The sequence below is a fragment of the Selenomonas sp. KH1T6 genome, from assembly GCF_900108415.1.
Classification (GTDB): Bacteria; Bacillota; Negativicutes; order Selenomonadales; family Selenomonadaceae; genus Selenomonas_B; species Selenomonas_B ruminantium_A.
Genome location: NZ_FNWN01000002.1, coordinates 1 through 115,343 on the forward strand (window position 1 = coordinate 1; position 115,343 = coordinate 115,343).

Sequence of the window (115,343 nt, forward strand, 5' to 3'; positions counted from 1 at the left end):
AAGGACTTGTTGCGAAAGGCATTCTCGAATGCAACCTTAAACACATTGCTTACAGAGAAACCGCGAACCTTATAGGCATTGCAGGCCTTGAGTATCTTGCCAACATGGAATTCTTCCAGGAAACAAGATATTTTTGAAGAAAGTTGTTCACCAAAGATATGATTCTGTGATACAATGTTCATGGCATAAGCCCTCCGTTTATGTTATGATTGCTGTCACTTTCATTATACAAAACGGAGAGAGCTTATGCTATTTTTTTAGGAAATGGTACAAGTCGAATAATTTGGCAGTTTCACAACTGCGAAGTTTGAGTTACAATAAGAGCCGTTTGTCCCTCTGTGAACTGTTGAATGACCCGGATAATCTGGCTGAGAATTTCAAGGCTTATCTGCAGGGCTTTTCGGATAATGTCAAAAATATCATTGCCAATCTGGAGTTCGAGAAGGAAATTGTCAAGATGGACAAGCATAACCGCCTCTATCGGGTGGTGGAGTCCTTCTCTGAGGTGGACCTTGACCCGGCAATTATCGACAATGTTAAGATGGGCTATATCTTCGAGGATTTGATTCGCCGCTTCTCTGAAAATGCCGAGGCTGGTGACCATTACACGGGGCGTGATGTCATCAAGGTCATGGTGGAAATCCTGCTGGCTGAGGGGGCGGATGATGTCTTCGAGGATCACAAAGTCGTGCCTGTGCTTGACCAGGCTTGCGGCACAGGTGGTATGCTCTCCACGGCCTACAACTGGATCAAGCGTTTCAACGAAACCGCAGAGGTGAAGCTTTTCGGACAGGAAATAAATCCAGAATCTTATGCCATGTGTGTGGCAGAAATGCTCATCAAAGGTGAGGACGCAGATAAAATCAAGCACGTGGATACCATGAAAACAGAAAGCTTCCCTGACCAGAAGATGCGCTTCGTCATCGAAAATCCTCCCTTTGGGCAAGCATGGGGCGGCAAGGATGCCTCTGAGGGTGTGGAAGCTGCGGTGAAGGAGGAATTTGCCAAGGTCAACAGCCGTTTTATGGCCGGTCTGCCGGGTTCCGGTGATATGCAGCTTCTGTTCATGCAGTCTGCCATAGACAAGATGGATGAAGCTAATGGCCGCGCCGCCATCATCGAGAACGGCAGCCCCCTTTTTGCAGGAGGGACGGCATCAGGGGAAAGTCAGATTCGCCGGTATATGCTGGAGCATGACCTCATAGAGGCCATAATTGCGTTGCCCACAGACCTTTTCTACAACACGGGTATTGCCACCTATATCTGGATTCTCTCGAAAAACAAGCGGCACGAGCGTGAGGGCAAGGTTCAGCTGATTGATGCCACCCAGCTTTATCACGGGCTGCGGAAATCTTTGGGCAAGAAGCGCAATGAAATCACCGCTGAGGACAGGGAAGCCATTGTAAGGCTCTATGCAGATTTTGCGGAAAATGAGCAAAGCAAGATTTTCCGCAATACGGAGTTTATGTATCGTGAGTACGCTGTCATGCAGCCACTGCAGCGTAGCTATGCCATCAATGATGAGCGCATCGAAAATATGCTGGCCAAGGGTGCGTTGAATACAGTTTATGATGAAGCCAAGGTAGCAGAGCTTCAGGCTATCGAGGATATATCTGCCAAGGACAAGAAGAAACTGGAGGCGCTGGAGGAAGGGCAGCCGCTTTATGATGCGCTTGTTGCCGCTCTTAATGCTGCCAGGTCAGAGGAAGTCTATCTGTCACCGAAAGAGTTTGAACCCGTGCTGAAAGTGGCCTTGAAGGAGCAGGAGGGTGCGCTGGCAGAACGCAAGGCGCTGTTTGACAAAATCATGGACGGGCTTTCCCGCATGGACAAGAACGCCGAAATTCAGCGTGACCGCAAGGGCAATATCATCTATGATAAGGAAACCAAAGACACTGAGATTGTGCCTTATGAGGAAAGCATTGAGGATTATATGGCAAGAGAAGTCCTGCCCCATATCCCTGACGCCAAGGCGTTCTTTGAGGAAGATTTAAGCAAGAAGAAGCCTGTTATCAAGACCGGGGCGGAGATTACCTTTACCCGCTATTTCTACAAGTACGTGCCGCCCAAGGCTAGTGATGAACTGGCAAAGGAGTTTGTGGCACTCGATAAGAGTGTCAATGAGCGTATTGCAAAACTCTTTGGAGGCACGGCGTTATGAGAGAAATGAAAGATAGTGGGGTTGAGTGGATTGGGGAGATTCCGAAGTTTTGGGATATTATCAAGCTAAAATATTTGGTCTCAATTCGTTCAGGTGAAGCTATAAATAATGACCAACTTATAGATGATGGTTTATATCCTGTATATGGTGGTGGGGAACCGATAGGGTTATGTAATATGTTTAATACTAAGGCATCTGATTTGTTAGTCGGTAGAGTGGGAGCGAGATGTGGTTGTGTATCATATCCGCAAAATAAAGTATGGGCTACAGATAATGCATTAGTTGTGTCATCTAATTATGATACGAAATTATTATATTATATATTGGATTCAATGGAATTAAATAGATTGAATACGTCTAATGCACAACCTTTGATTACAGGGGCAAAAATAAAAAATTCGTTTATTCCTTTTTCTTTTGATTTAGATGAGCAAGAAAGGATAACAGATTTTTTTGATATAAAGTGTGCAGAAATAGATAGCGTGATGAATGATATTCAGCATCAAATTGAAGTCTTGCAGGAATATAAGCAATCGGTTATCACTGAGGCGGTTACCAAAGGGCTGGATAAAAATGTGGCTATTAAGGATAGTGGGATTAAGTGGATTGGTGAGATTCCACAGCATTGGGAAGTAAAGAAGGTTAAGTACATTGGCACTGCGAGGAATGGCTTGACATACAAGCCTACAGATATAGTTGGTGAGAATGAGGGAATATTAGTTTTACGTTCGTCTAATGTCCAAGAGGGTAAGTTGTCTTTTGATGATAATGTTTATGTGTCATGCAAAATACCTAAAGAACTAAAAGTAAAGAAAGGTGACATTTTAATTTGCTCAAGAAATGGAAGCCGTGAATTGATTGGTAAAAATGCAATTATTGATGATGTTGATGCATCATTTGGTGCGTTTATGATGATTTATAGATGTATTGCACCGCGTTTTATGTACTATGTGTTAAATTCGGAAGTATTCAAATACTATCTAGGAACATTCTTTACATCAACGATTAATCAGCTAACTGGTTCGAATTTTGATAATATGAAAATTGTATTCTGTCCTAATGAAGGTGAGCGTAAAAAAATTGTAGAATATCTTGATGTAAAATGTGCAGAAATAGATTCTATTCTTTCTGATAAGCAAAAGCAGCTTGACACTCTGGCCGAATACAAGAAATCATTAATCTACGAATATGTTACAGGCAAGAAGGAGGTGCCTGTGGATGCGTGAGATTTTATCGGAGCGGGAATATCAATCCTTTATCTTGGAGCAGCTGCGGGATAAGAATGGCTTCCTTATCCGCAATGCCAAAACGGACTTTGACCGTTCAGTTGCCATGGACAGGGCGCTTCTGTTTGAATTTCTTGAGGACACCCAGCCGGACGAAATGCAGGCTCTGCGCCGCATCTACAAAGAGCAGACCGAGGAAACTCTGGTCAACTACATCAATCAGCAGGTCACTTCGAAAAAAGGCAGCCTCATTTCCGTCTTGAAGCACGGCATTGAGCCAGCTACAGGCATTGTGCTGAAGCTCATGTACGACAGACCTGCCTCGAAGCTCAACCCTGCCCTTTTCGCCAAGTATGAGAAAAACCGCTTTTCCGTCATGGAGGAAGTGTGGGCCAGTGATGATGAACGTGTCGATATAGTCATTTTCCTTAATGGCCTGGCTATCATGACCTTTGAACTGAAGTGCAACTATCAGGGGCAGTCCTACAGTGATGCCATCTACCAGTACCGCAAAGACCGCAACCCCAAGACGCGACTGTTCCTTTTCAAAGCGGGGGCACTGGTCAATTTTGCCATGGACCTCAATGAAGTTCACATGACTACGAAACTCTCTAAAGATACCACCTGGTTCCTGCCCTTCAATCAGGGCAATGGTGAGGGCGTGCAGGCGGGCAAGGGCAATCCCCTCTATGATGACAAGTACAGCGTCAGCTATATGTGGGAAGATATCCTGCAGAAGGATACCTTGCTGGAAATCATCAACAAGTTTATCTTCGTGGACATTTCTGATAAAGTGAACGAGGAAACGGGGCGGAAGGAGAAGCGGGAGAATCTGATTTTCCCGCGGTATCACCAGCTTGATGCTGTCCGCAAATTGCTGGCAGATGTGAAGGTCAATGGCAGTTCACAGAACTACCTTATCCAGCATAGCGCAGGTTCCGGCAAGACAAACAGCATTGCCTGGCTTTCGCACCGTCTTGCCTCCCTGCATGATGATGAAGACAGGATTATCTTTGACCATGTCATCATCATGACGGACCGTGTGGTAGTAGACCGCCAGCTTCAGGCGGCTGTGCTGGGGATTTCTCACAAGAGCGGCCTTATCCGTGTCATGGATGACAGCTGCAGTTCGTCTGATTTGGCTAGGGCTTTGTCACAGAATACGAAGATCATCGTCACTACTATCCAGAAGTTCCCCTATATCGTCGATGAGGTAAAAAATCTAAAGGAACAGCGCTTTGCTGTCATCATCGACGAGGCCCATTCCTCCACGGCGGGCAAAAATATTGCCGCTGTTACCAAGGCTCTGGGTTCAAAAGAAGGTTCGGAGGATGAGGACGAACGGGATATGGAAGATGCTATTGCCGAAGAGATTGAACTGAACGGCAAGCAGGCTAATGTCTCTATGTTCGCCTTTACCGCTACGCCGAAGGCTATGACCTTGAAGAAGTTCGGGCGGCTGAATACCAAGGGGATGTACGAGGCTTTCCATATCTATTCCATGAAGCAGGCCATTGAGGAAGGCTTCATTTTGGATGTGCTGCAGAACTATACCACATATGATACTTTCTATAGAATAAACAAGGCCATCGAAGATGACCAGGAGTTGAAGACTGCCGAGGCTAAGCGCAAGATTGCCCGCTATGCGGCGCTCCATGATACGAATATTGCCCAGCGCATAGAGATCATCATAGAACATTTCCGCACCACCATCATGGGGGAATTGGGCGGTACGGCCAAGGCTATGGTGGTCACTGGCTCCCGTCAGGAGGCCGTGAAGTACAAGCAGGCTTTTGATAAGTATATCCGACAGAAAAGCTACAGCATGAAGGCCATTGTGGCATTTTCCGGTAAAGTGAAAATGCAGGGCACGGACTATACGGAAGCGGGCATGAATGGCTTTTCCGAGCAGAAGACCCGTGACAAGTTCGACAGCTCGGAATACCATGTCATGATTGTGGCCAATAAGTATCAGACAGGCTTTGACCAGAAGCGGCTCTGTGCTATGTATATCCTCAAGAAGCTCAACGGTGTCACGGCTGTGCAGACCCTTTCGCGCCTGAACCGCATCTGCCCGCCCTATGCGAAGAAGACGTTCATTCTTGATTTCGTCAATGATTATGGGGATATGAAGAAAGCTTTCTCCGTGTATTATACGGTGACATTCCTTTCCAACTCTGTCCGCCCGGAGTCTATCTATGAACTGGAAGCAAGGATTGACGGCTACGGTATCTTCGATGATGAGGATGTGGCCAAGGTCAATGAACTGCTTTATGGCAATGACCGCAACAAGAAAACCCGCATTGCCAAAGTCCTTTATCGTACCCAAAAGCAGATGGAGCATTACAAAGATGACGAGCTGAAATTGCTTATGAAGCTCTTGCGGGGATTCGTGAAGTATTATGAGTTCCTTATTCAGGTATCAAGCTTCGAGGATCACGCTATCCACAAGAAATATACCTTCATCGACTGCCTGCTGGCTTTCGTCAATATTCGCCACGGAGGCGGTGGCTTTGACCTCAAGGGCAAGATAACCGCCAGCGACTTCAAGCAGGAGAAGACTGGGATGTATGTTAAGGAAGATATTGTTCCTTATCCCATTGTCAAATTGCCGGTTCCAGATAACATCAACGTATCGCCTGAGGTTTATCAGAAACTGTCCGAGATTATAGATGAAATCAACAGTCGCACGGGACAGAATTTTGACCGGGATGTTGCCGTCAAGTCCATGTTGCAGCTGCGCGACATCATGCTGAAATCAGATGACCTCAAAGCCAGCGCGAGGAATAATACCGCCTCGAACTTTGAGATTTCCTTCTACAACCAGCTGGATGATATTTTAGTGGAGGGTTATGAACAAAATCAGGACTTCTTTTCTCTGCTTCTGAGCAATGAAGGCATCAAGCATCAGGCTATGGGGATTTTTGCAGATGAAGTTTATCGGGAATTACGTGAGAATCAAATGAATGTGTAATATGGTCACGAAAAAGGACTCCAAAGTTCGGAGTCCTTTTTTATGTACATATCTATTTTTATGCTCTCACCAGCCATTCCGACAAATTCCTTTTCGCAGAGTCGAAGCTCACGCCAATCTTGAAGAGCTGCCGCTGGTCGGCTGCGAAGGGGGCGGCGTAGGCTTTTTCCTCTATCTGGGCCAGGGCCTCCTGGGCTGATTTGTCCAGCTTGAATTCAAAGAGGTAGATGAACTCTTCCGTTTCCAGTATGCAGTCGGCCCTGCCCCGGCTGCTGTGTACTTCGCATTGCACGAACTGGCCCAGCAGGGTGAAGACGATGTAGAGTACGGACTGGAAGTAGTGTTCGAAGGGCGCAGCGTCTGTGGTATAGGGGATGCCGGCGAAGAGGGCGGTGAGGATGTCCCTGGCACCATCAGTATCCCCTGCCTCCAGGCAGTCGCAGAGGGCGAAGACATCTGTGCCGCGGTTTGCTATGGCGGCGGGAGTGTAGGCGGGCAGGAGGCTTTTCAAAAAAGCGTATTTTACTTCGTCATTGGGGAAGCCAAGGATGTAGACCTGGCGGCGCTCATTGAACCCCTGGATGGTCAGATAGCCTGTCTGGTAGAGCAGGGGGACGGGGTCGGGATTTTCGTAGCGGTAGTCTGTCAGAGCGTCCATATCGGCGCAAAGAGTCTTGTCCGTGAAGCGATTGGCATTCAGCCGGGCTTCCTGCACCCGTTTTACCAGGAAGGTGGGGGTGCCGGTGGAGAACCAGAAGGCTTTGAACTGCCGTTTCTTGAGGGCATTTAGCAGACTGAAGGGATTGTAAAGGCCGGGGCAGCCGGGGAAGAAGTGGTAGCCGTCGTACATGGCGGCCAGTTTCTGCAAGGCAACTTCTTCTGTCAGCTTGTGCTTTTCAGCCAGCTGTTTCAGTTCTGGCTGGAAATTCTGCTCTATTTCTTCCTGGGTCAGCCCGCAGATGGCGCTGTATTCCTCATCAAAGGAAATGTCCTCTAGCTGGTTCAGATCACTGAAAATGCTGACCTTGCTGAATTTCGTGACCCCGGTGATGAAGACGAACTGCAGATAGGCATCGTAACTTTTCAGAGTGCCGAAGAAGCCTTTGAATACTGCTTTGTTATGCTCTTCGCGTTCCTTGTTTTCAAGTACCTCTAGGAGAGGTTTATCATATTCGTCCACCAGCACCACGCATTTTTTACCGGTTTCTGCTTTAGCTTTCATAAGCAGGGTCTGGAAGCGGGCGCTCAGGGAGCCTTGGGGGACACAGTCATACAGGGCCTCCCATTTCTGCAGCATTTTGTCCAAAGCATCCTCCAGGGCCGTATCCTGCTGATAGTTCTCCCCGTTGAAGTCAAAGTAAAATACGGGATAGGGCTGAAAGGCGTTTTCGTTGCCTTCTTCCATTTTCTCAATGGAGAGTCCCGCAAAGAGTTCTTTCTTTCCCTCCCAATAAGCCGCCAGGGTGGAGAGGAACAGGCTCTTGCCGAAACGACGGGGGCGGCTGAGGAAGTATTGCCGTCCGGAATGTGCCAAATCATATATGTAGCTTGTCTTGTCAACATACAGGAAGTTTTCCTGTCGCAAAATATCGAAGCTCTGCACCCCTATGGGCAGTTTTCTGTTCAAATCCTTCATTTTCACGGCTCCTTTCCTTGTTTTTTGCCTGGCTCAGACATCTTTTTATGGCTCAAGCATAGCATATTTTCAAAAAGATAGCTATACTGATGAATCTTCTTTCAGGTTCCCCCTGCCGGGGGCAGGAATTTGCCATAAGCAAGGAGAATATTTGCCAGATAGATTTGTTTGCTGATAGAAAAGTGAAGGGGAGAATCTAGAGCGTGAAGGAGATAAGGACCTGGCTTCGACGGATGACTGAATATAGCCGGGCCAGCATCAGGCGGCAGGTGTTGTTTTTGGTGCTGGCTTGCGGCATTGGCACCTTTGTGGCAACTCTCATGCTGTTTGGCTATTCTATGCATGGCTTGCAGGAATCTTTGGAAGATGAAGGCCGGGACATAGAGGAAGTAGTGGCAGAGTCTGTGGGAAACACGGCCAAGAAGCGTACCAGAGCCTGGCTGAAGTCAGCGGTGGAGAATGAGGCAGCCCATATTGACAGGGAATTGGCAGTTAATAGCGCCGATGCGGAGCTCCTGGCTGACAGTATGACCATGATGATGCAGTCCCGGGATAAATATGGGGAAGGGAAGCTGGTCAATGACAGAGAGGTGGCAGATATTGCTTCCGGTACGGCCTATCTCCATTACAGCCCTCAGTTGGCAGCTGAGGGAGTGGGAGCGGATTTGGCGGCAGAGATTAGCCGGGCCGCTAATTTCGCGGATATGCTGGTACCCATGGCCAAGTCATATATGGGGTGCCGCACCTCGCTTGTCGTTGCTTCCCGCAAGGGGTATTCCATCTGCGTGGACGTCCTCCCAGGGGAACCGGGGCAGAGTATCTATCCTTCGCCGGAGGCCAGGACGGCATTCCTGGAGAAATACGATGCCAGGCAACGTCCTTGGTACCAGGCAGCCCAAGCCAAGGGGGGAAACGTCTTTACGGATGTCTTCATGGGCGAGGAGGGCTTTCTGGCGCTGAGTTTTGCCACTCCTTACTACGATGAGGAAGGTTTTGCCGGTGTGATAGGCATCAACGGCAGCGTCGAGGATTTGCAGAGCCAGGTCAAGCAGGTCTCCATTGGCAGGACTGGCATCAGTTTCTGCCTGAATGGCAAGGGGCGAGTGGTGCTGTCCTCTGAGGGCGAGGGGCTGCTGGCTCCTAATCTTCAGGGGGCAGACCTGCGGGAGAACTCTGAGCCTACTTTGGCAGAAGCCGCCCGGCGCATGACTGCCGGGGAGAGCGATGTGGTGAAGGTGCTGGTAGATGGGCAGGAATACTATCTGGCTTTTGCTCCCATGCATATTGTAGGCTGGAGCTTTGGGGCTCTCATTGGTCGGGATGAGGTCCTGGCGCCGGCCCAGGAAGTGACGGCCCTGGTTCATGAGGAGATGAAGGATTTCTACGACACGCTCAATCAGGATTTTGCCTGGATGGCGGGAAAAGTCTTGTTGCTGCTTGGCCTGCTGGCATTGGCAGCCTTTTTCACCAGCGGCGCTCTGGCTGACCGTATCCTCCGTCCTATCCGCGCTCTGGCGGAGGGGGTGCAGGAGATAGCGGATGGCAATCTGGACAAGAAGCTGGAAATCCACACCGGCAACGAGGTGGAGGAACTGGCCATCTGCTTCAATGAGATGACGGAAAATCTGAAAGACCATGTCCAAAGGCTTTCTCAAGCTGCGGCCAAGGAAGAGAGAGCAAGGACTGAGCTGGAGGTGGCGGCCAGGATTCAGGCTGGGCTATTGCCTGCGCCATTGAAGCCGTCTGTCCAGACAGGGAATTTTGGTCTCAGCGCCTTCATGGAGCCTGCCAAGGAAGTGGGAGGAGATCTCTATGATTTCTACTTCCTGGATGAGGACCTTTTGGCCGTTACTGTGGCTGATGTATCGGACAAGGGTGTGCCTGCAGCCCTCTTCATGGTTATGGCCAAGACATTGCTGAAGGATCAGGTGCTCTTGAGGCGGGAGGAAAAGGATTTGGCCAGGGCGGTGGCAGAGGCCAATGATGCTTTGGTTCAGAGCAACACCGCTTTTATGTTCGTGACGGCTTTCATAGGGATACTGCACTTGCCCTCGGGGAGTTTTACCTATGTTAATGCAGGCCACAATCCGCCCCTTCTCTGCAGGAGGGGCAGAGCTGAGTATCTGCCCAAAGCAAAGAATCCCATATTGGGGGTGCGGGGAGGCATGACCTTTGTGGCCGAGAAATTGACCCTGCAGCCTGGGGACTCTCTCTTCCTCTATACCGACGGGGTGACGGAGGCTATGGACTCAGCGGGAGGCTTCTTTGGAGAGCGGCGGCTGCAGGAGACCCTCTCGGCAAAGTCCGTCCAGGGAGCCGGAGAGCAGATAGGGATGGTCCTGGAGGCCGTGTCCTCCTTTGTGGGCGAGGCCAGTCAGTCAGACGATATCACCATGCTGGCGCTGGCTTATGGCAAAAAGGATGAGAATTAGGAGGAAATATGTCTGATTTACCTATCAGCTACAGCAGCAAAGAAATAAACGGCTGGCTGTTTTTGCAGTTGCGAGGCCGGCTGGACCGTACCACTGCGGAGGAAACGGCGGCAGAAGGAGAAAAGCACCTTGCAGCTTGCCAGAAACTGGCTCTTGACCTGTCAGCTTTGTCATATCTTTCCAGTGCCGGCATCAGGACCATTCTGAAGCTGGCCGGTGGAGCCAAACAGGTGGAAAAGTCCTTTGCGGTGGTATCTCCTGAGGGCATGGTGAAGGAGATTTTGGAAATGGCCAGGTTGGATATGTTTGTTAATATCTACTCGTCGGCGGAAGAGTTGGAAAACGCTTAAACAGGAGGAGTCATCATGGATTTTGCAATAAGGCAGGAACGTCAGGGAGAGCGCCTGACTATGTTTTTGACAGGAGAGTTCAACAAGCTGGCCATGGACGTCTTTGATAAGGAATTCTTGCTGGCAACGGAAGGGGTGAAGGAACTCCTGCTGGATATTTCCGGGGTCACCTATCTTTCTTCGGCGGGATTGCGTTCCCTGCTGCAGGCAGCCAAGGTCATGGAAAGCCAGGAAGGCAGCTTCACGGTGCTCTACCCCCAGGAGGCTGTGATGGAGGTCTTTGAGATGACCAACTTCTCCCGCTTCATTCACATCGTTCGGGAGGGGGAGGAGCCGGCTTCTGCCACCAGGGCTTATTATCCCCTGCGTCCCATCCAGCGCTGGATGACGGATACCCATTTCCGTCGGGCCAAGTCTACCATGATGAATGCCGGCGCTTTGGTGCGGCTGGATCCTGCTGTGGATTTGGAACGGTTGGCGGCAGCGGTGAACGGTCTTTTGGAGTCTTATGACATCTTCCGCTGTCGTCTGGTGTTCCATCCTGATACAGGAGAACTTTGCCAGCGCTTTGACGGGGAGGTGGCGAAGGTTTATGTGGAAAGCCTGTCGGAAGAGGGACTGGAGGAGCGCAAGCAGGAGCTCAGACAGCCCTATGACCTCATTGATCGGCCTCTATACAGGGTCAATATCATAAAGACACCTGAGTCCAAGTATCTCTATTTGGACTTTTACCATGCCATCATGGACGGGGCGGCCATCGCCCTGCTCTTCTGGAGGGAGCTGGAGAAGCGCTATGTCCACGGCAACGAGGCCGCAGCCGCCAAGCGCCAGCCTGCCAGCTATGCTGACTATGTCAAGGAGGAGGCAGAACTGCCTGAGGAGGAGCTGACGAAGGGGCGGGCTTACTGGCAGGCTATGCTGGCCGGTTTTGATAAGGAAAGGCACTTGCCACCTATGGATGGAGGTAATGGGGAAGCGGGGCCGGACCATGAGATGGAAACGCCCCTCAAGGGGATAGAGAAAGAGTTTTTCAAGGGCCGTGATTTCAATGAGAACACTTTTTTCATGGCGGCCGCAATGCTGGCTATTGCCATGTCAGCCGGGCGCAGGGAGGCTATCATCAGCTGGGTCCACAATGGTCGGGCCACCTCGTCTGAGCGGCGCCTCATGGGCTTGATGCTGGATCAGTTCCCCTTGCGCTGGGATTTTGATGGGGAGATGACCGTGGGGCAGTTCCTGCCTCGGTTGGAGGCCCGTATAGTTGAGGCTGTCCAGTACAGGAAGGGGCTGGATAAGGTTTACGAAGAAGGCATGGAAACAGGCTGTGCTTGCTTTATCCTTCAGAAGGGCAGTATGGGGCGCCGGGGCGGCATGAAGCTGGGTGATACCCAGGCTGTCATTGAGGAGATGCCAGCCAACGAAATCTCCGCGGCGGAAAATACTCTTGATATTGAGCTGAATGCCCATGATGACGGTACCTATTCTCTGGTGCTGGACTATGATCCGAACTGCTATTCCCGCAAGGCCATGGAGAACTTCACCAGCCAGGTGGAAAAAATGGCCGTGGCCCTGCAGAATAGTGAACGGAAGCTGGCAGAACTGCTGTGAGGAGAGGTTTTGAAGCATGAATAAAGAAGCATGGTGTGACAGGTATCTGTCCGAGGAAAGCCCAGAGTGCCTGCCCCTGCCCGATGGCAGGGAGCCGGGGAAGTGGGAGAGGCAAGCCCTGGACCTGGCTGTGGAGGTGGAAGCTGCAGAATTGTCGGCGAGCCTGCTGCTTTTGCTGGGGCTCTACGGAGGGCTGCAGGAGGGCGCGTTCCTCCTGCAGCAGGGAGAGTGCCTCAGGCCGGTGCGGCTCAGCTGGCAGGGGGAGGATTCCCCCGAGGAATTCATCTCACAGGTGCAAGGCTGGCTGGAGGAAGCAGGGAACTTTGCCTGGCAGGAGGAGGAAATAGCGGAACTTTTGGGTTGGGAGCCGGGCAGGGGGATGGTTCTCTGCCTTGAGGCGGAGCGCGGCTGGGTACCGGGTGACAGATATGCCCTGGGCTTCTGCGCTGGCGGGGGCGAGCTCTCTATCTGCTATGATGAGGGCAGGTACAGCCAGGCCCTCATCCGGGAACTGCTCCTGGCCTGGAGGGAAATCCTCCAGAGCCTGCGAGGGGCACAGTCCCTGAGCAAGGTGCTGGTTGCTTCGGCAGAGACCAGGCAGAGACTTGATGCCTTCAATGACAATGCCCGGGAATATGACCGCCAGACCACCATAGTGGAGCTTTTCCGTCAGCGGGCGGCAGAGTACCCGGAGCATACGGCGGTCATCTACGAGGAGCGGGCCTATACATATGCCCAGGTGGAGGATTTGACTGACAGGCTGGCAGCATATCTTGCCCGGCAGGGGCTGGGAAGGGGAGACCGGGTGGCGGTCTTCATTCCCCGGTCCGAGTACATGGTCATAGCCTCCCTGGGAGTGCTGAAGGCAGGCTGCGCCTATGAGCCACTGGATCCCAACTATCCCGATGAACGCCTGTCCTTCATGGCTAAGGATGCAGAGGTAAAGCTCATCATAGTGGCTGATGAGCTGAAGCCAAGGCTGGAGAATTTCCCTGACTACAAGGGTCTGGTGCTGGCTATTTCCGAGATGGCCAGCCTGCCACGGGCCACGGAGGAAGAAATCAAGGGGCTGGAGGCACCTGTGCCTGATGACCTTTTCATCCTCATCTACACTTCCGGCACCACTGGCGTGCCCAAAGGAGTGCGTCTCCTGCACAGCAATATCATGTGCTATGCTGCCTGGTATCGCAGGTACTTTGCTCCCACGCCGGAGACCAAGGTCAGCTGCTACAATAGCTATGGCTTTGACGGCTCCCTGGCAGATATGTATCCCATCCTGACGGTGGGAGGCGCTGTGGTGATAGTTCCTGAAGAAAAGAAACTGGACCTGCCTGCTCTGGCAGAGCTGATCCGGCGCCACAACATTTCCATTTCTGATATGCCCAGCCAGGTGGGGCGGCAATTTGCCCTGACCATGGACTGCCCCAGCCTCCGCTACATTGTGGGAGGCGGGGAGAAGCTGGTGTCTTTCCAGCCGGTCTATCCCTATATCTTGGCCAATGAATACGGCCCCACGGAGGCCACCGTATCCGTTACCTGCTACAATATGACCAAATACGAGGCCGATGTGCCCATTGGCACCCCAAATGACAATACCGATATCTACATTGTGGATGGTTATGGCCGCCGGGTGCCCCCGGGGGCTTTGGGAGAGCTTTGGATAGCCGGGCCCCAGGTGGCGGGAGGCTACCTGAACCGCCCGGAAAAGACAAGAGAGGTCTTCGTGCCCAATCCTTTCTCCACTGACCCTGACTATGCTGTCGCCTATCGCACCGGGGACATCGTGCGCTATCTGACTGACGGCAATATCCAGTTCGTGGGCCGCCGGGACGGCCTGGTGAAGATCAGGGGCTTCCGGGTGGAGCTTTCCGAGGTGGAGGGAGTCATACACGACTTCCCCCAGGTGGAAAATGCCGCCGTGGCAGCCTGGGACAATCCCGCAGGAGGCAAGTTCATTGCCGCCTATGTGGTGTCCCGGGAGCCCATTGACCAGGAGGCGCTGGCAGATTTCATCCGGGAGCGCAAGCCTCCCTACATGGTACCTGCAGCCATTGTGCAGCTGGATGCCATCCCCCGGAACCAGAATGGCAAGCTGAACAAGAAAGCCCTGCCTGTGCCGGAATTGAGGGGCGTATCTGAGGAGTATGTGGCCCCTAAGAACGACACTGAATCGGAGCTGTGCAGGGGCTTTGCCGCCGCCCTGGGGCTGGAACGGGCCAGCGCTGAGGAGGACTTCTTCCAGGCAGGGGGCGACAGTCTGAGCATTGTGCGGCTCCTGTCCGAGTGCCGGGAGCTGAAGCTGAATTTCAACCTTATCTATGAGGGCAAGACCCCCGCAGGCATTGCCACCCTGCTGGCGGAGCGCAGCCAGCAGGCAGCCGGGGAGAAGAAGGAAAGCCACTTCTTCGGCCCCCTGCAGGAACTGCATTACGATTGGGGCAATTCTCTGGAGGAGGGCTACGGCCTTCACTGTGATGCCTATGTAACCCTGTCTGCTGTCACTGATTTGCAACAGTTGGCAGTGGCTATCGAAAAGGTGCTGCTGGCACATCCAGCGGTGGATGCCAGACTGACAGCGGAGGGAGAGAAGCTACGCTGGAAGCAGGGTGACCTGCAGGGTTTGCGTCCCGCCGTTGAGGAGTTGACCCGGGCTGAGTATGAGGCCCTGAAGCACAAGCTGCGGCAGAGCATAAATAAGCCCGATACCCGCATGTTCGTCATGCGCCTCTTTGCCATCAGGGAGGAGGATGGAAGCCTTGCCAAGGTGTTCTACTTTGACATCCTCCATCCTATCATCGATGGGGATTCCATTGAGATTTTCCTGCAGGATATAGATGCCGCTTACCGTGGTGAAGAGGTTCAGCCTGAGGAGTACAGCATCTTTGACTACTACGACGAGATAGAGGCAAAGCTGGGCACCGAGGCTTATAAAAAGGAACAGCAGTGGAACCATGATTTTGTCCGCTCCTTCACCAGCCGTCTCAGCGAAATGCCAGGAGACCTGGACCCCAAGGGGGAGAACGAAACCAAGGATATCTTCGTGCCCGTCCATGTGGACCTGGCAGCGGTGGATGCTTTCACCAAGGCCCAGGGCATCACGGACGGCACTTTGACCGCTGCCGCCTTCGGCCTGCTGCAGGGCCGCAACAACGGGGAGCAGGCCGGGGTGGTGCTCACCATCTACAATGGCCGTGATGACATCCGCTTTGAGCGCACCATGGGAGCCATCTACCGTCACTATCCTCTTTGCGTGAGCTGGGATGAAAACATAGGGGCGGGGGATTTTGTCCGGCAGACCCAGGAAAATGTCCTGCTCTGCCGTCGTCACGCCCTCTATGAAGGTGATCCGGTGCCCCTCATCGTGGCTTTCTCCTACCAGGGGGAGGACATGGACACGGGCTTCGACTTCTGCGGGGGCCGGGCGGAATATGAGGAAATAGAGGACTTTGAGGAGGAGAATTTCGACTTCTTCGTCCACCGCCGCAGCGACGATTTCTATGTGAACCTGACTTACAATACCAAGGAGTACAGCGAGAAATTTGTAGAGAACTTCCTGCAAAACTACGCCAGGGTCATCCAGGACCTGGTGGCCGGGAAGAAGCCATCAGATATCTTGAAGGAGCTGGGCTGACAAGGAGGTTGTCCCTTGAGTTTGAAGGAAAAAGTGGATCATGCTTATTTTACCCGCAGGATGTTTATGGGGGCGGTGTTACCTGCCCCCCTGGCGGGGATTGGCCTGGCTTTGGCGGAAATGGGCCACACTATTTTGGTGGGGCATGCCATCGGCACGGAGGGGCTGGCTGCCGTAGGCTTCGCTTCGCCGCTCTTCCTGCTGGCTGCTTTCTTTGTCTTTGGCCTGTCCATGGGAGGGGCAGTGATTTATGCCAATCTCATGAACGAGGGGCGAAAGGAGGAGGCCCTTTCCATCTTCCGCTTCTTCCTGCGGCTGGCTGCCGCCATCGGCTTTGGGGTGGCGGCCGGAGGTCTGCTGCTGGAAGATGGGGTGCTGGCGGCACTGGGAACCTCTCCTGAGGACGGCGAAGTCTATCGGCTGGCCAAGAGCTATATCTCTTACATACTGTTGGGGATTCCCTTTGAGATTCTCATGGAGCTGGTGACCACCTACCTGAGGAATGACGATGCCGACACCCTGGCCATCACCCTGCAGACTGTCAGCGGCGTGGCCAATCTGGCTGTCAGCGCCCTGCTCCTGCTGGTCTTTGACTGGGGCATTGCCGGCTGCAGCTTCGGCTTCTTCATTGCCAATGCAGGGACTTTTGCCATTGCCATGGGCTATCTCTGCCTGGGCAGGGGGCAGCTGCGGGTGCTGGGCAGGGCTGCCTCCTTCGGGGAGGCTTTCAAGGCTATGCGGCTGGGCTTTGCCACTTCCTCTGAGTACATCTTCGATGCCCTCTTCACCCTGGTGGCCATCCACCTCATGATGGATTTGGCAGGCACCGAAGGGGTGGCGGTGTTCAACATCATCGAAAACCTCTCATTGCTTTTCATCTTCATCTACGAGTTTATCGGCAAGACGGCCCAGCCCCTCTTTTCCACCTTCTTTGCCGAGTGCAATTTCACCGAGCTGCACAGAGTCTTCCGCTACTGCCTGATATATTCACTGGTTTTGGGCGTCCTGGCTACTTTGGGGGTCGTGGTTTATCCCCAGATCCTGGATCTGCTCTTTGGCATGGAGGATATCGGGGAGGTGGGCAAGGCCTACTATGCGGCCAGGGTCTTCTGCATCGGCACCATCTTCATGGGGGTATGCCTGCTGCTGCAGAATTATCTCCAGTCCGAGGAGGATGAGAAAGGGGCTTTCCTGGTGGTCTTCATGCGGCGTCTGGGGGCCAGCCTGCCCCTGCTTTTCCTGCTGGCGGAGGGGGGCTTCTATGTCTTCTGGTTCGTCTATCCTCTGGGGGAGCTGGTGACGCTGGCGGTGCTCTGGTTTTACCACCGGCGCCGGGGGGAGCGCAGGTCCATCTCTGACGAGCGGGTCTACAGCGCCTCCTTCCTGGGCCATGCGGAGGCTGTGACTGAGCAGCTGGAGGCCATGGAGGATTTCGCCGCCCGCTGGGGGGCTGATGAGAAGAAACGCTACCTCCTGCGTCTGGCCCTGGAGGAAATCTGCGAGGAGGAAAGCAGCCGCTTTGGGGGGCAGGCAGTGCAGGTGCAGCTCACCCTGATTGCCAGGGAAGATGGCATATTCGAGCTCCATTTCCGTGATAATGGGGAGGAGTTCGACCCCTTCCAGCTGGCCCGGGAAGCCCTGGCTCGTAAGCCACAGGGCATGGCAGAGGCCGCCCGTGACACCCGCGGCTTGGGCCTGCACATGGTCAAAAGCCATGCAGCCAATCTTTTCTATCGCAGCTATCACGGCTTCAATACATTGACGCTGTCTATTTGAAATTGGCCCGGCAGGGGATAACCCAGCCGGGCTTTTTCTATGCGCCCAGCAAAACGAATCAAAACTTCTGCTGCCTCATTTTGATGAAGCCAGCAAGATAAAAAAGGGAAAACCCCTTCTCATGTAGAAAGAAAGGCAATAGCTATTTCGTAGGAGGGAATGTGTATGTTTTTTATGAACTCTGTGAAAGGACGGCTGACGGCCATGTTTGTGGCCATCGGTGTCCTGGCCACTCTGACAGTAGGCTCATACTTCATCTTCAGCACTATCCAGGAAAACAAAGAGGAAAATATCGCCTACAGGAAAAACCTGGAGGAACACTACGACAGGGAAATCAAGCTGCAGACAGAAGCTCTGGTATCCTCCCTGAACGGCATCTACTCGCAGCAGCAGCAGGGCAAGATCACCGAAGCCCAAGGCAAGGAACTGGCTCTGGCTACCATCAGGGCCCTGCGCTACGATGACGGCAAGGGCTACTTCTTTGCCGATGAGAAAGCCACCGGCATCTGCGTGGCCCACGCTACTTTGGGCTCCAAAGTCGAAGGCAAGATGCGACTCAATGACAAGGACAGCAACGGTGTCCTCTATATGCAGGAAATCTTCAAGGCAGCCCAGCAGGAGGGGGGCGGCTACTCCAACTTCGCCTTCCCCAAGCCCGGCGAGAGCACTGATCTGCCCAAGCGGGGCTATTCCATGGAATTCAAGCCCTATGGCTGGATCATCTGCACCGGCTCCTGGATTGACTACATAGACGAGGCGGCAGCCGCCTATGTGGCAGAAAATGACTCTGCCCTCTACAGCAGGATTGCCATGGCCGCCGTTATCATGCTGGTGATTTCCGCCCTGATGGTGCTCTTTGGCATCAAGCTGGCAGGCGGCTTCAGCGGCCCCATCTCCTTTGTCACCGGACGCCTGCAGAAGTTTGCCCAAGGAGATTATCGCCAGGAACCCATCAATCCGGAATTTGCAAGCCGGCAGGATGAAATCGGCCAGATGGTGGAAGTGCTGGGAGTGATGGGAGGCAGCATGAGAAAGCTTTTGGATGCCATCCGCAGCTCTGCCCAGCAGGTATCCTCTGATGCTGCTCAGCTGAATGAAATGACCGCCCAATCCGCCACCGCCAGCCAGCAGGTGGCCGAATCTATCACCGATGTGGCCCACGCCACCAACACTCAGCTCACCGCCATCACCGAGGCTACTGATGCCATGGAAAACCTGCTCACCCGCATAGAGACCATGGCCCACAACGCCCGCCGGGCTGCGGTAGAGACCAAGCAGGCCACGGACGAAGCCCAAAAGGGGGCCGAGGTCGTAGACCGCACCGTCAAGGATATGGCCCGCCTCAGCGAAGTGGTTGGCGAATCTGCCAGGGTGGTTGACAGCCTGGGAGAGCGTTCCGACACCATCGGCAAGATCACCGATGACATCTCCGGCATCGCCGAGCAGACCAACCTGCTGGCGTTGAATGCTGCCATCGAAGCCGCCAGGGCAGGAGAGGCAGGACGGGGCTTTGCCGTAGTGGCAGAGGAAATCAGGAAACTGGCAGCCCAGTCCGAAGAAGCCGCCAGCCGCATCGCCTCCCTCATCACCCAGATCCAGCACGAGACAGAGCAGGCCGTAAGCAGCATGCATGACGGCACCGCCCAGCTCACCTCCACCCAGAAAAGCGTGGAGGAAACCGGCCAGGTCTTCGACCAGATCGTGACCCTGGTGGACAAGATCGCCCAGCGTTCCCAAAAGATTTCCGCCGACTCCCAGGAGGCCGGCGCTAGTGCCAAAACCTGCCGCAATTCCATCGACAATATCAGCCAGATGAGCCGCAGCGTGGTATCCAACGCCGAAACTGTCTCCGCCGCCACAGAGCAGCAGACCGCTGCCGTCCATGAAATGAACACCAACACCCAGCAGCTGGCCAGGATGGCAGGAGAACTTGAGCAGGAAGTAGCAAAATTCAAGGTGTAGATACCCTGCTGGAATAATAAAGAATAGCCCGGCAGGTGAATCCTGCTGGGCTATTGCTTTATCGCATTTGTTCAGCAAGCCCCTAAAAAGAAGAAATGATACAAATAGTTACCGCCGCGAGGTGGCTTAAAAAGTGTTGATTGGTGATATATTTATACACCGTTTGAACTATAAATAAATTTAAGAGGGAAGTTCATGATGGAATATATGAAATTACTTTCAGGTATACTGATACTTACCTCGTTGCTGCACGATTGGGGCAAAGCCAATGATGCTTTCCAGGAATCGCTGCGAAAGAAGAAAGCGAGAGATTGCTATCGTCACGAGTGGCTTAGCTGCAAGCTGGTGGAGAATCTTTGTGCTGCTGCTGATAACGATGCTGATTGGCTTCAGCAGCTTGCCGAAGGAAAAATTGATGAAAAGGCTCTTATTGCGGCAATACAAAAAAACTATGCTCAGGAGATAGGTGAAATGCCACCTATTGCCAGCATGATTTGCTGGTTGATTCTGTGCCATCATCGAATGCCGACGCTGGAAAAAGAAGATTGTGCTGGCTTCGTGAAAGCTGAGGGCAATTCTTTTCAAGAGGTACTGTCTATAATTGAGCCTGAATGGGGATATAAGAAAGTTGATGAGGTGAAAATGCCCATGTTTTCCAAGGGCTTGCTGCTTGATTCAGTAGTTTGGCTGCAGGAGCTGAAGGAAGCCAGCCAAGCGGTGCTGGATGAGCAAGATAAGCTTCTGGAGATATGGGAAGCTGAAAACACAAGAATCTTCTTATTGCAGGCGAGAATTTGCCTGATGCTGGCAGATTACGCTGTTTCGTCAGAGGAGGCGGACAAGGCGTGGAAAGGTGGACGGCAGGTTTTGTATGCAAATACCTGTCAAAGGAAGCTGAAGCAAAAACTTGCTGAACATCTGGTGCGTGTTTCCCGGCAGGCTGTTCAGATAGCCAATACCTTGCCGAAACTCATGGTTGGGATGAAACGGGCAAGAAGTGTCGAAAAACTCCAACAAGAAAGTAAACTGTCAGCTTTTGCCTGGCAGGATTTGGCAGTGAAGGCTGTGCGTGAAAATAAAGCAAAGTCTGAGGCCGGGGGCGGATGGTTTGTAGTCAATATGGCAGGAACAGGCTGCGGCAAAACCTTTGCCAATGCCAAGCTTGCCATGGCTATCTCGCAAGATGGAGAGTCCTTAAGATATAGTCTTCTGCTGGGACTTAGAAGTCTTACGCTGCAAACCGGCGATGAATATCGCAGTCGTGTAAGGCTGAACGAAAATGATATGGCCGTGTTGATTGGTTCTGCTACAGTCAAGGAACTGTATGAAAGGGTGAAAGGCGGAAAAGAAGATTGTGAGAAAGCCTGGGATGATAATAGTGATACTGCAAACATGAATGAGCTTATGCCTGGTGATATTGATGGTGGTACTGCTCAAGATGAAGATGTTTTGGCGGCGCTCTTTCCTAAGAATAATGAAGATGCAAGTCAGAAGCATCGCAGATTGCTGTATGCTCCTGTGCTGGTGTCCACTATTGATCACCTTATGCCAGGTACGGAAAGCATTCGTGGTGGACGCTTTATATTGCCTGCGCTGAGGATGATGACGGCTGATATTGTCATCGATGAGATAGATGACTTCACAGGCAGTGATTTAGTAGCTATAGCAAGGCTTACACATCTGGCTGGCATGCTGGGGCGCAATGTGATATTGTCATCTGCAACTATACCGCCTGATTTAGCAGAAGGCTTGTTTTCTGCTTATAAAAGTGGACGGGAACTATATGCTCGTTTTTGTGGCACAAGCAATGATATCAACTGCGTTTGGTGTGATGAGTTCATGACTGAAGTAAAGTTGATGGACAGCCAAAAAAAAGTTGATTTCAGGAGGGCTCATGCTGCGTATGTTGAGCACCATTGCAAGAAACTTCTGTCTCAGCCACCGAAAAGATGGGCCTGGATAAAGGATTGCACTGATATTTTTAGCAAAACAGATGATGAGAGGCGAAAGGCATATTGCGAATGTATGAAAGAAGCGGCGGTCACCCTTCATCCAAATTACTTCGTAATAGATAAGAAAACCAATAAAAAGGTATCAATTGGTCTTGTCAGGACAGCTAATATCAGGTTGTGTGTGGAAGTAGCCAGGTATTTCGTAGAGACAGCTGCGTGGCCAGAAAATATGGCACCGAGGATTATGGTATATCATAGCAGGCAGACACTGCTTTTGCGAACGCTGCAGGAGAAATATCTTGATGGAGCCTTGAAGCGCAAGGGGCAGGATACGGAGAAGATTGATTTCACAGATAGCGTTATGCGTAAGCATATAGATGAAGTAGAAGAAAATAATATTCTCTTTATTGTCGTAGCTACACCTATCGAAGAAGTGGGCCGCGATCATGATTTTGACTGGGCTATATTGGAGCCATCTTCATATCGTTCGCTCATTCAGTTGGCTGGTCGTATACGCAGGCATAGAGGTGCTTTCAAGGCAAAGGCTGTAGGTAATATCTGTATAATGCAATATAATATGTTGGCTTTGGAGGGAAAAAAGATAGCATACACATCGCCTGGTTTTGAGTGCGAAGAATATGTCCTGAAGACGCATGATTTGCAGCAACTGGTAGACGTTGATAGCCTGGCTGAGAGAGTAGATGCCATACCTAGAGTCAGCAGGCAGGAAATGTTGTTACCAAAGAGACGGCTCATAGATTTGGAACACCAGGTATTGAGCGATTTTCGCAATCTTTCCAATGTGGGGGCTGCATTTATTCATGGCTGGCAGGACGAGTATTGGTATCTGACTGGTTTGCCACAGACTTTGAATCCTTTCCGTGAGGGGGACAGAGATATCGAATTGTATCTAGAAAAAGATGATGCGGGGAGGTACAGATTTAAAAAAATGGATGAAGAATCTGGGAAGTTTATGCTGGTTGAAGAAACCTATGACATCGTTCATGCTGAAGTTGAAGATAGTGAGAAGTTTTGGCTTGAAAGGGATTATGGTACCGCAATTGAGGTTGGCAAAGAATGGAGTTATAGAGTGGGACTTCTGACTATTTCTGATAAGGAACGCAGGCGCATATATTCTGATCAGTATGGCATGGTTGAAATTATTAGGTGAGGAGGGGTAAGGGTGAGTGTTTTCCTGGATGAACTTGCAAAGAAAGTAAAAAGCAAGGATAAGGATTTGGGGGCCTGTTTGCTGAGATTGGCCGATAATGTATGCAAGATAGAGTTGGCTTCGCATATCGGCAAATACACGGACCCTGAACTTCAGGTTAATTATTGTGTGCCCACGGATGGCGTGGCTGATATTAACTACGTGATGACCAAGACTGTGAATTGCCAGGTAGATATGTATGGCAGTGCCGCGTATGCTGCAACCAGCAGTTTGCTTACCAAGAAACTAGAGGATGGTAAGACGGTATATCAGCATCTCAATAGTGACGATATGTTACGGGAAGATATAGAATCTATTGGCCTTGCCTATGATGAAATCAAAGAAAAACTGCTTGCTTTCAAGGAGCCTGACAGTCATGCGCCAATAGGGAATAAGCTTAGGCAAGTGTATTTTCCTGTCGGAGATACAGATCACCTGCTGTCAGTCATGCAACCTGCTTGCGTTATTCAAGAATTGGCGACCAGGGCAAGAGCAATGAGGGATTTGAAGTTTGAGGCACGGAAGCCAGATGCTGATATAGGTGAATACAGTGATATCTATGGGATGGTAAGCACCAAAATAGGTGGAGCAAATGCACAAAATGTGTCTATAGGCACGACTGGCATGGAGGCAAAAATGTTATTGTCCATGCCACCAAAATTTGATAAGAGAGTATTTTTGCCTCAAAAAGATTTTTTTAAAGAAAAAGTGTGGTTCAATAACACCTTCAAGGATATATATAAGCATATATGCAAGCATTATAACACTGCATGGGAAAATAAGCAGAATCGGGAGATACTAGACTATTACTGGTCCAAAGCTATCGATGAGACATATAGATTTGTGTATGAGTTGCGTGCGGAGCCGCAAGGCTGGAGTGAAAAGGGAAAGCTTCCCAGGGAACAGGCTGTCTGGTTGGATGATAAATATATTGATGAACGTTATGACAGCGATGAATGGCAGAAAGAAGTTGTATCGGAATTTGCCAAAAGGTTGAGGGGATTTTTTGTTGAAGCATGGAAAATTGAGTATAGAAAAGAAATCACACTTGATGATAAGTTTTTGTATAATTTGAGAGAGAAAATCCTTAGGGTTGTTCAATCAGACTGATGGTTGTGTTGATTAGAGGTGAGAGCCTGATGGATAAAACTTATTTGTTGGTTTCTAAAATGAAGATCCATAATGCCAATGCGGCCAGTTCAGCTTACACCATAGGGGTGCCAGCTATGACTGCATGGACAGGTTTCATGTATGCACTGGAGAGATATGTCAGAACCAAAAGCAAGCTGGAGGGGGTTAGGTTTACCGGAATTGCAGTATCGTATCATGAATGTGAACTTCAAACGTATAGGTTGGACGCATATAGGACACATATTGTTGGCTATGCCAAGCCGCCTAAGCTGGATGGTAACGATGGTGGCATAAAGTCTGCCTCATTCATTGAAGAAGCAAGATGTCATATGTGTGTTAGCCTTCTTATTGAAGTTGAAGGCGTGAACGGCATGAATGAAAAGATGTTGCTGAGGGCTACAAAGGAACGGATACCGCGCATGAAAGCTGCTGGGGGAGATATTGGGACAAAATTTGATGAGAAAAATTTAACTGTTCATTATGTTAGAGATGAAAAGTCTATGTATAAGGTAAGAGCCAGGTTGATGTGTGGTACTATACTGAAGGAGCGCACGGACCTTATACAGCCGACGGAGGAGCATGATGCGCTTGATTGTTTAATGGATATTCAGCGTGTAGTGTATAAGAAGTTTGTCGAGGAGCAGGAAGATTCTAAGAAGAAAGTGCGTTGGGAAAGCAGCAAATTCATTGATAAGGGTTGGTTGGTACCTATAGCTGTAGGTTATTGTGATTTGTCCGGACCTACTGATAAACTTGAGGGCCAAAGATCTTATGATTATGAGCATCACTTTGTTGAGCCGATAGTTACGGTAGGAGAGTTTAGGATGCCGCATAGATTCAATACCCTTGACGAAATGATGTGGCGTTATGACTATGATGAGGTCAATGGCCTTTATCTTTGCAAACAGACAGTTCAATAAGAAAAGGAGAAATGTGGTATGGCTAAGAAGAAAGAATCTAACAATACGAAACTTCCCTCTCTGCTGGCTTATGAAAAGAAACTTGTTCCTTCTGATGGCTATTTATATGGTACTGTCTGGGATGATAATCATATCAATGATACTGAGCCACTTAAAATAACTGAGAAAGCAGTGCGCGGTACTGATTCCACTTTGCAGGAGAATTCTAAAGCCGATACTGAAGATAAATTTGAGGCGAGGATTACCAAGGCAAATTTGCAGACAGTGGATGCCTGTATGCTGGGAGTTAATCAGGATACAATAGTGCTGACGTTCACGTTGAAGATCCTGAGTGGCGTAGAAACTCCGATTGCTTGTAATGATGTGGCATTTAATGACAATTACTACGCCAAGGTTAAAGAGTACATAAAGAAAACGGGATGCTGGGAGTTGGCCCATCGTTATGCTACGAATATTGCTAATGGCCGTTTCCTGTGGCGCAATCGTCTGGGGGCAGAGAAGGTTGAAGTTTATGTGAAGGCTGATGATTTGGAGGCAACCTTCTCAGCATATGACTATTCTCTGCGCAATTTTGATAGATATGATGAGAATCTGGATAGGTTGGCAGGTAAGATTGCCTCAGCCCTGTCTGGCGAGACTCCCTATTTGTATGTTGAGGTAAAGGCTTATGCCAAGGTGGGCTTCGGCCAGGAAGTTTATCCTAGTGAGGAGCTGGTGTTTAGCAAAGGCAAGGAGGACAAGAGCAAGATCCTGTATCAGTCAGACAGCATCGCAGCCATGCACTCCCAGAAAATCGGCAATGCGCTGCGTACTGTTGATAATTGGTATCCTGACTATCCGGACAAGGAAAACTCGCCTGTTCTGGCTGCTGAGGTTTATGGCGCAGTGACTACCAGGGGGCGGGCGTTCCGCATGCCAAACAGTAAGCAGGACTTTTATACCTTGTTTAAGAAATATATGTTTGGAGATGAACCTTTGACGAATGAAGAGGAACATTATGTAGTAGCAGTTCTCATTCGCGGTGGCGTATTCGGTGAGAGCGATAAGAAAGATAAGAAGGATGGTTGATTTATGGTGAAATATTATCAGGAGTTGACCATACTGCCGGATGGGGAGGTCAATGAAAATCATATATGGGGCAAGTTGTATCAGTCGGTTCATATTGCCTTGTCAGACAAGATGGAGGAGGAGAGGGGGCGCATTGGCGTTTCCTTCCCTCACTATAGCCTGGATGGCTTGGGGGATAAGCTAAGGATTTTTGCAGAGACAAAAGAAGAACTGCTAGCTCTGAATATGCAACAACAGGTGGCCAGGTATCGCGATTATGTCCATGTAAAGGGAATCGCCAAGGTGCCTGAGCATGTTACATGGGCTACTTTCAAGCGCCGCCATAGTAAGGGGAATCCTGCTAAACTAGCAAGAAGATATGCCACGAGGCATAATATCTCTTTTGAGGAGGCTATCAAGATTTTCCCGGAGCAGGTGCATAGAAAACTACCTTATGTAGTGCTTCGCAGTGATAGCAACAAGCATGAGTACCGTTTGTCTATAGAGAAAATAGACAAGGATGAAGTCAGCGCGATGGGGTTCGGGAGTTATGGGCTGGATAATCAGTCTACTGTGCCTGTGTTTTGACCCAAATTTTTGGATTGCCTTCAGAAGCCAGTAAAATCAAGGCTTCTTGAAGGGTCTCAGAATTTGGGGTAAAATAGGGAAAAGTGCTGTGATAGCAGGTGCGATAAGGTAGTAGGCAGCAGTTTTTACAGGTTAACCGCCGTGTAGGCGGCTTAGAAATGCATGATTTCAATGACTTCGCCGCTGACTGCGTTAACCGCCGTGTAGGCGGCTTAGAAATGCTGGCCATCAGGAAAATCAAGGACGGGGAGGTTAACCGCCGTGTAGGCGGCTTAGAAAACAGGTGAAGGCCATGTGTATCCGCATACAAGGTTAACCGCCGTGTAGGCGGCTTAGAAACGTACAAAAACGAAGCGACGTTCCAGGTGGGCGTTAACCGCCGTGTAGGCGGCTTAGAAATTCCGCATAAAGCGGGAGGAGCTAGAGCGGTAGTTAACCGCCGTGTAGGCGGCTTAGAAAATGCTCCGTGCATCTGTTTCCCGCGAAAACCAGTTAACCGCCGTGTAGGCGGCTTAGAAAAATTGCAATGACAAATGCGAACATCGTGATTGGTTAACCGCCGTGTAGGCGGCTTAGAAAATCAAGACATGGAGGCCCAATACCGGCGCACCGTTAACCGCCGTGTAGGCGGCTTAGAAATGCACTGATATCCGCACGGTTGCCCTTGCGGTGTTAACCGCCGTGTAGGCGGCTTAGAAATTCGTGACGGTTTCCTCGACCCTGCCGTTGATGTTAACCGCCGTGTAGGCGGCTTAGAAAGTATGAGCAAATGCTCCGGCTCTATGCCAAATGTTAACCGCCGTGTAGGCGGCTTAGAAAAGCAGGAAAAATGATTGCCACCAATCAGGGCCGTTAACCGCCGTGTAGGCGGCTTAGAAAACGGCGCAGAACTGGCGGCGAAGTATGGAAAGGTTAACCGCCGTGTAGGCGGCTTAGAAAATACTCAAGTGGTGTATGTCCAATGTGGCGGTGTTAACCGCCGTGTAGGCGGCTTAGAAATGGCAGGGAGACCTGTACCGGAGTGATATCATGTTAACCGCCGTGTAGGCGGCTTAGAAATTTCCCGGGCTTTTCGGTCTCCCCGTCCTGCCGTTAACCGCCGTGTAGGCGGCTTAGAAAATTTGCTCGACATGACAGATTCCTCCCTTCACGTTAACCGCCGTGTAGGCGGCTTAGAAAAGATGAAAATATAACGCCTGGGTCGTCAAGGGGTTAACCGCCGTGTAGGCGGCTTAGAAAAGTGAATAACCCTGCTCCGCCTGCTTGTCGGTGTTAACCGCCGTGTAGGCGGCTTAGAAAAGCACCGTGGACATGCCCTTGATCAGGCTCTCGTTAACCGCCGTGTAGGCGGCTTAGAAAGCTGTAAAACAGCAGGAGGAATAGGGCCTTGTGTTAACCGCCGTGTAGGCGGCTTAGAAAAGACAGCAGCGCATTAGGCCAGGCTGTGCGGAGTTAACCGTTGTGTAGGCGGCTTAGAAAATGTGCAGTTAGGAGTTTCCCTTTCGGGAAACGTTAACCGCCGTGTAGGCGGGAATTCACTATTGGCGGTAATGTTAATATTGTATTCCCAAAGAAAGAAGCCTGAGACATGAAAAATCAGTATTTTGGAGATATCGGCGACTATGGGAAATATGGATTGTTGCGATTTTTGGCAGGACATGGGGAAACCGTTGCCGTTAACTGGTACTTGACAAAAGATGATCAATCCAATGACGGGAATATTCGAGACTACCTCACAAAAGAGAAGGATCGGAGATACGATCCCAATTTGTTTGATGTGCTAAAGAGAATGAGTGCTCAAAACAAAATAGATGTCTGCGAATTCGCGGCACTTGGTATGATTCCTGGTGCAGGATACTTCGATAAAATTGTTGAGCCGGTAGTGTCGACACTGACTATTTCAGAAAAACGGGCAACGCGTAAACAGTGGCATCGGGAAGCACTCGCAGTTTGTGAAGAATATGATCTCGTATTTTTAGATCCGGACAATGGCTTGAGAGCAGGGATACCCACTGCAAGGAAAGATGCGATGAAGTACGTCTATTCTTCTGAGGTTGCTGATTATTATGAGCGTGGCCAGGATGTAGTCTATTACTGTCACAAAGGAAGACGTACTAATGTACAATGGGAAAAGGCCAAGCACATTATGCAGGAACAATGTCCCAATGCGATGCTAAAGGGCATTACCTTTCATCGTGGCACTCAACGCAGTTATATATTTGTGATACATCCCGAAAGTGAGAAGTTGTATCGTAATCTCCTTAAAAACTTTCTGGAAACTGCGTGGAGTGATTGCTTTACGGATGAGTTTGATGATTGAAATGACATCGATTGATTGAAACATGAGCTATGGGCCTTTGACAACTAGGGAAGACATAAAAAATGGACTCTGCTACGAGTCCATTTTTGTGTCTTTACAGATTAGAACTTTCCTCCACCGCCGCCGTGGCTGCCGCCGCCACCGCCGCCGGAGCTTTTCTTTGGCTTGGGGCGGCGGGTTTCGGTGGTGTAGAGGAAGGTGTCGTTGTTTTCCGTGAGGCTTACGCTGCCGTCTTCCAGATAGGCATCTGCCGAGGGGGCGTAGGCCACGTTGCTCATCATGCCTTCAAGGACGCTATTGACCAGAATGGCGGCAAGAACGCCCAAGGCAATGGCTATGACCAGGGCCAGGGGACTGAATTCGTTGTAGGGGTCGTAAGGCTCCCCTTCCCGCTCGTAGTAGGCGAGCATTTCATCTGTGCCGTCTACGTAGGCATCAAAGGCACCGTAGAAGTCATTGTCCTTCAGATGGGGCAGGAAGGCTTCTTTCAGATGGGGGAAACCGCCGTCATCGGTGATGATGGTGCGCATGACGCTGTCCGTGGATACATGGTAGTCGCGGCTGTCCATGGCCAGGAGCAGCACGATGCTGCCGTTCTTGCCGCCGGCATACTGCTTATCAAGGATGCTGTTGGCAGTCTTGCCCGGTGGTGCCCCCTTCAGGGATTTCATGGTGACGATGCCGATTTTCACTTGATGGGCATCTTCCACCTGCTTGATTTTCTGCTCCAGTGCTGCTTTCTGCTCTGCCTTGAGAAGCTTGGCTCCGTCCTGTACAGAGGCGGCAAAGGCCGCCGTCATGGTCAACAGGAGGCAGAGCAGGAGGGCAGAGAGCATAGCGGATACTCTAGCAAGTCTTTTCATCTTCACGCCTCCTCATTCTGCCAGCACTTCTGTCAGGAGATACTTGGCTATATAGTAGAACAGGGGCGTGGTTAGAGCAAAGATCAGCAGGCTGTAGAGCAGGGATTTTTTCTTGTCAATGGGCAGGCTGCCCACGGTTTTCCCTGTCTGGCCGTTCATCATGAAGGTGTAGGGCTGGTCCTGGTATTTCGTGGTGAGTATCCACACCGGGGCCATGGCATAAGACACAGCGCCTTCCTCTTTGAAGACGGAGGAGGTATTGCAGTTCACGGAGTCATAGCCTGTGACGGTGTCTGCCAGCACCCCCACAGCGCTTTCCTCTACCCGCTTGTCTGCCCTGGGTACAGAAGCATCTGCATCCACATCGTACTTGTCTGCCAGGAAGCCAGTCATATAGGTCTGGGTGAAGGGCACCATTTCCTTGTAGTCGAAAGGCTCGATGCTCTCCATGTAGTCATCGTCCATCTTTTCGCTGCCGTCTACGGGAATGTTTGCAAAGCTCATTTTTCCAGCTCGGTTGCACTCGTAGTGGCGGGTGATAGTGACAATCTCATCACTGGTCTCGAAAGTGTTGTCCGTGGTGGCATGGAAGCTGGCGTGGGCATCGACTTTGGCATCAAAGAGCCAGAAGGGCACGTACATGGGTTGGATTTTTTCCAGCTTGTTGGCACTGTCAAAGCCCGAGGGCAGGAGAGGCTTGCCCTTGTAGAATTCCTTCAGGGAGGCGAGAGCCTCCTCTTTGGTTTTCTTGAAGGGGATGATGTAATCCGGCCTGAGAGTGCCAGAGAACTTCTGGGGCACCATGGTGGGGTTGCCACAGTAGGCACACTGGGTGGACATGGTGTTCATATCCGCCACGATCTCCGCTCCGCAGGAGGAACAAACCAGGCTGCGCAGGTTGGCAGTGTCTTCTTCGCTCCACTCACTGCCGGCCTGTTGGGTTTCCCATTTCTTGTCCTCCAGGTCGGCCAGGGCAGCGGCTCTTTCCTCTGCCTGACGGTAGAGTTCCTCGATGGTTTCCGTCTGGAACTCTGTGCCGCAGTATTCGCAAGTGATGGTTTCCTTGCCAGGCTGGTAGGAGAGCGGGGCACTGCAGTTAGGGCATTTGTAATTTACCGCAGATTCTGCCATAGAGCCCCCTCCTTACGGTCTGGGGCTGCCGCAATTGGAACAGAATTTGCCCTTGTTCACGGTGCCGCAGGAGCAGGTCCAGTCCCCGGCAGGTTTGGGCTTGCCGCACTCGGCGCAGAACTTGCCCGTATTCACAGCACCGCAGGAGCAGGTCCAGCTGGTGTTTTCGGGGCGGGGCTTGCCGCACTCAGCGCAGAATTTGCCCGTGTTGCCTGTGTGGCCGCAGGCGCAGGCCCAGCCGCCGGCAGCAGGCTGGGCAGGGGCTGCAGGAGCCTGGGCATTGCCCATTTTGTAAAGGTCTTCGGCCCTGACGCCGCCAGCTCCAGCCGCCATATTCATGCCCATGAAGCCGATGGCGGCGCCGCCTGCGTTATTGGCAGCGTCCTGCATGGCGGCAGCCTGGGAACCTACCATGTGGGCTGCGGCCATGGTGGGATTGCGGAAGGCGGCGTTGCGCTGGAGCTCCTTGATCATCTGCTGGTCTTCTTCGCTGATGCTCACGTTGCTGACGCCGAAGGAGACGATTTCAATGCCCCGCAGTTCGCCCCATTTCTTGCTGAGCACATCATTGAGGGCATCGGCAATCTCCTGGGTGTGGGCGGGCAGTTCGCTGTAGCGGATGCCCAGGGCTGCAATCTTGGCCATGGCAGGCTGCAGGGCTGTCATGAGCTCGGATTTCAGCTGGCTGTCGATTTTGTCACGGGAATACACGCCTTCTATATTGCCACAGACGTTCTTGTAGAACAGCAGGGGATTCTTCAGCTGGTAGCTGTACTCGCCGAAACATCTGAGGGAAATGTCAATGTCCAGGCCCACGTTCCTGTCCACCACCCGGAAGGGAATGGGGGTGGGGGTGCCGTACTTGTTGCCCATGATTTCCTTGGTATTGAAGTAATAGACCCGCTGATCCGTGGAGGCTTCCCCGCCGAATTTGACACGGTTCAGGAATTCGTCAAAGACCTTCTTGGCACTGTCACCAAGGCTGCCTTCGAAGATGGTGGGCTGAGTGGCAGAGTCGAAGACGAACTCGCCAGGCTCGGCGCAGACTTCTATGATCTCGCCCTGCTCCACGATCATCATGCACTGGCCGCTGTTCACAGTGATGACTGAGCCGTTGGAAATCACATTGTCGCTGCCGTCCGTGTTGCTGCTGCGTTTGCCTGTGCGTTTCTGTCCCTTGGCAGCCAGAATGTCCTCGCTCAGGCTGTCACAGTAAAAGAATTCTTTCCATTGATCAGCCAGCACGCCGCCAGCGGCGCCAGTCACAGCTTTGATAAGTCCCATAGTGTATTCCTCCTTGCTGAATGCGAATGCAATTGAAGTCTTACATATCTCATCATATATTCACTAAAGGCGGTGGGAATTCCTGCCTGGGGCAGCTATTAGGCAAGATTTATACCAAAAATGGCAAATCCATGCTTGGGAATTTTTCAGGCATGGATTTGCCGTTTGCTATGTGCGCTTGTAATGGCCGCTTTTGCCGCCGTTTTTTTCTTCCAGTAGGATGTCTGTGATTTCCATGCTTTTGTCCAGGGCCTTGCACATATCGTAGATGGTGAGGAGCGCCGTGCTGACGGCGGTGAGGGCTTCCATTTCCACCCCGGTACGGCCGGTGATTTTGGCGGTGGCGGCAGCTTTCACGGCACATTCCTCCGGCAGCAGGGTGAAGTCTACGCTGACGGCGGTGAGGGGCAGGGGGTGGCAGAGGGGGATGAGGTCGGAGGTCTTCTTGGCTCCCATAATGCCTGCCAGCCGGGCTACCCCCAGCACATCGCCCTTCTTGGCAGTGCCGCTGGTGATGGCTTCGTAAACCTGGGGGCTGACCTTTATCTTGCCCGTGGCTGTGGCAATCCTGAGGGTTTCTGCCTTGGGGCTGACATCCACCATGTGGGCCTGGCCGCTGGCATCGAAGTGGTTGAGTTTTGGTTCATCTATCGTCCCATCAGAAAGAGACATGATTCCACCGCCTTTTCTATGTCGTTCAGATTGTATTCGTAAATCGCAGCTGCTTCTGCATGTGGCTCAGAAGTGAATATGGCTGCCACATCTTCTCCCACAAGGGGAGTGCCCTTGCCCCGCCAGAGGGAAAGGGCGGGCAGGGTGCCATGGCTGCGGCTCTCTGTGAGGAGCAGGTCGATGCCCTCCATCTTGTGGGCAACAGCTTCAAAGCCGGCTCGCTGCTCTGTCTTTTGGGTGATGAACCAGCCCTGGGGGGATATCACCGCTACGCTCTCTGCCCCTGCCTGCGAGAAGCGGTGACTGTCCTTGCCCTCCATATCCAGATTGAAGCCGTGGCTGTCGCTTTTGATCACTCCTGCTCTTATGCCTCTTTCCCTGAGGCGGGGCAGGAGTTTTTCTATGAAGGTGGTCTTGCCGGTGCCGGAGGCGGGGGCGGTGATGGCGATAACAGGTACTTTGCGTTTGAGATTGGCAAACCTGCCTTGTGCCAGCCGCCAGTCGGCGGGGGTGTTGATATTGAAGAAATGGGAAGGGGAACCTGTATATTCCCGCTGGCTGCAGGGGAAGGATTCAAGCACCTGCCGGATTTTCCTTACGTCACCATGGAGGGCTCTTTGGAAACAGGTGGCAGTTTTCTGGTGATAGAAAGCTGCCAAGGGCTGAAGCCTGCCCTTGGCTACAGGCAAAAGGGCAAGTTCGCTGGTTGGGAGAGTGGCTCCGAAACGGCACAGTTCTTCCAAGTCCAGGAAAGGCATATCTCCTGCGATGGCCAGGGACCATGATTTCGTTATGGAAGCAAGCCCCCGGGCAAGGCCGGACACGGGACCAAGCCCTTGCGTCTCGTCAAAGAGCAGGGCAACCCTATATTTTCCTGCCAGTTCCGTGAGAAAGGGTGAGGGGGCTTCGGCACAGAGAAAGATTTCCTTGAAGCCGGCTTTCCTGCCCTGGGCGAGAGTGTGTTCCAGCAGGGAGGAGTCACCAAGTTTTAGTTGCCGCTTGTCAGTGCCCAGCCGGGAACTCTTGCCCCCGGCTATTATCAGGAGTGAGAGGTCATTTTGGTTCATACGTTATTTCCTCGCACATTCCCCTGTCTCTCCCCGCAGGATTTCTATGCCGTGGGCAAGGCTGGGGAGAATGAACCCCAGGCATTCTTCTACGGCCTTGGGGCTGCCGGGCAGGTTGACAATCAGGCTCCTTTTATGGATGCCGGCGGCGGCGCGGCTCAGCATGGCCCGGGGGGTGATCTTCAGGGACAGGGCCCGCATGGCTTCGGGAATGCCGGGGGCCAGGCGTTCGCAGACCTCCAGGGTGGCTTCCGGGGTTACGTCCCGGGGGGAGAAGCCGGTGCCCCCTGTGGTGAGAATCAGACCAATGCCCATATCTGCATATTCCCGCAGCTGGGCGGCCAGTTCTTCCTGTTCATCCGGCAGGATAATCCTGTGGACTTTGGTATAGCCTGCTTCCTTCAGCATGGCTTCGGCCTTGTCGCCGCTCTTGTCCTCCCGCTCCCCCTTGGAGCCTTTGTCGCTGGCGGTGATGACGGCTGCTTCCAGAGGAAGCTTTTCTTCGGTGATGGCAAGTGTGTCTCCTGCCTTCAGTTTGCCTCCGTGCAGCACTCTGGCGAAAACGCCTTTTCTCGGCATAATGCAGTCGCCCACCCGCTTGAAAATCTCGCAGTGGCTGTGGCATTTCTTGCCTATCTGGGTAATCTCGAAGAAGACGTCTCCGGCCTTCAGCCGCGTGCCCACGGGCAGCTGGTCGAAGGCAATGCCCTCTGCCACGATATTTTCCCCAAAGTCTCCGAATTCCACCTCACCGCCCCGGCGGCGGAAGTCTTCTATTTCCTCAAGGGCCAGAAAGCTTACTTGCCGATGCCAGCTGCCGGCGTGGGCATCGCCCTTGATACCGTGTTCCGTGATAAATAATGCTTCTGCTACAGGGCGCTTGATGGTGCCCTTCTTTTCGCTCATGCAGATTGCCTTGATATTGCCTGTGCTCATGTTAGCCTCCTACCTGATACATATAGCGGCTGTCCCGCTCCCTTTGTTCAATGGCTGAGAAAAGATGCTCTGCCGGCTTTTTCCTGGCTGCATTGGCAATGGCTTCAATCAGATCTTCATCAGTGATGCCATGGCGGAGAAGTGTCCGCAGATCCAGCCCTGCGGAACTGTGCAGGCAGAGCTTCAGGAAACCTTCGGCGGTGAGACGCAGGCGGTTGCAGGAAGAGCAGAATTTATGCTCCATGGCGTCTATGAAGCCAATCTTGCCCTTGAAGCCTGCGGGCCTGACATACTCGGCAGGTCCCCAGAGGCTTTCCCGGGCCTGGGCTTCCTGCAATGTGCCGAAGGAGCTTTGCAGGATTTGCCGCACTTCTGCCATGGGGATGCGTTCCAGCCCTGCTTCATAGGCACAGCCCACGGGCATCAGCTCTATGAAACGCACATTTATTTCTTCGTTTCTTGCCAGTTCTGCCAGTTTGGGGATATCTGCCTCGTTCATGCCCCGCAGGGGGACGCAGTTGATCCTGGTATGGCGGAAGCCCGCTTCTTTCAGTGCCTTCAAGCCTTCCCTGACAGCGGGCAGATCCCGGCGGCGGGTGAGGCGGAAAAAGGCGGTCTCGTCCAGGGTGTCCAGGCTGACATTGATATAATCAAGGCCCGCTGCCTTGAGTTTTTCTGCCATCTGGGGCAGCAGCACCCCATTGGTGGTGAGGACCACAATCTCTATGCCGGGGATGCACTTGATTTCTTTTATCAAGTCAAGGATGCCTGCCCGCACCAGTGGCTCGCCTCCCGTCAGGCGGATTTTCCTGGCGCCAAGTTTGGCGAAGCAGCGCACCAGCCGCAGGATTTCCTCGTAGGAGAGTATGTCCTCATGGCGCAGCTTGGGCACGCCTTCCTCCGGCATGCAGTAGCGGCAGCGAAGGTTGCAGAGGTCTGTGACGGAAATGCGCACATATTCGATGCGCCTGCCTAAGTTATCGTACATAAGGGTACCTCATAGCAATAGAACTTCCACCTTATCTCCCGCCTTGAGTTTTCCCGTCCCAGCCGGCAAATCAATTAGTGCATTGCAGCCCACGGCAGAGAACAGGGAACCGGAGGAGTGCTGGCCGGGAATGGAGACGGTGCCTGTGGCTATCTCGTAGTGGGCGCGGATAAAGCGCCTGCCGTGGCTGGCTTTGGGGAAGGCGTCTGTCAGAGCAGCCCTGACACGGGGGAAGGGGCGGGGGGTGCGTCCTGCCAGCTTGTCAATCAGGGGGCGGGCAATCAGTTCGAAGGTGGTGTAGGCGGCGAAGGGATTGCCGGAGAGAGCCACGCCTAAGGTGTTCTCTGCTGCGTAGGCCAGCATAGGATAGCCGGGTTTCATCTGCACTCCCCAGAAAAGCCTTTGGGCAGGGAGCAATTTGATGACCTCGTGCATGACGTCCTTCTTGCCTACGGAGACCCCGCCAGTGGTCAGCAGCAGGTCAGCCCGGTCAAGGCAGGAGCGCAGCTTTTCTGCAGCTTCTTCAGGGTCATCGGGGATAATGCCCAGGATTCTCGTCTCCGCCCCCAGTTCCTGCAGGCGGGCAGCCAACAGGTAGAGGTTGCTGTTGTAGATCTTGCCGGGGGAGAGCGGCTCTCCTGGCTGCAGCAGTTCGTCCCCCGTGCCGCCCAGGACAATGCGGGGGCGGCGGCAGACTTTGACTTTTGCCCTGCCCTGGCTGGCCAGCACGCCGATGCGGGGGGCGTCCAGCACTTCCCCTTGCCTGATGAGCAGGGTGCCCTGCTTGATATCTTCCCCTGCGAAGCAATAGTTCTCATGGTGCCTGAGGGGATAGGGCACTTCCAGCATGCCGTCCGCAACTGTCACATCTTCCTGCCGTATCACCGCATCAGTCCCCCGGGGCATGGCCCCGCCGGTCATGATGCGCAGGGCTTCGCCGGAATTGATGGCACCGGCAAAGAAATCCCCGGCGCATTCCTCGCCCACAATGCGGAGGCGGGCAGGTTTTTCCCTGGTGGCATCAACCGTGTCGGCAGCGATGATGGCATAGCCGTCCAGGGGGGAACGGTCGAAGGGGGGATTGTCGAAATCTGCCCGCATATCCTCAGCCAGGGTGCGGCCTAAGGCCTCTGACAGGGGGATTTCTTCCGTTTTCTTAGGAACATTTGCTTTGGCCAGCAACAGTTCCACGGCCTGTTCCAGTTCGATTCCTTCCATGGCCCTTCCTCACTTTCCAAAGCCGCAGTTGGGATAGTGGCAGACCTGGCAATTCTGGCAAAGTCCTCCTGCCCCCAGCTGGCGGATATCTTTCCTGGTCACTTCTATTCCCGCTGCCAGCCGGGGCAGCACAATGTCAAAGATAGTGGTGGCGGCGTACATGACACAGCCGGGCAGCCCCAGGATGGGGATTTTCCTACCATCGCTTTCATAGTAGGAGAGCAGGAACATGGCACCGGGCAGCACCGGGGCGCCGTAGGTGATGATTTTGGCGCCAGTGGCTTTGATGGCGGCCGGTGTCTTGTCGTCCGGATCAACGCTCATGCCGCCGGTGCAGATAATCATTTCCATGCCCAGGCCAATAAGTTCCCGGATTTTCTCAAGGGTGCATTCTATCCCGTCATCGGACAGGCGGTGCTCGTCCATCCTGAGGCCGAATTTTTCCAGCTTGGCTTCGATGACAGGGGTGAAGGTGTCTTTGATAAGCCCGTTATAGACTTCGCTGCCAGTGGTGACTACGCCCACTTTCATTGGCTTGTAAGGATGGAGTTCCAGCAGGGGCGTACTGCCTGCTGCTGACCTGGCTTGCTCCATTTTCTCTTTGGCAATGACCAAAGGAATCACCCTCATGCCTGCCAGTTTCGTACCGGCTTTCACTGGCATATGCTGGGGCAGGGTGGCAATGGCGATGTCATCCAGGTCATTGAGGTTGTCCAGGCGTTCGACATCGACTTCCAGCACGCCGTCATATTCTGCCGTGAGTTCGATTTTGCCTTCCTTGGGGGCAGAGGCGTTCATGCCCTTGTTCTGTGCAAGGCTGCGGAGAATCTCAGCGGCCTCGTCTTCATGGAGCATGGTGCCGTCATTTTCCCAGACAAAGAGGTGTTCCTTGCCCATGGAAAGCAGCACGGGGATATCTTCCTCAGTGACGATATGCCCCTTGCGGAAGCGGGCGTCCTTGGTGACGCCCTTGATGATCTGGGTGAGGTCGTGGCAAAGGATATGGCCTACGGCTTCGGTGGTCTTGATTTCTTTCATCAGCAGGTTCTCCTAAACAGTTTTTTTGTTGAGCCACATATTCATAGCCAACACAAATATCAATGAAAACACTACCAGGCTCATAGCCCACTTCCCTGCCAAATCATAATCATTGGCCTGGACAGCGGCGTAGATGGCAGTGGACATGGTCTGGGTGCGGCCGGGGATATTGCCGGCGAACATGATGGTGGCGCCGAACTCTCCCAGGGCCCGGGTGAAGGCCAGCACCAGCCCTGCCAGGATGCCGTGGCGGGCATTGGGAATGAGGATATGCCAGAAGATGCGCCACTCGGACACCCCCAGGGTGCGGGCGGCGTAGATGATGTTCCTGTCCAGCTGCTCGAAGGCCCCTCGGGCTGTGCGGTACATGAGAGGCAGGGACACCACTACGGCGGCGATGACCGCTGCTTTCCAGGTGAATACCAGGGTGATGTCAAACTGAAGCAGGAATCTGCCGATGGCGCTGCGCTTGCCGAAGGCCAGAAGCAGGAAAAAGCCCACCACCGTGGGGGGCAGCACCATGGGCAGGGTGATCACTGCGTCCATCAGCCCCTGGCCCCGCCTCAGGCGCACCACGCCATAAGCAAGGCCAATCCCCAGGAAGAAGGTGATGAAGGTGGCAGTGACAGCTGTTTCCAGCGTGACGATAAGGGGGCTCCATTCCATGGTGTCCTGCCTCCTTAGCTTTCCAGCAGCATGATGGCTTCGGGGGGGAAGTAGACGAATAACTCCCTGCCTGAGAGCCGCTGCCAGTCTTTTTTCTCAAGTTCCCAGCGAATAGGGGTGGCATCTTGGCCTGCAGGCCGTATCATGACTATGAAAGAGAAGGTGTCTTCTATCACCCGCACAACTTCCATGGAAAAGACATTCTCGCCTTCCGCCCCTTCCCTTGGCTCCAGGAAGTGGGCCCGTATGCCCGCGTATTTTGTCCCTGAGGGCGGTTCTGTTGAGGTCTTCAGGGACAGTTTCCAGTCTGCCGCGTAGATATGGCTCCCGTCCTCACGCTGGGCGGCGGAGATATTCTTGCAGCCTGTCAGCAGGGTGGCTGAGAGGGTTTTGGGGTGGCGGAAGAGTTCCTTCTTCTTCGCAGGAGGCTCCATCTGCCCCCGATTGATGACGGCAATCTTGTCTGCCAGCCGGTAGACCTCTCCCCGGTCATGGGATACCAGCATGGCTGTGCCGCCGTAGGCGGGCAGCATGTCCATCAGCTCCGTCTCCAGCTGCCACTTGAGGTAGCTGTCCAAAGCTGAAAAGGGCTCGTCCAGCAACAGGAGCTTTGCCTCCGAAGCCAGGATGCGGGCGAAAGCCACCCGCTGCTGCTGCCCCCCGGAGAGGGCGGCAGGATAGGCGTTTTCCAGTCCTTCCAGCTGGAAGCGCTGCAAGAGTTCTAGCACCTTATTTCCGCTAGCTTCCTTCATGACAAAGCGCAGGTTTTCCGCTACGGTCATATTGGGGAAGAGGGCGTAGTTCTGGAAGAGGTAGCCCATTTGCCGCTTCTGCGGTGGCAGGTCTATGCCCTTCTCGCTGTCAAAGAGGACCTGCCCGTCCAGCACGATGCGGCCTTTGTCAGGCTTTTCAATGCCTGCGATGCACTTGAGGGTCATGCTCTTGCCGCAGCCAGAGGCCCCCAGCAGGGCGAAGACTTCATCTCTGACGGTGAAATCAGTCTGCAGGGTAAAGTCCCGCAATTTTTTTTCCAGGTAAACTGATAGTTCCATAATTTTCGCTCAAAATCACTTGCATACAAATCCGTACTTCTCAAAAATTGCCTTGGCCGTATCGGAACTGGTGAAGTCCAGGAAAGCCTTGGCCTCGTCGGGATGCTTCGTGCCCTTGATGACGGCGGCGGGGTAGATGACGGGCTTGTGGCTGCCCTTCGGGGCCTTGGCGGCTGCCTTTACATTGGGGTCAATGGCCGCATCTGTGGCGTAGACCACGCCGCAGTCAGCTTCCCCGGCAGCCACCCAGGAGAGCACCTGCCGCACGTCAGAGCCGTAGACGGCCTTTTCCTTCACCTGGTCAAGTATGTTCAGCTTGGTGAGGATTTCTTCCGTATACTGTCCCACGGGCACTCCCTTGGGCTCCCCCAGGGCGATATGCTTCAGTTCCGGTCTGGTGAGGTCTGCAAAGGAAGCCAGCTCGATTTTGCTGTCCCGGGGCACGATCAGCACCACGGAATTTTCCAGCAGGTCCTTGCGGGTGCCTGCTGCCAGGTTGTCCGACTTCTCCAGGGCATCCATCTGTTTCTGGGCGGCGGAGAAGAAGAGGTCTGTCTCGCCGCCGTTCTCAATGGCCTGCTGCAGGGCGCCGCTGCTGCCGAAGTTGAAGGTGAGGGTCACTTCCGGGTGCTCTGCCTTGTAGGCTTCCGCTGCTTCCTTCATGGCATCCGTCAGGCTGGCGGCTGCTGCCACATGGAGCTCAATGGCCTTGTTGTCCGGTACCCGCTCAGATTTTCCCGCCTGTTCGCTGCCGCAGCCTAGGCTGAGCAGGGCAGCTGCTGCGAGCAAGGCGGCTGCAAGTTTTTTCATGGGTCATTCCTCCTTCTAAGAACACAAAAGGGACTATCCCTCCACTGAAACGCAGAGGGACAGTCCCTATTTTGTCCATAGGAAAGAAAGCCCCATGCTCCTTTTCAAATGCGGAAGGCGGCCGGGTTTCCCCTGCCACCCTGTGCCCTGCCACCAAGGGCAAGGCAGGCGCAGCGCCATAGACTAGCCTTAGGCACTTTTGCTCGGAGGGATTTTTATGTTTTGTTATTATTCTAGCATGAGTTGGTATTGTTTACAATGCCGTCATAGCGCATGTATGGCTATCAGCGTGTACGGAACTTGCCGATGCTTTCTTTCAGAGAGTTGGAGAAACTGGAAAGCTCCGTACTGGAGGCGGCGCATTCTTCGGAGACGGCGGAGTTGTCCGTGACTACCCCCAGGATGTCCTGGGAGAGGGAGCTGACGGCTTCCATCTTGTGCTGCTGGGCGACGCTCTGCTCTTTCATCTTCTGGAAGGCTGCATCCACCACCTGGGTGTTCTGGGAGGTGCTGGCCAGGGACTCGGCGGCTTTGTTCACTACTTCTGTGCCCCTGTCGATGGCAGCCAGGGCGTTGGAGATAAGCTGCTGGATATTCTGGGTGGAGGCGGCGGACTGCTCGGCCAGCTTGCGCACGTTCTCGGCTACCACCGCAAAGCCGCGGCCAGCCTCGCCGGCCCGGGCGGCCTCGATGGAGGCGTTGAGGGACAGCAGGGCTGTCTGCCCCGTGATTTCGTCCAGGGTGCTGAGGATGGTGCGTATCTGCTCGGAAGCATGGCCGATTTCCTGCATGGCCGTCACCACATTGTCCATCTGATGGCGGCTGTCACCGATGCGGTCTTTGGTGGTCTTCCTGGCCTCCAGGGCATCGTTGACGTATGTTTCCACCTTGGCATTTTCCTCGATGGCTTCCTGGATCTTGGTCTGCAGATTCTGCACTGTCTCGTTCTGGGCCATGGCTCCTTCTGCCAGGCTCTGGGATACTTTTGATACTTCCCCGGCGCTGACGGCCACATGGTCTGCCATCTCCACCATGGAATGCATCTCGCTGCAGAGGCTCTGGCGTATCTTGTCCAGATTGGTCTGGATGGGCAGGTAGTCGCCGATGTACTGCATATTGGTGCTGGTGACCAGATCTCCTGAGGCCATGCAGCTGAGGTTCTTCTCAATATCCTGCACATAGTCCAGCAGGGCTTGGCGGGTCTTGTTCAGCAGGCCGTAGAGGACACCAATCTCGTCCTGGCGTTCATAGGAGAACTTCTGGGAAAGATGTCCTTCGGCCAGTTTGTTGAAGCTGTCTTCCAGTTCATGGATGGGGGTGACTACCCGCTGGCCGAAGATGGCGTAGACATTGCGCAGATAAATCCCCACCGCTGCGGTGAAGCCTATGAGCAGCACATAGAGGAAATAGGCCATGATGTCCACCATGTGCTGGGCAGAAGCTACCATATTGTTGGTCAGCTCGAAGTATTTCTCGCTTTTCTCCAGCAGCCCCGCAGGATTCTTGCTCTGCTGGTATTCAGAAATGGCGGGCTTTATCTCACTGTTCCAGTATTTTTCCACCTCATCCCGTCTGTCCTGGAAGCTGCCCAGGCGCATTTCTCCCTGCAGGCGTTTCAGGATGCCCTCATTCTTCTCTATGAGCTGGGCGGCATCGGCACCGGCCAGCACCTGCTTGACGATGCGCTGGCTGCCGCCGCGCACGATGCCGGCATCATTGACCACTGCTGCGTAATCTGTGAAAAGATACAGGCTGATCATGATGATGAAGGCTACAGCGCTTACAATGATGAAAACCTTGTTCAGCAGCTGCTTGATCAGATAGGCTATGGTTTCGTTACCCATGGTCGTACCTCCTAAATGCACAGGCAAGTGAAATCATCCTCATTGTATTTTATTCACGAAGCAGGGGAAGTTTTCCTGCCTGGGAAGCAAAGTCCTCTACCAAAGATTATAAGAAAATCGGCTTCTCAATGGGTCCTTATGTCCATGTTTGCCATAAACAAAGATTTCCCGAAACCGCCCCGCTGGGTAGCGCTGCTGCGCCGTCTGCAGCGGAGCCTGTTTCCTTGTTTGGAAGGTTGGAATAAGTGCCTTGACAAATAGATTATAAAAATGTAATATATGAATATATTGTAAGGAGGTAGGGAAGGAGAGGCATAGGATGGAAAAGACAGCTATGCAAAGGGCAAAACTCAAAAGATATGCAGTTGTAGACCGTGAGTACTGCGCAGCCTGCGGGGCTTGCGAGGCAGTTTGCCCGCGGGGGGCCATCGTTGTTTGGAAAGGCAGTTTCTCCGTGGTAGATGATGATCTCTGTGTTGGCTGCGGGCGATGCAGCGCTGAATGCCCGGCTTCTGCCATCAGCATCGAGGTGAGAGCATGAAGCAGCATTGGTACAATTATTTGTGGATTTGGTCAGTCATATATTTTTCCCTGGGATTCTTCAATATACTCTTTGCCTGGCTGGGGCTGATCAGCTTTTTCCTGCCCCTGATTTTTGCCATCGGGTTTGGCAATAAGCATTTCTGCAACCGCTACTGCGACAGGGGGCAGCTGCTGAGGATGCTGGGAAGTCAGAAGGGCTTTTCCCGCAAGCGTGATATGCCGGACTGGCTGAAGAGCCGTGGCTTTCGCTATGGCTTCCTGATCTTCTTCCTGTTGATGTTTGCCAATGTGATATATGCAACTTATCTGGTGGCAGGCGGGGCCAGGGAGGTGGCGGAAGTGGTGACCCTCTTCTGGTCTTTCAGGGTTCCCTGGGAGTGGGCATCCTCTGCGGCAGCAAGTCCCTGGGCAGTCCAGTTTGCCTATGGCTTTTACAGCCTGATGCTGACTTCGGCGCTGTTGGGCATCATAACCATGCTCTTCTATAAGCCCCGTTCCTGGTGCGTATACTGTCCCATGGGCACCATGACCCAGCTGATTTGCAAGGCAAAGGCGGGGGGCAGATAAAGAAAGCTTGCAGATGTTTTGCAGAAAGATGCCGTAGTATGTTAGCAGTGACGCGATTTATATTGAAGTTTTCCCGTGAGGAGGAATGTAGATGTGGATAGTATTAGCACTGCTTTCAGCCGTATTTGCGGCTCTTACTGCTATTTTGGCCAAGGTGGGGATTGAAGGTGTCAATTCGCATCTGGCAACAGCCATTCGCACAGTAGTGGTGCTGGTTATGGCCTGGGGAATGGTCTTCCTGCTCAATGTGCAGCATGGCATCGGTGATATCAGCAGGAAATGCTGGATTTTCCTGATTTTGTCGGGGTTTGCTACAGGAGCTTCGTGGCTTTGCTACTTCAAGGCCCTGCAGATGGGAGAGACTTCGGCAGTGGTGGCGGTAGATAAACTGAGTGTGGTTCTGACTCTGGTGCTGGCGATAGTTTTCCTCCATGAGGAATTTACGCTGAAATCTTCTTTGGGCGCAGCTCTTATCACAGCAGGAACCTGGATGATGATAAAATAGGTTAGAGGGGAAGGGAAGGATCTGTATGGCACTTGGCAGCATGATAATGAAGATAAGGCCTGAAGCAGAAAATGGCCTGCGCACCAGACTGGAGCAAATGCCAGGGGTCAGCGTGGAGGAAAAATCTCCCCAGGGAGATCTTATCCTGCTGGTGGAGGCAGAGAACCTGGGGGCTTTGCACAAGCTCAGCCAGGAGATAGAAAAAGTTGAGGGGGTGCTGGGGCTTTATCCCAGCTATATCACAACAGAAGATGAGGATGCTTGAAGCCTCCCTCCATGAGGGAGGCTTTTTTACAATTTTTTATCAGTGGTGACTGCTGCAACATCATGGCAGGAAAATATAAGGTAAAATTGAAAGATAAAGATTTGTTTGAATTATCGGAGAGAAGGAGGCTTGTATGGAAAGGAGGGCTTTTATCAAGATGGTATTTGGCGGCGGAATACTTGGCTTTCTCATGGGGGCGGGAAAAGCTGTTTCGGCTGATGAGGGGCTGATCAGGCCTCCGGGGGCGGAGCCTGAGGAACTGTTCCTGGGTACTTGTGCCCGCTGCGGCAAGTGCGCTGAAATCTGTCCCCGGGGCTGCATCAAGATTGCCCATGGGGAGCAGGGAGTGGCTATCGGCACGCCCTATATCGTGCCGGTGGAAAATTACTGCGACCTTTGCCTGAAGTGCATCGATGTCTGCACGGCGGGGGCACTGAAGCCCGTGGAGAAGGAAAAGGTGCGCATGGGGCTGGCCCAGATTGACAAGGATTTGTGCCTGGCCCGCAAGGGGGAGGACTGCCGGGTCTGCCACGCGGCCTGTCCTTTCTATGACAAGGCCATCAAGCTGGAGGATTACAAGTATCCCACGGTGGACCCGGACTACTGCACCGGCTGCGGCCGCTGCGAGAATGTCTGCATCGCCAGCCCCCAGAAGGCCGCCACTGTGAAGCCCAGAGGGGATTGAGGCCATGATGAAAGTAAAGATCATACGGAAAATAGTGCAGGTGTTTTTCCTTGTCATCCTCCTGCTGCCTATCTGGTACACGGATCTCCTGTGGTATGGCACTTATATTTCGGCAGATCTTATGGGACTGGAGCTGACAGACCCGCTGACGGTCTTAGAAATCACTTTGGCCAGCAAGAGCTTGTGGGGGCCGCTATTATTGTCGGCCCTGCCCTTGACTCTGGTGGCTATTCTTCTGGGAAGGGTCTTCTGCAGCTTCGTGTGCCCGCTGAATTTCCTGTTGGAACTTTTGCCCAGGGACAAGAAGAAGCCGCTGCAGGACAAGCGTTGGCCTTTGTGGTCTTTGATTTTTGTACTGTGCCTCGCCCTGTTCTTGTCTATGCCGGTGTTCAACATTTTCTCCCCGGTCTTCGCCCTGATGCGCATGCTGCTGTTCGGGGCAGGGCTTGAGCTGCTGCTTTTGCTTCTAGTGGTGGGAGCAGGCCTTGTCTGGGGCAGGAAAATCTGGTGCCGCACCCTTTGCCCCTTGGGGGCCATCTATGGCCTCCTGGGTATGAAGCGGCTGCTGAGGGTGACGGTGGACGAGAGCAAGTGCACCCACTGTGGCAAGTGCGCCGCTGTGTGCAGTATGGGCACGGCCCCGGGCAGGGAGTCCGTAGATGATAATATGTTGTGTACTAACTGCGGGGATTGCATTGACAGTTGCAAGGAGGGGGCGGTGAGCTTTACATTCAAGGGGAAAAACAAGTGATGATCATCTGTGCTGGCATCCCTCCGAGCAAAAGTGCCTAAAACCTTCGGTCATGGTACTGCGCCTACGTCGGGAGCGTACAGGGCCATGGGGGAAACCCTGCGGCCTTCCGTGTTTGAAAAGGAGCCAAGAGCCAAGAAGGAGGGAGCAACATGAGTCTGGGAGACAAGCAAGTAAAGCTGAAGCACATTGCCATGGCAGGCATTGCCTGCATCGTGGCCTTCACGGCGGCCTACGGCATGATTGAGGCCACCAATCAGAATACCTTCTGCGGAGAGCAGTGCCATGAGATGGACCCCATGTATGTCACCTGGCAGCACTCCAACCATAAGAATGTGGACTGCGCCGACTGCCATGAGCAGCCTGGTTTTACAGGTCTGGTGAAGTCCAAGATGAAGGGCACCCAGGAACTTATCCTCCATGTGACGGGCAACGTCCCCGACCCCATCAAGCTGCAGAATACCAATGAGGTGAACTGCTACAACTGCCATCAGGACAAGATCAAGGAAGCAGAGGTGGCCGGGCCCCGCAAGGATCCCCATACTGCCAAGCATTTTGAGAACGGCATGAACTGTGTCACCTGCCATACCGGCATTGTGCATAACGATGCCGCCAATCAGGTGCTGCCCAGCCGTGAGCGCTGCTACACCTGTCATCTTGATGCCATGGGTTCGCTTTGAGGGAGGGCCTGAACATGAAATTTTCAAGAAGAGATTTTTTGAAGGCTATAGCAGTTTCGGCCGCCATGCTGGCTGCCGGCTGCGGCAACAAGCGTGACACGCAGAAGGGCCCTGTGGAGCAGAAGGATGCGGAGAAGTGGGTCAAGGGCGTCTGCCGCTACTGCGGCACCGGTTGCGGCGTGCTGGCAGGTGTCACTGGCGGCAAGATCGTAGCCGTGAAGGGTGACCCGGATTGCGCCGTGAACAAGGGCCGTCTCTGCGTCAAGGGCATCCTGCTGCCCAAGATCATGGATACCAAGGACAGGGCCAAGAAGCCCCTGATCAGGAAGGATGGCAAGCTGGTGGAGGCCAGCTGGGATGAGGCCATGAACCTCATTGTGGAGAAGTTCAAGGAATCTATCGAGAAATACGGTCCGGACTCTGTGGGCTTCTATGGCTCTGGCCAGACCTTTGCCGAGGAAACCTACACCATGCAGAAGATTTTCCGGGCTGGCATCGGCACCAACAATGTGGAGGGCAATCCCCGCACCTGTATGGCCAGCGCCGTGGCGGGCTTTGTCACCACCTACGGGGCTGATGAGCCCATGGGCACCTATGCGGATATCGAGGCGGCGGATACCTTCTTCCTCATTGGCTCCAACTCTGCCGAGGCTCACCCGGTGCTGTTCTCCCGCATTGTGGACAGGAAGAACAGCGACCCCAATGTGAAGATCATCGTGGCAGATCCCCGCAAGACCCGCACGGCGGATATTGCGGACTATTATCTGCCATTCATTCCCAGCCGGGATCTGGCCATGATGAACGCCATGGCCCAGGTCATTGTGGAGGAAGGGCTGACGGACGAGAAGTTCATCGCTGACCATACGGAGTTCATGAAAGGGGCCAGCGACAAGCTCACATACGAGGAGTACAAGGCCTTCCTGCAGGATTATACCCCGGAGAAAGTGGAGGCAGCCTGCGGCATACCTGCCGCAACCATCCGCGAGGTGGCCAGGCTCTTTGCGGACCCCAAACGCAATACCATGTCCATGTGGTGCATGGGCTTCAACCAGCGCACCCGGGGCGTGTGGGCCAACAATCTGGTGCACAACCTGCATCTCCTGACGGGCAAGATTTGCAGGCCTGGCAATACGCCCTTCTCCCTGACAGGGCAGCCCAGCGCCTGCGGCAGCGTCCGCGAGACTGGCGGCCTTTCTCACATCCTGCCCGCCCATCGTTTTGTGGCCAACGAGAAGCACAGGAACGAGCTGGAGGAGATCTGGGGCGTGCCCAAGGGGACTATGCCTTCCAAGCCCGGCTACCACACCCTGGAGATGTTCAAAGCCGCCGTCACTGGCGACCTCAAGTGCCTCTGGGTCATGACCACCAATCCGGGCCAGTCCCTGCCCAACCTCAATTACTACCGTCCCGGCATGGAGAAGGTCTTCCTGGTGGTGTCGGAGGCTTATCATCCCACCCGCACTTCGGAACTGGCAGATGTGGTGCTGCCCGCCGCTCTCTGGATGGAAAAGGAAGGCGTCTACGGCAACGGCGAGCGCCGCACCAACCATATCGCCAAGGCTGTGGAGCCTCCCGGTGAGGCCAGGTCTGACCTGGAGACCATCATCGACTTCGGCAAGCGCATGGGCTTTGAGAAGCTGGTGCCTTTCAAGACCCCGGAGGAGGTTTGGGCAGAGTATCAGAAGTGCCAGGCTGGCACGGATATGCAGATGGCTTCCTACAGGCGCCTGCGTGAAGGCCACGGCTTCACCTGGCCTGTGGCGCCGGACCCCGACAGTTCCCCCGAGACATATATCCGCTATGCGGAGGGGTATGATCCCTATGTGAAGGAGGGGGAGGGCATCAAGTTCTACTGCCGCAAGAACAACAGGGCTGTCATCTACGCACGGCCCCAGATTGACGCTCAGGAAATGCCTGATGCAGAATATCCCTTCTTCCTCACCACGGGCCGCATGCTGGAGCATTGGCATACTGCCACTATGACGGGCAACGTGCCGGAGCTGAAAAACGCTGCTCCTGAGATGTATGTTGAAGTCAACGAGGAGGATGCCAAGCGCCTGGGCATCAGTGAGGGCGATTTGGTGAACATCACCTCCCGCCGGGCCACCTGCAAGTTCAAGGCCAAGATCAACGGCCGCGGCAAGCCCATGCCGGGGCTGGTGTACGTCTCCTTCCACGACCCGGAAGACGACCGCCTTATCAACAAGGTACTGCTGGATGCCTTCGACCCCGGCTCCAAGCAGCCGGAGTACAAGGTCTGCGCTGTGCAGATTGCCAAGGCATAAAATGTATAGCAAGGGGCTGTTGCACGTTTTCATTACGTGCAGCAGCCCCGTTTTGCTATGTACAAGAAGAAGGATTTTCACAAAGGGTGGAGAATAGATAACAGGATTCATTTTGTCTAAGGAGGAAGGCGCTTTGCGGTTTGTAACAGTGAGGGTATCCTTACTATTTTCTTAGAGGGCGATATTGATGCCCAAAATGCTGCAGATATTCACCCTGGCAGACCATATCAACTTCGCCATAGAGCGCCTGCAGAAGAAACTGGTCATCACCAACAGGTCCCTGTGGGGTATCAAGAGCTGCTACAGCAAGGAATTTGCGGTAGCAGAGAAATGCCTGGCCTGTCTCAATGAGACCCTCAAGGTGAACCTGCCGGAGGAAGAGGCGGCCAATATCGCCTTTCATATTGCCAACGCCGAGGAAGCCCACGGCCAGGACTACGACAGCGCCAGGAATGCCAAGCTCATGGGGGAGATTGGCAACATCGTCTGCTACTCCCTGCACAAGAAGCTGGACAAGGAAAGCCTCCATTATAACAGATTCATCACCCATATCCGCTTCTTCGTGGAGCGCTTCTTCACCAACCAGATGCTCACGGATGACATCCTGCCGGAAAGCATCGCCGGCAAGTACAAGACAGAGGAAGCGGTGGCGGAGAAAATCAGGCAGCATCTGCTGAACAGGTATGAGAAGGAAATCAGCGAGGAAGAAAAAGCCTACCTCGTCATCCACATTTCCCGCCTGGCCAGAAGTTAAAGCAAGGCCCCGGTGCCAATGGAACCGGGGGCTGCTTTTTGTGGTGATTTGTAAGTTTTCTTGACAAAGAATTTATACAATGGTATGATAATTCTGACTTAAGTTTCAATCTACAACAGCATAAGGAAGGGTCAGGTGTCGGAAGACTCAATAAGGAAGTCCGGTGCGAGGAAAGTCCTCAAGTCCGGTGCGGTCCCGCCACTGTAACAGGGAGCAGTCCTGCATCCATGCCACTGGAGGAAACTCTGGGAAGGCGCAGGAGGGTGATGAACTGGAGCCAGGAGAATTGCCTGACCAACAATTTTAATTTTGACATTACGTCACGGGGGAAGATGCTGGCTTCCCTTGATACATAAGGCTCTGCCGTTTTTGGGGCAGGGCTTTTTTGATGGTTTTTTCCATGTTGTGTAGCCAGTGTATAGCCACAGGGTTATGAGGTTTTTGGGGTGGTCTGGGCCTCCTTTTTGGGGGAACTGGCGAGAAGTTCGGTCAGGCCTTCTTCCAGCCAGGTGCCGACTTTTTCCTGCTGGGCTTCGTCGTCAATGTGAGTGTAGATGTCCATGGTGATTCTTATGCTGGCGTGGCCCAGCTGGTTCTGTATGTCCTTGAGGTCGAAGCTGTGGGAGTTTTTCATGCGGCTGGCCATGTCGTGGCGGAGCATGTGGAAGGTGCTGCCTATGGCAAGTTTCAGCCGGAGGCGGCGGAAGTAGTTGCTGAAGCGGGCGGGGTTGATGGGCGCGCCGTTCCATTGGGTGAAGATGAAGCCTTTTTCCTGCCAGTCTGGCACCAGCAGGCGGTGCTCAAGCTGGATCTTGCGGTAGTGCTGGATTTCCTGGCAGAAGTAAAGGGGTAGGGGCAGCACGCGGTTGCTCTGGTCGGTTTTAGTATCGCCCAAGAGCAGGGGGACGGTTTTCCCCTCTTTTTTCATGCCTGTGGAAAGGGCGTGCTGGATATGGATGGTTCCTCCTGTCACTTTGCCATTGTCGCCTTTGGTGATGGCGAGGTCTTCCCAGCGGAGGGCAAGGAGTTCGCTGAGGCGGGCGCCGGTGACGTATTCTGTGAGAATTATCCAGCGCCAGCAGTAGTAGACTTTGCTTTTGTGTTCCAGAAGCCTTTTCCAGTCTTCGGCGCTGGGTTTGGCAAAGCCCCGTTTCTGGGGGCGTTTGGGCAGCTCCAGGTCAACGGCGGGAGAGTATTTCAGCAGGCGGCATTTCACCGCTTTTTTCATCAGCGCTCCCATGAGCAGGCGGAAGATATCGGCAGTGCGGTATTTGTCCCGCAGGGGGCCGAAGATTACGCCCTGAATGTCTATTTCTGTGAGTTTTGAGAGGGGGATATTGCCGATGGTGGGCAGAGCGTAGTTGCTGAGGACACTGCGGTAAATCCTTTCAGTGTTGGGACGCAGCCTGGGGGCGACATAGACTTCCAGCCATTTTTCTATCCATTGCCCGGTGGTCATCTTGTCTGCTTCGAGGCTCATCTGGCCTGTGTATTTTTCTTTGAGTGCTTCCAGCGCTTCCAATGCTTCCTGCTGGCTGTGGGCATACTTCACCTTACGGAGGGGCTTGCCTTTTTCGTTGTAGCCCAGCCTTATGGCGGCTGCCCAGAGTTTGCGGGATTTCACATAGTAGATGGTTCCTTCGTGATCGGCTCTTTTGCCGCCGCGTTTTTTTGTTTTCGGGTTCTTTTTGGTAAGGTCACTAAGATTGGTTGTCATTTTTCCTTCCACTCCTTTTGGAAAAAGTGAGCTTCGGGAACGGTGTCGTGTTTCTTTTCTTGTGGATAAAGTTGTGGATAAACCTGTAGATAACCTGTGGACAAAATGTGGATAACTGGAAAGCGGGCACAAAAGCGGGTACTATTGCGGGTACACTTTCGGGTACAAAAGCGGTCCTATTATGCCCGGTCGGGGACTGGGAAGCCTTGATTTCACTGGCCTTACGGTGCCCCTAAGATAAAGATAAAGACATAGACAAAGACTTTTAGTAATAGTGACGGGGTTAGTTGTTCTTTTCCATGAGTTTGTCCACCAAAGACTGGACGATGGCCCGGGAGTCTTCGGGCAGGTTTTGCATGCGGCTGGCCAGGCGGTCAGCTGCTTCTTTTTTGGAGACACCCAGGAGGTAGTCTGCGCTGACTTCAAAGAAGTCTGCCAGCACGGGAATCTGGTTGAGAGGCGGCAGGGCGCGGCCCTGTTCCCAGTTGGCGTAGGAAGCCACGGCGATGCCGCAGATCTTGGCCATGTCGTTCTGGCGGAGGCCCTTGTCTTCCCGCAGTTCTTTGAGGCGGGTGCCGAAGGTCTTGCCGAAGGTCACGGGTTTTTCAGTTTCTTTCTCGTTCAATTTCTGCACCTCCTTTTGGTAGTTCTGGTTTCCGTCCGGAGGGGACGGGAACGCACACTATTCTTTGTATCATTGTAACACAATATGGTAAAAAAAGCTATTGTTTAATGTATCGTAGCAGAAAAAACTAGACAGAAGGGAACATTGGTGCTATTATGGTAGCAGATAAAGCTATAGAAAACGGTTCACTATGCAAAATGTACCATGACATTTGTAATGGATTAGAAAGAGCCGGGGCTTTATCACTTTGGGAAGGGTGTGGTGTGTTGTGGAAGATGAAAAGATTTTGCTGACCGTCAAGGAGTTTGCCCGCCTGTCGGGGCTGGGGGTGAACTGTGTGCGAAGCCTGGTGCATGTGGAGGGGTTTCCGGCGCTGAAGAACGGCAGGAAGTACATGATCCACCGCCGGGCGGCTTCTGAGTGGCTGGAGCAGCAGGCCCGCTGCGCCAGCGTCAGCTGATGGACGCGACTGGGGGCTGGCTGAATGAAATCCGCTATTTCTACAAGCGGCAGGTAGCTGTGCCCCTGTCGCCTCATGCCCAGGCATTATGGCACTGGCTCATGTGGCGGGCCAATAATGTGTTCTGGCAGTTCCCTTTGCGGCTGTCTGTGCCGGAGATGGCCGGGGGCACGAAGATGAGTGCTACCATGGTGAAAAGGGCCAGAACAGAGTTGGTGGCGGGCGGGTATCTCCTGCATGAGGCTTATGGGGGCAACCGCGCCGGGGGCTACTGGCTCCTGTCCTGTGTCAGCCCTGGCAAAGCACTGGCGGCTAAGGGCAGGTTCAAGGAAGATGAGAAAAATGAAGGGAGGTGATTATGGCAAGGAGGTTTGATTTTCACGAAAAGAGGGATTTTATGTTTAACAAGAGAGAAAATGAGATTACCGGAGCTGACGCAGTGGACTGCTTAATCTTGCTATGCCTGCAAGAATCGCCTGACCTGTTCGAACTGGGACCGGAGGGCGCGGGCACCAAAGGAGTGTGCCTTGCACGCATAGCACCTGCAGACGCAGTCTTTTTGGATAAAGGGAAGGGGGAAGCCGGAAGTGGGAAGTGAGCTTATGGCAAAGGCAGATTGCCCCGAGGGGCTGGTGGAAATGCGGCTGGACTGCTGGCAGGTGGCGGCTCTTGACCGGGCCTTGGGGAAAATGCCCGGCAGGGGCGTCATCTGCGCCAGCTGGTACAGGCTGGGAATTGAACACAGGGAGGAACTGGCGGTGGGCAGGCCTGTCACCTTCACCCTGCCGGACAGGCTGGGTGTACCGCCAAGGGGATTTGGCGGCACTCCGGATATCCGGGCGGAATGGCTGCCTGTCTTTATGCAGGCTTTGGAGCAGGACGGAGAGGCGCGGCTGGCAGGGCTTTTGCTGGCGGTCTATGAGGCCATTGCCTGGGGCTATGCCGCGGAGCTTTATTTCTATGACGAGCTTTTCGACCTGGCCACCATCATGGGGAGGCAGAGACTCTTGAAAAGGCAACGGGTTATGGAGGAAATGCACGGCCTGCCCGCCCTGCCAGTTGGTCAGAAGCTGGAAAAGGAGGCGTGAGCCATGCTTTCAGAAAAGGCAGAGAGACTTTGGGCAGATTTTCGGCAGAATGGGGGCGGCAAGCTGACGGAGTGGGAAATCCTGAAGCGCACAGGCTTTTCTCACGGCAGTTTCTGCGCGGCCAGGAGGGAACTCATCGGCGCGGGGCTGCTCACCCTGGGTAAGGACGGGAAGCAGACAGTCTACATTCTGAGACGGGAGGGATAGGCCATGAAGGTGTTTGTGAATCCGGGACACGCCGCAAGCGGGGAGCCTGACCCGGGGGCGGTGAATGCGGAGCTGGGGCTGCGGGAGTGCGACCTTGCCCGGGCCGTCGGAGAACGTGCGGCAGAGTTTTTGGAAATGGCAGGGTGTGAAGTGCGGTTGCTCCAGTCGCATAACTTGGCGGGGGAAAGTCCGGGCTACCAGAATGTGACGGAGTGCGCCAACAGCTGGGGGGCGGACCTCTTTGTGTCCATTCACTGCAATGCTTCAAGGCTCCACAATGCCAGAGGCTTCGAGGCTTTCTGCTATGACGCTGACGGGGAGGGAGGCAAGGCGGCCTTCTTTATCCAGCAGGAGATTTTCAAAGGGGTGCGCCCCTTCGACCCAGGCTTTTGGGACAGGGGGGTGAAGGTCAACCGCAGCTTCGCGGTGCTGAGGTGTACCGCCATGCCCGCGGTGCTGGTGGAGACTGGCTTCATCGACAACCAGCAGGACGCAGAGCTGCTTACGGAGCACAGGGAGGAAATAGCCACTGCCATCGCACGGGGCGTGACTGACTGGTGGGGGATAAAATAATTGCAGAAAGTTCTTGCAATCATATTGTCAACCTGCTAGGATAAAGTCAACAAAATAACATTGCTGCTGGAATGACGGCAATAAAGCTGTGGTATCACGCCCCTGCAGACAGGGCTTGATATATTTTGGTTGTCATTCCGTCAGAGGCCCGGAGCGGATGACAGCCCCGGGCCTTTGGCTTTTCTCTTATGGAAAGGAGAATTACTATGGCAGCAACAGTAACCGCCAGCACCACCACCTTGAAGCTCATGGTGTAGAACGGCATTGGCAAGGCAGGCAACCCCCTCTACGCCACCCGCAACATTCCCAGCATTGCCCCGGGACTTAGCGACGATGACGCCCTTGAGCTTGGCAAGGATTTGGCCAGCCTCCAGAGCCACAACTTTGGCTATGTCCAGCGGGTCAATACCATCAACCTGCACGAAGCGTAAGGAGGGCTAAAAAATGCGTACACTTACCATGACTTTCAAAATGGAGACCGGCAGCACCAAGACCTACACCCTGCAGGATCCTGCCGAGGGGCTGACGGACGCCGCCGTGCGCACTGTCATGCAGAAGATGATTGACAAGGAGGCCGTGTCCGTGAGCGGGGAAAAGGCCATGGAAATCAAGGAAGCCTACATCAAGATCAGCGACCGCGAGGAGCTGGCGTAAGAAGGTTTCTGCAAGGCAGGAGGCCCCGGGAGACCGGGGCTTTTATTGTAGGGGTGATGATGATGGAGCAGACAGCACTCACCGCCATTTCCACCGTGGGGTTCCCGATTGTGGTGACATTTTACCTGCTCACCAGCTTCCAGAAATCTATGGACAGGCTGAGCGGGGAGATAGCCCGCTTGACGGAGTTCTTGCAGGGCATGGAAAGGGAATACAGGAAGAAGTGACGAGGCCGGCATTATGCCGGTCTTTTTATGTGGGGCGGAAAATTGAGGCTGGAAGACTGTCTTTTATGTTATGAATACATTACATAATTTATTGAAGTCATTCAATCTATGTTATATAATAGATACATAGAAAGGGTGAGGAACATGGAAGCAAAGGCATTGGGCGAGAAACTGCGGCAGCTGCGTCTGGAGAGCAAAATGAGCCAGGAGGCGGTGGCTGAGGCCCTGCATGTGAGCAGGCAGAAGTATATCCGCCTTGAGAAGGGGGAAAATGACCCCTCCTTGGTGGAGCTGAACCGGCTGGCCCTTATTTTCCATACCACCGTCAGTGGTCTTCTGGCAGAAGAAGAGGAGGAGCAGGAGGTTGTTTCCTTCTACCGGGCTGCAGACGATTCCCCGGAAATAAGCTACATCAACGACATGATTGACATGTTTTTCAAGAACAAGCGGGTACACAGCAGGAACTGAGGGGGCGGCATGATGGACGAAAGTAGGAAGCGGGTCATTGAGGCCAAGGCTTGGGAGTGCCGCCCCAAGGGGATTTACGGCATAGAGAATCCCTTTTTGATTGCCAGGGAAATGAAGTGCTATCTCTTCCGCTACCCCATTGGGGAGGACAAGACATTGGGCCTCTCCCAGCGGCGCCCGGAGGGCAAGGTGATCTTCACCAATTCTTCGGCCATGCTCTGCCGGGAGATTTTCACCTTTGCCCATGAACTGGGGCATTTGCAGCTCCACGGGGAGCTTTTTTTCAAAGATGACAAGATGAATATGAGCCAGCGGATTGAGCGGGAGGCGGATTATTTTGCCTCCTGCTTGCTGATTCCCCGCAACGCCCTGACCAATTATCTGGTAGATGCCTGCTGGTATGGCAGCCAGGAAGATGTTGACCCCTTGACGGTGGCCATGGTCATGAATGAGTTCCGGGTAAGCTCTGCCACAGCTTTGATTGCCCTGCGGGAGTATGGGCTGATTGATGTCAGGCTCGAGGAAATCCTGCGGCAGGAGCTGGAGGGCAATGTCAAGAAGTACCTGCGGGCAGCCCAGGGGGACGACAGCCTCTTGAAGCCTGCCCAGGTCATCAAGTACCCGGCGGAGTTCTTGAAGATTATCCGTGACAACTACAAAAAGAACAAAATCCCCAAGTCCATGGCAGAAGCGTTCTGTGCCTTTACCCTGACGGACTTTGGGACGGTTTTCTCCCATAATCCCCTGGACGATGAGGAAACGGGCCGGAAGGTGGGATTGGTGTGAGCACGTGCTTTGAAAGTGCCTCTTTGGACACCAATATCCTCATTCATTTGTGGAAGTCTGAGACCGAGGCCATGCTGGGGCAGATGTTTGGGAAGGTTTATGTGTACCAGTGGCTGCTTGATGTGGAGCTTCAAAACCATGCGGACGGGCCCTTGATTGCCAAGATTGTTGATTCAATGGACACGGGCTTTTTGATGCCGGTGGATGACCGGGCCTTGAAGAAGCTGGGACTTTTTCAGGCTTTCAGGGAAGCCTACGAAGATGTTTCCATGTTCTTCTCCGGCCCCGACACCGGCGAGGGCTTTGCCATTGCCCTGGCCAAAGCCTTCGGCATTCCTGTGCTGGTGACTGATGATACCAAGAAGGAGGGCCCCAAGTGGTATCTGAACCTGAGAGCCCAGAAGCCCTTCGGCTTCTCCAGCGACGAGGTGCTGGTGGTGAACTACCTGCAGGGAGAGATTGCCGAGGAAGAATACCTGCGTCAGTTCAAGGCGGTAAATGAAGCCAACGGCCTGAACTGGCGGGCCAGGGTCTGCCTTGACCGCTTCGAGAGAAGGTTTTTGGGGGAAGCTGTGCCCGAAGCTCCCGGCTCCCTGCGGGATCACCAGTGGATTGAGGATTTTGCCGGAAAGTTCCATGTTGATGTGGAAGAAAAATTAAGGCGGCTGCGCGCAAGCCTGCCGACGAAGCCCGTGGCAGAGCATAGCCCCAGGACAAGGGAGGAACTGCTGCTGTCGGATTATCCCTTGGGCGGGGCAAAAGAGACGGAAGAGATACGGGAAAGCTATCGGAGGCTGTATCGGTTTATCCGGGGGCGGAAGATGACGCTGGAAGTTTCGGCGGATATTGTGATTGCTTGCGTGCTGGATAGAATGGGATATGGGCAAGGGGAGATTGAGGAGACTATTGCTGCCCTGGCCCCCAAGGCAGAGAGCAATCCTATGTATCACAGGCTGGTGGTTATGAGGGGGAAGGGGTTCGAGGATGAAGAGGTGATTGAGAAGTGCCGGGAGGCGGTGAGGAAAATAGGATAGGAGAATGGGCCCCGGGTGACCGGGGCTTTTATTTTTGGATATACCTTATGCCAAATTTATAAAATCATTTTTTTAATTGAAATTTTATGAATATATGGTATAATGTGGCTATAGACGATAAGACATTGCTTTGTTCGGTACAGAAGTATGTTCATGATGTAGTTTTAGAAGATGGCCGCCACAAGTTATAAATGTCTGAAAATTAAGGAGACGTGATACAGTGGCATATAAAGAATACATCGCTCATATACGTAAAAAGGACGGAAAAAAGCAGACTGTGTTTGTTCATTTGAAGGAAACAGCAGAATTAGCAGCAGAGTTTGCAGATAGCTTTGGGGCCAGGGAACTTGGGTATCAGTGCGGGCTGTATCATGATATAGGCAAATACTCAGACTTGTTTCAAGGCTATATCCGCGGAGAGAACAACTATCATATAGATCATTCTTCAGCTGGTGCTCAAGTGTTGTGCAAGATGAAATCCTTAGGCTGTTTGCAGGCGTTCTGTATAGCTGGACATCATGCAGGGTTGCCTAATTTGGGCGTATCTAGCGACCTTAAGACAGAAGCTACACTTTATGGGCGTCTAAAAAAGGATGTAGAGGACTATAGTTATTACAAAGGGGAGGTGCCTCCACCGAAAAATACCCTATCGATATCGACAATGGTATCAAAGTATCCGTTCAGTGCTATGTTTTTTGCCAGAATGGTGTTCTCCTGCTTGATAGACGCTGATTATTTGAATACGGAAAAGTTTATAGAAGATGGGAAAGTAGACCGTACAGGGTACGATTCCATACGAGATATCGCCGATAGAGTCTTTAAAAAGCTAGAGGAGAAGGGCTTTACAAATCCTGAAGGGAAGAAGGAAATCAATCAAAAGAGAGCTTTTATTTTGAATTCCTGCCTAAAAGCGGGACTGGGTCCCTGTGGCATGTATACGCTGACAGTGCCCACCGGTGGGGGCAAGACCCTTTCTTCAACGGCCTTTGCTTTAAAGCAATGTGTGGCGAATAATTTAAGACGAATTATTTACGTTATACCATATACCTCAATTATAGAGCAGACAGCGGATACGTTGCGTGATTACGTCAATCTGAAGTATAAAGGAAGCATAGATAATGTTTTAGAGCATCATAGTGCTGTCAATTACGATGATGATTCTGATTCGTCTAAGCTTGCCAAATTGGCTACAGAAAATTGGGATGCACCTCTTATAGTGACAACTAACGTACAATTCTTTGAGTCATTATTTGCCAATAGGACCTCTAAGTGCAGAAAACTTCACAATATTGTCAATTCGTTGATAATATTTGATGAAGCCCAGATGTTTCCTGCAGAATATATGGTGCCAATATTATCCTCCCTGGCAGAGCTTACAAATGCTTATGGCTGCTCATGCCTGCTGGCCAGTGCGACCCAGCCACCGTGGCAGGAACTATTCAGCAAGTATTCTAAAATCTGGCCAGTAGAATGTCGGGAGATAATGACGGGCATTCCTGAAATGTATAGTTTTTTTAGGAGAACAAATTATGTTTCTCTGGGAAGCTGTTGTGTCAATGATATAGCAGAGCACATTAAAAAGAATAATCAAGTGCTATGCATTGCGAAAACTAAAAAAACAGCGGATATGATATATCAGAAGCTTAAAGGAGAGAAAGGGGTAATTTATCTATCCACGAATCTGTATCCTGCACATAGACGTAGGGTTATCAAACAAATTCGTAGAAGATTGAATAGCGAGGAGAAACCGCCGTGCCGGGTGATTTCTACTTCAGTTATTTCTGTAGGTGTAGACTTGGATTTTCCTGTAGGTTATGTCGAAATGACTGCTTTGGATGCAATTCTTCAAGCAGCAGGCAGGGTCAATAGGGAAGGAGATAATTCATGGTATGATTCCAAGGTATATGTTTTTTCCTTGAAGGATCAATTCTCATCTTTTAGGATGCAGGAAATCGAAGCTACTAAAAAAGTACAAAGTGAGATACAAGATATCTTTACACCAGAAGCTGTAAACAAATATTTCAGTTTTTTGTTTGCGGTCAAAGGAAATGGAATTAATGCGTTGGATGATAAAGGGATTATGGGGACACCCGTAAAGCATTATGCTTTTAAGGATATAGCTCAGATGTTCAAACTGATTGAAGAAGATACTGTGTCAGTGCTGGTGCCACGGCAAAGAAAAGCAAGATGCATTTCCGGTTTGCTGTGTAATGGGGAAAGAAATCGTGACATTATGAGAAAAGCTGCAGCTTATATAGTAAATGTCCGTAGAAGTGATTTTGAAAAGTTAAACAAAGACAATAATCTTGAGGTGTTGGACAATGAACTGGCAATTTTGAGGAAGCTTAGTTTATATGATAAGGTTCAAGGCTTAATCATGCCAACTAGCTAAGAAGGTGAAAAATATGAGCTCTGGAATTGCGATAGAATGCTGGGGGGATTATGCTTGCTTTACACGTCCCGAACTTAAGGCAGAAAGATATTCATATGATATCATAACACCATCTGCAGCCCGCGGTATTTTTGAGGCTATATACTGGCATCCAGGCATAAGATATAAGATAGATAGTATAGAGCTGTTGTCCCCTATAAAATTTGTATCTATTAAACGGCGTGAACTGCAAAAAAAGATAAATGTTACAGAAAAAGATTATAAGCAAATGAAAGAGCGGGATTGGTCATATTATCCTGTGAGCAATAGTGATTATGTGACGCTGCGCAACTCCACTATTCTAAAAGACGTACATTATGTCATTAGAGCTCATTTTAACATCAGGCGGACTGATGATGGAGAAGTCAGCAATCCCGGTAAGGTCTTAAGGATATTCAGCGACAGAGCCAGAAAGGGAGCATGTTATCATCGCCCATATTTTGGTTGTCGTGAATTTCCAGTGAATTTCCGTCTGGTTGAAGAAGGTGAAGCAACAAATCCATATCCTGAAAATCGTTTCCTTGGGCTGATGACTTATGATATGTTCAATGATGATGGAAACATATCACCCTCTTATTTTAGGGCTGAACTTAAGAATGGCATCATGGATGTCAGCGGTTGTGAGGTGCTGTCATGATTCTACAAGCACTAGCAGATTACTATGACTTCTTAGTGAAGGAATATCCATCAGAAATGCCAGTCTATGGCTGGGATAGAGCCAAGATAGAGTATTTAATTGACTTGGATTCATCTGGTCAATTTCGCATTTTACCTTTAGGTCAGGAAATGTTAGTTCCAAAACAATATGGACTTACAAGTGGATATAATGCCAGCTTCTTATGTAATGAAGCAAATTATATGTTAGGGGCAGATATTAAGAAAACGAAACAGCAGGCAGTAGGTGCTTTTTTAAATGCCAAAGATAAACATTTGAAGATCCTGCAGGATTGTTCGGGAAGGGAAGCTACGGTTATCAAAACTTTCTTTGAACGATGGGACCCCGAAAAAGCCGAGGAGAATGAATATGTGCAAAATTTTCTTCCTGCATGGAAAAATACGAAAAAGAAATGCATGACATTCTCAATAAATGGTCAGGTTTTATTTGAAGTGCCAGAGATAGTAGAAGCCTGGAACAATTACTATGCAGAGGATGTGGCAGAAGTAGAGGAAATATGCGTCCTGACAGGAAGACGTACATCTGTTGCAAAAGTGCATCCTAATATTCAGGGACTACGGGGAGCACAGGTAAATTCAAAATTAGTGTCATTTAATTTTGAAGCAGTTTGTTCCTATGGGAAAAATGCAAAGCAACAGGGACTTAATGCTCCTGTCAGTGACTTATTGGCATTTAAAAGTGTTGCTGCCTGTAATTATCTGTTGAAGCACAACTCATTCTATAGTGAGAATATGCTTACATCAATAGCCTGGTCTGACAATGCCGAAGCAGTAGACATTCTGGCAGGTATGACGGACGACAGGAAATCAGAGATTTCTAATGAAAATATCAAGACTATTATGGATAATCTGTCACAGGGGAATCCCGCAGAGATTGATGGATTTACTGTAGACGGAGATACATCATTCAGCATTCTGGGACTTTTGCCAAATAGTAGCAGGGATGGTGTTGCTTATTATTATAAAAATACTTTTGCGCATTTTATGCGACGAGCTAAACAGTACCAGGAAGAGGTGTCAATTTGTGGAACACCTCAAGGCAAAGAGATAATCCCACTATATAAAGTTATTGATCAAAGCTACAAACCTTTTGGCGAATGTATAAGCAAGGAAAGTTTTAAGAAGAAATGGGGACGGCTTTATGAGACATTGTATCATAGCATGATAGCAGGCAGCATGTATAGTCCTGCTATATATCAAGCGGTATTGACTACAATTTTTAAAGCAGTTTTAAAAGACAAAAATGTTGGATATGTACGTGCTGGTTTTCTGAAAGCCTTCTTACTTAGAAACTATGCAAGCAGATGGGGGGAAAAGATTAAAATGAGCCTCAATGAAGATTGCAGGGAAACTGCTTATGTTTTGGGCAGAATATTTGCAGTAGTAGAAAAGATACAATGGTGTACCGACAAGGAAGGCAAGATAAATTTGCCTATACGGGCTAAATATTTCAATTCATTCTGTATGACACCAGGCGTTATTTTTCCTGCGTTACAGAAGTCAGCTGATATTTATCTAAAAAAATTAATTGCCAAAAAAGAAACAAAAAGCACAGGGATTGCCTTAAGCAAGATGCTGACAAGCTTAATGGATAAGATTGAGGTGCCTGCAACGGGGACACCTATTCCAAAATTTTTTCTGCAGGATGAAAAAGGAGCCTTTATATTAGGCTATCATCAACAGAGAGAGTATTTCTTCATGGAAGCCAAGAAGAATAAGATAGATGATGAGGCAAAAGAAGAGGAGGATTTGAGCGATGCGTAAACCGATAGAAAATAGATATGATTTTGAACTCATATTTGACGTTGAGAATGGTAATCCCAATGGTGACCCAGATATGGGAAATATGCCACGTATGGACTATGAGACTAATGTAGGTATTATTTCTGATTGTTGTCTAAAGCGGAAAATCCGAAATTTTGTGGATGCGGTCAAGGAAAATAGCAAGGAGGCAGATTCCTATAAAATTTATATTAAGGATGATAAAAGTTTGAATTTTAAAGATGATGAGGCCGTTAAATATACAAAAATGGAAGAGAAACTTGGGAAAGCCGAGAATGAAGAAGCATCTGATAAGGAAAAAGGCAAGAAGAAAACTATTCCTTATGAAGAAAAGCAGAAGCTGGCCTTGGAGATTATAGACTTCATGTGTGAGCATTATTATGACATTCGTACCTTTGGTGCAGTGATGACCACCTTTACGAAGGCAGGGCTCAACTGTGGCCAGCTTCGTGGCCCAGTGCAGCTTGGTTTTGCCAAGAGCGTTGACCCCATCGCTCCTGTTGAGATTAGCTTGACGCGAATGGCTGCCACTAAAGAGGATGATGCGACTGAGAAGGGTGGCCGTACCATGGGGAGTAAGTATATTGTTCCTTATGGCTTGTATCATGTGGAGGGCTTTATATCTGCGAATTTAGCTAGGAAGTCGACGGGGTTTTCTGAGGAAGATCTTGAGCTTTTCTGGGAAGCGCTCATGAATATGTTTGAGATTGATCATGCAGCAGGTCGTGGCAAGATGGCAGTTCGGAAGCTTATTATTTTCAAGCACGATAATGAACTGGGGCGCGCACCGGCGCATAAGCTCTTTGAGCGGATTGATATCCATCGCCGCGATGTTGGCAAAGTGGCACGGTCTTATGGTGATTATGTTATTGAAGTCCATACGGATAATATGCCGGAGGGGGTTACCTGTGAGATACGTGATTGAAACTTGCGAACCTGAAGCAAACATAGCAGAGGCAGCAAGTAAAATAAGGTATCGTGGTCCGCCTAAATGCCGGTTCGCGAAAATGCCTCTCTAAAAGGTTGCAGTTGCTGTGACGAAAGGGAGGCCTTGACGCCCCCTGTAGGGGGCGGTGGTAGAAATTTCTCACGCCATACAGGAGCAGTACCCTCTGCAAATTGACGCCCCCTGTAGGGGGCGGGGGTAGAAATAATGAAGAGAAGCGTCATATCAACATCACGGAATTGACGCCCCCTGTAGGGGGCGGGGGTAGAAATTGCTATATCATGGACGAAAATGTATTCTATGATTTGACGCCCCCTGTAGGGGGCGGGGGTAGAAATTCGGTAATTTCGGTGTAGCGTCCATCATCGGAAATTGACGCCCCCTGTAGGGGGCGGGGGTAGAAATTGGCAAGTTCCGTCAGGACGAAGATACTGCCTGATGACGCCCCCTGTAGGGGGCGGGGGTAGAAATAAGGGAGTGTATAGCCAGGGCATGTGCCTGCCGCTATGACGCCCCCTGTAGGGGGGCAGGGGTAGAAATAATCCGGTCTATAAAACCCATTGGATATATGACAAGTGACGCCCTCTATGGGGGCGAGGGTAGAAATAATTATAAAAAAGATTTTGTCCGTGAACAAAGATAAAAGATTATCCCCGGGAGAACTGGGGATAATTTTTTTGATGCGCAACCTCCTGCCTTCAGTGTAAGGTGGGGGTAGCAACTAAGCCCGGGCTGCGTAAATCAAAAGATTGGGATTGAATGGTTGCCCTCCTCCTTGAGGGCTTAGTATAGATAGTGCCCGTCCCTAGGCACGTCCGTCCATGGTGGCCTGTGGTGCCCCCGTCCTTGGGGGCACGCTGCTGCACACCGTCACGTTCTGGCCGCAAAGCCAGCCCGCCACCGTCCTCCGATAATGTTCTTACGGCTATCATTGCCGGAATACAGAAGCGGAGGGGAGAGGGGGCAGCCCCCGCCACCGATAGCCAACATTATCGTAGGACTAAAGGCGCTTCACGCTTAGATTAGCCCTGCTAAGCCCCCGGCCCGCCATCACGGCGGGCCTTTTCTGCTGGTTGCGTTTCTTGCCGGACAGCACGCCAGCCATGACGGGGCTCCGGCGGCAGCATCGCTGCCAACTGCGCCCCGCCACGGCTGGCGTGCTTGCCGTATTTCACCCGGTCGCCTTCCTTCCGGCTTCGGTGGCCTGCCTGCCCGGGGGCTCCTTTGTCGCCCTCTTTCCGGGCAGGTAGGCCGCCTCCCCCTCCAGTCAGGTCTCCCTCATTACCCCTGCTCACGTTACCAGGGCACCGGTTCAGGGTGGGGTTCTGTCTCCGCTTCGCTACGCCATTCAGCCCACCCTTCACCCGTGCCAGTACGCACCATCTTTCTATTGGTTGCGCATCGGCAAAGCGGGGAACGCTGGCCTTGCTGATCCAGAACGCCATAAAATTGATAAGCCCGGCGGAGGTGTCCGCCGGGGGCAGACCAGCTTGCAGGTTACGGAGTCGAAAGGGGGCGGGACCGTCAAGGGCTACGCCGCCATTGGCGGTGGCTTTCAGCCACCCTTGACCGCCCCGCAGCCTCCTATTGCCAGGTTGTGGCAGGGGAATGAAAACACCAGCAAACCCTTGAAAATAAAAGGGGGTGGCATATTGACAGAACAAATGTACTATTATATAATATAGGAAAGGAACTGCAAAGGAGGCAACCAAAATGACTGAGAACCTGAGCACAAAAGCTCTTTCCTATATGGCGAAAGCCAAAGCCGAGAATACACTGAGGGCGTACACCGCCGACTGGGCAGACTTCGAGGCGTACTGCCAGCGCTCTGGCCTTGACTGCCTTCCAGCTGCCCCCGCCACGGTGGCAAACTACCTGGCAGATCGTGCGGAGGCACTGAAGCCCGCTACCCTCACAAGACGGCTCACCGCCATCGGCACCGTCCACGAAGAAGCGAACCTGCAAAATCCCGTCCATGCTTCCATCGTCCGTCTGACGCTGGCGGGCATAAAGCGGGAGAAGGGAACGAGGCAGACCGCAAAGGCTCCCATCAGAGTTGAAGATCTGCGCCGCCTCATGGCCATGAATGTTTTCCACGGCTTAACCGGCCTGCGGGACAGGGCGCTCCTGCTCCTGGGCTTCGCGGCAGCCCTCCGCCGTTCCGAGCTTGCCAATGTGCGAGCAGAGGATTTGACCTTCACCGGCGCTGGGGCAGTACTGCTCCTGCCACGCTCCAAAGCTGACCAGCAGGGGAAGGGCACGGAAATAGCCCTGCCCTACGCCGAAGACCCAGCCATTTGCCCCGTCCGTGCCCTCATGGCATGGATGAGCGCCGCCCACCTCCAGCAAGGCCCCGTCTTCCAGTCCATAGACCTGCGGGCAAACCTGAGCGGCAAGCCCATCAGCCCCCGCACCGTGGCAGAGATAGTTAAGCGATACGCAGCCCGCCTGGGCTACGATGAAAGCCAATTCAGCGGACACTCACTGCGGAGGGGCTTCGCCACCGAGGCCTCACGGAGCGGCGCTAGCCTCCCCGCCATCATGCACCACACCCGCCACAAGTCGGAGCGCCAGGCGCTGAAATATGTGGAGGCGGGCAGGAACTTCATAGATAGTCCCCTTAAAAGGATTATATAACCCCATACCCTTTAGACTAGCCACCCTTTTCCTGTGGGTGGCTTTTCTGTTGGGCGGGCCGCCTCAGCCGTAACCTGTCAAAGAGGGCAGCGGAGCGGTCAAGGGTGGCAAAGCCACCGCCAGGGGCGGCTTGCCCTTGACGGCACCGCCCTCCCCAGCAGCAACGAACCCATAAGCTGACGCGAACCCGGCGGATACCTCCGCCGGGCTTATCAGTTTAATGGCGGCCTTTTGAGCTATGCTTACGGGTGGGGGGGGACGTTGGGGCCTTTCGAACTCCGATGGTGCGTAATGGCACGGGTGAAGGACGGGCTGAATGGCGTAGCGAAGCGGAGCCAGAATCCCGCCCTGAACCTGTGCCTGGCAACCTCTGAGTGCAGCTGAGTGAGACCCTCCTGCAGTGGGAGGCGGCCTACCTGACTGGAAAAAGGGCGACAAAGGAGCCCCCAGCCAGGCAGGCCACCGAGCACGGAAGGAGGGCGAACGGAGCAAAAACGGCAGCACTCCAGCCGTGGCGGGGCGTAGTTGGCAGCCTCAGCTGCCGCCGGAGAACCGTAATGGCTGGGGTGCTGTCCGGCACGCAACCTCTGAGGGAAGCCAGCAGGGATAAACTGCAATGAGTACGGCAGAGGCCTGCCGTGATGGCGGGCCGTACAGCTTCGCGGGGCAAGCATAAGCGTGAAGCGCCAAACGTCCGACGATAATACTGCCTATCGGGGGCGAAGCCGAAGCGAAGGGCAGGAGAACAACTGCTCTTCGCCTCTGATAGGCGTAAAAGTATTATCGGCGGACAGAGGAAAAATGAGGGGCGTGGTCGAAACTATCCCACAGGAGGCGACTTCCGAACCCCGCAGGGCATGATGGCGCGTGACTGGACGGCTTGCCCGTCCTCAAAACAAGCCGTCATGCCCGGAGGCGAACTCCCGCCCTCCGAAGCGTAGCTATCGGCAGGGCTGTGACGGAGCGACGTGGGCGACGTGCCCACCAAAGCCCCGTGACAGCCCTGCCGCGGGCCAGCTGCGGGCCGTGCCCCCAGGGACGGGGGCACCAAAAGCCGTCAAGGATGACCGTGCCCATGGACGGGCACTATAAATAATAATCCCTCAAGGACGAGGGCAACCAACGAACCCCCTTAGCGGGCTAACGGTTCGTGTAAAGGACGCACTGAATGAGAGTATGAGCATATTGCCCAAGGTGGTGGGCCGTAGCTGCTTTTAGAATGGAATGTAACAGGTTATGGCGGTAGCCTTTTTCCAAAAAAAAAGATCCGCCAAACTGACAGATCGGATATACATGACACCGTTCCGGAAGCAAAAAGTGTATGGCCACTGTGTAGCCACCTGTTTGTAAAACTGTGTAAAAAGATGGGAAGTGATAAAGTTTTAATAGTTACTCAACCCTAGTAAATAAAGGGTTATAAAGGTTAGTGATACATAGTGTGAACTATGTAGTAAGACTGACCAACAATCGCCGTAAGATGCTGGAAAGCAGTATCCAAGAACCTGCGAGTGATGGGGATGGGGATTTGTGCCGGGGTGTATTCCTGCTGCCAGGGGCATGGGAAGACACGGCAAGGATGATGGTTTGGCAGGCCCGCTCCCACTTGGGGGAGGGGCCTGTTTTCTTGTCTTGCGGAACAGTTCAAAGGGGGATGGTGGAAGGATAATGGGAAAACTTTGGCTGCGGGGCATGATGCTCCTGGCGGCGCTGACAGCCAGCATGGGGCTGGCCCTGGGCATGGGGTCGGTGCCTATCCCGCCGGAGACAATCCTGCAGGAGATAAGCGCTTTGGTTTTGGGAGAGCCACTGGAAGCGTCCACTTCCATGATAGTCTTTGACATACGGGCTCCCCGCATTCTCTTTGCGGCCATGGGCGGGGCGCTGCTTTCCCTTACGGGGCTTTTGATGCAGACCGTGTCCCAGAACTATCTGGCAGACCCCTATATCCTGGGAGTTTCTTCCGGGGCCAGCACAGGAGCCGTGCTCTGCCTGGTGACCGGGGCGGCCCAGCTCTTTGCCCCCTATGGTGTCTATGTGGGTGCCTTTCTGGGGGCTGCGGTGGCCACAGCCCTGGTGGTGAAGCTGGCAGGCAGCAGCGGCAGTCCGGTGAAGCTGGTGCTCATGGGCATGGGCATTTCGGCCCTTTTCTCGGCCTTCACCATGCTGGCCATCTATGGGGCCAAGGACGAGGCCCAGGTCAGAAGCGCCATGTTTTGGCTGATGGGAAGCCTGTCCGGGGTCCAGTGGAGCATGGTGCCGGTGGGAGCAGCGATGCTCTTCATAACCATGCTGTTCATCTGGCTCATGCGCCATGAGCTGGATTTGATACTTTTGGGGCGCAATGAGGCCAGGCATCTGGGGATGCCTGTGCAGCGGGTGCAGCAGCTCATCGTGCTGGTTTCCTCCCTGGCGGTGGCTGTGGTGGTGGCTTTATCTGGCATCATCGGCTTCGTGGGACTGGTGGTGCCCCATATAGCCAGGTCCTTAAGCGAGTCCCGCCATGCGGTCATGCTCTGGTTCACCGCCCTGACAGGGGCTTTGGTGATGGTTTGGGCAGATGCGGCAGCCCGCACCTTATTCCGGCCGGAGGAGCTGCCCATCGGCATCCTGACGGCCACCCTGGGAGCGCCGGTGTTCATGTGGATCATCAGCAGGAAGTACAAGGATTATTGATATGCTTACGGTGAAGGATCTTAGCTACAGGATAGGGGAGCAGGAAATCCTGAAAAATGTGCAGGCTCATTTCCGGCAGGGGCGCATGACGGCCATCGTGGGGCCCAATGGCAGCGGGAAAAGCACACTCCTGTCCTTTCTGAGCCGGGACAAGCCAAGTTCCGGGCAGGTTTTCCTGCAGGGCCGTGATGTCAGCACCATTGAGGCAAATGAATATGCCCGGCTGGTGGCGGTGCTGCCCCAGCAGCGGGAGACCATCGCGGATTTCATGGTGAAAGATGTGGTGGTCATGGGCCGCTTCCCCTACAAGCAGGGGTTCCGTGACTATACGAAAGAAGACCGACGCATTGCCGCCGAGGCAATGGAGCAGGCAGGAGTCAGCAGCATGGCAGAGCGGCGCATCAGCCACATGTCAGGGGGCGAGATCCAGCGGGTGATGATTGCCAAGACCCTGGCCCAGCGGTCTCAGCTGGTGCTGCTGGACGAGCCCACCAACCATCTGGATGTGAAGTACAAGCTGGCCCTGATGAAGACTCTGCAGGCCTACGAGGGCACGGTGGTCATGGTGCTCCATGACCTGTCCCTGGCAGTGGCTTTCTGCCATGATGTCATCATGATGAAAAAAGGCAGCATCGTGAAGCAGGGGGCAGCGGGGGAGGTGCTGGAGCCCGGACTGCTGCAGGAAGTCTTCGGAGTACCCTTTGTGCGTTATGAGCATGAGGGCAGGATATATCTCAACTATTGAAAGGAGTCATAAGCATGAAGATGTGGTTAAGGAAAGGCCTCATAGCAGGACTTTGTGTCATGTCTGCCATAGTGATTGCCGGCTGCGGCGCTGAGAAGCAGGCACCTGCCAGCGACAAGCCCGCCGCCACCAGTGAAAAGGCCGCCGCCTATCCCGTTTCCTGGACGGAGACACTGGACGGCCAGGAAGTGAAGCAGAGCGTGGACAAAGCTCCCGTCCATGCCATTTCCATGTCCCAGGCCACCACGGAAATGCTGCTGGCCCTGGGGCTGGAGGACAAGATGGCAGGCACGGCCATGAAGGAGGAGGAAATCTATCCGCCCCTGCAGGCCGCCTACGACAAGGTGAAAGTGCTGTCGGATAAATGGCCTTCCTACGAGACCTTCATGGCTGAGAATCCTGACTTTGCCACGGGCTGGGAAGTGCCCTTCACTAAGCGGGGCATTCCGACAGAGAAAATCACCGCCAAGAATGTGCCCATCTACGTGCCTTCCTCCATGCAGAAGCTGGATGCCAATCTGGACACGGTGTTCGAGGATATGCTGAAGCTGGGAGATATTTTCGGCGTCCGTGACAAGGCCGAGGCCTGGGTGAAATCGGAGAAGGAGAAGCTGGCCGCTGTGCAGGGCAAGATTGAGAAGCTGCCCAAGAAGAAGATTTTCGTCTATGATGCCAGCGACGGCAAGCCTTTCACAGCCTTCAAGGGCTATACCACCAATATCCTGAAACTCATCGGCGCGGAGAACGTCATGGAAAATGCCGGCGTGGACAAGACCTGGGCTGCCGTCAGCTGGGAAAATGTGGTGGCAGCAGACCCGGAGTACATCATCATTGCAGACTACAGCAACGGCATCCGCAATGACGACGACTTTCAGCAGAAGGTAGCCGCCATCAAGGATAATCCCCAGTTGGCCAATGTGAAGGCAGTGAAGGAAAACCACTTCGTGAAGGTGAAGCTGTCCGAAATCACCCCGGGCGTGCGGACAGTTGATGCGCTGGTGCGCATGGCAGAAGAAATCCACGGTGCAGCCGCGAAGTAAGAGAAGTTAATGGCAAATCTTGCATAAAGCAAGGCCCCCGGTGTCGTGTGACCGGGGGCCTTGCTTTATGCTGATTCTATGCTCTTGTCAGATTTTGAATTTCTTCATTTCATCCTGCAGATCTCCTGCCAGGGAGGCCAGGCCGCGGGCGGCGTCGGAGATTTCGTGCATGGAGGCGCTCTGCTGCTGGCCGGCGGCGGAGACGGACTGGGCTTCGTCAGAGTTCTTGCCGCTGGTCTTGCTGATGTTGACGCTGGCCTGGAGCATGCGCTCGTTGTCGCTTGCCATGTCTTCGATGGCCTTGGCTATGCGCTGTATCTGGGCGGTCAGGTCATCAATGACCGTCACGATGTCGGCAAAGGCCTTGTCGGCGGTCTGCACGGTGTTGATGCCTTCCATGACGCTCTGGGTGCCGGTGCGACTGGCTTCCACCGCTGACTTCATGTCTTCCAGGTTGGAGCGCACCAGGGCGGCTATCTGCTGGGAGGACTGGTTGGAGTTTTCCGCCAGCTTCCGCACTTCATCGGCTACCACCGCAAAGCCACGGCCTGCCTCGCCTGCCCGGGCGGCCTCGATGGCGGCGTTCAGGGCCAGCAGGTTGGTCTGCTCGGCGATGCCCGTGATCATATCCACGATGTCGGAGATTTCCTTGGAGCTTTGATTGAGCTTCTCGATGGAAGTCTGGATGCTGTCGGTGCTGGCGGTGATGTTGTTCATCCGGGACACTGCTTCCTGGATGGAGGCACGGCCTTCTCCAATCTTGTCCTTGGCGCTCATGGCGTTCTGCAGCACCTGGTTGGCATCTGCCGCCACTGCCTGGACGGAGTTGGTGACGTTTTCGGCGGCTTCCTGGATATTGCTGGCCTCTACTGCCTGCTCGCTGGCACCTTCGGCAATGGAGACAATGCTCTCTGCCACCATGTGGCTGGCTTGGGCGGACTGCTCGGCGCTGGTGTTCAGCTGCTGGCTGGCATGGGCTACCTGCTCTGCCATGGAGGTGACTTCCTTGATGACATGGCGTAGGTTTTCAATCATGTGGTTGAGGGAATTGCCCAGAGCGCCAATCTCGTCCTGGCTGCTGTTTTCCACATGGCCTGTGAGGTTGCCGTCGGCAATCTTGCTGGCTTCGTCCATCAGGTGGCCGATGGGGTTGCCGATGCGGCGGTTGAAGATGATGATCATGGCGGCGCAGAGTACTACCATGACCATGAGGGCCATGATGATGCTGGTCCAGATGGATTTTGTCACGGCACCCCTGTAGTCGGATTTGGGAGCCACCAGCACCAGCTTCATATTGTCTATGCAGAGGGGAGCAGCCATCACATAGCTGTCCTCACCGAAGACATCCGTTTCCGTGAGTTCCAGCGAGGTGAGTCCCACGATTTTCTGCCCCAGGGCAGCCAGTTCTTTGTCGCTCTCCTCGGTGATCTTCTGCTTCATGTTCTTGCCGTCGTCCTTGGTGGCCAGGTACAGGCCGTCGCTGCCCACCAGGAAGGCGTAGCCGTTATCCCCGATGGTGATGCTTTTGACATAGTCCTCCAGCTCCGTGATGCCGATGTCCACGGTGACGGTGCCGATGCTCCTGCCGCCTTTCTGCACAGCTGCAGCGCTGGTGAGCATGGTGGTGCCGCTCATTTCGTCAAGGTAGGGGCCGGTCCAGGCCACCTTGCCCGGACTCTTCATGGCGTTCAGGTACCAGTCGAATTTGTTGTAGCCGTACTCGGCGTTGCTGTACTCCATATCCAGGGTGATGGTGTTCCCGGGGCCTTTGGTGCGGTAGGGGCCGTAGTATTCGATGTCCGGGCTGTAGGCAAAGGGCTCGAACCAGAAGCCGCTGCCGATGATCAGGCTGTCAGAGAGCACATAGCCGTCTGCCATGCCGAACATGACATCGCTGTCAAAGGTCTTCAGCTGGCTGACCCCCAGGGAGAGGCCGAGGGTCTTCTGCCCCACCTGCAGGATGCGCTGGTCCAGTTTCCCGGCAATGGCCTCGGAGTGGGCCGAAAGGTTGCCCTTCACCTGCTCTTCCACGGTGCTGGTGAGCTGGCCGATGTTGATGAAGGTCTGCACGGTCAGCAGCGCCCCAGTCAGGAGTACGACGCTGATGAGGAACAAGGTCTTGATGCTGCCGCCAAATCTTTCCATGAGAGTCCACCTCTTTCTTGAAATATGTTTACACTAGCTGTCTTTCGCTTCTAACAGGGAAGATTCCTGCTTAAGGGAAAGAAAAAGGGCTGTGTAAAGCAACACCCCCGATTCATGTGAACCGGGGGCAGCTTTGGGGATGATCTTTTTGAGCAGGATTATCTTATCTCAGCTTGAATTCTGCCACTGCCTGCTGGAGCTTGCCGGCCATTTCGGCCAGCTGGCGGCTGGCGGTGGCCACTTCTTCGATGGCGGCCCCCTGCTCTTCCGTGGCGGCAGAGACTGTTTCCGTTTCCATGGCCAGGCGGCTGGAGGCGGCGTCGATGTTGATGACGGCTTCTACGATCTTGTCGCTGCCCTTGTGGGCTTCGCCGATGGCGCTATTAGTCTGATTCACTTTTTCCGTCAGGGAGTTCACATGCTGGGCGATGGCCCGGAAGGCTCCTCCGGCTGCGCTGACGGACTGGGCGCTCTTTTCCGTGATGTCACGGCCTGCGTGCATGGTCTCTACAGCTTTTTCCGTCTGGGTCTGGACCTGGCGGATGAGGCTGCTGATCTTGTCGGCGGCAGCAGCGGACTGCTCGGCCAGTTTCCGCACTTCGTCCGCCACCACGGCAAAGCCCCGGCCGTGCTCGCCGGCTCTGGCAGCTTCGATGGCGGCGTTCAGGGCCAGCAGGTTGGTCTGCTCGGCAATGGCGGAAATGGTGTCCACAATCTGGCCGATTTCCTGGGACTGGGTGCCCAGAGACTGGATGACCTGGGCGGACTCGTTGACGGAGGTTTCCAGGCTTTCCATATTGCTGACAGCAGCCTCGATGGTCTCCATACCCTCATCTGCGGTGGTGCGGGTCAGTTCCGAAGCCTTGGCCACGTTGTCTGAGTTGTCGGAGATGACGTACAGCAGCTGCTGCATATTGGCGATGGCAAAGCCGGCGGCTTCCATGGCATCTTTGAGTTCCTTGATACGCTCCACCACGGTGGTGACAGAGGTGCTTATCTGGTTGGCGGCCTGGGCAGATTGCTCTGAGGTGGCGCTGAGTTCCTCGGAGGAGGAAACCACCGAGAGGGCGCTTTCCGACGTGCGCTTCAGGACGGCAGAAAGCTTGTCCATCATGCTGTTGAAGGCGGCAGACATCTGCCCCAGTTCATCACCGGAGGTGACGGTCAGATTGGGCTGGGCCAGGTTGCCTTTGGCGATTTCTGCCGCGGTATGGCTGATGGCGGCGATGGGAGCGGCGGCCCTGCCAGCCAGGGCATAGGCCATGAAGGCGGCCAGCACCAGCAAAAGCATACCAAGTCCCGCCGTGGTGAAGGCCTGCCTGTAAGCGGCTGCCTGGATGTGGCTGTAGGGGCGGGCGGTGGCAATGACCCAGCCTGTCACTTCGCTCTGTGAATAGCAGATGAGGCACTTTTCTCCCTCCAGCTCGGCCTGGGCAGCGCCGGACTGGCCCGCGAGAGCCTGGCTGACGAAACCCAGCTGGCTTTCGTCGGTGCGGTCTTCCTCTTTTGTCACTTCTTTGGCGGAGTGGGCCAGGAGCTTGCCCTGGGCATCGATGATGAGCACCCGGGTTTCGTCATCTGCCTGGGCTTTGACGAAGTCACCCAGCACGGAGAGGTCATAGCTCCGCTGGACGATGCCTATGGGCTGGCCATTATCATCTTTGACGGGCACTTCCAGGACGGAGATGAAATTCCCTGCGCTCTTGCTCACCAGGACTTCGGAAATATATTCCTTGCCCTGCATGCCCTCCTGGAAGTAGGAACGGCTGCTCACCTCCGTCAGGTTCAGCTTGTCGCTCCTGCAGACCTGCCTGCCACGGGCATCGGTGACGATGAGGTTGTTGCCGTCCTGGAAGATGGCATTGGTGTCGTCCACGGACTGCCGCAGGGCAAGGGCCAGCCTTTCGTCCTGTTCCCCCGCCAGATAGTGCCTTACAGCGGGCTGGGCAGCCAGGGTCCTGAGGGCTGTGAGGTTCTGCTGGCAAAGGGAGGAGATATTTTCCTGCACGATGGCATTTCGCAGGAGGCCGTCTGCCTCCGCAGCCTCCTCAGCATCGGCGATGGTGTTCAGGGTGCTGATGATGATGGAGATGATCAGCGGCACGGCGCTGATGCCCACGAGGAGCAGGATAAGCTTGGCTTTGATGGACTTCAGTTCCATGGGGCAGACACACTCCTTTGCTTCAATCTGTATTACCGAAGAACGTCGCAATCCCCGCCAGCAGCCCTTTCTTTCCCAGGGTCTTGATGAGGACTCCGGCAGGGTGGAGCTCCTCGACCTTCTTGAGGTTGTCCTGGTCTTCCGTTCCCGTCAGGAACATTACCGGCACATTCTGGCAGTCAGGCATCATGCGGATTTTTTCCAGCACCACGGAGCCGTCCATGTCCGGCATCTCGTAATCCAGCAGCACCAGGTCGGGCTGCTCCTTTTTAAGATATGCCAGGGCCTGCTCGCCGGAACCAACTGCCGTCACATCATAGTCTTTCTTGAGCCAGCGGGTCATCATGGTGAGGAAGTCCTCGTCATCATCCACCAGGAGCAGGCTGCGCTGCTGGTGGATGGCGGGTTCCTTGGCTGTCTCCCCGTTGCCTGCCTGCTGGGGCTGTTTCTCTGAGAGGCGTTGCAGCGGCTCGTCGAGGCTGCGATAGAGGGAGAGCAGCACCTCTGCCCCTGCAGTGAGGGCAGCCAGGTCATGCTTCTTGCCCGCTTCCTCCATTTCCGCCGCCAGCTCAGAAAGCTCCGAGGCGCCGATGGATTTTGCCATGCTCTTCAGGGCGTGGACTTTTATCGTATAACCCTTGTAATCCCGCCGCTTGTAAAGCTTTTCCAGTTCGTCGGCGCGCTCCTTGATGGAAGCGGCGAAAAGTTTCAGGGCGTCCAGGTATTCCTGCTGGCCCCCGCAGAACTCGATGCCCCGTCGGGGGGAAATCAGCGGGATATCACTAAGCCAATCGGGAAGCTGCGTCTCCTCCGCCTCCTCTGTGTCTGCCGAGTCAAACACCAGCTTGTCTGCAGGCAAATGCTTCAGGAGCATGGCGTCCAGCGCATCGGGCATGACAGGCTTGGAGAGGTAGTCCGAAAAACCGGCGGCCAGGTATTCTTCCTTCGCGCCGAAAACTGCATTGGCTGTCAGAGAGATAATGGGCGTTTCCTTGCTCTTGCCCGGATAAAGGCGCTTCAGCTCCTTCAGGGTTTCCATGCCGTCCATGCCCGGCATCCGATGGTCCAGGAAAACCAGGTCGTACTGGTTCGCGCCGAATTTCTCCAGGCACTCCTCACCCCCGGAGGCCGTATCCACGAAAATCTTCGTGCGGCGCAGCAGGCCGGAAATGACCGCTATATTCATGGGGGCGTCATCCACCACCAGGATGCGCGCGGTGGGAGCCACGAAGCCCGCATTGCGGCGAAGCCTTTTCCTCTCCATGCGCTTCATGGCGGCATTGATATCCCCCACACCTTCCCAGTTCACTACCTTCTGGGGCAGGGAGAAGGAGAAGGTGGAGCCCTTGCCGAACACGCTGCGCACTTCCAGATGGCTGCCCATCATGGTCAGGAGTTGCTGGGTGATGTTGAGGCCCAGCCCGGTTCCTTCGATTTTCCGTGTCTTTTCCCTGTCCAGACGATCAAAGGCGGCGAAAAGCTGGTCCATCTGCTCTTCCCGGATGCCGCAGCCCGTATCTGTTACGGACACGTCCAGGGCGATTTCGTCCTGGGCCGTCTGATGGAAGCCTACGGAGAAGGACACAAAGCCTTTCTCTGTATATTTCACCGCATTGGTCAGGATATTGGTGATAATCTGCTTGATGCGGATCTCGTCGCCAAACAGGATATGGGGCGTTTCGGGGTCTACCTTGACGTGCAGGGGCAGCCAGTGCTCCTCTGCCCTCAGGCGCACCAGATTGACCAGGTCATTTACCAGGGAGGGCAGGGCATATTCCGCAGGCAGGATATCCATCTTGCCTGCCTCGATTTTCGAAAAATCAAGGATGTCATTGATGATGGAAAGCAGGCTCATGGAGGCGGCGTGGGCGTTTTCTGCATAGTTCAGGATGTTCTCGTCATGGCTTTCCCGCAGGATCATCTCGTTCATGCCGATGACGGCGTTGATGGGGGTCCTTATCTCATGGCTCATCATGGAGAGGAAGGCGGTTTTCGCCTGGTTGGCAGCCTCTGCCGCTTTGCCGGAGTCCTCCGCTGCCTGCAGGGCGTTTTCCAGCTCTTTTTTCTTTTGCAGGGACTCGCGCATCTCTGCGTCAATGTCCGCAAAGCCTATGCAAATAGTGTGGATGGTGGTGCCGTCCTCCTGCGCTGTGATGTTGGCAGCGGAAATGCGCAGCTGTCCATAGCGTTCCTGGCCATCGCGCTCCGCCAGGAAGCGGAAGGTGAAAATGGGTTCTGTCGCCAGCCGGCGGCGAAGCTCCTTCGGCTCGATGCATCGGAGGAACTCGGGACGATATTCTTCTCTTACAGACTGCTCGGCATAGGAGGCAAATCTCTGGTAGAAGGGGAATTGCTCTCCCACTTCCGGCGAGTTCTTCAGCAGATCGTCCTTGCGGTAGCAGACAGCCTCATTGGTGTCCAGGTCCACATAATAGACGCTGCGGTAATTGGCGGCCAGGGAATTGATGATATTTTCCTGCCGGGCCTTTTCTTGTTCCTGGGCCAGAAGTTCCTCCTGCATGGCCAGCTGTTCTTCCAGCTCCTGCTGCTTGCCGCGGTTCTCGGCCTCAGATACCTCTTTTTCCAGTGTGGCCCTTGCAGCCCGGCGGAATTGCAGATACAGAGCAGCGAACATCACCATGAGCACCAGGGCCGTAAAGGCGGACTGCAGGAAGCTGCGCTTGGCAATCCCCTCGGCAATGGAGCTGATCTGCTCGTTGATGACGCTGTCACGCACCAGATAGGTTATCATCCAGTCCGTATCCTTGATGGGCACATAGCAAAGAGTCTCCCGGATATCGCCATAGGTAAAGGCGGCCACCCCGGGCCTGCCTTCTGTGAAATCCGCCGCCACCGACTTGAAAGATTTGCCGCCGCTGAATTTTGCGTGTGACAGGGCATCCAGAAGATTCGTCTCGCTGGCCAGGCCCCCCAGGACCATGTTCGTCAGTGCTTCTCCCTGGCGAGTGTATATATTGCAAAAGGTGGTGTTCTTATTGTCTGTTTGCAGGGAAAGATTCATCAGCATCCGGTTCATGTCTATTTCCATGAAACAGGCCACCAGGGTTTTCCCTTCCAGCGGCAGCCGGTCCACGGGCATGGCGATGATGACTTTCTTGGCACCCTCCACATCTTTCAGCGAGACTTCCGCTCCCGCAATATGGTTGTAGTCGAAGCGGTAAAGCTGCACATCCGTACGTGTCCCCCGGGAGGTATAGATGAGGCCGTCGCTGTCCACAAAGGCAAATTTCTCCAGCCCGTAAATCTGTTTCATGCGGGACTGGTAAACCTGCAGATTCGCGATGCTGGAGAGATCCTGGGGGGTGAGCAGGCCGACGGCGGCATCCATGCTGGCGGCATAGTTGGACAGGGTGGAGGAGACCACCTGCCCGCGCCGCTCCGCCAGCTCGTCAAGATACATCATGCTCACTGCATGGACGGCAGTCTCCGTGTCCTCGCTGGCATTCCTGCCCGTGATGACCGTGCCCAGCAAGAGGATGGCGGCGACAATGACACAGCCGATGGCAGCTTCTTTCATGAAGCCTTTTTTTCCCGAAGTTTCCAACGAACTCATCTCCCGTCGCAAAGATATTATCGAAGGATTTATTCTATTGCGGCGGTTATTTTTCCTGCTTTTCCCTGCTGTTGCGGCTGGAGAGATAGTTGGCGGCCAGTGAGCCGGAGATGTTGTGCCACACGCTGAAGATGGCGCCGGGGATAGCGGCGGCAGGGCCGAAGTGGAGCATGGCAAGGGATGTGGCCAGCCCGGAATTCTGCATGCCTACTTCAATGGAGACAGCCTTGGCTTTGGCAATATCCATGTGCAGGGCTTTGGCCAGCAGGAAGCCGGTGCCGTAGCCCAGCAGGTTATGGCACATGACCACGGCCATGATCAGCAGGCCTGTTTCCATGATTTTCTGGGAGCTGACGGCAACGACGCCTCCCGCAATCAGCACAATGGCAATGACGGAGATCAAGGGCAGGATTTTGACGAATTTCTGTACCTGGGATTCAAAGAAGGAATTGAGGACGAGCCCCGCCACAATGGGGAGGATGACTACCTGCACAATGGACATCATCATGGCTGAGAGGGAAATATCCACCCAGGCGCCTGCCAGCCACCAGGTCAGCAGCGGCGTGACAATGGGAGCCAGCACAGTGGTGGTCATGGTCATGGATACAGACAGAGCCACATCTCCGCGGGCTAAGTAGGTCATGACATTGGAAGATGTTCCGCCTGGGCAGGTGCCTACTAGTATCACACCTGCGGCCAGCTCCGGCGGCAGATTGAAGCCATTGGCAAGGAGATAGGCCAGTAAAGGCATGATGGTGAACTGGGCCAGGGCGCCGATGAACACATCCCGGGGACGCTGGAACACCAGCTTGAAATCCGAGAGTTTCAAGGTCATGCCCATGCCAAACATCACAATGCCCAGCAGCATGGTGATGTTTGGGGCAGCCCACTTGAAGCTGGGGGGCTCGAAGAGTGCAACAGCCGCGATGGCGATAACGAATACCGCCATATACTTGGAGATAAAAGAACTTGCTTTTTCCAGAAAATGCATGAAATCAATCCTTTCTGTACCAGATGTTTACAATGTTACAACTGCAAACAGAAGGTGTCAATCGAAGAACTGTCTGCATGGCAGCAATTTTTTATTGTTTTCTGGCGGTCCCTCTTCTACAATGGAGGAAAGGCGGGTGAGGATATGACAGGCAGCACAGATTTGCTGGAGGAGTACAGGCAGTACATACTGGCTGAAGAATTGCCGGAAGGGAAAATTGAGCCAAGTGAGGGGGACATCAAGCTGTCCGGCCCTTATGCCCAGGGGGAGATTCGCTTCCATTTGCTGGCTTCGGTCATCGTGGAAATGAGCGTGACCAGCCGGGCGCGGGGGGAGAGCATCTTCTACCTGCACTTCGAGCTGAAGGACATGGCCCACGCCAAAGAACTTTGGGCGGAGATGCGGGAGGTCTTTGCAGGGGCCAGGGACAAGGGGCGCCGCAGGATTCTTCTCTGCTGCACAGGAGGGCTGACCACCGGGTATTTTGCCCAGCAACTGCAGGAAGCGGCAGAGCTTTTGAACCTTGACTATGAGTTCAGCGCCGTGCCCTGGGCAAAGCTGGAGACAGCTGGGCTGGAAGCCGAGACCGTGCTGCTGGCGCCGCAGATTGCCTATCAGTATGAGGCGGCCCGCACCCTTCTGCCTGAGAAGCTGGTGCTGAAGATTCCTGCCAAAATCTTTGCCCGCTATGATGTGGCGGCCCTGTTGGACTTTATCCGGGACGGGATGGATAAGTGGCGGCGGACCAGTGAGGACAGGGCCATTGCCAAGGCTTTGGGGGAGATAAAGAGCAGGGAGAGGATTCTTGCCCTGGTGCTGATGCCCTTTGCGGGCAGGACCAGGATTGCCTACCGCCTCTATGAGCAGGGGACGCCCCTCAAGGCCGAGACGGTCATCAAGGGCCGTCTGGACGTGCGGAAAGATATAGAGGATATTCTGGACACGGCGGCCTGCCGCTTTGGCCCCTATGATATCGTAGGTATTGCCACCCCCGGCTCCGTATGGCAGGGTCACCTTGACCTTGACTCCACCATGATTGACCCGGAACTGGACCTGGCTGGCTATCTGGAGGAAAGGTACGGCGTGCCTGCAGTCATCACCAATAATGTGAACGCCGCGGCCCTGGGCTTCTACGCCCAGCAGGACAAATACAGGAACATCGTCTTCCTTTCCCTGCCCAGGGGCTACAGCATCTGCGGCATGGGGCTGGTGCTGGACGGCAGGCTCCATCAGGGCAGCCACAATATCGCCGGAGAAATAAAGTATCTGCTCTACAGCATTCTGCCCAGAGAGGAATGGTACCAGCATCACCTGACGGACAGGAAGAAAAGCCTGGAAACCATAGAGGTGAGCCTCCGGGCAGCCCTGGCCATGACCGACCCGGAGCTGGTCTGCGTCCGCAGCGAGTTGGTGACGGATATGGAAGCCCTGCGTCAGAAGTTGGCAGCATATATCCCAGAAAAATACCTGCCTGACCTGCAGCATATCAGAGACGATGAAATGTCAGAGCTGGCCCTGCTGGGGCAGATGATACTGTGCTTGGAGAAGCTGGCAGACGGGGAGGGCTGTTGCTGAATGTTTCATCAATTTGTGTTATACTTTTCTCAGCTAGAAGACCGGTTAAATATAGGTGATTTCATTAGACGTTGAAAAGAGAATGGGTGGGTATGATGAACGCTTATTTGGAAAGAATCCGTGATTTTGCCCTTAAGGCCATGGAAGACGAGAAAGCCAATATCTACCTCTTTGGTTCCTGGGCCAGGGGGAATGCCCGCCATAGCTCTGATGTGGATATAGCTGTGGAGGGTACGGCGGGGGATATTTCTGCGAAGATTGCAGACCTCCGTGAGAAGCTGGAGGAATCGACCATTCCTTATCAGGTGGATGTAGTGGATATGGCCTGCGCCTCAGAGGTGCTCTGCGAGGAGATACGCCGGGAGGGAATCTTATGGAAGAAAGCATGAAGAAGCGTTTTGACGGGGCGGAAAAGGCTCTTGGCAAGCTGCATGAAGGTGTGATCAAGGACAGCCTCACGGAAATGGAACGCGATGGGCTGATTCAGCGTTTTGAGTTTGCTTTTGAAATCATGTGGAAATGCGGCAAGGATTATCTGTTGGACAGGGAGGGTCTGGAAGCAGCCTCACCCAAGAAAGTAATCCGTCTCCTCCGGGAAGTAGGGCTGTTCAGTGACGAGGAAGCAGAACAGGCGCTGCAAATGGCAGATGACCGCAATCTTACCGCTCATACTTATGATGAAAAGATGGCAGTGGACTTGGCCAAGCGGATTGTTGAGCATGAGAAACTGCTGTCAGAGTGGCTGGGGAGGATGAAGGATTAGATGACATAAAAAAAGGTTCAGGGAAACGCTCTGCAGAGCGCTTGTCCTGAACCCTTTCTTTTTACTCGCAGATTTTCACGCGGTTGGAAATGTCTTCCTTTTCCTTGGCCTCAGGCTCGGCGGTGATGCCGCCGAAGGGCATCTGGGCCACCAGCTGCCATGAATCAGGCATTTGGAAAAGTTTTTTTACAGCTTCATCTATGACCGGGTTGTAGTGCTGGAGGCTGGCACCGATGTTCAGGTCCCGCAGGGCCGTCCAGATGGTGAACTGCAGCATACCGTTGGCCTGCTGGGCCCAGATGGGGAAGTTGACAGCATACAGGGCAAACTGTTCCTGCAGGGACTTGACCACGTCTTCATCATAGAAGTAGAGAACTGTGCCTGCTCCGGCTTTGAAGCTGTCAATCTTCTCCCGTGGGACTTTGCCGCCAAAGGCATCATAGACCGCATCCCAAAGCTCGTCCTGTTTCTGGCCCAGGGCCAGGACAACACGCGCCGACTTCATGTTGAAGGCATCCGGAACCAGCTCCGTGGCCTGTTGGATTACTTCTTTGACTTTCCTGGTATCCACTGGAAGCTTCTTGTTGATCTGGTAATAGGTGCGCCGCTGGCTGATGGATTCCATAATGCTCATGCTGTCCTGCCTCCTCAAATTTTTGATATATAGTTTGAAATATTCCGTAAATATATGATACAACAAAGCAAATGAACGGGTCAAGGTCGTGTTTTCCACAGGGGCCAGCTTCTCTTCCTTAAGCCAGCTTTCTGGTAGGTTGTCTTTTTCTTTTGACACTACAAAATTTGCAGCAGCTCTGTTATGCTAAGATAAAAGGAATACAATGGGAGGTGGCTTTTTATTGGATGAACGGAAAAAGGGACTGCTCATGGTATGTATGGGCGCGTCCATGTGGGGCGGCAGCGGTGTGGCCGGGCAGTATTTGCTGCAGGATTGCGGCTTTTCCACGGAGTGGTTGGTGGTGTCCCGGATGCTGCTGGCTGGGGTCATCCTGCTGATGACAGATGCCTGCCTTTATAGAGAAAGCATTTTCCATATTTGGCAGGATAAGAAAGATGCTTTGGAAGTGCTTTTGTTTGCTGTTTTTGGCATGTTGGCAGTGCAGTATACATATTTTGCCTGCATCAAAGCGGGTAATGCGGCCACAGCCACGGTGCTGCAATACCTGATGCCGGTGTTTATCGTAGGCTATACCTCATTGACAGCCCGCCGGCTGCCCAGGTATCTGGAACTCATCTGCGTGGCCATGGCCGTGGGGGGGACGTTCCTCTTGGTTACCCACGGCAGCCTGGACCAACTATCTATTTCGCCCCTGGCCCTGTTTTGGGGACTGGCGTCTGCGGTGGCGGCGGCTTTCTACACCATGCAGCCCAAGCGTCTGATCCGCAAATGGCGGCCGACCTTGGTGGTGGGCTGGGGCATGCTGCTGGGAGGGCTGGCCCTTTCTTTACTTTGTCCTCCCTGGAACTTTGTGGGCATTTGGCATCCCCTGGCCGGTCTTATTTATGCTTACATCATTATCTTTGGCACCGTGGTGGCCTTTGGCTGTTATCTGGGCAGCATCAAATACATCCAGCCAGCGGAAGCCAGTATCCTTGGCTCCCTGGAGCCTTTGTCGGCCATTGTCTTTTCCCTGCTGTTCCTGAAGGCCAGTTTCGGCGTTATGGACCTGTTGGGAACGGCCCTGATTCTTGCCACTGTATTCCTGTTGGCCAGACGCGGCAAGGAGTGAGGAGATATCAGGAAGGATTTTGCCTCACGGAAGCGAAGTAGTCAAAGAGATAGATTTTTTGGCATAAGGAGAGCATGATGGAAAAGAAAGCATCTTATCTTGAACATGCGGCAGTGACCGTGGCGGATATTGACTGGAGCCTGAAGTTTTTCCAGACAGTGCTGGGTATGACCGAGACCCGGCGGAAAGAAAAGGACGGCAACCTCCAGCAGGTATGGCTGAAAGGGGGACTGCAGCTGGTGGCTGCCCCGGAAGACCCGGCAGCGGGCAGGGGACACCATCTGGGCATTGTGGTGCAGGATTTTGCGGCTACCCTGCAGGAAATGCTGGCCTATGAGGGGGTACACCCCATGGAAGGGAGGCCCGAAAAATGGGTGCAGCTTCCGGACGGGCTGGTGCTGGAGCTGTTCCAGGAAAAGCCAGGGTCCATTGAGAAGGTGCTGGGCATTGAAGTGAAGTAAGTGGTGGTCTTAAAGGCTCGGAGCGGTGTTCCGGGCTTTTTGATATGCTCACCTATGATGATAGTTTCATTTTTTGCTGTCTCTCATAGGGGAGCATATCATTTTCATTAGGTGCAACAGCCCTTTTGTAACAACAATCTAATGCGTCTTAGCAACCCAAAATTACAGCTTTAGAAAAACGCAAAATCAAACGTATTTTTTTGCGTTTGATTTTGCGTTTGATTTTGTCTTAGGTGCAGTGGGTTCCCATGCTGACAGAAATGGGGGCAGTGGCCTGCGAGTTTTGGATTTTAACGATGACAAAATATAAATTTATAAAATTATATTTGACAAAATTTAATTTAGGCGTATAATAAGCCTTGTAAGACAAACAGAAAGGAAAAAGTTCAGCAGACTGATTTCGAAAAGCCGTGATGGCTGAGCTTTTGAGGAGGTGCATGGAATGACAAAATCAAGGATTCACAAGAATATCATCATCATCGGCGCTGGTATGGCCGGCTTGACAGCTGCTTTATATGCAGGCCGTATGAACCTCTCTACCCTGGTCCTGGAAAATGGAATCGTCGGCGGCCAGATTGCCAATGCGACAGGCATTGAGAATTATCCGGGCTTCGCCAAGGTCTCCGGCAAGGAACTGATGAGTACCCTGCAGGCACAGGCAGAAAGCTTTGGCGCTGAGATTGATGAGTTTGACATGATTCAGCGGGTGCAGCTGAAGTCCACGCCCAAGCTGGTCGAGACTGATGAACATATCTACGAAGCTGATGTTGTCATCATTGCCTCCGGCATGAACCGCCGCAAGCTGCCGCTGCCAGAAGCAGGCAGGTATGCCAACAAGGGTGTCCACTATTGCGAGCTCTGCGATGGCCACATGTATCAGGATAAAGTCATCGCTGTCATGGGAGGCGGCAATGCTGCTGTGGATGCTGCCAACTTCCTGTCGAAATATGCGAAGAAGCTTTACCTCATTCACCGTTCCCGGCTGAGAGCCGATGAGATTTCCCAGCAAAAGCTGCTGGAAAATCCGAAGGCTGCTGTGATGCTGGAGACAGAGATCAAGGCCCTTCACGGAGAGGGTCGCTTGGAAAGCATAGATGTTTTCGATAAGAAGTCCAATCAGGAGTCAAGCATTGCCGTTGACGGCATCTTCGTCAATATCGGTGTCGAGCCGAATTCCAGCCTGTTTGCAGAAGAACTGGAACTGAAGGACGGACGCATTCCTGCTGGCGAAGACTGCCGCACAAAGATTCCCGGTGTCTTTGCCGCCGGAGATATCCGTGAGAAAGAGATCCGCCAGCTGACCACGGCAGCTGCTGATGGCACTGCTGCAGCCCTGCTGGCCGAAAAATACATTGTCAAATTACAGGGAGGAAAATCAGAATGGTAAAGGTATATTCAATCAATGACTGCCCCTGGTGCGAAAAGGTGAAGAAGTATCTGAAGAGCAAGAATGTAGAGTTTGAAGAGCACAACATCGAGGAAAACGATGAAGATCGCAATGCGTGCTATAAGCTGTCGGGTGATATGGCTGTACCGGTAACCACAGCCAATGACAAAGATTTTGTCCTGGGCTTTGACAAGGACAAAATCAACGAGATAGTTGGTCTCTGATAGTGATGATATAGATTAAGGATATTGAGGAGGAAATAATCATGGGTGTATATGATTTCGCAGCCAAAACCAGCAAGGGTGTAGAAAAGTCTCTGGCAGATTACAAGGGAAAGGTTCTCATCATCGTCAATACGGCCAGCAAGTGCGGTTTCACGCCGCAGTTCAAGGAGCTGCAGGACCTGTATGTGAAGTATCAGGAGCAGGGCCTGGAAATACTCGGCTTCCCCTGCAATCAGTTCGCAGAGCAGGATCCGGGCAGCAATGACGAGGTGCAGGAATTCTGCCGCTTCAATTATGGCGTGACCTTCCAGATTTTTGCCAAAGGTGATGTCCGTGGTGAAAGTGCCCAGCCCCTCTTCAAGTATCTGACGGAACAGAAGGGCTTCAAGGGCTTCGATAAGAACCATCCGATTGGTGCGAAGCTGGAGGAGGTCCTGAAGGACAACTTCCCGGAAATACTGGCAGGGGACGGCATCAAGTGGAACTTCACCAAATTCCTGATTGACCGTGAGGGCAACGTAGTAGAGCGTTTCGAGCCCACCACGAATCCCTCTGATATGGCAGCAGCTGTCGAGAAGCTGCTGTGATGCAGGAGGTATGGCTTGCATGAGAATAGCAGGGCTGCAATAGGCAGTCCTGCTTTTTGCGTTGAGGATAAGCAGGGATGCAGCCGGGAGATTTTGAAATTTGAGCATGCTCAGGTGCAGCCCTTGCTTTTATTTTCCTCCTGCCTATGGTATGATTAACAAAGATAGTATTGTTAGTAACGAGAGGGAGGAACCGTTTTGAGCAAGCCTGCAAAAGAAATGATTTTGGTGCTGGACTTCGGAGGTCAGTACAATCAGCTGATTGCCCGCCGGGTGCGTGAGGAGCATGTGTACTGCGAGGTGCACCCCCATACCCTGAGCCTGGAGAAAATCAGGGAAATGGCACCGAAAGGCATCATATTGACCGGCGGCCCCAACAGCGTTTATAAATCCGAGTCTGCCACCTGCAGCAAGGAACTCTTTGCCATGGGCATTCCCGTGCTGGGCATCTGCTACGGTTCCCAGCTCATGTCCCACCTGCTTGGAGGCAGGGTGGAGACGGCTCCCACCAGCGAATACGGCAAGACCGAGGTTCAGGTGGATAAGCATGCTTCCAAGCTCTTCAAGGAAGTGGACGGCAAGACCATCTGCTGGATGAGCCACACGGACTATATCGCCGCAGCTCCCGCAGGTTTTGAGGTTACGGCCCACACTCCCGTTTGCCCTGTGGCGGCTATGGAGAACGTGGCAGAGAAGCTCTATGCTGTGCAGTTCCACCCGGAGGTCATGCACACGGTGCAGGGCAAGACCATGCTGAAGAACTTTGTCTATGAGGTCTGCGGCTGCTCCGGCTCTTGGCAGATGGGCTCCTTCGTGCAGGAGACCATTGAGGAGCTGAAGGAGAAAATCGGTTCCGGCCGTGCCCTCTGCGCCCTGTCCGGCGGCGTGGATTCCTCTGTGGCAGCTGTGCTCATGTCCAAGGCCATCGGCAAGCAGCTTACCTGCGTCTTCGTTGACCACGGCCTGCTCAGAAAGGACGAGGGAGACCAGGTGGAAGCAGTCTTCGGCCCCAATGGCCCCTACGATGTGAACTTCATCCGGGTCAATGCCAAGGAGCGCTTCTATGAGAAGCTCAAGGGCGTGACGGAGCCTGAGGCCAAGCGCAAGATCATCGGCGAGGAGTTCATCCGCGTCTTCGAGGAAGAGGCCAAGAAGATTGGAGCTGTGGACTTCCTGGTGCAGGGCACCATCTACCCCGATGTCATCGAAAGCGGTTTGGGCAACTCTGCTACCATCAAGTCCCACCACAATGTGGGTGGTCTGCCGGACTATGTAGACTTCAAGGAAATCGTGGAGCCCCTGCGCCTCCTCTTCAAAGACGAGGTGCGCACCGCAGGCCGCGAACTGGGCATCCCCGAGTACCTGGTGAGCCGTCAGCCCTTCCCAGGCCCTGGTCTGGGTATCCGCATCATCGGTGATGTGACGGAGGAGAAGGTGAAGATTGTCCAGGAGGCAGATGCCATCTACCGTGAAGAGGTGGACAAGGCAGGTGTGAAGGGACTGGGGCAGTATTTCGCCGCCCTTACCAACATGCGCTCCGTAGGCGTCATGGGTGATGGCCGCACCTACGACTATGCCATTGCCCTGCGTGCTGTGATGACCTCCGACTTCATGACAGCCGAAAGCGCCCAGATTCCCTGGGAGGTGCTCCAGAAGGTCACCAGCCGCATCGTCAACGAGGTCAAGGGCGTCAACCGCGTACTCTACGATTGCACCGGCAAGCCGCCTGCTACTATTGAATTTGAATAAGTCCTTTTATTGCTACAATGAATATAAAGCAAAAGCTTAGCAATTTATCCCAGCAAGGTCTTGTTCTGGCTCTAATGTTTTTTGGAGCACTGTTGCAAAGGTGGCTGCCGGACAACGATTTATGGTTTATCCTGAATGGCGGCCGCTATGTAATGGAGCAGGGCATACCCCATACAGAACCTTTCACCGTTCATGCAGGACTTCATTTCGTGCTGGAACAATGGCTTACCGGGGTAATATTTTGGCAGATATATAACATTTTAGGAGAGACAGGACTGTTAGAGTTGATATTCTTTCTAGGTTGTGCTCTCATATATGCTTATTATCGGTTGTGCCTGCTTCTAAGCGAGGAGAATCGACAGGTTTCCTTTATGATGGCCTTGACAGTGGGAATAATGACGGCTCCTGCCTTTTTTGTGACCCGACCGCAAGTTATTTCCCTGCTTATATTCGTGACGGAAATATTTTTCTTGGAAAAATACCTCCGTACCTCAAAAAAATCTTATCTTTTAGTCTTGCCCTTGGCGTCTGTACTGGTTGTCAATCTTCACGCTGCCCTTTGGCCTTTTGTGTTTGTTCTGCTGGCTCCTTTTGTGCTTGATTGGCTAATGGGGAAATTTGGCTTGCCATCGTTTCATTTTCCCGGCAGCAAATTTTCGGTTCGTCCCTTGGCTGTAGCGGCGTTAGCCGCTTTTCTGGCAGGCTTTATAAATCCTTACGGTTGGGAAGCCATGACCTTTGTGCTTTATTCCTATGATCCGGTCATTCATGGACGTATAGCAGAAATACAAGCCGTTAACGCCGGGATACGTGAAGGGAAATATTTTTTTGCGTTGACAGCCTTGCTGATATCGCTGCAAGCCAGAAATAGCGTTCCTTTGCGCTACTTTCTTTTGTTTCTTGGTACCATGTTAATGGGGCTGTTTTTCCTCCGCAATATGTTTTTGTTTTTCTTCTTGGGGACACTTCCCTTAGCCTATATATTCCGTGGATGGCACTCTAAGTTTCTGGCGAGAAATACCCGCACCAGTCCGGTTTTCGTTGTTCCTTTTTTGGCTATTGCATTAATGGCCGTGTTATTGTTTTTGTCCAGGCCGGAACTGCATAATCTTACATATCCATGGATAGTGAAATTGTTTTTCCTGTTTGCATTCCTTTGTGGTACCATCAGTCTATGGAGTTGCAGTAAAGAAGGAAAAGGCTTTGATCTGCATTGGCCTTCCACACAGCTAAAGGTTATGTCTGTTTCCCTGGTGGTACTTTCCTTCTATTGCTTTTCCAATTGGTATGGGGCGTGCAGGAGAGATGAGACCAATCACACCTTTGCGCCTGCGATAGATTATTTGCTGGCCATGCACCGACCTGAAGAAATTACCTTGTGGACTGGCTTTAACAGTGGTGCTTACCCAGAATTTCGTCGTATTAAGTGCTATATGGATGCCAGACCGGAAGTGTTTTTACCCTCCAACACGGGAATTGAGCACAATATTATCAAGGAATATTTTGACTTGGCGGATGAAAAGCTGGACTACAAGGAATTTTTCCGGGAAAATCATTTCGATTATGCTATGACTGTTCCGGGAGACGGGGCAATATATACATTGCTGCCCCATGATGAGGATTTCTTGCTGGTATATGAGCAAAAGAATGCTGAAGGTGAAGTAATGTGCCGGATATTCAAGGTGAACTTGTGATAGGAGACGACATTTTTATGAACAAGGAATATAATATTGCTGTTCTTATTCCTTGTTATAATGAAGCCTTGACCATTGCCAAGGTCATCACTGACTTCCGCCGGGCACTGCCATCGGCTGCCATTTATGTTTACGATAATAACTCTGTTGATGCTACGGCTAAATTGGCCCAAGAGGCAGGAGCGATAGTTCGTAAGGAGAGCCGCCAGGGAAAAGGTAATGTTATCCGTAGCATGTTTAGGGATATTAGGGCAGACTGCTATCTTTTAGTGGATGGGGATGATACTTATCCGGTGGAGAGTGCCGCTGAGCTCTGTCGTTTAGTTCTGATGGAGGGCGCAGATATGGCAGTTGGAGACAGACTGTCAACTACTTATTTTCATGAAAACAAGCGCCTTTTTCATGGTTTCGGTAACAGGCTGGTAAGGAAAATCATCGATCAGTTATGGGGAGATGCTACCTTTCGCATACTGGATGTAATGACGGGATATAGAGCACTCAGCCCCTTGTTTGTTAAGTCGTTTCCTATCCTCTCACAAGGCTTTGAGATAGAGACGGAAATGACAATTCATGCTCTGAACCATAATCTCCGAATCATGAGCACCCCTGTATCGTATCGGGACAGACCTTCTGGCAGCCACAGCAAGCTGTCCACTTTTTCTGATGGTGCAAGGGTTCTTCTTACCATTGCAGGACTTTACCGTGCGTTTCGTCCCTTGCGCCTCTTCGGTGGTGTGGCCCTAGCGATGGCATTATCTTCGTTGGGATTGTTTTTGCCGATTTTTGATACTTATTTGGCCACGGGGTTGGTGCCCAGAATTCCTACACTGCTTGTTTCTTCCTGTCTAATGCTGGGGGCGATGCTGTCATTGGCGGTGGGAATGGTACTTGATGCTGGAGTTATAGAAAGCCGGCGTCAGTACGAAATGCACTTGCAAACGGTGGCCATGCTGCTAGACAAAAATACCAATAAAGACATCCATGTTTGAGATGTTTTGCCTCGGCTGTGCAGCCGGGGTTTTTTGCTTGCTGCATATTGCTTGTCACAAGTTTTATATTATTTTCATGGGAATTTCAGTTTCCTCCTTTTCACCCTATATAAATTGTAGTATACTCATGGAGTTACATATCCGCTATGGACAGGCACGCTGGCAAGTTTAGGCATGTCTGTTTTTAATTTTTAGGTATTATTTTAGGGGGTAGGCATGGAACTTATCTTTATTGCCCTGGGGCTGTATGCCTTGGGGACTTGCTCTTTCCTGTGGCCTGAAAGATGGGAGCGGGGAGCCCATATGGTGGGAACCCTGCTCTCGGCCGGGGCAAGTTTTCTGGTGTTTCTTTCTGCCGCAGATTATATGCTGGGCTGGGGAGTATTTTCCCTGCCGGGAGGCTGGCTCCTGCCGGTGGCTGCCTGGGGGCAGTTCAGTCTGGCGGCTGACCTTTGGAGCGGGTTCTTCCTGGCGCTGACGGGGCTTTCCGGCACGGCGGTGAGCATTTACGCTCTGGGTTATGCGGCCCATTATCAGGGCCACCGCTTGCGGCTTTTGACCGGGCTTTGGAACCTCTTTATCCTCTCCATGGTGCTGGTGCTCATTGCCGGGGACGGCTTCACCTTTTTGGTGGCCTGGGAAGTGATGGCTCTGGCCTCCTTCCTGCTGGTTTACCATGAGAATGAGAAGAAAGCCACGGTGCAGGCGGCTTACCAGTACATGGTCATGACCCATCTGGGCACGGCGGCCATCATGGCTTCCTTCTATCTCCTGGGCAGCGCCTCTGAAAGCCTGTCCTTCATGGATCTCTCCAAGAATGGCCTGACTGAGAATCTGCGCCATGTGGCCTTTGCTTTGGCCTTTATTGGTTTTGCCCTGAAATCAGGCCTGATGCCTCTCCATGTGTGGCTGCCCAATGCCCATCCGGCGGCTCCCAGCCATGTGTCCGCCCTTATGAGCGGCGTCATGCTGAAGGTGGCTGTCTACGGCTTTGGCCGCTTTGTCTTCCAGTTCCTGGGGGCGGAGGTCTTTGCCTACGGCCTGGTGGTCATGCTGGTGGGACTCATTTCTGCTTTCCTGGGGGTGCTTTATGCCACCATGGAAAAGGACATCAAGCGGATTCTGGCTTATTCCTCTGTGGAGAACATGGGCATCATCTTCACTGCCTTTGGGGCGGGCATGCTGCTCTTCTCCCTTGGCCAGGCCGGGCTGGCTGTGGTGGCTTTTGGAGCGGTGCTGGTGCATTCCTTCAGCCACAGCATCATGAAAAGCCTGATGTTCATGAGCGCCGGTGCGGTGATGCATGCTACGGGGACGAAGAATATCGAGCAGCTGGGGGCGCTGCTGAAGAAGATGCCCTGGACTGGCGTTTTCACTTTGGTGGGTTGCATGGCCCTTTCCTCCCTGCCCTTTACCAGCGGCATTTTGGGAGAATGGCTGACCCTGCAGTCCCTCATGTCCCTGGCTGACAGCGCCGGGACCCAGGGCCTTCGCCTGCTGGTGATTGTGGCCTTTATCCTGATGGGGCTGACTGGCGCCCTGGCTTTGGGCTGCTTTGTGCGCTATTTTGGCGTGGCCTTCCTGGGCCGCCGCCGGAGCGGAGCAGTGCTGAATGCCCATGAGGCCAGCCTGTCCATGCGCATTGGCATGGGCATGGAGGCGGCTTTCGTCATCTTCCTGGGCTTCTTCCCCAGCGAGCTGCTGGGGGCTGCTACCCGGGCTCTGGGGGCAGGTTTTGGCAGCCTGAACGGGAGCATCTGGGGCATTGCCTGGCTGAGAAGCGCGCGGGATCTGGCGGTTTACAGTCCTGTGCTGATATTTGTTCTGGCGCTCTTGTTGCTGGTGGTGCTGGTCCTGCCCCTTATGGGTTCCAAGGTCTTTGCCAAAAGGGAAATCACCTGGAACTGTGGCACCTTGCCCACCCGTCGTCAGCAGTACACGGCTACGGGCCTGTCCAAGCCCCTGCGCCGGGCCTTCACTTCCATTCTGAGGCCCCGCAGGGAGCGGATTTTCCTCACCAGGGAACACGAATATTTCGGCAGGAGGCTGGAGTACCGCCTGAGCCTGCCGGAGCATTTCGAGCGCCTGCTTTACCATCCTGCGGAGCACCTGCTGGTGCGTCTGGCGGAAGTGCTGCGGGGGGTACAGCAGGGCAGTGTGCGTCTTTATATCGGTTATACTATGCTGGCCATGGTGCTGGTGCTTGTCTGGGGGTGGGCTAAATGATAAGTGAGATCGGATTCCTGCTGGGAGCATACCTTTTGCAGGCTTTGGCCCTGCTTCTCCTGGCGCCGCTGGTGGCCGGCCTTATCAACAAGGTCAAGGCCTTCCTGCAGAAGCGCCAGGGGGCCAGCATTTTCCAGGAGTATTTTGACCTCTGGAAATGGTGGCGGCGTGAGACCATCCTCACTCCCTATACCAGCTATATCTTTATCCTGGCTCCCGTGATATATCTCCTGACCAGCCTGATGGGAGCCGCCATGGTGGGCTGCCTGGAAGGCGGCTTTGATATGGGGGATGCCTTCATCTTTGTCTGCATCCTGGCTCTGGGCCGCTTCTTCATGACTCTGGGCTCCATGGATTCTGCCACCGCCTTTGGCGGCATGGGCAGCTCCCGTGAGATTTACATTTCCGTGCTGGTGGAGCCTGCAGTGATGCTGGCGGTGCTGCTGAATGCTTCCCGCTACGGTTCTACCACCCTTTCCCGCATGGCTATCGACTACGGCAGCCTTTACTTCACCCTGCCCACGGTGCTGGCCTGCGTGGCCTTCTTCCTGATCATGCTGGCGGAGAACTGCCGCCTGCCGGTGGATAACCCGGACACTCATCTGGAGCTGACCATGATCCATGAGTGTATGACTCTGGAGTATTCTGGGCGTCTCCTGAGCTATATCCACCTGGGCAGCATGGTGCGTCTGATGGTTTTCCTGGTGCTCTGGGGCAATCTTTACCTGCCGCTGGCTATACCTTTGGCGGTGAAGGTGCTGCTGGGGGCTTTGCTCATCGGCCTCATTGAAATCCTGGTGAACAAGATGCGCCTCTTCAAGGTGCGGATTTACCTGTCTGCTGCTGTGGTGCTGTTGATGGTGGCCTTTATGGCTGAAGCCTGGTAAGGAGGAAGGAGAAATATGAACGAACTGGTTATTTTCCTGATCCTTGCTGTGCTGCTGCAGACAAGGGTCATGGATTTGCGGCGCTCCGTGTACTGCCTGGCTTTTCAGTCCTGCCTGCTGGCCTGCGCCTGCCTGATTGTGGGGCTGGTCCACGGGGGCGTGCATCTGGTGCCTGCCCTGCTGACCCTTCTGATCAAGGTGATTTTCATTCCCGGCGCCATCCTGCGGCTCATTGGCAAGCTGACGGATGAAAGGGAGATTGTCTCTGATATCGATGTGAACTATTCCACTCTGGCCGGGGCCCTGTTTTTGGTGCTGGGCTACGTGCTGGTGGACAATCTGGGAGCCTCGGCTTTTGGCCGTGACGTCATTGCAGCTTCCATCTTCATGATCCTGACGGGGCTTTCCCTGATGGTCATGAGGAAGAGGGCTATCATGCAGATCTGCGGTCTCATTACCATGGAGAACGGCATTTACCTTTTGGGACTTTTTGTTACCGAGGGGCTGCCCCTTATTGTGGAGCTGGGCGTGTTCCTGGATGTGCTCATTGCCGTGGTGGTGCTGGTGATTCTCACCAACCGCATGAGCCTGTCTTTTATGACTACCGATACTACTGTGATGAAGAAACTGAAGGGGTAAGGGGGTTATGATGGAATCTATGTTTACAATACAGGAGCTCCTGGATTTTGTGCTCCTTCTGCCCCTGGCTTTCAGCCTGCTGGCAGCCTCCGGCTTCTTCAAGGGCGGGGTGCTGCATTGGGCTGACCGCCTGGTGGCAACTTTGGTGGCTGTGGCTGTCTGGCAGATTGTCCTGCTGTTCCCGGTAGATAGCAGCCTCCATGAGGGCTTTATCTATCTGGATGCCCTGAGCCTTTGGATGCTCTTGATACTTTCCCTCTTGTATGTGGGCTTTTCCTGGACTAGCAAGGCCTATCTTGACAGGGATACCAATATACGTTACGGCTACCTGCGCCGTTTCACCCATCTGGAGGGCCGTTTCTATGCCCTGTCCCACCTCTTTGTGTGGACCATGATGCTGGTGGTGCTGGTGGACAACATGGGGCTCATGTGGGTGGCTATCGAGGCTACCACCCTGATTTCCGCCCTGCTGGTGGCCTTCAAATTTACCCGCACCTCTTTGGAAGCGGCCTGGAAATATGTCATGGTCTGCACCGTGGGCATCTGCCTGGCGCTCCTGGGCACTATCCTGCTCTACGATGCGCAGCTGCAGGCTTTGGGTTCCGAGCTGGCCCTGGACTTTGCTCATCTGGCGGAGCATGGCAAAGAATTGCCTGAGGGCCTGGCCAAGGTGGCCTTTGCCTTCCTTTTCGTAGGCTATGGCACGAAAATCGGCCTGGCTCCCATGCATGCCTGGCTGCCGGATGCCCATTCTGAGGCTCCGGCCCTCACCAGCGGCCTCTTGTCCGGCGCGCTTTGCATCTGCGCCCTCTATGTGCTGCTGCGGGCGGTGATCATCCTCCTGCCGGCGGTAGGTGTGGACTTCGTGCAGAGCCTGTTCCTGTTCTTCGGTCTCTTCACCATCGCCCTGGCCGTGCCCTTTGTGGTGGTGCAGCGTGATATCAAGAGAATGCTGGCCTATTCCTCCATGGAGAACTTCGGCCTCATGGCGGCGGGGGTTGGCCTGTTTCTGCCACTGGCAGCCAAGGCAGCACTGCTGCACATGATGAACCATGCGCTCATCAAGTACGCTCTGTTCTACCTGGCGGGCACCATTATGGAGACTTATGCCACCAAGAACATGATGCGCATTCACGGCATGATTGCTCAGTGCCCCAGGACGGCCTTTTTCTTCCTGCTGGCCATTGTGGGTATTTTGGGCATGCCGCCCATGGGCATTTTCTTCAGCAAGTTTTACCTGCTGCAGGGCTTCTTTATGGGTGGCACTCCCTGGCTGGGCGTGCTGGCCTTAGCGCTCTTGGCTGGCATGCTGATCGGTATCCTTTACCATGCCCTGCGCATGGTGGGGGGCAAGCCCCACCGCAAGGCTGCCGGCGAGCTGCTGGGCCGTCTTGATACGGCAGTGGTGGCAGCCCTGTTGATAGTAAGCGGCGTATTCGGCGCCCTGCTGCCGGAGCTGGGGAAATTTGACCAGCTTCTGAGCGAGGCCGCTAAGATTGTCATGAAAGGAGTGGCATAATGAAGCTTGAAATCAAAGAAATAACGGCTGAAGCCCTCCTTTCTGAGGCAAAGGCTTATAATGAGAGCGGAAAGCATCCCCTTACGGCCATGTTCGGCAGGGATGAAACCAACGTCGGGGGCGGCTTTGCCGTCTATGCGGTGTTCGAGTTCCCCGAGGAGAAGGCGCATCGTGCCCTGAAGGCAAAGGTGGGGGAGAGCATGAGCTTCCCCAGCCTCAGCCATCTCATTCCCGCCGCTTCCTGGTTCGAGCGTGAGATACAGGATATGTTTGGCCTGAAGGCTGAAAATCATCCTGATCCGCGCCCCCTGGTGCTCCATGAGAATTTCCCCAAAGGAATCCATCCCCTGCGGAAGGATGCGCCTAAGGAAGTGGAGTTTATTGAGGGCAAGCATACCCACATGCACACGGTGAGCGGCGAGGGCACCTTCCAGGTGCCTGTGGGGCCCATCCATGCGGGCATCATCGAGCCGGGGCATTTCCGCTTCAGCCAGGCTGGCGAGAGCATGCTGCAGCTTGATGCCAAGCTGTTCTATACCCATCGGGGTCTGGAAAAGATGATGGAGGGCAAGACGGCGCTGGAGGCTCATCCCATTGCCGAGCGCATCTGCGGCGCCTGCACAGCGGCCAATACCTGGAGTTACTGCCAGGCGGTGGAGACGGCTGCAGGGACGACTGTGCCCCGCAGGGCAGAAATCCTCCGCACCTTCATTTTGGAAATCGAGCGCATCACCAATCATGTAGGTGACTTGGGCAATATCCCTGCCGGCGTGGGCTTCTCCTTTGCGGTGAGCATCGGCACCCGGGCCAAGGAAGCCATGATGCGCCTGCAGGACGAGCTCACGGGGAACCGCTTCCTCAGGGGCTTTATCGTGCCCGGCGGCACGGCAAAGGATTTGTCTGGCAGTGAACTTGACCGGGCAGCAGAAGTCCTCAGCGAAGTGGAGAAGAATGTTCTTGATCTGGAGAGGATTTTTGCGGAGCAGGACAGCTTCCAGGAGCGCGTGCGCACCACGGGCATTGTGCGGAACAAGACCGCCCGGGACCTTGCCTTGGTAGGCGTAGGGGCCAGGGCCAGCGGCTATGCCCACGACAGCCGGGCAGACTTTGGCTATGGCGTTTATCCCGAGCTTTCATTGAACGTTGTCACCGAGACCAGTGGCGATGTGGCGGCCAGGATCCTGGTGCGCATTGGGGAGCTGAAGGAATCCTTCCGTCTGGCAGGAAAGCTGCTGGAAATGCTGAAAAAAGAGCAGGGAGCACATTGCACCGAGCTGGGCAAGCCTCAGGGCGAGGCCGTGGGGGTGGCAGAATCCGCCCGCGGCAGCAGCTTCTGCTATGTGGCCTTTGACAAAGAGGGGCTGCTTGACCGCATTTTCGTGCGCAGCGCCTCCTATGCCAACTGGCCGGCCCTGCCCATTGCCGTGCAGGGGGATATCATCCCTGATTTTCCCCTGATCAACAAGAGCTTCGAGCTCTGCTACGCTTGTCTGGACAGGTAGGAGGAAAGATATGCTGAAGTTACTTGAACGCCTGCTGAAGGACAAGGTGGCAACGGAGGCCATCACCTTCAAGGAAGGGGAGGCCATGCCCTATCTGCCTGACGGCACGAAGGTTACGGCGGATATCATCAAGAGCCGCCTGGGTCGCTCCCTGCATGTGCGCCATCTGGATGCAGGCTCCTGCAATGCCTGCGATTTCGAGATGGGGGCTCTGTCTAATCCCCTCTACGACCTGCACCGCTACGGCATCCACTTCGATGCCAGCCCCCGCCATGCAGACCTGCTGATGGTGACGGGAGTGGTTACCAGGAATCTGGCGGAGGCCCTGAAGCGCTCATACGAAGCCATGCCCGAGCCCAGATTGGTCATGGCCTGCGGCGACTGCGCCATAGACGGCGGCGCTTACGGCGAAAGCTACGCCATCGTAGGACCTGCGGAGAAGGTAGTCCCTGTGGACATCTATGTCCCCGGCTGCCCCCCGCGTCCCAATGTGATGATTGCAGGACTGATCGCCGCAGCGGATATGCTGGCGGAGAGGCTGTAAATATAAACAAGAATATATGAAAAGCGGCCAGGCACCGTGAACCATGGAGATTCACGGATGCTTGGCCGCTTTTTTCGATGCTCAGGGCTTGGCCTTGGTGGCTCCCTCGTTAGTTTTCTCTTCCGGCATCTGCCCCAGGGCGTATTCGCAGCACTGAGAGACCAGGTTGTTCATGGAAACGCCCTGCTCCTGGGCCACGGCACTGAGCCGTTCCACCAGATCTGACGGCAGACGGAAGGTTTTATTGATCATTTCAATCTTCTTGACGGTGAACATGGAACCACTCCCTTTTTGTCTATATTTTAGGTTGTGATTCAGGGCTTAAGATATACGCTGAAAATTACGATATAATATATGCGATAATATGAGTGCAAAATACACTATATATTATAGTGCGATATACAGAGGGGGAGTCATCATGGCTATGCTGGTGGCGCATAACAGTTCCTCGGCGTTGGCTCTGGGGGAGCTGAACAAGAATAACAGCCGCCTGTCGAAGGACTTGCAGAAGGTTTCCTCCGGTATGAAGATCAACAGTGCCGGGGATGGGGCGGCAGAGTATGCTATTTCTGAAAAAATGAGAGTGATGGTACGTTCACTGGGGCAGGACATCGAGAACTCCCAAAAGGGCATAGATATAGTCAAGGTAGCAGAGGGCGGGATACAAAATATCATAGAAGAATTGCGAACTATGAAGGAGATGGCAATAAACTCTGCCAATGACCATAACAGTGAAGTGGATAGAAAGACACTGCAGAAGGAATTTGCCAGTCGTATGGAGGGGATAAATGATATAGCCAGCACTACAAATTACAACGGAAAGGTATTGCTGGATGGGACTTACTGGTATAAGGAGTATGAGGAAGTAATACAGATAGGGGACAGCGGTTCTGTTCGGGGCAATGTGAATGGAAGTTCTAATGGCATGAGATTGGCAGGAGGTTTTTTCAGCGGCAGGTCAGCGGCCTATCCTGCATCAAGAGCATTTGCGGGTTCTATGGTTAGGACAAGTGCTGATTTGCTAGGGATGTCAGATGATAGCAATCAAATCAGTATACAATCTTCTTTGTTGCAATCAAATAATTCCAATGCAACAGAAAGTATTACTTTTGATCCATTGACTGGATTGGTGCCTAATAGCACAGCTGTAGGACTTTTCCCTAGTCGTCCGAACTGGTATTATCCTTATGATATGCATGCTTGTCCTAGAGTTGAACGCGGTTATGAGAATTATCTTGACAGTAGTGAGGGTTATGCGCCTATTCCATATACAAAATTTAATGATGTGCCTGGTTACCAAGATTTTGGGATTCCATGTATAGTTAGGCCGATAGCTTTAGGCGGCGAAGGAGGAGGGATGACTGGTCAATTTTACAAGTACTATATGTTTGCTGAACAGCCAGTTCCTCCAGATATATTTAGGGAGCGTGAAGTATTGAGAAGTATACCTGAAGTTGGAACAGAGGTATGGTTGCAAGGTGGATTTTGCGATGATATTAGAAGTGGTCCATCTAGTAGTGATATACGCGTGTTAGGAAAATTTAAAATTGCAGAAGAGCCAGGGACGGGAATAAAGGTCATTTATGATGAATCTACAAATCATCACGGCGATTTAACAAGTTATATATGTGAGAAAATTGATTTTTCTAATGTCCAAGGGAATATTCCAGATGATCTGAACAATCAAGGTTTTACAATTCAATGTGAAGCTTGCATGGAATATATAACTATTAGATTTGATAGTGAACGAAGTGTTGGAGAAGGGATAGTAAGCATATCTAGTTTACCAAGAACTAATATTGAATATCAGCCAGTGGAACAATATACAGTTTATTCGTATGTTGTTGGAATAAAGGATGTAACAAGTACGGCTGAATTGGAAACAGCGCTTTTTCAAGGTCTTGCAGATGCTAAAGGTTATGCTGTTGGAGGCGGGGTACAACTTAATCCTCAGCATGATGTGAGGATTAGATATATTGACGGAAATTTATATCTTACCAAGGAATATGGCGGGACAAAATATGCACCACGGATGATTATAAAGGAAGGCGTTATGGGAACTCTTTCAGGAGGAAATACTACTGCTACAGGAGGAACAACAAGCGGTGCTGATACTCAGCCTGGAGGAGATGACACCCTGCCCGGAGGAGATGACACCACGCCTGGAGGAGATGACACCATGCCTGGAGGAGATGACACCATGCCCGGAGGAGATGACACCCTGCCCGGAGGAGATGACACCCTGCCCGGAGGAGATGACACCACGCCTGGAGGAGATGACACCTTGCCCGGAGGCGGTGACACCGTACCAGGAGTTGGAGATACTATTGGCGGAAGTGGTGGTTATTACGGCAGGAGAGTATGGGCTGAGGGCAATCCACTGATTATTCATACTGGACCGAAAGCCAATCAGCACTTGCGAGTATACATCAATGATATGCACATTGAGGCTTTGGGACTGAAAGATGTGGCGGTTGACCCAATTGAAAAGGCGTTGGAGGCTTTGGGCAAATTGGATGAAGCTCTGGAGTATGCCTTGAATGAAAATGTCCGCATGGGTTCCTATCAAGTGCGCTTGCAGGAAACGGTTGACAATCTTACCATTCAGCATGAAAATGCAACTGCTTCTGACAGTACAATTCGTGATGCAGATATGGCCAAGGAAATGGCGGCTTTTGTGAGGGACAATATCCTCACTCAGGCGGCACAGTCCATGCTGGCGCAGGCCAACCAAAGCAGCAACTCTGTTTTGCAATTGTTGCAGTGATATGGAAGGGAGGCAGGACTTATGGCTTTGACCGTGGCAAATAATACTTCTGCCGCCATGGCGTTGGGAGAATTGAACAAGAACAGCAACCGCTTGTCCAAAGATCTCAAGAAAATTTCCTCTGGAACAAAGATAACAGGGGCAGGGGATGGTGCTTCTGAATATGCTATTTCCGAGGGCATGAGAAGCATGATTCGTGCTTTGGAACAGGACATTCAAAACAGCAAAACGGGTAGAGATTTAATAAAGGTAGCAGAGGGAGGAATTCAATGTATTATTGAGGAATTGCGTACGCTCAAGGAACTGGCAATTAACTCTGCCAATGATCACAATAGTGCAGTTGACCGCGCCACATTGCAAAAAGAATTTGACCAGCGCATGGCAAATATCGACGACATTGCTGAGGAGACTAACTACAATGGTAAGTTGCTGCTGAACGGCACTTATCAATACATGCTGGAAGGGAGCAAGGAAATGGGACTGGGCACTGCCCTTAGTTCCGATACGGTGACAACGGTAAATACTACGCCACCTGTTGTCACCACCACTACATCTACATCCGTGCGCACTAGCAGTCCTGTAAGCAATACAACTCGTAACACATCTGTAACTACCAGTGCAACTATGCCAACTACAGGGACAACAGAGGGGATGCCTGTCACCACTACCAACACTGTTAGAACTACTTCCACCACTGGACCTATTGCTAGCAGCAATTCCAATGCGGTCACCAGCAGGAATATTGAGGAAGATGAAAATACCGTTACCGAAGTGCGTAGGGATTTGACTACCACTAATACTACCAATACTACGGTGGAAACTGTGACGGATACGACAACCGTTACGACTACCAAAGTTTCGACAATTGTCAGCGCTGAGGCGGTGACAGGGACAAGTTCTGCCAGCTATAGGATGATTACCAATGGGATGAATTCACTAACGGAGGGTGGCGTGTGGAAGTTTGCTGATGACTATACTGGGACTTTGAATATTTCAGTAGATAACGTAACAATTTTGGGCGCTGATACCACACTTTCTGATGTTTATATCAAGGATAGTTCGAGTAATTTGTATTTGAAAAATGTCAGTATAAGCAATACACAGGATAAATCTGCTGTAGCATTTACGGGAACTGAGGGAATATTGCATATCATTGGAGATAATTCGATTACCTCTATGTGTACCCCCATACTTAATCCGCGTAATTTGGAAAAGGCTATAATAAATTCAACTGGTAATCTTTCTATATTGGGAAATGGCAGTTTGGATATTTTAAGAACAAATACGCAAAGCAACGTGGAGGGGGGATTGAATGCTTTACATTATGGGGCAGTAATTGGTGGAAATTATGCAGAAACTTGTGGAGATATATCCATAGGTGATGGAGTATCATTAAATATTTCAGTTGTTTACAAATATCTAGGCGGCTTCGGATTTGGTGCTGCCATAGGCAGTGGCTCAGATGGACAATGTGGTAATATATCTATAGGTTCAAATACTAACATTAATATAACAAGACCCTTTGAGACTGGTGATCGACCAGATTTAGCAATCAGTCATCAAGGTGCAGGGATTGGTGCTGGGATATATGGAAGTTGCGGAAATATTTATGTTTATTCCGATGCCAATCTTTATATACATACGTCTTCAAATTTGTCTCCAGCACCTGGTATTGGAACAGGTGGAGCTGCTAGTTCTTGTGGAGATATAGAACTTTTTTCGGGAGTCACTTATGATATTCTTACAGAATGTCCTATTCTCGGAGTGGATAGTGTTTTTATTGGTGCAGGAAGGAATAATTGCACTTGTGGTAATATAGATATATGCAAAAATATAACGCAAATACCTTCGTACACAAATGACAGTGCTTCGACAGCAGGAATTGGAAAAAATACTGACACTTCTACCTGTGGCATGGTAAGATATAAAGAAATAGAAAGATATGAATACAGTAATGATGCAGATACAACAGATCCCTCGGTTTATGAGACGACTGTTTACAACGTTACCACCGAAACTATTACAACAACCACTGTGTCAACAACGGTTAATGAAACTAAAACGACCACATATGAGACTTATACGGAGATTAGAGAAGATATCACAACATCAGTATACGAAAAAAAAGAATTAGAGGTGACGAGAATTAATGTCCCCCTAATAATCCATACTGGTCCTAAGGCTAACGAAGAATTGCGTGTATATATCGAGGACATGGGTCCGGAGGCACTGGGAATACTGGATGTGAAGATTGACCCGAGAGAGGCAGCAATAAAGGCTTTGGGAAAGATAGATCATGCTATTGACTATGCACTTGACCAAGCAACCCAAATGGGAGCATATATCAGCAGGCTGGAGCAGACAGAAGAAAACCTTGTCATAGCCAGTGAGAATGCTCAGTCCAGCGAATCGACTATACGCGATGCCGACATGGCAAAGGAAATGATGGCCTACACTAAGGATAACATCCTCACTCAATCTGCCCAGGCCATGCTGGCACAGGCAAACCAAAGTGCAGGCGGGGTGTTGAGTTTGTTGCAATAGTGAAAAAGCAGATGCGTAGACCAGGCATGGCATAGTGGACAGATGACTTCGGTTACGGCATCTGGAGGCTGGCTCCTGCAACGTTTGCGCCATCGACGGCGGCGCCTACGGCGAAAGCTACGCCATCGTAGGGCCTGCGGAGAAGGTAGTCTCCGTGGACATCTATGTCCCCGGCTGCCCCCGCGTCCCAATGTGATGATTGCGGGACTGATTGCGGCAGCGGATATGCTGGCGGAGAGGCTATAAATTCAACAATGAAAAGAGTAACAGAGCCAGCGATTACAATGCGTCGCTGGCTCTGTTCATAATTCTCTGCAAGTGTTATAATGATGTAAACAGGAGGGTTTGGTATGCTTTTGCATCATGGCACGGATTTTCGCTCGGCACAGGATATCAGAAAATATGGGATAAATCTGTCGCAGGGAGAATGGACGGCTGATTTTGGGATGGGCTTCTACTTAGCAACCCAAAAGGGAGTAGCCAAGGGGCGTGCCAGTCAGGCTGGATTCAGAAAAAGACAGCGCGGTGCCATATTAACCTATGAACTGGAGTTGGAGGAGCTTACTATTCTGAAGCCTGGTTTGTCAGAGTGGGAAGATATAGTGTTGGGCTTTAGGCGTTGGGGACAGGCCTTTGCTGACAAGTTGCCAGAGCATGACTGCATAATGGGGCCCATTGCTGATGGCAAGATAGCAGTTATGATGGAAATGCTGGCTGCGAATTTGATAACAGAGGCAGATTTCCGTGCAGGTTTGAAGGCAAAGTTGCCGGGCTTGCAAATAGCAATAAAGACAAAAAGAGCAATAGAGGCACTTGTTTTTCGAGAGGAGTGTGTGCTATGAGGAGCAAGACCGCGAAATATATGCTTTCCTTGAATGATGTGACTTTTGCATATAGGGCTACCGTCATGGAACTGTGCAAGCGGGGCTATTCTTTCAACACAGCCAAGAAGATGGTCAAGACCAGCAATCTTCTTGAGGGAGTTAAGGCCGCTGAGGGAATGTGGTTCCATGATATGACCCAGAGGGACTGTGCGGATTATGTAGAACGATATCTGAACAGGCAGAAGCGTATAGCGGTGAATTTTTGATAGACGTTAGTTAGGGGGGAGCTTTTAGCGTGGCGTGAAGGTTCTGAAAGAATAATAAGGACATTAAAAAAGACAGGAAAACAAGCCATTTGTCATGGCAGGATTCCTGTCTTCTTATGTTTAGGGGATTTGTTTAGTCCTGAATAGCCGTTTCCAAAGCAATCTTCATCATATCGGTGAAGGTGGTCTGGCGCTCCTCGGCGGTGCAGGCTTCGCCCCGCAGGAGATGGTCGCTGACTGTGAAGATGGCCAGGGCCTGGACGTGGAACTGGGCGGCGATGGTGTAGAGGGCAGCAGATTCCATCTCTACGGCCAGGATGCCATAGCGGCGCAGGCGCTCGTTGTCCACATCCTCATCATAGAAGCGGTCGGCGGAGAAGATATTGCCTACCTTCACGGGCAGGTTCAGTTTCTCGGCACTCTCCACGGCCTTGCGCAGCAGGTCGAAGTCTGCAATGGGGGCGTAGTTGATGGCGGGACCGAAGATGCTCTTCATCATGCCGGAGTCAGTAGTGGCTGCCTGGGCGATGAGCACATCACGGAGTTTCACGTCTTCGTGCATGCCACCACAGGTTCCCACGCGGATGAGCTTCTTGCAGCCGTACTCATTGATGAGCTCATGGGTGTAGATGGAGATGGAAGGCATGCCCATGCCGGTGCCCTGCACGGAGACAGGCACGCCTTTATAGGTACCGGTGTAGCCCAGGATTCCTCTCACATGGGTGTATTCCTTGGCATCCTCAAGGAAATTCTCGGCAATGAATTTGGCCCGCAGGGGATCTCCTGGCAGGAGGATGCGCTCGGCTACCTGGCCCTTTTCAGCAGCAATATGTGGTGTACTCATGATGAAGCCTCACTTTCTGAATGTCTGCATTGTGAACTTAATGGACACCTGCGGTGTCCACACGCCCTTACACGAAATCTAAGTTCATCTGCGCCTCCCTAAAGGGACTAGCTCTGCTTTTGCAGAGCGTCGCTATGGGCTTGATTCACTAAGATTTCATAGTAAAAATTTTTATTCAAACTGACATTTATATTATAGGGAAAAAATGATAAAATAGAAAGGGCAAGTGTCCGATTTTTGAAGTATTAAACATGTAAATATATTTAGATAATTATCACGGGAAGGGACAAAGGGGATTAAGGCTATGGATATGAAGGAACAGACACGCAATTCGGTGTTGACGGCAATGGTCTGTATTGCCCTGTCCTCCGGTACAGCCTGGGCGGCAGTGCCGGACGAGCCGGTGCCGGCTGTGCAGCAAAGAGCCCTGACGGGGTCAGCTGCTGCACAGGCTGCCGAGCTTCGCAGCATGCCGCTCTACTGGTCTGCCTTGAAGCCAAAGGAGGAGCAGGTCAAGAAAGCCCAGCCTATCATCATCACGGCGGATGATATTGATGCCAAGCGCAAGGAGGAGAAGCGGGCGGCAGCAGCTCAGGCTGCCAAGGGGGCACAGAAAAAGCCTGCGGATGAAAGCAAGGTGCAGCCACAGGTAAATAAACCTGTGGCAACACCTAAGCCAGAAGCAGCTTCGCAGGCCAAGCCTGACAACAAAGGAGCGGTTTCCCAGCCTGTTCAGGCGCAAAAGCCTGTTGCCAGTGAGCCCCTGCCGGTGCAGCCAGCAAAGCCTGCAGGCAATGTGCCTGCTTCGGCTCAGTCTGCTCAGCCAGCTGGCAGCACTGTTTCCAAGTCTGCTCAGCCTGTCCGGCCCAAGGAGCAGCAGCCGACAGCGCCTCCTGTCCAAACGGCACCGCCAGTAGAGCGGACTCAGCCCGCAGCGCCGGCAGTGAAGACACAGCCTGCGACGCCTGCAGCAACGCCGCAGCCCCAGGTGCAGCCCGTATCGCAAAGCGAATACAGGCCCCAAACTGAGAAGGCGGCACCGCCTGTTCCTCCGCAGGAACCTGCTCCGCCCCCCCGCCAGATGGTGAAAATCCATCCGGAAGGGCTGTATGCCTCTCGCAGGCAGAAGCCTCTGGCAGAACCTGTTCCGCAGGGGCAGGAGCCTGCTTCCAGGGAAGAGCGCCAGGAGCGTGCCCAGGAGCAGTTCCCGCAGACTGAACGTGCTGCACAGCAGCCTTTGCCACAGCAGATCCAGGTGGAGCGGCCTCCTGAGTATGAGGGGATTTCCGATGAAGTAGTGCGCCATATCATGGCGGGTGAATACGCCATGCGCTATCAGCTTTCCCGTGATCCCTCTGAGCCGGGAGTTTATCATGTTGTCCAGATTCTCAACCAGAATACGGGGCTTTCCCACTTGCAGAAAATCGAGTACCTCATGGGCTTCGGCCGTGCCATCAATCGCAGCCATCTGTCAGAGTACCAGAAAAAAGCTTTGATAGATGCAGTGCTGCAGGCCTTTGGGGAGAAGTGAGTCTTGCAATCATAAGAGCTTACAGCCTAAAAGGGCCCGCGAATGCGGGCCCTTTTTAGGCTGCTTATTTTTCGTTTATCTTGTTCATGATGAAGTCGCGCAGGAGGGACAGGTGCATGGTCATGGCGTGGTGGGCATCCTTGACATTTCTTTCCCTCAGGGCTTTGAGTATCTGCCGATGGTAATGGATGGTGTTGCTCTCACGCTGGGCATCCATGGTGATCTCGATATTCTTGGCCACAGAGGAATTGAGGATATAGGTGAGATTGCCTATGACCCGGTTGCCGCTGGCTTCGGCCACCAGCCTGTGGAAGCGGCTGTCGGCGGCGGCGTATGATTCACCCTCCCGTATGCAGCGTTCCATTTCCTCTGCCTGGGCGGCAATCTCATTAAGCTGTTTCCCAGTGGCATAAGCTGCGGCCAGGCTTGCCACTTTAGGCTCAAACATCAGGCGCACGTCCAGCATATCCAGCACCAGCTGGTTGTCGTCATAGATGAAGGTCAGGCCCAGGGGGTCATCGGGTATGCCCCGCTTGGGAGACACGAAAGTGCCGGAGCCCTGACGTACATCCAGGATGTTGCGGGCAGTCAGCAGCTTGAAAGCTTCCCGCAGGGTGCTGCGGCTGACGTTCAGGATGGAGAGGAAGGCCAACTCTGTGGGCAGTTTGTCTCCGGGCATCATTTTATGGTCGATGATATACTTGATGATTTCATTGGCCTTGGCTTCTGCCAGGCTGGGTGGCTTTGTTGACATGGGAATCAACCTCCATAAGATTTTCTTGCTACAAGTAAGTATATCATAAAGCAGTTGAGGCGACATAAAAAAATCGCTGTCCGGCCCGTGGGCACGGGCTGGGCAGCGAAAGGGGGCTTATTCAGCTACAGCTTCCATCTCCAAAGGCTGGCCTTCCACGCATTCCTCATCCTTGCGCAGGATGAAGAATGCGTAGAGGCTGGCAACGCAGACGATGCCGGAAATCACCAGGAAGGTCTGCTGGTAGCCAATCTGGTCATGGAGGGCACCCAGGGGTGCGGAGAAGATGATCTGTCCCACCTGGGCGGCAATCTGGAAGCCCACCATGTAGAGGGTGGCGGAGATGCGGGTATCGAAGTGCAGGGTGAAATAGCGGAAGATGGCCAGGATGAAGAGGGCGGTCTCGGGAGCGTGCAGAAGCTTGATGATGCCTACGCCCAAAGGACTGGTGGCCAGGCCGCAGCCGCCGATGCGCACTACCATGATGGCGCAGCTCAGGAGGATGGCCTTCCTCACGCCAATCTTTTTCATGAAGACAGGTACCAGGCCCATCATGAGGAATTCCAGGAACACTTCGATGGAGTTCAGCACGCCATAGGCCTGCTGGCCCTGCTCGGGAGTATCGAAGAAGCGGGTGAAGAACTCGGGGAACATCTGCTGGTCAAAGACCGTGTAGAAGGTCCAGCTCATGATGACAAAACCGATGATTTTCCACACGTCACCGATTTTGAACACGCCCAGAATATCCTTCATGGAAGGTGTCTTGCTGTCTTTCAGGCTTTCTGCCTTGTCTTCATAGCGGGCAAGGTTCCCTTCATCCTTTTCAGGCTTCATGAAGAGAAGGAGAGCCAGTAGCACAGCAGAAACAGCAGAGCCGGTCCAGAAAACCAGATAGGGGCTGATGGTGAAGAGGAAACCTGCGGCCAAAGCGGAGATGGCATAGCCAAAGGAACCCCAGGCTCTGGCCTGGCCAAATTCAAAGTGGAAGCGACGGCTCATGCGCTCAGTGACGGCCTCAAAGACGGGGCAGGCGGCAAGGTAGGAAACTGCCAGATAGATAGCGCCTACTACGGCACCTACGTAGAAGTTGGCTTCCAGCATGGGTACATATACCCAGGTGAAGAAGGGAGCCAGGAACACTTGGCAGGCAATCAGGGCGATGAGTAGATTCCTTTTCATGCCCAGCTTGTCCTGAATGGAGCCGTAGACGAACATCAGCATGAGGGCTGCGGCAGAGCCAAAGGAGAAAATGGTGCCCACCTGGGCGCCGGAAAAGCCCTGCTTGGTGGTGAGCCAGATCTGGAAGAAAGACCACCAGATACCCCAGCCGGCGAAGAATAGCAGCATCTGTAAGGAACCCATGCGGTAGAACGGGTTGCCAAAGGCTTGCAGTAATTTCATGATTAAATCCCCCTAATTCATGAATCTACATTCAGTATATCATCAGTAGCGGTTGGTTTCAGCTTCCAGAGCGTAAATGACAGCCTTTTCAGCCGGAATATCCCAAAGTTCCAGGCTGAGGTCACCCTGCCAGTACATGCGCTCTGTAAAGGTTATTTCTCCTTCGTTGACAAAGATTTCCGCAGAACTCCTGTCCACGAAAATCTGCAGGGAGAGTTCCTCAAAGGGCAGGATTTGCGTGGCCCTCTCTCCGTCTTTGGTACTGCGACAAAGTATGAGGCGGTTGCCCTTGGCATCAAGGGAGAGGGTGAGTTCCTGTCGGCCATCTCCCAGTTTCAGCAGAGTTCCTTGATGGTTCCAGGCTTCCTGGAAGGTGAGCAGCACTTCGGAGGTGGAGGGGAGCTTTGTCCTGCTGCCTGCGGCAAGCTTTCCCTCCAGCAGTTTACCTGCGCGCACAGAGGCCATTTCCCGGACTGGCTGCTGATAGAGCCTGCCCTTTTCCACCCGCAGTTCCCTGGGGATGGTGAGGGCTCCTGCCCAGCCGTCCTCTTTTTCCTGCATGGGGGAATCCCAGGCATTCATCCATGCGGTCATAAGCCTTCTGCCGTCCGGAGCCAGCAGGGTCTGGGTGGCGTAGAAGTCGTGGCCGCGGTCGATTTCCGTGAAATCCTTTCTCTGGAGCCTGCCGTCCTCGTCCTGTTGGCCCAGGAGATAGCCTGTCTGGTTGAGATTGCGGAAGCAGTCGCCCTGTGGCTCAAGCCCTTGAGGGGACATGAGCAGGATGTCCCTGCCGTCCAGATGGAAGAAATCCGGGCATTCCCACATATAGCCCTCATCCTTCAAGCTCACGGCCTTGTCCAGTACGGATACAGGCTCCCATTGTTTGAGGTTCTGTGACTTATACAGGAGAGCACGGCCCAACTCGTCACTGCCCTGGCTACCCAGCACCATGTAGAAGGTGTCGCCCTCCTGCCAGACCTTTGGGTCACGGAAATGCTTGGTGTTGCCCTCCGGGGCGCGAAGCACAGGGTTGCCTTCGTATTTGTGGAAGTTTATGCCATCTTCAGACCAGGCGATATTCTGATCCTGGTAGAATTCCTCGCTGTCATCGGGATTGGTGAGGTGGTGGCCGGTGTAGATGAGCCACAGCTTGCCATCGTGCACCACAGCGCTGCCGGAGAAGCAGCCGTCCTCATGCTCATCAGGGGCGAGAGCCACAGGCAGCGTTTCCCAGTGAACCAGATCCTTGCTGCGGGCATGGCCCCAGTGCATGGGACCCCACTCAGCGGCGTAGGGGTAGTACTGGTAGAACATGTGATAATAGCCCTTGAACCAGGAAAAACCGTTAGGGTCGTTCATCCAGCCCCCTTTGGTCATCAGGTGGTAGCCCAGCCGGTAGCGCTGGTCGGTAACCTTCATTGCTTCTTGCATCTTTCCATCTCCTTGATGTGTCGAATCGGTTCGACAAAAGCTTTTTAGAAAATCGAGCCAATATCAAATCGGTTCGATATGTTTATAATAGTGGAACAATAAACCTTTGTCAATAGCATTTCGGAAAAAATTAAATAAAATAAGGACAAACCGGCTGAATTAGCAAGTTTGTCCTTTCAGCAATGCAGGCGGGATTACCCAGGGGGTATCATCTGTCTCTTCATTTATCATATGGATGATCTTTTGCACGGCCAGCTCCGCCAGTTCTTCAATGGGCTGGCGAATTGCGGTCAGAGGCTGCCTGCCCATCTGAGCGGCGGCAGTGCCATCGTAAGCCAGCAGCTTCAAATCCTCAGGCACACGTCGTCCTGTTTCTGCGGCCACGTTCAGGCAGGCAGAGATGGAGAGATCGGCTCCCAGGATGCCATCTACTTCGGGGTATTTCTGGAAAAGTTCCCGTGCAGAGGCCATAAAGTCCCCATAGCTGAAGGCGTTCCAAGGCATTTCCAGCATTTCCACTTTCACGCCGTGGCGGCGCAGCCTGTCTGCCGCCACCCAGTGGTATTCGTTGGCGGGGGTGCTGACTCCCTGATAACCTACGATTTCCACTACCAGATGGCAGTCATGGTTGAGCAGGGTGCGGGCAGCCAGTTCTCCTCCTTGATGGTGGTCGCAGTGGACAATGGGGATGTGGTCATTCAGATAGCGGTCAAAGGCCACGATGGGCTGCCTGATATCATCGTAGAGAGCCACATCCAGGGAGTGAGCTCCCATGATGATGCCGTCCATAGTGCGGCGCTTCAGCATTTCCACGAAGGTGCGCTCTGCATTTTCTTTGTGTTGGGTGCAGCAGAGCATCATCTTGTAGCTGCGGGCATAGAGGGCGGCTTCCAGAGCTTCTACCACCTCGCCGAAAAAGGGATGGGAGAGGGAGGGCATGATGACCCCGATGGTATTGGTGCGGTTCAGGGATAGGTTTCTGGCCATTTCGCTGGGCACATAGTTGAGCTTGGCCATGGCGGCCTCTACCTTGGCCCGGGTGGCTTCCGACACATAGCCCTTCTTATTCATCACCAGGGAAACCGTGCTGGCGGCTACCCCTGCTTCCTTGGCAACATCTTTGATTCTGACCATAGTTTTGTGGCACCTTTCTGTTTTTCTTCGTAGAGCGTGTTGATTAAATGAGTGAATTAACCAACATACCCTAGTTAGTATAATAGAATTCTTTTGCTATAGGCAAGTGCAAGGGGAATTTCCATCGGTTATTAAAATCATTATTGAAAAGAATTGACATATTCTGAAAATACTGCTAGAATAAATTCATCGGATGAATTTATTAGATTTTTGAGCAAGGATGGATGTATAGAGCAATGTGTTAGGAGAGTGTGCCATTATGCTGAAAGTCTGCGATGATTGGCCCAAGGAAGCCTTTACGGATGAGCTGGTGTCGGGGAAGTACTGGAATGACTTCTCTGTGAACGCCAAAGCTGCTGCAGCGGAGCTTTGGCGGGTGCCTGATATGCTGGAAGCCAGGCGGAAGCTGGAGGAACTCATTGAGAGCCTGGCTGTGAAGAAGGTGGTGGCAGTAGGGGGCGGGGAGCTGCCTGCTCTTGATCATTTGTATGATGAGTTAGCTAAAAGAACGGAACTTTATACAGATAAATTCGACATTGCCCGCCAGGCCCCCCAGGCTGACCTGGGTATTTCCGTAGCGGAGTTTGGCGTGGGGGAGACAGGCAGCGTATGTGTGGATACTTACGCCTTCGAATCCCGGGTAGTGGGCATGCTGCCTCCGGTGCATGTGGTTTTCCTTGACCCTGCTTATATGGTAAGGGATGTGGAGACAGCCTTTGAGGTGATAGAGAAGGTTTTCAAGTCCGGCTATATGGGCTTTATCACGGGCCCCAGCCGCACGGCGGATATTGAGAGGGTTCTTTCCCTTGGGGTGCATGGCCCCAGCCGCTTTATCATCATGGCTGTGGAGCAGGGATTGGAAAGGCAGGTGCATTGACATGGCAGCAGGAAAACTCAGATACGAGCATGAAGAACATGAGCAGAGAAATCTTCACAAGGAAATCAAGGTCAAGCTGAAGGACGGGGTCATGCGGGATGCCCTTTCCCGCTTCGTGAATGAATATCCTGCCGCCAGGCTCAAGGCTTACGACAATGTGGTGTCCATCGACCGCCTGCGGGATGACCTGCGGGACATGAAGGAGTGGACCGTAGACCATATCGACGAGGTGGCAGACGAGTTCGAGGCTTCCATCAAGGCCCGGGGCGGTCATTTCTTCCGGGCCAAGGACGGTGACGAGGTGAAGGAAATCCTGCTGAAGATCTGTGAGCAGGAGCAGGTTCACCGCATTGTGAAGTCCAAGTCTATGGCTACTGAGGAAATCCATCTGAACCAGGCCCTTGAGGAAAAGGGTCTGCATGTCAGGGAAACTGACCTGGGGGAATGGATGCTGTCCGTGGCAGGCCAGAAGCCCTCCCACATGGTCATGCCCGCTATCCACCTGAATCGGGAGCAGTGCGCCGGGTTCTTCTCCGAGGAACTGCATGAGGATGTGCCCAGCGATATTCCCTACATGATTCACACTGCCCGTCGGGTGCTGCGGGAGGAATTCCTGTCAGCTGACATGGGCATCACCGGGGCCAACTTCGGCATTGCAGAAAACGGTGCCATCGGCCTGGTGACCAATGAGGGCAATGCCCGTTTGGTCACCACCATGCCCCGCGTCCATGTGGTAATCCTGGGGTATGAGAAGCTGATACCAAAAGTAAGGGACGCCGCCAAGATTTTGCGGCTCCTGCCCCGCAATGGCACCTGCCAGCGCATGACCAGCTACATGACCATGGTGGACGGACCTACCCCTGTCATCTATGAGAAGGATGGTCGGCTGGTAGAGGAGGAGCGCAAGCAGTATGTGATTCTCCTGGATAATGGACGCCTCAGGGCGGCGGCTGACCCGAAGCTCAAGCAGGTCTATCAGTGTGTGCGCTGCGCTTCCTGCCTGAATGTGTGCCCCATCTGGACGCTGGTAGGGGGGCATGTCTACGGTCATATATACTCAGGCGGCATTGGCGCAATCCTGACGGGCCTCCTGAACAATATGGAGTCCTTCTCCCAGTTTAGTGACCTCTGCATTGGCTGCCGCAAGTGCATGACCATCTGCCCGGGCAAGGTGCCTATTCCCGACCTCATTGATGAGCTGCGTTCCCGCTATGTGAAAGAGCATGGCCTGGGGTTGCCGGAGAAGACAGCCTTCCGCCATATCCTCACCCACAGGAAGGTGTTCCACACCCTGCTGCGCATGGGGGCCTTGGCCCAGAAGCCTGTGGAGTCCGGCGGCTTCATCCGCCATCTGCCTCTGTTCTTTGCCGGCATGACCAAGGGCAGGAGCCTGCCTGCTATTGCCGCCAGGCCTTTCCGTGACAGGACGGAGGAACTGTTCAAAGAGAACCCGGAGCAGCCTGTGCTCAGAGCAGCATTCTTCAGCGGCTGCAATATGGACTTTGTCTTCCCCGGCACCGGCGAATCCGTGGTGAAGGTTTTGCAGGACCTGAATATCGAGGTCATCTACCCCGAGCAGCAGAGCTGTTGCGGCAAGCCTGTACTGGGCACTGGCGACAGGGAGACGGCCAAGATAATCGCCAGGCAGAATATCGAAGCCTTTGAGGAAACTAGGGCTGACATCATCGTCAGTGCCTGCCCAACCTGTGCCGAGACTCTGGAAAAGACCTATGTGGAGCTTTTCGCAGATGACCCGGAGTGGAGCGAGCGGGCTAAGGCTTTCGGCGCCAAGGTGCGTGAGTTCACCAGCTTCGTGGCTGAATGCTACCGCCAGGCAGGCCGCCTGATGCCCACGGCTGGTACGGAGAAGGTCACCTACCACGATTCCTGCCATATCCGCAGGGGGCTGGGGGTCTACAAGGAGCCACGTGAACTTCTGAAGGCTGCCCCGGGAGTGGACTTTGTGGAGATGAAGGACTGCGACAAGTGCTGCGGCATGGCGGGTGCCTTCGGCGTGAAGTACAGCGAGATTTCCCTGCCTATGCTGAAAGAGAAGGTGAACAACATCAAGGCCAGCGGTGCGGACACCGTAGCCGTAGCCTGCCCCGCCTGCCTCATGCAGCTCAGGGGAGGACTTGACCAGCAGGCTCCCGACATCAGGGTGCGGCATATTGCCGATATCCTGGCGGAGAATATTGCAGCAGGTCACTCACAGGCTGAGAGCATGTAAATGTTATTTAGGCCTCCACCGCAAGCGGTGGAGGCTTTTCAATGCAACAAAAAAGCCACAAGCAAAGCTTGCGGCTGCAATTTCAATGGCAGGGGTAGCTGGACTCGAACCAACGCATGCGGGATTCAGAATCCCGTGCCTTACCAACTTGGCGATACCCCTATGTCTTATCGACAGTTAAAAATTATACAGGAGAAGGGGCCTTATGTCAATAGTGCAGAAAAAAAATTTTCATGTTACAATGTTGCACTGTATCATAGGAAATATTCGCGCCAGCTACACATCAGGAGGCCTGCCATGTTTGCAGTCATAGTCAACACCTTAGCTATCATCTTGGGCACTACCGTGGGCCTCCTGTTGAGGCGGGGCATCCCCAAGCACATTTCCGAAGCCATCATGAAGGCACTGGGGCTTTGCACCGTGATCATCGGCATACAGGGGGCAGTAGCAGAAGAGAGGATTCTTCTCATGATCGTGGCCTGTGTGCTGGGAGTGCTCATAGGTGAATGGCTGGACTGGGAGGGCCATGTGAACCGCTTCACGGAGCGCATCACCTCCCGCTTTGCAGGTAAGGGGGAGGGGGCTAAGATGGCCAACGCCTTTGTGACCTCCTGCCTCATCATGAATGTGGGGGCCATGGTGATAGTGGGCTCTCTCAATGCCGGCCTTTCGGCTGATTACACCCTGCTCTATACCAAATCCCTGCTGGATCTTGTTTCCGGTACCATCATGGGGGCGGCCATGGGAGTGGGAGTTATGGGCTCGGCAATCTTCACCTTGCTATTCCAAGGCGGCATCGTGCTCTTTGCAGAGTGGCTGGCGCCATTTATTTCACCGGAATTGATAAAGGAAACTGCCTGCACAGGCAGCCTTCTGATAGTTGCCATAGGATTTAATATGCTTGAGCTGACTAAGTTCAAGGTGATAAACTACCTGCCGGCTTTAGTCATGGTGCCCGTGCTCCTTTGGTTGGGCAGCCTGTGGGGTTGCTTGTAAGTCTTAGGAGTAAGTAGTATAATATTATCTCATAGGAATTTTAAGGGGGGGCTGATTTTGGCAGAAGAAGATTTGCAGCCGCT

The 115,343-nt window shown here is 53.0% G+C and carries 101 protein-coding genes, 1 tRNA gene, 1 pseudogene, 2 CRISPR repeat arrays and 3 riboswitches (1 of these 108 running past the window's edge); of the genes and pseudogenes, 71 read left to right on the plus strand and 32 right to left on the minus strand.

The window, feature by feature from the left end; genetic code table 11:
* Window positions 1-182 (minus strand): annotated as a pseudogene (locus BLW59_RS17925) (transposase); the annotation flags it as partial.
* Window positions 183-307: 125 nt separating this feature from the next.
* On the opposite strand from BLW59_RS17925, the gene BLW59_RS01515 reads away from it, so the two are divergent.
* The 3 genes from BLW59_RS01515 to BLW59_RS01525 are packed head-to-tail and all read left to right on the plus strand — an operon-like array spanning window position 308 to window position 6,361.
* Window positions 308-2,161 carry an N-6 DNA methylase gene (locus tag BLW59_RS01515; protein WP_217634595.1) on the plus strand — a complete coding sequence of 618 codons (1,854 nt, stop codon included), beginning with the start codon at window positions 308-310 and terminating at the stop codon, window positions 2,159-2,161.
* Window positions 2,158-3,387 carry a restriction endonuclease subunit S gene (locus BLW59_RS01520; protein ID WP_074695570.1) on the plus strand — a complete coding sequence of 410 codons (1,230 nt, stop codon included), beginning with the start codon at window positions 2,158-2,160 and terminating at the stop codon, window positions 3,385-3,387. The genes BLW59_RS01515 and BLW59_RS01520 overlap by 4 nt, the downstream gene beginning before the upstream one ends.
* Entirely contained in the window at window positions 3,380-6,361 is a 2,982-nt protein-coding gene (locus BLW59_RS01525; protein WP_074695572.1) for a type I restriction endonuclease subunit R, read from the plus strand. Before BLW59_RS01520 ends, BLW59_RS01525 begins: the two co-directional genes overlap by 8 nt.
* Before the next feature lie 58 nt (window positions 6,362-6,419).
* Here BLW59_RS01525 and BLW59_RS01530 read toward each other — a convergent pair whose 3' ends face one another.
* A complete protein-coding gene (locus BLW59_RS01530; RefSeq protein WP_074695574.1) occupies window positions 6,420-7,997 on the minus strand; it encodes an ATP-binding protein in 1,578 nt (525 codons plus the stop codon).
* A 203-nt stretch (window positions 7,998-8,200) separates the two neighbouring features.
* Here BLW59_RS01530 and BLW59_RS01535 point away from each other — a divergent pair, with 203 nt between their 5' ends.
* The 12 genes from BLW59_RS01535 to BLW59_RS01590 all read left to right on the plus strand — a co-directional run bounded on the left by BLW59_RS01535 (window position 8,201) and on the right by BLW59_RS01590 (window position 28,924).
* A complete protein-coding gene (locus tag BLW59_RS01535; protein WP_139283497.1) occupies window positions 8,201-10,429 on the plus strand; it encodes a SpoIIE family protein phosphatase in 2,229 nt (742 codons plus the stop codon).
* A gap of 8 nt (window positions 10,430-10,437) precedes the next feature.
* Window positions 10,438-10,779, plus strand: coding sequence for an STAS domain-containing protein (locus BLW59_RS01540; RefSeq protein WP_074695578.1), 342 nt, complete (start codon window positions 10,438-10,440; stop codon window positions 10,777-10,779).
* A gap of 15 nt (window positions 10,780-10,794) precedes the next feature.
* Entirely contained in the window at window positions 10,795-12,387 is a 1,593-nt protein-coding gene (locus BLW59_RS01545; RefSeq protein ID WP_074695580.1) for a condensation domain-containing protein, read from the plus strand.
* A gap of 16 nt (window positions 12,388-12,403) precedes the next feature.
* Window positions 12,404-16,018 carry an amino acid adenylation domain-containing protein gene (locus BLW59_RS01550; RefSeq protein WP_074695582.1) on the plus strand — a complete coding sequence of 1,205 codons (3,615 nt, stop codon included), beginning with the start codon at window positions 12,404-12,406 and terminating at the stop codon, window positions 16,016-16,018.
* 15 nt (window positions 16,019-16,033) lie between these two features.
* Window positions 16,034-17,794 carry an MATE family efflux transporter gene (locus BLW59_RS01555; RefSeq protein ID WP_074695584.1) on the plus strand — a complete coding sequence of 587 codons (1,761 nt, stop codon included), beginning with the start codon at window positions 16,034-16,036 and terminating at the stop codon, window positions 17,792-17,794.
* A gap of 165 nt (window positions 17,795-17,959) precedes the next feature.
* Window positions 17,960-19,756, plus strand: coding sequence for a methyl-accepting chemotaxis protein (locus BLW59_RS01560; protein WP_175463330.1), 1,797 nt, complete (start codon window positions 17,960-17,962; stop codon window positions 19,754-19,756).
* Between the two features lie 195 nt (window positions 19,757-19,951).
* Window positions 19,952-22,879 carry a type I-F CRISPR-associated helicase Cas3f gene (cas3f, locus tag BLW59_RS01565; protein WP_074695586.1) on the plus strand — a complete coding sequence of 976 codons (2,928 nt, stop codon included), beginning with the start codon at window positions 19,952-19,954 and terminating at the stop codon, window positions 22,877-22,879.
* A gap of 12 nt (window positions 22,880-22,891) precedes the next feature.
* Entirely contained in the window at window positions 22,892-24,028 is a 1,137-nt protein-coding gene (locus BLW59_RS01570) for a type I-F CRISPR-associated protein Csy1 (RefSeq protein WP_074695588.1), read from the plus strand.
* Between the two features lie 29 nt (window positions 24,029-24,057).
* Window positions 24,058-24,969 carry a type I-F CRISPR-associated protein Csy2 gene (locus BLW59_RS01575; RefSeq protein ID WP_074695907.1) on the plus strand — a complete coding sequence of 304 codons (912 nt, stop codon included), beginning with the start codon at window positions 24,058-24,060 and terminating at the stop codon, window positions 24,967-24,969.
* 18 nt (window positions 24,970-24,987) lie between these two features.
* Window positions 24,988-26,037, plus strand: coding sequence for a type I-F CRISPR-associated protein Csy3 (gene csy3 / locus BLW59_RS01580; RefSeq protein WP_074695590.1), 1,050 nt, complete (start codon window positions 24,988-24,990; stop codon window positions 26,035-26,037).
* Window positions 26,038-26,040: 3 nt separating this feature from the next.
* Window positions 26,041-26,604: a type I-F CRISPR-associated endoribonuclease Cas6/Csy4 gene (cas6f, locus tag BLW59_RS01585; protein WP_029545530.1), complete on the plus strand. Its 564-nt coding sequence runs from the start codon at window positions 26,041-26,043 to the stop codon at window positions 26,602-26,604.
* Between the two features lie 131 nt (window positions 26,605-26,735).
* Window positions 26,736-28,083: a CRISPR direct-repeat array (repeat unit 28 nt; unit sequence GTTAACCGCCGTGTAGGCGGCTTAGAAA).
* Between the two features lie 109 nt (window positions 28,084-28,192).
* Window positions 28,193-28,924 (plus strand): hypothetical protein, encoded by a 732-nt coding sequence (locus tag BLW59_RS01590; RefSeq protein ID WP_074695593.1) that lies wholly within the window; start codon window positions 28,193-28,195, stop codon window positions 28,922-28,924.
* Between the two features lie 101 nt (window positions 28,925-29,025).
* Here the strand turns inward: BLW59_RS01590 and BLW59_RS01595 are convergent, their stop codons facing one another.
* The 13 genes from BLW59_RS01595 to BLW59_RS01655 form a co-directional block, all read right to left on the minus strand.
* Window positions 29,026-29,787 carry a TPM domain-containing protein gene (locus BLW59_RS01595; protein WP_074695595.1) on the minus strand — a complete coding sequence of 254 codons (762 nt, stop codon included), beginning with the start codon at window positions 29,785-29,787 and terminating at the stop codon, window positions 29,026-29,028.
* A gap of 12 nt (window positions 29,788-29,799) precedes the next feature.
* Complete coding sequence (locus BLW59_RS01600) at window positions 29,800-30,918, minus strand: hypothetical protein (protein WP_074695597.1); 1,119 nt, start codon at window positions 30,916-30,918, stop codon at window positions 29,800-29,802.
* Between the two features lie 12 nt (window positions 30,919-30,930).
* A complete protein-coding gene (locus BLW59_RS01605; RefSeq protein WP_074695599.1) occupies window positions 30,931-32,202 on the minus strand; it encodes an SPFH domain-containing protein in 1,272 nt (423 codons plus the stop codon).
* A gap of 168 nt (window positions 32,203-32,370) precedes the next feature.
* On the minus strand, window positions 32,371-32,874 hold the full coding sequence (gene moaC, locus BLW59_RS01610; protein ID WP_074695601.1) for a cyclic pyranopterin monophosphate synthase MoaC: 504 nt from the start codon (window positions 32,872-32,874) through the stop codon (window positions 32,371-32,373).
* Complete coding sequence (gene mobB / locus BLW59_RS01615) at window positions 32,850-33,941, minus strand: molybdopterin-guanine dinucleotide biosynthesis protein B (RefSeq protein WP_074695603.1); 1,092 nt, start codon at window positions 33,939-33,941, stop codon at window positions 32,850-32,852. Before mobB ends, moaC begins: the two co-directional genes overlap by 25 nt.
* 3 nt (window positions 33,942-33,944) lie before the next feature.
* Complete coding sequence (locus BLW59_RS01620; protein ID WP_074695605.1) at window positions 33,945-34,877, minus strand: MOSC domain-containing protein; 933 nt, start codon at window positions 34,875-34,877, stop codon at window positions 33,945-33,947.
* Window position 34,878: 1 nt separating this feature from the next.
* Window positions 34,879-35,865, minus strand: a complete 987-nt coding sequence (moaA, locus tag BLW59_RS01625; RefSeq protein ID WP_074695607.1) for a GTP 3',8-cyclase MoaA — start codon at window positions 35,863-35,865, stop codon at window positions 34,879-34,881.
* Window positions 35,866-35,874: 9 nt separating this feature from the next.
* Complete coding sequence (gene glp / locus BLW59_RS01630) at window positions 35,875-37,083, minus strand: gephyrin-like molybdotransferase Glp (RefSeq protein WP_074695609.1); 1,209 nt, start codon at window positions 37,081-37,083, stop codon at window positions 35,875-35,877.
* Between the two features lie 9 nt (window positions 37,084-37,092).
* Window positions 37,093-38,121, minus strand: coding sequence for a molybdopterin-binding protein (locus BLW59_RS01635; RefSeq protein WP_074695611.1), 1,029 nt, complete (start codon window positions 38,119-38,121; stop codon window positions 37,093-37,095).
* A 12-nt stretch (window positions 38,122-38,133) separates the two neighbouring features.
* The gene (gene modB / locus BLW59_RS01640; RefSeq protein WP_074695613.1) at window positions 38,134-38,787 is read right to left on the minus strand and encodes a molybdate ABC transporter permease subunit; all 654 of its coding nucleotides are present in this window, start codon (window positions 38,785-38,787) and stop codon (window positions 38,134-38,136) included.
* Between the two features lie 14 nt (window positions 38,788-38,801).
* Entirely contained in the window at window positions 38,802-39,839 is a 1,038-nt protein-coding gene (locus BLW59_RS01645) for a sulfate/molybdate ABC transporter ATP-binding protein (protein WP_074695615.1), read from the minus strand.
* A 15-nt stretch (window positions 39,840-39,854) separates the two neighbouring features.
* Complete coding sequence (gene modA, locus BLW59_RS01650; RefSeq protein WP_074695618.1) at window positions 39,855-40,649, minus strand: molybdate ABC transporter substrate-binding protein; 795 nt, start codon at window positions 40,647-40,649, stop codon at window positions 39,855-39,857.
* Between the two features lie 81 nt (window positions 40,650-40,730).
* A riboswitch (molybdenum cofactor riboswitch) is annotated at window positions 40,731-40,870 on the minus strand.
* A 63-nt stretch (window positions 40,871-40,933) separates the two neighbouring features.
* Window positions 40,934-42,493: a methyl-accepting chemotaxis protein gene (locus BLW59_RS01655; RefSeq protein WP_074695620.1), complete on the minus strand. Its 1,560-nt coding sequence runs from the start codon at window positions 42,491-42,493 to the stop codon at window positions 40,934-40,936.
* Window positions 42,494-42,812: 319 nt separating this feature from the next.
* On the opposite strand from BLW59_RS01655, the gene BLW59_RS01660 reads away from it, so the two are divergent.
* From BLW59_RS01660 to BLW59_RS01700, 9 genes are all read left to right on the plus strand, one after another.
* On the plus strand, window positions 42,813-43,034 hold the full coding sequence (locus BLW59_RS01660; protein ID WP_318253608.1) for a 4Fe-4S binding protein: 222 nt from the start codon (window positions 42,813-42,815) through the stop codon (window positions 43,032-43,034).
* Window positions 43,031-43,603, plus strand: a complete 573-nt coding sequence (locus tag BLW59_RS01665; RefSeq protein ID WP_074695622.1) for a hypothetical protein — start codon at window positions 43,031-43,033, stop codon at window positions 43,601-43,603. Before BLW59_RS01660 ends, BLW59_RS01665 begins: the two co-directional genes overlap by 4 nt.
* A 91-nt stretch (window positions 43,604-43,694) precedes the next feature.
* A complete protein-coding gene (locus tag BLW59_RS01670; protein ID WP_074695624.1) occupies window positions 43,695-44,108 on the plus strand; it encodes an EamA family transporter in 414 nt (137 codons plus the stop codon).
* A 25-nt stretch (window positions 44,109-44,133) separates the two neighbouring features.
* Window positions 44,134-44,373, plus strand: coding sequence for a chaperone NapD (locus tag BLW59_RS01675; protein ID WP_074695626.1), 240 nt, complete (start codon window positions 44,134-44,136; stop codon window positions 44,371-44,373).
* A 133-nt stretch (window positions 44,374-44,506) separates the two neighbouring features.
* Window positions 44,507-45,058: a 4Fe-4S dicluster domain-containing protein gene (locus BLW59_RS01680; RefSeq protein ID WP_074695628.1), complete on the plus strand. Its 552-nt coding sequence runs from the start codon at window positions 44,507-44,509 to the stop codon at window positions 45,056-45,058.
* Window positions 45,059-45,062: 4 nt separating this feature from the next.
* Complete coding sequence (locus BLW59_RS01685) at window positions 45,063-45,809, plus strand: 4Fe-4S binding protein (protein ID WP_318258215.1); 747 nt, start codon at window positions 45,063-45,065, stop codon at window positions 45,807-45,809.
* 9 nt (window positions 45,810-45,818) lie between these two features.
* Window positions 45,819-45,949: riboswitch (molybdenum cofactor riboswitch) on the plus strand.
* A gap of 12 nt (window positions 45,950-45,961) precedes the next feature.
* Window positions 45,962-46,489, plus strand: a complete 528-nt coding sequence (locus tag BLW59_RS01690) for a cytochrome c3 family protein (RefSeq protein WP_029545475.1) — start codon at window positions 45,962-45,964, stop codon at window positions 46,487-46,489.
* Between the two features lie 14 nt (window positions 46,490-46,503).
* Window positions 46,504-48,774: a molybdopterin-dependent oxidoreductase gene (locus BLW59_RS01695; protein ID WP_074695630.1), complete on the plus strand. Its 2,271-nt coding sequence runs from the start codon at window positions 46,504-46,506 to the stop codon at window positions 48,772-48,774.
* Window positions 48,775-48,961: 187 nt separating this feature from the next.
* Window positions 48,962-49,528: a BglG family transcription antiterminator gene (locus BLW59_RS01700; RefSeq protein ID WP_074695632.1), complete on the plus strand. Its 567-nt coding sequence runs from the start codon at window positions 48,962-48,964 to the stop codon at window positions 49,526-49,528.
* A gap of 116 nt (window positions 49,529-49,644) precedes the next feature.
* A riboswitch (cobalamin riboswitch) is annotated at window positions 49,645-49,837 on the plus strand.
* A 121-nt stretch (window positions 49,838-49,958) separates the two neighbouring features.
* Here BLW59_RS01700 and xerC read toward each other — a convergent pair.
* Together xerC and BLW59_RS01710 are read right to left on the minus strand one after the other, a co-directional pair.
* Window positions 49,959-51,245 carry a site-specific integrase gene (xerC, locus tag BLW59_RS01705; protein WP_074695634.1) on the minus strand — a complete coding sequence of 429 codons (1,287 nt, stop codon included), beginning with the start codon at window positions 51,243-51,245 and terminating at the stop codon, window positions 49,959-49,961.
* A 283-nt stretch (window positions 51,246-51,528) separates the two neighbouring features.
* Entirely contained in the window at window positions 51,529-51,870 is a 342-nt protein-coding gene (locus tag BLW59_RS01710; protein WP_074695636.1) for a helix-turn-helix domain-containing protein, read from the minus strand.
* Window positions 51,871-52,138: 268 nt separating this feature from the next.
* On the opposite strand from BLW59_RS01710, the gene BLW59_RS01715 reads away from it, so the two are divergent.
* The 6 genes from BLW59_RS01715 to BLW59_RS01740 are packed head-to-tail and all read left to right on the plus strand — an operon-like array spanning window position 52,139 to window position 54,198.
* Window positions 52,139-52,330, plus strand: coding sequence for a helix-turn-helix domain-containing protein (locus BLW59_RS01715; RefSeq protein WP_175463331.1), 192 nt, complete (start codon window positions 52,139-52,141; stop codon window positions 52,328-52,330).
* Complete coding sequence (locus BLW59_RS01720) at window positions 52,291-52,686, plus strand: helix-turn-helix domain-containing protein (RefSeq protein WP_139283498.1); 396 nt, start codon at window positions 52,291-52,293, stop codon at window positions 52,684-52,686. The genes BLW59_RS01715 and BLW59_RS01720 overlap by 40 nt, the downstream gene beginning before the upstream one ends.
* Before the next feature lie 2 nt (window positions 52,687-52,688).
* Entirely contained in the window at window positions 52,689-52,928 is a 240-nt protein-coding gene (locus BLW59_RS01725) for a hypothetical protein (protein ID WP_074695643.1), read from the plus strand.
* Window positions 52,929-52,932: 4 nt separating this feature from the next.
* Window positions 52,933-53,418 carry a hypothetical protein gene (locus tag BLW59_RS01730; protein WP_074695645.1) on the plus strand — a complete coding sequence of 162 codons (486 nt, stop codon included), beginning with the start codon at window positions 52,933-52,935 and terminating at the stop codon, window positions 53,416-53,418.
* Window positions 53,419-53,421: 3 nt separating this feature from the next.
* A complete protein-coding gene (locus tag BLW59_RS01735; RefSeq protein WP_074695647.1) occupies window positions 53,422-53,625 on the plus strand; it encodes a hypothetical protein in 204 nt (67 codons plus the stop codon).
* A gap of 3 nt (window positions 53,626-53,628) precedes the next feature.
* Window positions 53,629-54,198 (plus strand): N-acetylmuramoyl-L-alanine amidase family protein, encoded by a 570-nt coding sequence (locus BLW59_RS01740; protein WP_074695649.1) that lies wholly within the window; start codon window positions 53,629-53,631, stop codon window positions 54,196-54,198.
* Between the two features lie 94 nt (window positions 54,199-54,292).
* Here BLW59_RS01740 and BLW59_RS17635 read toward each other — a convergent pair whose 3' ends face one another.
* Window positions 54,293-54,469 (minus strand): hypothetical protein, encoded by a 177-nt coding sequence (locus tag BLW59_RS17635; protein ID WP_175463332.1) that lies wholly within the window; start codon window positions 54,467-54,469, stop codon window positions 54,293-54,295.
* Window positions 54,470-54,642: 173 nt separating this feature from the next.
* Between BLW59_RS17635 and BLW59_RS01750 the strand changes: the two genes are divergently transcribed.
* From BLW59_RS01750 to cas7c, 9 genes are all read left to right on the plus strand, one after another.
* Window positions 54,643-54,852: a DUF2922 domain-containing protein gene (locus tag BLW59_RS01750; RefSeq protein ID WP_074695651.1), complete on the plus strand. Its 210-nt coding sequence runs from the start codon at window positions 54,643-54,645 to the stop codon at window positions 54,850-54,852.
* Between the two features lie 62 nt (window positions 54,853-54,914).
* Window positions 54,915-55,079 carry a YvrJ family protein gene (locus BLW59_RS01755; RefSeq protein WP_074695912.1) on the plus strand — a complete coding sequence of 55 codons (165 nt, stop codon included), beginning with the start codon at window positions 54,915-54,917 and terminating at the stop codon, window positions 55,077-55,079.
* A gap of 144 nt (window positions 55,080-55,223) precedes the next feature.
* The gene (locus BLW59_RS01760) at window positions 55,224-55,547 is read left to right on the plus strand and encodes a helix-turn-helix transcriptional regulator (protein ID WP_074695653.1); all 324 of its coding nucleotides are present in this window, start codon (window positions 55,224-55,226) and stop codon (window positions 55,545-55,547) included.
* A 9-nt stretch (window positions 55,548-55,556) separates the two neighbouring features.
* A complete protein-coding gene (locus BLW59_RS01765; RefSeq protein ID WP_081348332.1) occupies window positions 55,557-56,333 on the plus strand; it encodes an ImmA/IrrE family metallo-endopeptidase in 777 nt (258 codons plus the stop codon).
* A complete protein-coding gene (locus tag BLW59_RS01770; RefSeq protein ID WP_074695657.1) occupies window positions 56,330-57,367 on the plus strand; it encodes a hypothetical protein in 1,038 nt (345 codons plus the stop codon). Before BLW59_RS01765 ends, BLW59_RS01770 begins: the two co-directional genes overlap by 4 nt.
* 220 nt (window positions 57,368-57,587) lie before the next feature.
* Window positions 57,588-59,759 carry a CRISPR-associated helicase/endonuclease Cas3 gene (locus BLW59_RS01775; protein WP_081348333.1) on the plus strand — a complete coding sequence of 724 codons (2,172 nt, stop codon included), beginning with the start codon at window positions 57,588-57,590 and terminating at the stop codon, window positions 59,757-59,759.
* Window positions 59,760-59,772: 13 nt separating this feature from the next.
* On the plus strand, window positions 59,773-60,435 hold the full coding sequence (cas5c, locus tag BLW59_RS01780; protein WP_074695659.1) for a type I-C CRISPR-associated protein Cas5c: 663 nt from the start codon (window positions 59,773-59,775) through the stop codon (window positions 60,433-60,435).
* Window positions 60,432-62,237: a type I-C CRISPR-associated protein Cas8c/Csd1 gene (gene cas8c, locus BLW59_RS01785; RefSeq protein ID WP_074695662.1), complete on the plus strand. Its 1,806-nt coding sequence runs from the start codon at window positions 60,432-60,434 to the stop codon at window positions 62,235-62,237. The genes cas5c and cas8c overlap by 4 nt, the downstream gene beginning before the upstream one ends.
* Window positions 62,230-63,180: a type I-C CRISPR-associated protein Cas7/Csd2 gene (gene cas7c, locus BLW59_RS01790; protein WP_074695664.1), complete on the plus strand. Its 951-nt coding sequence runs from the start codon at window positions 62,230-62,232 to the stop codon at window positions 63,178-63,180. The genes cas8c and cas7c overlap by 8 nt, the downstream gene beginning before the upstream one ends.
* Window positions 63,181-63,306: 126 nt before the next feature.
* Window positions 63,307-63,673: direct repeats of the CRISPR family, unit length 34 nt; unit sequence TTGACGCCCCCTGTAGGGGGCGGGGGTAGAAATT.
* Window positions 63,674-64,232: 559 nt separating this feature from the next.
* On the opposite strand, the gene BLW59_RS17265 is transcribed toward cas7c, so the two are convergent.
* Window positions 64,233-64,646: a hypothetical protein gene (locus BLW59_RS17265; RefSeq protein ID WP_139283500.1), complete on the minus strand. Its 414-nt coding sequence runs from the start codon at window positions 64,644-64,646 to the stop codon at window positions 64,233-64,235.
* 268 nt (window positions 64,647-64,914) lie between these two features.
* Here BLW59_RS17265 and BLW59_RS01800 point away from each other — a divergent pair, with 268 nt between their 5' ends.
* Both BLW59_RS01800 and BLW59_RS18075 read left to right on the plus strand, forming a co-directional pair.
* Complete coding sequence (locus BLW59_RS01800; RefSeq protein ID WP_074695668.1) at window positions 64,915-65,838, plus strand: site-specific integrase; 924 nt, start codon at window positions 64,915-64,917, stop codon at window positions 65,836-65,838.
* A 261-nt stretch (window positions 65,839-66,099) separates the two neighbouring features.
* On the plus strand, window positions 66,100-66,222 hold the full coding sequence (locus BLW59_RS18075) for a hypothetical protein (RefSeq protein WP_318258219.1): 123 nt from the start codon (window positions 66,100-66,102) through the stop codon (window positions 66,220-66,222).
* Window positions 66,223-66,741: 519 nt separating this feature from the next.
* Here BLW59_RS18075 and BLW59_RS17640 read toward each other — a convergent pair.
* Window positions 66,742-66,915 carry a hypothetical protein gene (locus BLW59_RS17640; protein WP_175463333.1) on the minus strand — a complete coding sequence of 58 codons (174 nt, stop codon included), beginning with the start codon at window positions 66,913-66,915 and terminating at the stop codon, window positions 66,742-66,744.
* A 588-nt stretch (window positions 66,916-67,503) separates the two neighbouring features.
* On the opposite strand from BLW59_RS17640, the gene BLW59_RS01810 reads away from it, so the two are divergent.
* The 3 genes from BLW59_RS01810 to BLW59_RS01820 are packed head-to-tail and all read left to right on the plus strand — an operon-like array spanning window position 67,504 to window position 70,296.
* Complete coding sequence (locus BLW59_RS01810) at window positions 67,504-68,511, plus strand: FecCD family ABC transporter permease (RefSeq protein ID WP_074695672.1); 1,008 nt, start codon at window positions 67,504-67,506, stop codon at window positions 68,509-68,511.
* Between the two features lies 1 nt (window position 68,512).
* Window positions 68,513-69,256, plus strand: coding sequence for an ABC transporter ATP-binding protein (locus tag BLW59_RS01815; RefSeq protein ID WP_074695674.1), 744 nt, complete (start codon window positions 68,513-68,515; stop codon window positions 69,254-69,256).
* A gap of 14 nt (window positions 69,257-69,270) precedes the next feature.
* A complete protein-coding gene (locus BLW59_RS01820) occupies window positions 69,271-70,296 on the plus strand; it encodes an ABC transporter substrate-binding protein (RefSeq protein WP_074695676.1) in 1,026 nt (341 codons plus the stop codon).
* Window positions 70,297-70,383: 87 nt separating this feature from the next.
* On the opposite strand, the gene BLW59_RS01825 is transcribed toward BLW59_RS01820, so the two are convergent.
* The 4 genes from BLW59_RS01825 to BLW59_RS01840 form a co-directional block, all read right to left on the minus strand.
* Window positions 70,384-72,441: a methyl-accepting chemotaxis protein gene (locus BLW59_RS01825; RefSeq protein ID WP_074695678.1), complete on the minus strand. Its 2,058-nt coding sequence runs from the start codon at window positions 72,439-72,441 to the stop codon at window positions 70,384-70,386.
* 163 nt (window positions 72,442-72,604) lie between these two features.
* Entirely contained in the window at window positions 72,605-74,602 is a 1,998-nt protein-coding gene (locus BLW59_RS01830) for a methyl-accepting chemotaxis protein (protein ID WP_074695680.1), read from the minus strand.
* A gap of 22 nt (window positions 74,603-74,624) precedes the next feature.
* A complete protein-coding gene (locus BLW59_RS01835) occupies window positions 74,625-78,167 on the minus strand; it encodes a response regulator (protein ID WP_074695682.1) in 3,543 nt (1,180 codons plus the stop codon).
* 55 nt (window positions 78,168-78,222) lie between these two features.
* Window positions 78,223-79,167, minus strand: a complete 945-nt coding sequence (locus BLW59_RS01840; protein WP_074695684.1) for a bile acid:sodium symporter family protein — start codon at window positions 79,165-79,167, stop codon at window positions 78,223-78,225.
* Between the two features lie 144 nt (window positions 79,168-79,311).
* Here BLW59_RS01840 and BLW59_RS01845 point away from each other — a divergent pair, with 144 nt between their 5' ends.
* The 3 genes from BLW59_RS01845 to BLW59_RS01855 all read left to right on the plus strand — a co-directional run bounded on the left by BLW59_RS01845 (window position 79,312) and on the right by BLW59_RS01855 (window position 81,505).
* Complete coding sequence (locus BLW59_RS01845) at window positions 79,312-80,742, plus strand: ROK family protein (RefSeq protein ID WP_175463334.1); 1,431 nt, start codon at window positions 79,312-79,314, stop codon at window positions 80,740-80,742.
* 92 nt (window positions 80,743-80,834) lie between these two features.
* Complete coding sequence (gene mntA, locus BLW59_RS01850) at window positions 80,835-81,131, plus strand: type VII toxin-antitoxin system MntA family adenylyltransferase antitoxin (protein ID WP_037377070.1); 297 nt, start codon at window positions 80,835-80,837, stop codon at window positions 81,129-81,131.
* Window positions 81,116-81,505 (plus strand): HI0074 family nucleotidyltransferase substrate-binding subunit, encoded by a 390-nt coding sequence (locus BLW59_RS01855; RefSeq protein WP_318253606.1) that lies wholly within the window; start codon window positions 81,116-81,118, stop codon window positions 81,503-81,505. Before mntA ends, BLW59_RS01855 begins: the two co-directional genes overlap by 16 nt.
* Window positions 81,506-81,566: 61 nt before the next feature.
* Here BLW59_RS01855 and BLW59_RS01860 read toward each other — a convergent pair whose 3' ends face one another.
* Window positions 81,567-82,139 (minus strand): nitroreductase family protein, encoded by a 573-nt coding sequence (locus BLW59_RS01860; protein ID WP_074695688.1) that lies wholly within the window; start codon window positions 82,137-82,139, stop codon window positions 81,567-81,569.
* Window positions 82,140-82,362: 223 nt separating this feature from the next.
* Here BLW59_RS01860 and BLW59_RS01865 point away from each other — a divergent pair, with 223 nt between their 5' ends.
* The 14 genes from BLW59_RS01865 (at window position 82,363) to BLW59_RS01930 (ending at window position 97,661) form a co-directional block, all read left to right on the plus strand.
* Window positions 82,363-83,253, plus strand: coding sequence for a DMT family transporter (locus tag BLW59_RS01865; protein WP_217634596.1), 891 nt, complete (start codon window positions 82,363-82,365; stop codon window positions 83,251-83,253).
* A 77-nt stretch (window positions 83,254-83,330) separates the two neighbouring features.
* On the plus strand, window positions 83,331-83,714 hold the full coding sequence (locus BLW59_RS01870) for a VOC family protein (protein WP_074695692.1): 384 nt from the start codon (window positions 83,331-83,333) through the stop codon (window positions 83,712-83,714).
* Between the two features lie 442 nt (window positions 83,715-84,156).
* The gene (locus BLW59_RS01875) at window positions 84,157-85,101 is read left to right on the plus strand and encodes an NAD(P)/FAD-dependent oxidoreductase (RefSeq protein ID WP_074695694.1); all 945 of its coding nucleotides are present in this window, start codon (window positions 84,157-84,159) and stop codon (window positions 85,099-85,101) included.
* Window positions 85,095-85,325, plus strand: coding sequence for a glutaredoxin domain-containing protein (locus BLW59_RS01880; protein WP_029545436.1), 231 nt, complete (start codon window positions 85,095-85,097; stop codon window positions 85,323-85,325). Before BLW59_RS01875 ends, BLW59_RS01880 begins: the two co-directional genes overlap by 7 nt.
* Before the next feature lie 41 nt (window positions 85,326-85,366).
* Complete coding sequence (locus BLW59_RS01885) at window positions 85,367-85,912, plus strand: glutathione peroxidase (protein ID WP_074695696.1); 546 nt, start codon at window positions 85,367-85,369, stop codon at window positions 85,910-85,912.
* Window positions 85,913-86,131: 219 nt separating this feature from the next.
* Window positions 86,132-87,661, plus strand: coding sequence for a glutamine-hydrolyzing GMP synthase (gene guaA / locus BLW59_RS01890; RefSeq protein ID WP_074695917.1), 1,530 nt, complete (start codon window positions 86,132-86,134; stop codon window positions 87,659-87,661).
* Window positions 87,662-87,813: 152 nt separating this feature from the next.
* Entirely contained in the window at window positions 87,814-89,355 is a 1,542-nt protein-coding gene (locus BLW59_RS01895; protein ID WP_175463335.1) for a hypothetical protein, read from the plus strand.
* Window positions 89,356-89,372: 17 nt separating this feature from the next.
* Complete coding sequence (locus BLW59_RS01900; protein ID WP_074695700.1) at window positions 89,373-90,344, plus strand: glycosyltransferase family 2 protein; 972 nt, start codon at window positions 89,373-89,375, stop codon at window positions 90,342-90,344.
* Window positions 90,345-90,560: 216 nt separating this feature from the next.
* The gene (locus BLW59_RS01905) at window positions 90,561-92,570 is read left to right on the plus strand and encodes a proton-conducting transporter membrane subunit (protein ID WP_074695702.1); all 2,010 of its coding nucleotides are present in this window, start codon (window positions 90,561-90,563) and stop codon (window positions 92,568-92,570) included.
* Window positions 92,567-93,457, plus strand: coding sequence for a respiratory chain complex I subunit 1 family protein (locus tag BLW59_RS01910; protein WP_074695704.1), 891 nt, complete (start codon window positions 92,567-92,569; stop codon window positions 93,455-93,457). The genes BLW59_RS01905 and BLW59_RS01910 overlap by 4 nt, the downstream gene beginning before the upstream one ends.
* A gap of 15 nt (window positions 93,458-93,472) precedes the next feature.
* Window positions 93,473-94,096 (plus strand): hydrogenase, encoded by a 624-nt coding sequence (locus BLW59_RS01915; RefSeq protein ID WP_074695706.1) that lies wholly within the window; start codon window positions 93,473-93,475, stop codon window positions 94,094-94,096.
* Between the two features lie 19 nt (window positions 94,097-94,115).
* Window positions 94,116-95,615 (plus strand): proton-conducting transporter membrane subunit, encoded by a 1,500-nt coding sequence (locus tag BLW59_RS01920; protein ID WP_074695919.1) that lies wholly within the window; start codon window positions 94,116-94,118, stop codon window positions 95,613-95,615.
* A complete protein-coding gene (locus BLW59_RS01925) occupies window positions 95,615-97,117 on the plus strand; it encodes an NADH-quinone oxidoreductase subunit C (protein ID WP_074695708.1) in 1,503 nt (500 codons plus the stop codon). Before BLW59_RS01920 ends, BLW59_RS01925 begins: the two co-directional genes overlap by 1 nt.
* A gap of 10 nt (window positions 97,118-97,127) precedes the next feature.
* Window positions 97,128-97,661: an NADH-quinone oxidoreductase subunit B family protein gene (locus BLW59_RS01930; protein ID WP_074695710.1), complete on the plus strand. Its 534-nt coding sequence runs from the start codon at window positions 97,128-97,130 to the stop codon at window positions 97,659-97,661.
* Window positions 97,662-97,742: 81 nt separating this feature from the next.
* Here BLW59_RS01930 and BLW59_RS01935 read toward each other — a convergent pair whose 3' ends face one another.
* Window positions 97,743-97,937, minus strand: a complete 195-nt coding sequence (locus BLW59_RS01935) for a toxin-antitoxin system HicB family antitoxin (RefSeq protein WP_074695724.1) — start codon at window positions 97,935-97,937, stop codon at window positions 97,743-97,745.
* Window positions 97,938-98,079: 142 nt separating this feature from the next.
* On the opposite strand from BLW59_RS01935, the gene BLW59_RS17045 reads away from it, so the two are divergent.
* The 5 genes from BLW59_RS17045 (at window position 98,080) to BLW59_RS01965 (ending at window position 104,062) form a co-directional block, all read left to right on the plus strand.
* Window positions 98,080-100,428, plus strand: coding sequence for a flagellin (locus BLW59_RS17045; protein ID WP_175463336.1), 2,349 nt, complete (start codon window positions 98,080-98,082; stop codon window positions 100,426-100,428).
* A 21-nt stretch (window positions 100,429-100,449) separates the two neighbouring features.
* On the plus strand, window positions 100,450-102,972 hold the full coding sequence (locus BLW59_RS01955) for a flagellin (protein WP_074695725.1): 2,523 nt from the start codon (window positions 100,450-100,452) through the stop codon (window positions 102,970-102,972).
* 124 nt (window positions 102,973-103,096) lie between these two features.
* Window positions 103,097-103,168 (plus strand): hypothetical protein, encoded by a 72-nt coding sequence (locus tag BLW59_RS18295; RefSeq protein ID WP_413778174.1) that lies wholly within the window; start codon window positions 103,097-103,099, stop codon window positions 103,166-103,168.
* A 154-nt stretch (window positions 103,169-103,322) separates the two neighbouring features.
* Window positions 103,323-103,814, plus strand: a complete 492-nt coding sequence (locus tag BLW59_RS01960; RefSeq protein WP_074695727.1) for a DUF3990 domain-containing protein — start codon at window positions 103,323-103,325, stop codon at window positions 103,812-103,814.
* Window positions 103,811-104,062, plus strand: a complete 252-nt coding sequence (locus BLW59_RS01965) for a hypothetical protein (protein WP_074695729.1) — start codon at window positions 103,811-103,813, stop codon at window positions 104,060-104,062. The genes BLW59_RS01960 and BLW59_RS01965 overlap by 4 nt, the downstream gene beginning before the upstream one ends.
* Before the next feature lie 133 nt (window positions 104,063-104,195).
* Here BLW59_RS01965 and deoD read toward each other — a convergent pair whose 3' ends face one another.
* Entirely contained in the window at window positions 104,196-104,906 is a 711-nt protein-coding gene (gene deoD / locus BLW59_RS01970) for a purine-nucleoside phosphorylase (RefSeq protein ID WP_074695731.1), read from the minus strand.
* Between the two features lie 304 nt (window positions 104,907-105,210).
* On the opposite strand from deoD, the gene BLW59_RS01975 reads away from it, so the two are divergent.
* Complete coding sequence (locus BLW59_RS01975; protein ID WP_074695734.1) at window positions 105,211-106,437, plus strand: hypothetical protein; 1,227 nt, start codon at window positions 105,211-105,213, stop codon at window positions 106,435-106,437.
* A gap of 64 nt (window positions 106,438-106,501) precedes the next feature.
* On the opposite strand, the gene BLW59_RS01980 is transcribed toward BLW59_RS01975, so the two are convergent.
* The 4 genes from BLW59_RS01980 to BLW59_RS01995 form a co-directional block, all read right to left on the minus strand.
* Window positions 106,502-107,191 (minus strand): FadR/GntR family transcriptional regulator, encoded by a 690-nt coding sequence (locus BLW59_RS01980; RefSeq protein ID WP_037377068.1) that lies wholly within the window; start codon window positions 107,189-107,191, stop codon window positions 106,502-106,504.
* A 117-nt stretch (window positions 107,192-107,308) separates the two neighbouring features.
* Window positions 107,309-108,592 carry an oligosaccharide MFS transporter gene (locus BLW59_RS01985; RefSeq protein ID WP_074695736.1) on the minus strand — a complete coding sequence of 428 codons (1,284 nt, stop codon included), beginning with the start codon at window positions 108,590-108,592 and terminating at the stop codon, window positions 107,309-107,311.
* A 42-nt stretch (window positions 108,593-108,634) separates the two neighbouring features.
* Window positions 108,635-110,023 (minus strand): glycoside hydrolase family 32 protein, encoded by a 1,389-nt coding sequence (locus tag BLW59_RS01990; RefSeq protein ID WP_074695738.1) that lies wholly within the window; start codon window positions 110,021-110,023, stop codon window positions 108,635-108,637.
* Between the two features lie 159 nt (window positions 110,024-110,182).
* Entirely contained in the window at window positions 110,183-111,157 is a 975-nt protein-coding gene (locus BLW59_RS01995; protein WP_074695740.1) for a LacI family DNA-binding transcriptional regulator, read from the minus strand.
* Between the two features lie 259 nt (window positions 111,158-111,416).
* Between BLW59_RS01995 and BLW59_RS02000 the strand changes: the two genes are divergently transcribed.
* Both BLW59_RS02000 and ldhH read left to right on the plus strand, forming a co-directional pair.
* Entirely contained in the window at window positions 111,417-112,034 is a 618-nt protein-coding gene (locus BLW59_RS02000) for a LutC/YkgG family protein (RefSeq protein WP_074695742.1), read from the plus strand.
* A 1-nt stretch (window position 112,035) separates the two neighbouring features.
* Window positions 112,036-114,264: an L-lactate dehydrogenase (quinone) large subunit LdhH gene (gene ldhH, locus BLW59_RS02005; RefSeq protein WP_074695744.1), complete on the plus strand. Its 2,229-nt coding sequence runs from the start codon at window positions 112,036-112,038 to the stop codon at window positions 114,262-114,264.
* Between the two features lie 86 nt (window positions 114,265-114,350).
* Here the strand turns inward: ldhH and BLW59_RS02010 are convergent.
* Window positions 114,351-114,426 (minus strand) — tRNA-Gln (locus BLW59_RS02010).
* Window positions 114,427-114,561: 135 nt separating this feature from the next.
* On the opposite strand from BLW59_RS02010, the gene BLW59_RS02015 reads away from it, so the two are divergent.
* Both BLW59_RS02015 and BLW59_RS02020 read left to right on the plus strand, forming a co-directional pair.
* The gene (locus tag BLW59_RS02015) at window positions 114,562-115,260 is read left to right on the plus strand and encodes a DUF554 domain-containing protein (RefSeq protein WP_074695746.1); all 699 of its coding nucleotides are present in this window, start codon (window positions 114,562-114,564) and stop codon (window positions 115,258-115,260) included.
* 72 nt (window positions 115,261-115,332) lie between these two features.
* On the plus strand, window positions 115,333-115,343 hold the 5' end (the start) of the coding sequence (locus tag BLW59_RS02020) for an HD domain-containing protein (RefSeq protein ID WP_074695924.1). Its footprint extends 793 nt past the window's final position; 11 of the gene's 804 nt are visible here — the first part of the coding sequence; it begins with the start codon at window positions 115,333-115,335; the stop codon falls past the right edge of the window.

What these genes read in the sequence shown, in the direction of transcription:
- BLW59_RS01975 (WP_074695734.1), top strand. Translation starts at nt 105,211, where the DNA reads ATGGATATGAAGGAACAGACACGCAATTCGGTGTTGACGGCAATGGTC.
- BLW59_RS01645 (WP_074695615.1), bottom strand. Translation starts at nt 39,839, where the DNA reads ATGGAACTATCAGTTTACCTGGAAAAAAAATTGCGGGACTTTACCCTG.
- cas7c (WP_074695664.1), top strand. Translation starts at nt 62,230, where the DNA reads ATGCGTAAACCGATAGAAAATAGATATGATTTTGAACTCATATTTGAC.
- BLW59_RS01725 (WP_074695643.1), top strand. Translation starts at nt 52,689, where the DNA reads ATGGCAAGGAGGTTTGATTTTCACGAAAAGAGGGATTTTATGTTTAAC.
- BLW59_RS17265 (WP_139283500.1), bottom strand. Translation starts at nt 64,646, where the DNA reads ATGGCGTTCTGGATCAGCAAGGCCAGCGTTCCCCGCTTTGCCGATGCG.
- BLW59_RS01860 (WP_074695688.1), bottom strand. Translation starts at nt 82,139, where the DNA reads ATGAGCATTATGGAATCCATCAGCCAGCGGCGCACCTATTACCAGATC.
- BLW59_RS01760 (WP_074695653.1), top strand. Translation starts at nt 55,224, where the DNA reads ATGGAAGCAAAGGCATTGGGCGAGAAACTGCGGCAGCTGCGTCTGGAG.
- BLW59_RS01915 (WP_074695706.1), top strand. Translation starts at nt 93,473, where the DNA reads ATGAACGAACTGGTTATTTTCCTGATCCTTGCTGTGCTGCTGCAGACA.
- BLW59_RS01935 (WP_074695724.1), bottom strand. Translation starts at nt 97,937, where the DNA reads ATGTTCACCGTCAAGAAGATTGAAATGATCAATAAAACCTTCCGTCTG.
- BLW59_RS01680 (WP_074695628.1), top strand. Translation starts at nt 44,507, where the DNA reads ATGGAAAGGAGGGCTTTTATCAAGATGGTATTTGGCGGCGGAATACTT.
- BLW59_RS01920 (WP_074695919.1), top strand. Translation starts at nt 94,116, where the DNA reads ATGTTTACAATACAGGAGCTCCTGGATTTTGTGCTCCTTCTGCCCCTG.
- deoD (WP_074695731.1), bottom strand. Translation starts at nt 104,906, where the DNA reads ATGAGTACACCACATATTGCTGCTGAAAAGGGCCAGGTAGCCGAGCGC.
- BLW59_RS01910 (WP_074695704.1), top strand. Translation starts at nt 92,567, where the DNA reads ATGATAAGTGAGATCGGATTCCTGCTGGGAGCATACCTTTTGCAGGCT.
- BLW59_RS01735 (WP_074695647.1), top strand. Translation starts at nt 53,422, where the DNA reads ATGCTTTCAGAAAAGGCAGAGAGACTTTGGGCAGATTTTCGGCAGAAT.
- BLW59_RS01575 (WP_074695907.1), top strand. Translation starts at nt 24,058, where the DNA reads ATGGATAAAACTTATTTGTTGGTTTCTAAAATGAAGATCCATAATGCC.
- BLW59_RS01800 (WP_074695668.1), top strand. Translation starts at nt 64,915, where the DNA reads ATGACTGAGAACCTGAGCACAAAAGCTCTTTCCTATATGGCGAAAGCC.
- BLW59_RS01525 (WP_074695572.1), top strand. Translation starts at nt 3,380, where the DNA reads ATGCGTGAGATTTTATCGGAGCGGGAATATCAATCCTTTATCTTGGAG.
- cas5c (WP_074695659.1), top strand. Translation starts at nt 59,773, where the DNA reads ATGAGCTCTGGAATTGCGATAGAATGCTGGGGGGATTATGCTTGCTTT.
- csy3 (WP_074695590.1), top strand. Translation starts at nt 24,988, where the DNA reads ATGGCTAAGAAGAAAGAATCTAACAATACGAAACTTCCCTCTCTGCTG.
- BLW59_RS01845 (WP_175463334.1), top strand. Translation starts at nt 79,312, where the DNA reads ATGACAGGCAGCACAGATTTGCTGGAGGAGTACAGGCAGTACATACTG.
- BLW59_RS01550 (WP_074695582.1), top strand. Translation starts at nt 12,404, where the DNA reads ATGAATAAAGAAGCATGGTGTGACAGGTATCTGTCCGAGGAAAGCCCA.
- BLW59_RS01540 (WP_074695578.1), top strand. Translation starts at nt 10,438, where the DNA reads ATGTCTGATTTACCTATCAGCTACAGCAGCAAAGAAATAAACGGCTGG.
- BLW59_RS01885 (WP_074695696.1), top strand. Translation starts at nt 85,367, where the DNA reads ATGGGTGTATATGATTTCGCAGCCAAAACCAGCAAGGGTGTAGAAAAG.
- modA (WP_074695618.1), bottom strand. Translation starts at nt 40,649, where the DNA reads ATGAAAAAACTTGCAGCCGCCTTGCTCGCAGCAGCTGCCCTGCTCAGC.
- cas8c (WP_074695662.1), top strand. Translation starts at nt 60,432, where the DNA reads ATGATTCTACAAGCACTAGCAGATTACTATGACTTCTTAGTGAAGGAA.
- BLW59_RS01930 (WP_074695710.1), top strand. Translation starts at nt 97,128, where the DNA reads ATGCTGAAGTTACTTGAACGCCTGCTGAAGGACAAGGTGGCAACGGAG.
- BLW59_RS01815 (WP_074695674.1), top strand. Translation starts at nt 68,513, where the DNA reads ATGCTTACGGTGAAGGATCTTAGCTACAGGATAGGGGAGCAGGAAATC.
- BLW59_RS01655 (WP_074695620.1), bottom strand. Translation starts at nt 42,493, where the DNA reads ATGGGTAACGAAACCATAGCCTATCTGATCAAGCAGCTGCTGAACAAG.
- BLW59_RS01690 (WP_029545475.1), top strand. Translation starts at nt 45,962, where the DNA reads ATGAGTCTGGGAGACAAGCAAGTAAAGCTGAAGCACATTGCCATGGCA.
- BLW59_RS01635 (WP_074695611.1), bottom strand. Translation starts at nt 38,121, where the DNA reads ATGAAAGAAATCAAGACCACCGAAGCCGTAGGCCATATCCTTTGCCAC.
- BLW59_RS01955 (WP_074695725.1), top strand. Translation starts at nt 100,450, where the DNA reads ATGGCTTTGACCGTGGCAAATAATACTTCTGCCGCCATGGCGTTGGGA.
- BLW59_RS01900 (WP_074695700.1), top strand. Translation starts at nt 89,373, where the DNA reads ATGAACAAGGAATATAATATTGCTGTTCTTATTCCTTGTTATAATGAA.
- BLW59_RS01840 (WP_074695684.1), bottom strand. Translation starts at nt 79,167, where the DNA reads ATGCATTTTCTGGAAAAAGCAAGTTCTTTTATCTCCAAGTATATGGCG.
- BLW59_RS01560 (WP_175463330.1), top strand. Translation starts at nt 17,960, where the DNA reads ATGTTTTTTATGAACTCTGTGAAAGGACGGCTGACGGCCATGTTTGTG.
- BLW59_RS01545 (WP_074695580.1), top strand. Translation starts at nt 10,795, where the DNA reads ATGGATTTTGCAATAAGGCAGGAACGTCAGGGAGAGCGCCTGACTATG.
- mntA (WP_037377070.1), top strand. Translation starts at nt 80,835, where the DNA reads ATGATGAACGCTTATTTGGAAAGAATCCGTGATTTTGCCCTTAAGGCC.
- BLW59_RS02000 (WP_074695742.1), top strand. Translation starts at nt 111,417, where the DNA reads ATGCTGAAAGTCTGCGATGATTGGCCCAAGGAAGCCTTTACGGATGAG.
- guaA (WP_074695917.1), top strand. Translation starts at nt 86,132, where the DNA reads ATGATTTTGGTGCTGGACTTCGGAGGTCAGTACAATCAGCTGATTGCC.
- BLW59_RS17045 (WP_175463336.1), top strand. Translation starts at nt 98,080, where the DNA reads ATGGCTATGCTGGTGGCGCATAACAGTTCCTCGGCGTTGGCTCTGGGG.
- BLW59_RS01995 (WP_074695740.1), bottom strand. Translation starts at nt 111,157, where the DNA reads ATGGTCAGAATCAAAGATGTTGCCAAGGAAGCAGGGGTAGCCGCCAGC.
- BLW59_RS01755 (WP_074695912.1), top strand. Translation starts at nt 54,915, where the DNA reads ATGGAGCAGACAGCACTCACCGCCATTTCCACCGTGGGGTTCCCGATT.
- BLW59_RS01990 (WP_074695738.1), bottom strand. Translation starts at nt 110,023, where the DNA reads ATGCAAGAAGCAATGAAGGTTACCGACCAGCGCTACCGGCTGGGCTAC.
- BLW59_RS01765 (WP_081348332.1), top strand. Translation starts at nt 55,557, where the DNA reads ATGATGGACGAAAGTAGGAAGCGGGTCATTGAGGCCAAGGCTTGGGAG.
- ldhH (WP_074695744.1), top strand. Translation starts at nt 112,036, where the DNA reads ATGGCAGCAGGAAAACTCAGATACGAGCATGAAGAACATGAGCAGAGA.
- BLW59_RS01750 (WP_074695651.1), top strand. Translation starts at nt 54,643, where the DNA reads ATGCGTACACTTACCATGACTTTCAAAATGGAGACCGGCAGCACCAAG.
- BLW59_RS01675 (WP_074695626.1), top strand. Translation starts at nt 44,134, where the DNA reads ATGGCACTTGGCAGCATGATAATGAAGATAAGGCCTGAAGCAGAAAAT.
- BLW59_RS01895 (WP_175463335.1), top strand. Translation starts at nt 87,814, where the DNA reads ATGGAGCAGGGCATACCCCATACAGAACCTTTCACCGTTCATGCAGGA.
- BLW59_RS01605 (WP_074695599.1), bottom strand. Translation starts at nt 32,202, where the DNA reads ATGGGACTTATCAAAGCTGTGACTGGCGCCGCTGGCGGCGTGCTGGCT.
- BLW59_RS01980 (WP_037377068.1), bottom strand. Translation starts at nt 107,191, where the DNA reads ATGTCAACAAAGCCACCCAGCCTGGCAGAAGCCAAGGCCAATGAAATC.
- BLW59_RS01825 (WP_074695678.1), bottom strand. Translation starts at nt 72,441, where the DNA reads ATGGAAAGATTTGGCGGCAGCATCAAGACCTTGTTCCTCATCAGCGTC.
- BLW59_RS01925 (WP_074695708.1), top strand. Translation starts at nt 95,615, where the DNA reads ATGAAGCTTGAAATCAAAGAAATAACGGCTGAAGCCCTCCTTTCTGAG.
- BLW59_RS01620 (WP_074695605.1), bottom strand. Translation starts at nt 34,877, where the DNA reads ATGAGCACAGGCAATATCAAGGCAATCTGCATGAGCGAAAAGAAGGGC.
- glp (WP_074695609.1), bottom strand. Translation starts at nt 37,083, where the DNA reads ATGGAAGGAATCGAACTGGAACAGGCCGTGGAACTGTTGCTGGCCAAA.
- BLW59_RS01590 (WP_074695593.1), top strand. Translation starts at nt 28,193, where the DNA reads ATGAAAAATCAGTATTTTGGAGATATCGGCGACTATGGGAAATATGGA.
- BLW59_RS01880 (WP_029545436.1), top strand. Translation starts at nt 85,095, where the DNA reads ATGGTAAAGGTATATTCAATCAATGACTGCCCCTGGTGCGAAAAGGTG.
- modB (WP_074695613.1), bottom strand. Translation starts at nt 38,787, where the DNA reads ATGGAATGGAGCCCCCTTATCGTCACGCTGGAAACAGCTGTCACTGCC.
- BLW59_RS01740 (WP_074695649.1), top strand. Translation starts at nt 53,629, where the DNA reads ATGAAGGTGTTTGTGAATCCGGGACACGCCGCAAGCGGGGAGCCTGAC.
- moaA (WP_074695607.1), bottom strand. Translation starts at nt 35,865, where the DNA reads ATGTACGATAACTTAGGCAGGCGCATCGAATATGTGCGCATTTCCGTC.
- BLW59_RS01965 (WP_074695729.1), top strand. Translation starts at nt 103,811, where the DNA reads ATGAGGAGCAAGACCGCGAAATATATGCTTTCCTTGAATGATGTGACT.
- BLW59_RS01595 (WP_074695595.1), bottom strand. Translation starts at nt 29,787, where the DNA reads ATGAAAAGACTTGCTAGAGTATCCGCTATGCTCTCTGCCCTCCTGCTC.
- BLW59_RS01960 (WP_074695727.1), top strand. Translation starts at nt 103,323, where the DNA reads ATGCTTTTGCATCATGGCACGGATTTTCGCTCGGCACAGGATATCAGA.
- xerC (WP_074695634.1), bottom strand. Translation starts at nt 51,245, where the DNA reads ATGACAACCAATCTTAGTGACCTTACCAAAAAGAACCCGAAAACAAAA.
- cas3f (WP_074695586.1), top strand. Translation starts at nt 19,952, where the DNA reads ATGATGGAATATATGAAATTACTTTCAGGTATACTGATACTTACCTCG.
- BLW59_RS01830 (WP_074695680.1), bottom strand. Translation starts at nt 74,602, where the DNA reads ATGGAACTGAAGTCCATCAAAGCCAAGCTTATCCTGCTCCTCGTGGGC.
- BLW59_RS01700 (WP_074695632.1), top strand. Translation starts at nt 48,962, where the DNA reads ATGCCCAAAATGCTGCAGATATTCACCCTGGCAGACCATATCAACTTC.
- BLW59_RS01665 (WP_074695622.1), top strand. Translation starts at nt 43,031, where the DNA reads ATGAAGCAGCATTGGTACAATTATTTGTGGATTTGGTCAGTCATATAT.
- BLW59_RS01685 (WP_318258215.1), top strand. Translation starts at nt 45,063, where the DNA reads ATGATGAAAGTAAAGATCATACGGAAAATAGTGCAGGTGTTTTTCCTT.
- BLW59_RS01855 (WP_318253606.1), top strand. Translation starts at nt 81,116, where the DNA reads ATGGAAGAAAGCATGAAGAAGCGTTTTGACGGGGCGGAAAAGGCTCTT.
- BLW59_RS01820 (WP_074695676.1), top strand. Translation starts at nt 69,271, where the DNA reads ATGAAGATGTGGTTAAGGAAAGGCCTCATAGCAGGACTTTGTGTCATG.
- BLW59_RS01600 (WP_074695597.1), bottom strand. Translation starts at nt 30,918, where the DNA reads ATGGCAGAATCTGCGGTAAATTACAAATGCCCTAACTGCAGTGCCCCG.
- BLW59_RS01870 (WP_074695692.1), top strand. Translation starts at nt 83,331, where the DNA reads ATGGAAAAGAAAGCATCTTATCTTGAACATGCGGCAGTGACCGTGGCG.
- BLW59_RS01670 (WP_074695624.1), top strand. Translation starts at nt 43,695, where the DNA reads ATGTGGATAGTATTAGCACTGCTTTCAGCCGTATTTGCGGCTCTTACT.
- moaC (WP_074695601.1), bottom strand. Translation starts at nt 32,874, where the DNA reads ATGTCTCTTTCTGATGGGACGATAGATGAACCAAAACTCAACCACTTC.
- BLW59_RS01985 (WP_074695736.1), bottom strand. Translation starts at nt 108,592, where the DNA reads ATGAAATTACTGCAAGCCTTTGGCAACCCGTTCTACCGCATGGGTTCC.
- BLW59_RS01730 (WP_074695645.1), top strand. Translation starts at nt 52,933, where the DNA reads ATGGCAAAGGCAGATTGCCCCGAGGGGCTGGTGGAAATGCGGCTGGAC.
- BLW59_RS01875 (WP_074695694.1), top strand. Translation starts at nt 84,157, where the DNA reads ATGACAAAATCAAGGATTCACAAGAATATCATCATCATCGGCGCTGGT.
- BLW59_RS17640 (WP_175463333.1), bottom strand. Translation starts at nt 66,915, where the DNA reads ATGGGCACGGTCATCCTTGACGGCTTTTGGTGCCCCCGTCCCTGGGGG.
- BLW59_RS01695 (WP_074695630.1), top strand. Translation starts at nt 46,504, where the DNA reads ATGAAATTTTCAAGAAGAGATTTTTTGAAGGCTATAGCAGTTTCGGCC.
- BLW59_RS02015 (WP_074695746.1), top strand. Translation starts at nt 114,562, where the DNA reads ATGTTTGCAGTCATAGTCAACACCTTAGCTATCATCTTGGGCACTACC.
- cas6f (WP_029545530.1), top strand. Translation starts at nt 26,041, where the DNA reads ATGGTGAAATATTATCAGGAGTTGACCATACTGCCGGATGGGGAGGTC.
- BLW59_RS01660 (WP_318253608.1), top strand. Translation starts at nt 42,813, where the DNA reads ATGGAAAAGACAGCTATGCAAAGGGCAAAACTCAAAAGATATGCAGTT.
- BLW59_RS01810 (WP_074695672.1), top strand. Translation starts at nt 67,504, where the DNA reads ATGGGAAAACTTTGGCTGCGGGGCATGATGCTCCTGGCGGCGCTGACA.
- BLW59_RS01905 (WP_074695702.1), top strand. Translation starts at nt 90,561, where the DNA reads ATGGAACTTATCTTTATTGCCCTGGGGCTGTATGCCTTGGGGACTTGC.
- BLW59_RS01530 (WP_074695574.1), bottom strand. Translation starts at nt 7,997, where the DNA reads ATGAAGGATTTGAACAGAAAACTGCCCATAGGGGTGCAGAGCTTCGAT.
- mobB (WP_074695603.1), bottom strand. Translation starts at nt 33,941, where the DNA reads ATGAACCAAAATGACCTCTCACTCCTGATAATAGCCGGGGGCAAGAGT.
- BLW59_RS01520 (WP_074695570.1), top strand. Translation starts at nt 2,158, where the DNA reads ATGAGAGAAATGAAAGATAGTGGGGTTGAGTGGATTGGGGAGATTCCG.